Annotated in this window: 81 protein-coding genes, 3 tRNA genes and 1 pseudogene; 51 read left to right on the top strand and 34 right to left on the bottom strand. The window is 64.0% G+C overall.

Going from position 1 to position 87012, the window contains the following annotated elements; all coding sequences use genetic code 11:
- Window positions 1-347: 347 nt before the first annotated feature.
- A pseudogene (locus CFP68_RS18360) lies at window positions 348-542 on the top strand (protein NO VEIN domain-containing protein); the annotation flags it as partial.
- Between the two features lie 68 nt (window positions 543-610).
- Here CFP68_RS18360 and CFP68_RS02545 read toward each other — a convergent pair.
- On the bottom strand, window positions 611-955 hold the full coding sequence (locus tag CFP68_RS02545; RefSeq protein ID WP_099824102.1) for a DUF2924 domain-containing protein: 345 nt from the start codon (window positions 953-955) through the stop codon (window positions 611-613).
- 1112 nt (window positions 956-2067) lie between these two features.
- On the opposite strand from CFP68_RS02545, the gene CFP68_RS02535 reads away from it, so the two are divergent.
- Window positions 2068-3393, top strand: a complete 1326-nt coding sequence (locus CFP68_RS02535; RefSeq protein ID WP_099824100.1) for a DUF6538 domain-containing protein — start codon at window positions 2068-2070, stop codon at window positions 3391-3393.
- Between the two features lie 99 nt (window positions 3394-3492).
- Here the strand turns inward: CFP68_RS02535 and CFP68_RS18355 are convergent, their stop codons facing one another.
- The 5 genes from CFP68_RS18355 to CFP68_RS02510 all read right to left on the bottom strand — a co-directional run bounded on the left by CFP68_RS18355 (window position 3493) and on the right by CFP68_RS02510 (window position 9313).
- Complete coding sequence (locus tag CFP68_RS18355) at window positions 3493-4059, bottom strand: T4SS efffector SepA family protein (protein WP_099824097.1); 567 nt, start codon at window positions 4057-4059, stop codon at window positions 3493-3495.
- 123 nt (window positions 4060-4182) lie between these two features.
- A complete protein-coding gene (locus CFP68_RS02525) occupies window positions 4183-4446 on the bottom strand; it encodes a hypothetical protein (RefSeq protein ID WP_099824095.1) in 264 nt (87 codons plus the stop codon).
- A 196-nt stretch (window positions 4447-4642) separates the two neighbouring features.
- Window positions 4643-5074 (bottom strand): hypothetical protein, encoded by a 432-nt coding sequence (locus tag CFP68_RS02520; RefSeq protein ID WP_145953385.1) that lies wholly within the window; start codon window positions 5072-5074, stop codon window positions 4643-4645.
- A 226-nt stretch (window positions 5075-5300) separates the two neighbouring features.
- Window positions 5301-6527: a plasmid recombination protein gene (locus CFP68_RS02515; RefSeq protein ID WP_099824091.1), complete on the bottom strand. Its 1227-nt coding sequence runs from the start codon at window positions 6525-6527 to the stop codon at window positions 5301-5303.
- Between the two features lie 602 nt (window positions 6528-7129).
- Window positions 7130-9313, bottom strand: coding sequence for an NACHT domain-containing protein (locus CFP68_RS02510; RefSeq protein ID WP_099824089.1), 2184 nt, complete (start codon window positions 9311-9313; stop codon window positions 7130-7132).
- 122 nt (window positions 9314-9435) lie between these two features.
- On the opposite strand from CFP68_RS02510, the gene CFP68_RS02505 reads away from it, so the two are divergent.
- The 3 genes from CFP68_RS02505 to CFP68_RS02495 all read left to right on the top strand — a co-directional run bounded on the left by CFP68_RS02505 (window position 9436) and on the right by CFP68_RS02495 (window position 11354).
- Window positions 9436-9651, top strand: coding sequence for a hypothetical protein (locus CFP68_RS02505; RefSeq protein WP_099824087.1), 216 nt, complete (start codon window positions 9436-9438; stop codon window positions 9649-9651).
- Window positions 9652-10350: 699 nt separating this feature from the next.
- Window positions 10351-10860, top strand: coding sequence for a hypothetical protein (locus tag CFP68_RS02500; protein WP_099824085.1), 510 nt, complete (start codon window positions 10351-10353; stop codon window positions 10858-10860).
- 53 nt (window positions 10861-10913) lie between these two features.
- Window positions 10914-11354: a hypothetical protein gene (locus CFP68_RS02495; RefSeq protein ID WP_099824083.1), complete on the top strand. Its 441-nt coding sequence runs from the start codon at window positions 10914-10916 to the stop codon at window positions 11352-11354.
- Between the two features lie 215 nt (window positions 11355-11569).
- Here the strand turns inward: CFP68_RS02495 and CFP68_RS02490 are convergent.
- A tRNA-Ser gene (locus CFP68_RS02490) sits at window positions 11570-11659 on the bottom strand.
- A gap of 226 nt (window positions 11660-11885) precedes the next feature.
- Here CFP68_RS02490 and CFP68_RS02485 point away from each other — a divergent pair.
- Window positions 11886-12710: a DUF2059 domain-containing protein gene (locus CFP68_RS02485; protein ID WP_099824081.1), complete on the top strand. Its 825-nt coding sequence runs from the start codon at window positions 11886-11888 to the stop codon at window positions 12708-12710.
- Window positions 12711-12734: 24 nt separating this feature from the next.
- On the opposite strand, the gene CFP68_RS02480 is transcribed toward CFP68_RS02485, so the two are convergent.
- Window positions 12735-13388, bottom strand: a complete 654-nt coding sequence (locus CFP68_RS02480; RefSeq protein ID WP_099824079.1) for an alpha/beta hydrolase — start codon at window positions 13386-13388, stop codon at window positions 12735-12737.
- Between the two features lie 169 nt (window positions 13389-13557).
- On the opposite strand from CFP68_RS02480, the gene iscR reads away from it, so the two are divergent.
- From iscR to CFP68_RS02430, 10 genes are all read left to right on the top strand, one after another.
- Complete coding sequence (gene iscR, locus CFP68_RS02475) at window positions 13558-14019, top strand: Fe-S cluster assembly transcriptional regulator IscR (RefSeq protein WP_099824077.1); 462 nt, start codon at window positions 13558-13560, stop codon at window positions 14017-14019.
- Window positions 14020-14161: 142 nt separating this feature from the next.
- Window positions 14162-15211 carry a cysteine desulfurase family protein gene (locus CFP68_RS02470; protein WP_099824075.1) on the top strand — a complete coding sequence of 350 codons (1050 nt, stop codon included), beginning with the start codon at window positions 14162-14164 and terminating at the stop codon, window positions 15209-15211.
- Window positions 15212-15254: 43 nt separating this feature from the next.
- Complete coding sequence (gene sufB / locus CFP68_RS02465; protein ID WP_099824072.1) at window positions 15255-16772, top strand: Fe-S cluster assembly protein SufB; 1518 nt, start codon at window positions 15255-15257, stop codon at window positions 16770-16772.
- Window positions 16769-16972: a hypothetical protein gene (locus CFP68_RS02460; RefSeq protein WP_099824070.1), complete on the top strand. Its 204-nt coding sequence runs from the start codon at window positions 16769-16771 to the stop codon at window positions 16970-16972. The genes sufB and CFP68_RS02460 overlap by 4 nt, the downstream gene beginning before the upstream one ends.
- Window positions 16973-17023: 51 nt before the next feature.
- The gene (sufC, locus tag CFP68_RS02455; RefSeq protein WP_099824068.1) at window positions 17024-17779 is read left to right on the top strand and encodes a Fe-S cluster assembly ATPase SufC; all 756 of its coding nucleotides are present in this window, start codon (window positions 17024-17026) and stop codon (window positions 17777-17779) included.
- Window positions 17780-19063, top strand: coding sequence for a SufB/SufD family protein (locus CFP68_RS02450; RefSeq protein ID WP_099824066.1), 1284 nt, complete (start codon window positions 17780-17782; stop codon window positions 19061-19063). It begins immediately after the preceding gene.
- A 3-nt stretch (window positions 19064-19066) separates the two neighbouring features.
- On the top strand, window positions 19067-19558 hold the full coding sequence (locus CFP68_RS02445; RefSeq protein WP_099824064.1) for a YIP1 family protein: 492 nt from the start codon (window positions 19067-19069) through the stop codon (window positions 19556-19558).
- The gene (locus CFP68_RS02440; RefSeq protein WP_099824062.1) at window positions 19555-20145 is read left to right on the top strand and encodes a Yip1 family protein; all 591 of its coding nucleotides are present in this window, start codon (window positions 19555-19557) and stop codon (window positions 20143-20145) included. The genes CFP68_RS02445 and CFP68_RS02440 overlap by 4 nt, the downstream gene beginning before the upstream one ends.
- A 3-nt stretch (window positions 20146-20148) precedes the next feature.
- Window positions 20149-21369 (top strand): cysteine desulfurase, encoded by a 1221-nt coding sequence (locus CFP68_RS02435; RefSeq protein ID WP_099824060.1) that lies wholly within the window; start codon window positions 20149-20151, stop codon window positions 21367-21369.
- A 191-nt stretch (window positions 21370-21560) separates the two neighbouring features.
- A tRNA-Arg gene (locus CFP68_RS02430) sits at window positions 21561-21637 on the top strand.
- A gap of 276 nt (window positions 21638-21913) precedes the next feature.
- On the opposite strand, the gene CFP68_RS02425 is transcribed toward CFP68_RS02430, so the two are convergent.
- Together CFP68_RS02425 and CFP68_RS02420 are read right to left on the bottom strand one after the other, a co-directional pair.
- Entirely contained in the window at window positions 21914-25579 is a 3666-nt protein-coding gene (locus tag CFP68_RS02425) for a vitamin B12-dependent ribonucleotide reductase (protein ID WP_099824058.1), read from the bottom strand.
- A 681-nt stretch (window positions 25580-26260) separates the two neighbouring features.
- Window positions 26261-26833 (bottom strand): LacI family DNA-binding transcriptional regulator, encoded by a 573-nt coding sequence (locus CFP68_RS02420; RefSeq protein ID WP_277621452.1) that lies wholly within the window; start codon window positions 26831-26833, stop codon window positions 26261-26263.
- Window positions 26834-26894: 61 nt separating this feature from the next.
- Between CFP68_RS02420 and CFP68_RS02415 the strand changes: the two genes are divergently transcribed.
- Window positions 26895-27176 (top strand): hypothetical protein, encoded by a 282-nt coding sequence (locus CFP68_RS02415; RefSeq protein WP_241523921.1) that lies wholly within the window; start codon window positions 26895-26897, stop codon window positions 27174-27176.
- Between the two features lie 13 nt (window positions 27177-27189).
- On the opposite strand, the gene CFP68_RS18350 is transcribed toward CFP68_RS02415, so the two are convergent.
- Window positions 27190-27330, bottom strand: a complete 141-nt coding sequence (locus CFP68_RS18350) for a hypothetical protein (RefSeq protein ID WP_241523920.1) — start codon at window positions 27328-27330, stop codon at window positions 27190-27192.
- 104 nt (window positions 27331-27434) lie between these two features.
- Here CFP68_RS18350 and CFP68_RS02410 point away from each other — a divergent pair, with 104 nt between their 5' ends.
- Window positions 27435-28031, top strand: a complete 597-nt coding sequence (locus CFP68_RS02410; protein WP_241523919.1) for a carbohydrate ABC transporter permease — start codon at window positions 27435-27437, stop codon at window positions 28029-28031.
- 4 nt (window positions 28032-28035) lie between these two features.
- Window positions 28036-28392 (top strand): cytochrome b family protein, encoded by a 357-nt coding sequence (locus CFP68_RS02405; RefSeq protein WP_099824053.1) that lies wholly within the window; start codon window positions 28036-28038, stop codon window positions 28390-28392.
- Window positions 28393-28473: 81 nt separating this feature from the next.
- On the opposite strand, the gene CFP68_RS02400 is transcribed toward CFP68_RS02405, so the two are convergent.
- The 4 genes from CFP68_RS02400 to CFP68_RS02385 form a co-directional block, all read right to left on the bottom strand.
- Window positions 28474-28550 (bottom strand) — tRNA-Pro (locus tag CFP68_RS02400).
- 94 nt (window positions 28551-28644) lie between these two features.
- Complete coding sequence (locus CFP68_RS02395) at window positions 28645-29781, bottom strand: DegT/DnrJ/EryC1/StrS family aminotransferase (RefSeq protein ID WP_193825201.1); 1137 nt, start codon at window positions 29779-29781, stop codon at window positions 28645-28647.
- A gap of 107 nt (window positions 29782-29888) precedes the next feature.
- Window positions 29889-31007, bottom strand: a complete 1119-nt coding sequence (locus tag CFP68_RS02390) for a glycosyltransferase (protein WP_099824048.1) — start codon at window positions 31005-31007, stop codon at window positions 29889-29891.
- A gap of 1 nt (window position 31008) precedes the next feature.
- Window positions 31009-32190, bottom strand: coding sequence for a glycosyltransferase family 4 protein (locus CFP68_RS02385; RefSeq protein WP_241523918.1), 1182 nt, complete (start codon window positions 32188-32190; stop codon window positions 31009-31011).
- Between the two features lie 382 nt (window positions 32191-32572).
- Between CFP68_RS02385 and CFP68_RS02380 the strand changes: the two genes are divergently transcribed.
- On the top strand, window positions 32573-33409 hold the full coding sequence (locus CFP68_RS02380; RefSeq protein ID WP_241523917.1) for a glycosyltransferase family 2 protein: 837 nt from the start codon (window positions 32573-32575) through the stop codon (window positions 33407-33409).
- Between the two features lie 45 nt (window positions 33410-33454).
- Window positions 33455-34300, top strand: coding sequence for a class I SAM-dependent methyltransferase (locus CFP68_RS02375; RefSeq protein WP_158234115.1), 846 nt, complete (start codon window positions 33455-33457; stop codon window positions 34298-34300).
- A gap of 18 nt (window positions 34301-34318) precedes the next feature.
- Here CFP68_RS02375 and CFP68_RS02370 read toward each other — a convergent pair whose 3' ends face one another.
- From CFP68_RS02370 to CFP68_RS02345, 6 genes are all read right to left on the bottom strand, one after another.
- Window positions 34319-35470 carry a hypothetical protein gene (locus CFP68_RS02370; protein ID WP_099824042.1) on the bottom strand — a complete coding sequence of 384 codons (1152 nt, stop codon included), beginning with the start codon at window positions 35468-35470 and terminating at the stop codon, window positions 34319-34321.
- Window positions 35467-36798: a flippase gene (locus CFP68_RS02365; protein ID WP_099824040.1), complete on the bottom strand. Its 1332-nt coding sequence runs from the start codon at window positions 36796-36798 to the stop codon at window positions 35467-35469. Before CFP68_RS02365 ends, CFP68_RS02370 begins: the two co-directional genes overlap by 4 nt.
- 58 nt (window positions 36799-36856) lie before the next feature.
- Window positions 36857-38167: a hypothetical protein gene (locus CFP68_RS02360; protein ID WP_099824038.1), complete on the bottom strand. Its 1311-nt coding sequence runs from the start codon at window positions 38165-38167 to the stop codon at window positions 36857-36859.
- Between the two features lie 19 nt (window positions 38168-38186).
- A complete protein-coding gene (locus CFP68_RS02355) occupies window positions 38187-40307 on the bottom strand; it encodes an exopolysaccharide transport family protein (protein WP_145953382.1) in 2121 nt (706 codons plus the stop codon).
- A gap of 192 nt (window positions 40308-40499) precedes the next feature.
- Window positions 40500-41417 (bottom strand): hypothetical protein, encoded by a 918-nt coding sequence (locus tag CFP68_RS02350; protein WP_145953381.1) that lies wholly within the window; start codon window positions 41415-41417, stop codon window positions 40500-40502.
- Window positions 41414-42544 carry a glycosyltransferase family 4 protein gene (locus tag CFP68_RS02345; protein WP_099824032.1) on the bottom strand — a complete coding sequence of 377 codons (1131 nt, stop codon included), beginning with the start codon at window positions 42542-42544 and terminating at the stop codon, window positions 41414-41416. Before CFP68_RS02345 ends, CFP68_RS02350 begins: the two co-directional genes overlap by 4 nt.
- 189 nt (window positions 42545-42733) lie before the next feature.
- On the opposite strand from CFP68_RS02345, the gene CFP68_RS02340 reads away from it, so the two are divergent.
- From CFP68_RS02340 to CFP68_RS02230, 23 genes are all read left to right on the top strand, one after another.
- Window positions 42734-43150, top strand: coding sequence for a CopG family transcriptional regulator (locus CFP68_RS02340; protein WP_099824221.1), 417 nt, complete (start codon window positions 42734-42736; stop codon window positions 43148-43150).
- Window positions 43151-43177: 27 nt separating this feature from the next.
- Window positions 43178-44308, top strand: a complete 1131-nt coding sequence (locus CFP68_RS02335) for an extracellular catalytic domain type 1 short-chain-length polyhydroxyalkanoate depolymerase (RefSeq protein ID WP_099824029.1) — start codon at window positions 43178-43180, stop codon at window positions 44306-44308.
- 1 nt (window position 44309) lies between these two features.
- Entirely contained in the window at window positions 44310-45497 is a 1188-nt protein-coding gene (locus tag CFP68_RS02330; RefSeq protein ID WP_099824026.1) for a C45 family autoproteolytic acyltransferase/hydrolase, read from the top strand.
- A gap of 92 nt (window positions 45498-45589) precedes the next feature.
- Window positions 45590-45976 (top strand): YidH family protein, encoded by a 387-nt coding sequence (locus CFP68_RS02325; protein WP_099824024.1) that lies wholly within the window; start codon window positions 45590-45592, stop codon window positions 45974-45976.
- Between the two features lie 280 nt (window positions 45977-46256).
- The gene (locus CFP68_RS02320) at window positions 46257-47900 is read left to right on the top strand and encodes an amidohydrolase (RefSeq protein ID WP_099824021.1); all 1644 of its coding nucleotides are present in this window, start codon (window positions 46257-46259) and stop codon (window positions 47898-47900) included.
- Window positions 47897-48835, top strand: coding sequence for an ABC transporter permease (locus tag CFP68_RS02315; RefSeq protein WP_099824018.1), 939 nt, complete (start codon window positions 47897-47899; stop codon window positions 48833-48835). The genes CFP68_RS02320 and CFP68_RS02315 overlap by 4 nt, the downstream gene beginning before the upstream one ends.
- Window positions 48836-48914: 79 nt before the next feature.
- Complete coding sequence (locus CFP68_RS02310) at window positions 48915-49799, top strand: ABC transporter permease (RefSeq protein ID WP_099824219.1); 885 nt, start codon at window positions 48915-48917, stop codon at window positions 49797-49799.
- Window positions 49800-49839: 40 nt separating this feature from the next.
- Window positions 49840-51408 (top strand): ABC transporter substrate-binding protein, encoded by a 1569-nt coding sequence (locus CFP68_RS02305; RefSeq protein WP_099824217.1) that lies wholly within the window; start codon window positions 49840-49842, stop codon window positions 51406-51408.
- A 112-nt stretch (window positions 51409-51520) separates the two neighbouring features.
- Window positions 51521-52954: an amidohydrolase family protein gene (locus tag CFP68_RS02300; RefSeq protein ID WP_099824016.1), complete on the top strand. Its 1434-nt coding sequence runs from the start codon at window positions 51521-51523 to the stop codon at window positions 52952-52954.
- Between the two features lie 3 nt (window positions 52955-52957).
- On the top strand, window positions 52958-53950 hold the full coding sequence (locus tag CFP68_RS02295) for an ABC transporter ATP-binding protein (protein ID WP_099824014.1): 993 nt from the start codon (window positions 52958-52960) through the stop codon (window positions 53948-53950).
- Window positions 53947-55008 carry an ABC transporter ATP-binding protein gene (locus tag CFP68_RS02290; RefSeq protein WP_099824013.1) on the top strand — a complete coding sequence of 354 codons (1062 nt, stop codon included), beginning with the start codon at window positions 53947-53949 and terminating at the stop codon, window positions 55006-55008. The genes CFP68_RS02295 and CFP68_RS02290 overlap by 4 nt, the downstream gene beginning before the upstream one ends.
- Complete coding sequence (locus CFP68_RS02285; RefSeq protein WP_241523916.1) at window positions 55005-56555, top strand: acetolactate synthase large subunit; 1551 nt, start codon at window positions 55005-55007, stop codon at window positions 56553-56555. The genes CFP68_RS02290 and CFP68_RS02285 overlap by 4 nt, the downstream gene beginning before the upstream one ends.
- A 138-nt stretch (window positions 56556-56693) precedes the next feature.
- Window positions 56694-57530 (top strand): transporter substrate-binding domain-containing protein, encoded by an 837-nt coding sequence (locus CFP68_RS02280; protein ID WP_099824011.1) that lies wholly within the window; start codon window positions 56694-56696, stop codon window positions 57528-57530.
- 1 nt (window position 57531) lies between these two features.
- Window positions 57532-58284: an amino acid ABC transporter ATP-binding protein gene (locus CFP68_RS02275; protein ID WP_099824009.1), complete on the top strand. Its 753-nt coding sequence runs from the start codon at window positions 57532-57534 to the stop codon at window positions 58282-58284.
- Between the two features lie 4 nt (window positions 58285-58288).
- On the top strand, window positions 58289-58963 hold the full coding sequence (locus CFP68_RS02270; RefSeq protein WP_099824007.1) for an amino acid ABC transporter permease: 675 nt from the start codon (window positions 58289-58291) through the stop codon (window positions 58961-58963).
- Window positions 58963-59628, top strand: a complete 666-nt coding sequence (locus CFP68_RS02265; protein ID WP_099824004.1) for an amino acid ABC transporter permease — start codon at window positions 58963-58965, stop codon at window positions 59626-59628. The genes CFP68_RS02270 and CFP68_RS02265 overlap by 1 nt, the downstream gene beginning before the upstream one ends.
- 13 nt (window positions 59629-59641) lie before the next feature.
- On the top strand, window positions 59642-60589 hold the full coding sequence (locus CFP68_RS02260; protein ID WP_099824002.1) for an N-carbamoyl-D-amino-acid hydrolase: 948 nt from the start codon (window positions 59642-59644) through the stop codon (window positions 60587-60589).
- Window positions 60586-61206, top strand: coding sequence for a flavin reductase family protein (locus CFP68_RS02255; protein WP_241523915.1), 621 nt, complete (start codon window positions 60586-60588; stop codon window positions 61204-61206). Before CFP68_RS02260 ends, CFP68_RS02255 begins: the two co-directional genes overlap by 4 nt.
- A gap of 12 nt (window positions 61207-61218) precedes the next feature.
- Window positions 61219-62154: a dihydrodipicolinate synthase family protein gene (locus CFP68_RS02250; protein ID WP_099824000.1), complete on the top strand. Its 936-nt coding sequence runs from the start codon at window positions 61219-61221 to the stop codon at window positions 62152-62154.
- Window positions 62154-62942, top strand: a complete 789-nt coding sequence (locus tag CFP68_RS02245; RefSeq protein ID WP_099823998.1) for an SDR family oxidoreductase — start codon at window positions 62154-62156, stop codon at window positions 62940-62942. The genes CFP68_RS02250 and CFP68_RS02245 overlap by 1 nt, the downstream gene beginning before the upstream one ends.
- A gap of 4 nt (window positions 62943-62946) precedes the next feature.
- Entirely contained in the window at window positions 62947-64413 is a 1467-nt protein-coding gene (gene hydA / locus CFP68_RS02240; protein WP_099823996.1) for a dihydropyrimidinase, read from the top strand.
- Window positions 64410-65066, top strand: coding sequence for an aspartate/glutamate racemase family protein (locus CFP68_RS02235; RefSeq protein WP_099823994.1), 657 nt, complete (start codon window positions 64410-64412; stop codon window positions 65064-65066). Before hydA ends, CFP68_RS02235 begins: the two co-directional genes overlap by 4 nt.
- Window positions 65067-65084: 18 nt before the next feature.
- Entirely contained in the window at window positions 65085-65990 is a 906-nt protein-coding gene (locus CFP68_RS02230) for a LysR family transcriptional regulator (RefSeq protein ID WP_145953379.1), read from the top strand.
- A gap of 6 nt (window positions 65991-65996) precedes the next feature.
- Here the strand turns inward: CFP68_RS02230 and mdeB are convergent, their stop codons facing one another.
- The 4 genes from mdeB to CFP68_RS02210 form a co-directional block, all read right to left on the bottom strand.
- Window positions 65997-68657: an alpha-ketoglutarate dehydrogenase gene (mdeB, locus tag CFP68_RS02225; protein WP_193825200.1), complete on the bottom strand. Its 2661-nt coding sequence runs from the start codon at window positions 68655-68657 to the stop codon at window positions 65997-65999.
- Between the two features lie 63 nt (window positions 68658-68720).
- A complete protein-coding gene (locus CFP68_RS02220; RefSeq protein WP_099823988.1) occupies window positions 68721-70019 on the bottom strand; it encodes a TRAP transporter large permease in 1299 nt (432 codons plus the stop codon).
- Complete coding sequence (locus CFP68_RS02215) at window positions 70020-70490, bottom strand: TRAP transporter small permease (RefSeq protein WP_099823986.1); 471 nt, start codon at window positions 70488-70490, stop codon at window positions 70020-70022.
- Window positions 70491-70556: 66 nt separating this feature from the next.
- The gene (locus CFP68_RS02210; protein ID WP_099823984.1) at window positions 70557-71561 is read right to left on the bottom strand and encodes a sialic acid TRAP transporter substrate-binding protein SiaP; all 1005 of its coding nucleotides are present in this window, start codon (window positions 71559-71561) and stop codon (window positions 70557-70559) included.
- Between the two features lie 155 nt (window positions 71562-71716).
- Here CFP68_RS02210 and CFP68_RS02205 point away from each other — a divergent pair, with 155 nt between their 5' ends.
- From CFP68_RS02205 to CFP68_RS02190, 4 genes are all read left to right on the top strand, one after another.
- Window positions 71717-72637 carry a dihydrodipicolinate synthase family protein gene (locus CFP68_RS02205; protein ID WP_099823982.1) on the top strand — a complete coding sequence of 307 codons (921 nt, stop codon included), beginning with the start codon at window positions 71717-71719 and terminating at the stop codon, window positions 72635-72637.
- 10 nt (window positions 72638-72647) lie between these two features.
- The gene (locus CFP68_RS02200; protein WP_099823980.1) at window positions 72648-73313 is read left to right on the top strand and encodes a GntR family transcriptional regulator; all 666 of its coding nucleotides are present in this window, start codon (window positions 72648-72650) and stop codon (window positions 73311-73313) included.
- 97 nt (window positions 73314-73410) lie between these two features.
- Window positions 73411-74088, top strand: a complete 678-nt coding sequence (locus CFP68_RS02195; protein WP_099823978.1) for a GntR family transcriptional regulator — start codon at window positions 73411-73413, stop codon at window positions 74086-74088.
- A gap of 167 nt (window positions 74089-74255) precedes the next feature.
- Window positions 74256-74813 carry a L,D-transpeptidase gene (locus CFP68_RS02190; RefSeq protein WP_099823976.1) on the top strand — a complete coding sequence of 186 codons (558 nt, stop codon included), beginning with the start codon at window positions 74256-74258 and terminating at the stop codon, window positions 74811-74813.
- A 20-nt stretch (window positions 74814-74833) separates the two neighbouring features.
- Here the strand turns inward: CFP68_RS02190 and CFP68_RS02185 are convergent, their stop codons facing one another.
- The 3 genes from CFP68_RS02185 to CFP68_RS02175 all read right to left on the bottom strand — a co-directional run bounded on the left by CFP68_RS02185 (window position 74834) and on the right by CFP68_RS02175 (window position 77954).
- Complete coding sequence (locus CFP68_RS02185) at window positions 74834-76234, bottom strand: TRAP transporter large permease (protein ID WP_099823974.1); 1401 nt, start codon at window positions 76232-76234, stop codon at window positions 74834-74836.
- Between the two features lies 1 nt (window position 76235).
- The gene (locus CFP68_RS02180; protein WP_099823972.1) at window positions 76236-76877 is read right to left on the bottom strand and encodes a TRAP transporter small permease subunit; all 642 of its coding nucleotides are present in this window, start codon (window positions 76875-76877) and stop codon (window positions 76236-76238) included.
- Window positions 76878-76943: 66 nt separating this feature from the next.
- The gene (locus CFP68_RS02175) at window positions 76944-77954 is read right to left on the bottom strand and encodes a C4-dicarboxylate TRAP transporter substrate-binding protein (protein WP_099823969.1); all 1011 of its coding nucleotides are present in this window, start codon (window positions 77952-77954) and stop codon (window positions 76944-76946) included.
- Window positions 77955-78141: 187 nt separating this feature from the next.
- On the opposite strand from CFP68_RS02175, the gene CFP68_RS02170 reads away from it, so the two are divergent.
- Window positions 78142-79947, top strand: coding sequence for an ABC-F family ATP-binding cassette domain-containing protein (locus tag CFP68_RS02170; RefSeq protein ID WP_099823966.1), 1806 nt, complete (start codon window positions 78142-78144; stop codon window positions 79945-79947).
- On the opposite strand, the gene CFP68_RS02165 is transcribed toward CFP68_RS02170, so the two are convergent.
- The 4 genes from CFP68_RS02165 to CFP68_RS02150 all read right to left on the bottom strand — a co-directional run bounded on the left by CFP68_RS02165 (window position 79944) and on the right by CFP68_RS02150 (window position 83595).
- Window positions 79944-80660, bottom strand: coding sequence for an RlmE family RNA methyltransferase (locus tag CFP68_RS02165; protein ID WP_099823963.1), 717 nt, complete (start codon window positions 80658-80660; stop codon window positions 79944-79946). The two genes, CFP68_RS02170 and CFP68_RS02165, sit on opposite strands and share 4 nt — an antisense overlap.
- 75 nt (window positions 80661-80735) lie before the next feature.
- The gene (locus CFP68_RS02160; protein WP_099823960.1) at window positions 80736-81419 is read right to left on the bottom strand and encodes a M48 family metallopeptidase; all 684 of its coding nucleotides are present in this window, start codon (window positions 81417-81419) and stop codon (window positions 80736-80738) included.
- A 37-nt stretch (window positions 81420-81456) separates the two neighbouring features.
- Window positions 81457-81963, bottom strand: a complete 507-nt coding sequence (locus CFP68_RS02155) for a DUF6653 family protein (RefSeq protein WP_145953378.1) — start codon at window positions 81961-81963, stop codon at window positions 81457-81459.
- 135 nt (window positions 81964-82098) lie between these two features.
- Entirely contained in the window at window positions 82099-83595 is a 1497-nt protein-coding gene (locus tag CFP68_RS02150; protein WP_099824209.1) for a CoA-acylating methylmalonate-semialdehyde dehydrogenase, read from the bottom strand.
- Window positions 83596-83730: 135 nt separating this feature from the next.
- Here CFP68_RS02150 and CFP68_RS02145 point away from each other — a divergent pair, with 135 nt between their 5' ends.
- On the top strand, window positions 83731-84165 hold the full coding sequence (locus CFP68_RS02145) for a CBS domain-containing protein (protein ID WP_099823953.1): 435 nt from the start codon (window positions 83731-83733) through the stop codon (window positions 84163-84165).
- Window positions 84166-84258: 93 nt separating this feature from the next.
- Window positions 84259-84753 (top strand): pantetheine-phosphate adenylyltransferase, encoded by a 495-nt coding sequence (gene coaD / locus CFP68_RS02140; RefSeq protein WP_099823951.1) that lies wholly within the window; start codon window positions 84259-84261, stop codon window positions 84751-84753.
- Here the strand turns inward: coaD and CFP68_RS02135 are convergent.
- Together CFP68_RS02135 and CFP68_RS02130 are read right to left on the bottom strand one after the other, a co-directional pair.
- Window positions 84750-85967, bottom strand: coding sequence for a bifunctional alpha/beta hydrolase/OsmC family protein (locus CFP68_RS02135; RefSeq protein ID WP_099823948.1), 1218 nt, complete (start codon window positions 85965-85967; stop codon window positions 84750-84752). The two genes, coaD and CFP68_RS02135, sit on opposite strands and share 4 nt — an antisense overlap.
- Window positions 85968-86278: 311 nt before the next feature.
- Window positions 86279-86896: a hypothetical protein gene (locus CFP68_RS02130; protein ID WP_145953377.1), complete on the bottom strand. Its 618-nt coding sequence runs from the start codon at window positions 86894-86896 to the stop codon at window positions 86279-86281.
- Between the last annotated feature and the right edge of the window lie 116 nt (window positions 86897-87012).

Below are 87012 nucleotides of genomic sequence, written 5' to 3'. Positions count from 1 at the left end.
CGCCCTTTAAGGCCTCCAGCGCGACCTTCGCCTTGAACTCCGGCGCATGCTGCTTGCGTTTAGACATCTGTAATCTCCTTGGTGTTGAAGATTAGCAGACTGCATATCGTAGCTTATGTCAGTGTCCGAATTTCGGGGGGTAGCTTACCTTTCAATGCACTGCTGCCGAACCCCGCCAAAACCCAAACGTGCGTTCCGAACGACATCGATGGCAACATAGCCAGAACATGCGGTAGGCGCGTTGCTCGGGATGCTAGCGTAAATAGACGGATTTCTTGGGTTTGCATCCCATTCCCCCAACCGAAACCGCTGATGACAAATGATTTTCCCGCGTCTAGCCTGGCCGCATGTCGAACTGGCCTTGGACAGATGCAGAGAATGACCTGATCGTCGCGGATTACTTCGCGATGCTGTCAGCGGACTTTGCTGGCCAGTCCTATATCAAAGCCGCGCGCAATCGCGATCTCCAGACCCAGATCGACCGCAACCGCAGTTCGATTGAGTTCAAGCACCAGAACATTAGCGCGGTTCTCAGGGCCCTCCTCGCTCGATTTGCGGGTGTAGATCGCGCAGCGCAGGCGGCGGGGCGGTTGCGGCTGTGATTGGCGCGTCATTTGCTGATCCTCGGGCGCGGGGTGAAGCCGAAGAACTTCCAACCGTTCCAGTTTGCGCCGGTGATCGCCCGCGCTGCGCCGGAGAGCGATTTGTACCGGCGGCCCTGCCACTCAAAGCCTTTCGCCAATACAGTGACCGTGTGTTCCACGCCGTTCCATTCGCGGACCAGCTTGGTGAGGATGTCCAGCGAACTGTCTCCTTCGTCCGAAGAATTCTCATTTATTTTCTGTGGGTTGGTGCGATCCACCGCAGCAGCGAGTAGCTGGGCGAGTTCCGACAGCCGCTCATTGGTGGTGAGCGCTTCGGCGGGCGGTGCGAAATTGACGTCAGTGTCGGGCATAGCGGGCGAACCTCAGGAGCTGTTTTGTCCTGTGGTGGCCGCGATGTGGAAGGGATTTCAAGCTAAAACAATAGGTTGTCGTATGATGACGTAGAAGTGCGTAGTGGATCGCGCGCGGTACGCGGGGTCATGATGGTAGTGGTAGCGAGAATTTCCACGATCAGAAATCAGACCTGCTGGCGTGGCGCAATTCCAAGTCGTTGCGCGACTTGTGCATAAAGACCGACAACTCCAGGCATAGCCAGCGTTACCGCCAGACCAAATGGTACGCTTTCGTCAATTGGCCTGCCGGGATCTGGGTCGCGCTGAACGATCAAGTCCATTGTCATGTCTTGTCCAATGATGGGCGCGCGGTCGCCTTCCCAACATCTTGTGAAAATAGTGCCGCGATTGGTCTGGTTACCATCTGGCTGAAGACTTCGAGGCGAAACACTGAGCGCATTGGTCTCAGCCGGGTCCAGCACTTTGAGACGCACCGACCGATAACTTTTGCGACCCGGGGCAACGGGCGTGAACCATGCGAGCGTTGCCGAAAGGCTATGTGGCCGAGCTTGGCCGCCCATAACCGCTGGCACAGGAATCTTGATGGTCGCGACCCTTTCAGGTGCAAGCTGCCCCACGGGTCGGTGACGACCACCGAGCGCTATTACTTCCGCTACCTCACCCAGGAGCAGCAAGTGATCGCCAATGCCTACGGCAATATCGGTCTCTGACGCCGACTCGCCCCGGCTGACAAAAGCTCCGCCCGAAACGGCGAGGCTTTTGTCGTTCGAAGAAGGGCGCAAAGGGCCTCTGCCAAGCGAAATTTGGCAGCGTCACAGCATAGTCGGTGCATGCGGTGACGCCCCAACACGGCATAGTATGCCGACTTTTACTTTGTCCAAAGAGGTGGGGGCTTGGCCACGCCGGGCTACAAAGTCACACAATATCAGGGACTTAGTGGCGGAGAGACAGGGATTCGAACGCGACAATCTGCGCGCTGAAATTTCCTAATTTTTATAGTTATTCTGCCATTTTTGTGGTTCGGGGGTGAGCTGAATTGTGTAGCAAAATGTGTAGCAGCGACATCGAACGATGCCTGCGACACCGACCGCAGAATAGAGGTGGCACGAATGGCAGGACTGATCAAGCGCGGCAAGACCTGGCACCTGCGGATGCGCGTACCCAGACGGTATCTCGCCATCGCTGGCCGCAAGGAAATCCACCGCAGTCTGGAGACCGACAGCGAGCGACGTGCGCGCGAGCTGCTCCCTGATGTGAGGGCTAAACTGCTTGCCGAACTCGACCAGATGGCGGTCATCAATGCTCGCCCGGAAGAGGCCGACGCATACCGGGCGGCGCAGAAGATCGCACAGGCCAGGGGCTTCGCCTACCGTCCGCTCTCCGACTTGCTGGAAGCGCCTATCGACGAGATTCTGGAGCGTGTGGAGGTTGCGACCACCGACCGGGCGACAGAGACCGTCAAGGTGCTCTTGGGGGCTGTGGATGAGCCCGCTCTGCGGCTTTCTGGTTTGGTTGATGAGGTCGAGCGGATCGCGGCGCACGACAACCGCTACAAGAGCGAAAACCAGATGCGCCTCTGGCGCAATCCGCGCAAGCGAACCGCCGCCAACCTGCAAGCTGCGCTTGGTGGGACGGATGTGCTGGTGTCGGAGATCGACCACGCCGCCGCGCTCAAGCACAAAGCGTGGTGGCAGAAGAAGATCGCCGCCGAGAACCTCTCAATGGAGAGCGCCAACAAGGATTTCGCCAACATGGCCGGGATGCTGCGCCGCTACTACGAGAGCATCGCCCAGCCTGATCCGCCGGAGCCCTATCATCGGGTTTCCCTGAAGGACCGGCACAAGACCGAGAGCCGAAAACTCGAGATCCCGGTGGATTGGATTGTCGAGAAGTGGTTCGCGCCCGGTGCGTTTGACCGCACGAATGACGAGGCGCGGGACATTCTGCTCATTTCGATTGAAACGGGATGCCGGCAGTCCGAGATTCACGACTTGCCGCCCGGCGCGTTCGTGCTCGATCATCCATTCCCGCATTTCGAGATCAAGTTCGAGGAAGGGGACAACCGGCGCGAGATCAAGAACAGCGCATCCACGCGCCTCGTGCCCCTGGTCGGCGTCGCGTTGGCCGCAGCCAAGCGCCATCCCGATGGCTTTCCGCGTTATCGCGGCAAGAGCACCTACTCGGCGGCGATGAACAAGTATATGCGCAGCAATGGCCTGCTGCCGTCGCCAAATCACACCATCGGTGGCGTTCGGCATACTTGGGAGAGCCGTCTCCTGGCGGAGACCAAGCGGATGGACATCAGTGGAGAGATGATGGGCCACAGCATCAAGCAGATCCGAAAGCGCGCGGTCTATGGCGATGCGATGGCTTTGCCGGACCGGCATGCGCTTGCGAGCCGCGTTATGCTCCAAGTGCCGGAGCATCTGGCATAGTGATCGATTGTCCGGGTATCAGGATCGGTAGGCTGAAAGGCTGGCATTGCGAGCCTGAAGGCGCAGAGTTGCGGGAATGAATCCCGCAACCGATAGATGTTATTGCTCACCCGCGCGGAGAACTCCGGACTTCCCTGGATGTTGCGCTTTTGGCGTTTGCCGCCACACGAACTCTACATACACTGGAATCCGCCACTGATCAGCAAGGCGCTCGACTTCTTTCCAAGCGTCGGCTGCCGATTGCCCTTGAACTGAGATGTCGAGTTCGTGGTCGTATTTGTAGCCTTCTTCTTCATAGCAACCAGCCTTTGCTGGCACACCGAGCTGACGCACTAAGCTTTCGCGCTCGTACCCTTTCTGACTGACGGCCTTGATCACAGTGTGCAAGATGGAGGCCCAATTGGGATTGCTAATGGTGTCGCCGTTGACCTTTGCATTCATCGGCTTCGTAAATGTTAGGCTCGGAGTGGCTTCGTGCGCTGAGGTTACTTTGTCCTGACCACCAACTGCGCCTTCAAAACCGTCATCGCGTTCTATCCCAAGCCCATCCATCGCTTCGCGGACGATGCGGTCGATGGTCTCACTTGGCGACTTGGTTCCGAACCAAGTCTTGAGCACGCTTATGTCGGCAAAGGTGGCGTCATTTATACGGATTACGGGCATCATTGCTGTCTCCTCGCTCAGCTATAGCCAATATGTAACAAATGCGTTCGAGCATTGCAAGGATATATGTAACATATTCTATCGCAGAGCATTCGGCAGATCGCATTGGTCGTCATCCAAAACGTATCACGCCGCCCGGTGAGGGGCGGCGTGGTTGGCGATTTCGGCGGCTTGGAAGAGGAGGTCTTGGTCCTCTTCGAGGCTGGCAAGTTCGGCGTTGAACCGTTTCAGCAGGGGGAGCATCCACTCTTCGCCGTCGGTGATCTTTCGTGCGATCTGCGCTCTGGCGTTGCGGATCCTGTCGATCTTGCTTTGCTTTGATCCGGTCGGGGTCCGGTGGATTCGGGCGAGTTGGGGAGCCGCTGCCCGGGCGGCGTGTCTGGTCGACATGGCACTCCATACCCCACCACCGCAGGCGCGCGGCTGGTTTCGGGGGATTGGGGTTGGGTGCCTACATGTCGGATCTCCTGTGTTCGGACTGGTGATATAGCCAACGCGGTTTCGCTTGAGTAGCTGGCAATCTGGAAACAGTGTGTTCTCGGGTTCTGTTTGGCCCCGCGCGCGTTCTGCGCACGGGGCAATAGGTTCACGCATCGCCTTCGGCGGCCCCGGGCGTGGATTTTGCGGTCTCGGCCTCCGCAGCGGCCTTGGCAGCTTTTTCCTCGGCCTTCCAACGGTCGACTTGTTCCTGCGCACGCTCAGCGACTCCCTCGGGGGCCTTGGCGTGCTTGAACAGCCGGCGGCGGTTGGTGGCAGTGGCGAAGCAGCCGAGTTCGAAGAACGTCTCTTCGATCTGTTCCGGCGCGGTTTCCTCCAACCAGTCGAGCCAGGCGTCGAAGGTGTCGGCGATGGCCATGCGAGCCTCGCGCTGGACCTTGTCGTCCTTGCGGGCCGCCTTGTCGGCGAAAGAGCCGATCGAGACCATCGCCTTTTCCATGCGCTGTTGCATGGCCGGGGTCATTTGGAACTGTGCGGCGCGGGGCTTGCGAGCGGGTTTCTGGGGAAGGGACTTGCTCATTTTGGATACTCCAATGTTGCGTTTGCGGTTTCACCGGAGCCTTGGGTTTTCCGCCCGCCGCATCCGGCTTGCGCTTAATGTGGATGCGAAAGAATCGGCGACTTAATCGAGCTAAAACGAGATTTTGCGGATTGACGCCTATGTGCTTGAAACAATTGAACATGTTTTTTGGCGATCCGAGTTTTTTCTTTCAGGTGAAAGATTTCGAGGGGTTCAGCGAACTTTTTCACGGGTTGCCATCGCGCGGTTCGGCGCCTTTCGAGCGGCCTTTCGAGCGTGGGTCCAGGGCCATGATTTTCGCCGTAAGTTGACGCCGGACCTGCGCGATCTTTTGCCGCTGTGCGGTCGGGATGTGGCGGACAATGTCGAGGATCACGGCGTCAGCGGCCTTGATCTCGGCAATCTCGGCTGCAACTCGTTCCCGTGCTTGGCGCTCTGCCTTCGCGTCGGCGGTTGCGCGCAGTCGTTTTGCAGCGGCGCGGAAGGCCGCCCGTGCGGCGGCAAAGCCGCGGGAGGCGCTTGAAAGCGGCTTTTTTGATGGTGGCTTTGAGGCAGTATCATCCGTCTCGACTGCGCGCCCGTCCGCTTCGATCTCGCCCGCCGAAACGGCATCGGCGAATGCCATGAGCGTAGCGGCGTCCTCTTCCCGTTCGACGACATCACGCTCCCGCAGCTCAACCTCGGCAGCTTTCTCGGCGAGACGCTTTTCCTCTTTCGCGCGCCACTCTGCGGGTCGGACATGACGCGGGTTGATCGGTGGGGTCCGGCCATCGTTCAGGGCATCGCGGATCGCCTGCTTGCGGCGCTCACCGCGCACAAGGCCGATCTCGCTGAACCACTCGCCGACGCTGTCCTGCGCGGCTTCGTAGTCTTTGATGAGCGGATGGATCGAGGGCTGCAGAACCCGGCACTCGGTCCCGTATTTCTTGGCTGTCGCGCGCGGCATGATGACCGCGTGAATGTGATAGGCTTGCTCATCGGTATCGGCGCGGGCGTGGATAAGGTCGTCGCCGAAGTTTTCGAGCAGCCATTCCATTGCCCGCTCTTCGAAGCGGTCCTCCTGCGCGTTGCTGAACTCGACGTCGCTGCTTTCGGTCTGCTCGAACCATTCCTTGTTGGCGGTGAGGATCAACTCGCGCATCGGGCCGTGGCGAGAGGCGCGCCAAGGGTCGCGCGGCCCTTCGATGCGCCGTTTAGCCAGATCCTTGCGACGGTTCCGCCGGTCGAGGTCTTCGAGCTCGGCCGCGAAGGTCTCGACCTTCATCAGCTCGATCTCGGCCACCGCTTCCTGCGCCCAGGTGCTGTTGCCGTGCAGACGCCGCGGTGCGGGCTTGTTGCGGTCGATGTGGCCGAGGTCTCCGCCCTTGCGATAGCGATGCGCTTCATAGCCACCGATATCGCTGGGATTCATCCCCTCGAACCGCAGGACCACCGGGTATTTCTTGCTTGCCATTTCGACCTCCGAAGATTGAGGTCAGGAAATGGGATCATCTCTTTCCGGAACGCAGAAACCGGACAGACGCGTGCGCGAACGGATGTGCGGGGTCATTACTCACTAAACAGCCCGCACTCCGGCACCTGCGGTGCCTGCGTTCGGCCTGCCGTTCGTCCGGGCGCTGCCCCGGAACCCCGCCCGCCGGGGGCGCCTGTGCGGCGGGCACTCCTGCGCGGAGGGCGGCAAGGTCATCGTTCCGCACTCCCCTTGCAACCCCTGCTCCCGGGGGAGCGTCGTTCCGCACTCCTCCCCCGAACCCCCGCCTGCTCGCAGGGGCCGTTCGCCACGCCCCTGCACCCACTGGCGTCTCCCGACAGGCAGGGCGCATTGCGCGCCCCCCAGACCCACGGCGATCGGCACAAGGTGGCGCGGCGAAAATCCCTCCTCATCCATTCATTACGCGCTTCTTGCGACGCGTTGCGAATGGATGAGGAGGCGTAGCACCAAATTGGATTTCAAAATCGGCCCATAGCTACGGTTCGACATCTTGCCGCCATGCTGCGGCGGCATTCCGCAGTGCCGACATTCGCTGCAACTGCATCAACACAAGCCAGTGTGGATCAACCATTTAGTATTCGGTATAGGTTCTCGTTTTCGGTCAAAATTACATCTTGCCGGAAATGGATGAACTCTGCATTTGGTCCAGATGCTTGCTTAGTTTTGACAGTGACTAGATCCAGTTGGCGCAAAGCTTGGAATACCTCGGGCCACAAACGGTGAGTTACAATGCGCCGTCCTTGATGGTCCGTGTCATCTAGATTTGTCCGCAGCCAGAACGTTCGGTAACGTTCGATCCGCCCCAGAATCTCAAGGAGATCATCCGACCAATCGAGTTGGGTATCAGACCGTTGAGAGCCAGGATTGAGATAGCTTTGAATTTCAACAGGGTCGCTCGTCGTTTCGGTAGCATGCACCAACATTTGAGGTTGAGGTATTTGGTCTGGAAGTTGGGTTCGACGATCTACTTCAAGCGTGGATATATGAACCCCACTTTCAAAGACGACATTTCGAAGATCGGCACTGGCGGCATGCAGGATACTGATTGCCGTGTCTCGAATGGAAATCCCAATCGGCGCAGAGAAAGGGAAATACAACTCATTGATTCCGACATCTCGAATCTGAAGATCGGCATTTTCAACGGCCGTTCCACAAGCGGCTGCGACTCCAAGCACCGACAAGTTCGTGTTCGTCCTGTCGCGAGATGGTTGGGCAATGCCTGCACGGACCGAATTCAGAAATCGCTTTGACTCGTCGTGGCGGTCCCTTGCTACATGGGCGAACACCTCCAATGCGTCGCGCCCGAACAGGTTGCGCCGCACATATCGAGGTGTCTCGCCTTCACCCACCGACCGAAGCGCTTCGCGAGCAAGGAAGTGCTGCAAGAGTTGTTCATGGGCGAAACGGAAGTGACCTGGACGCAGGTCCTTGGCTAGAAATACTACTGATCCAGCACGCTGAACAACAGCTGCCACTTGATCGTCTGGGAGCAGCCCGTCGGCAGCAACGGTCGCGAGCAGGTCAAGGGCATCGTCAGCCAATGCCTCAGATTGGTTCTCAGCCAGATCGCGCGCGACCTCCTCCAAAAACCGCCCAACGTAGGTTTCATAGTCTTGAGTGATATTCGATCCACCGGGAGGGTCGAGCTGGTCGATGAATTTCTTTGCTTCCCTTCGAAGCATGATCTGCACAAGGTAACTCAGCAAATCTGAAGCAGGGGGCTCGTCGCTCGCGAGCGCAGCAGGTTCGTCCGAAATAACTTTAAGAAAGAATGGGCGAAGGGCATAGGAGCCGTGGTCAAAGATTGGCTCGACGAATTTTCGCTTCAATAGCGAGTGGTCCCAACCCGGCTGTTGAAGTAACCAATTCTTCGCTGCTTCTGGGTCAGGGTCTCCTAATGTCAGAGCCGAAAGCCTGTCATTTTCGGTATTGAAGGACGTTAGTTGCCTTTGCATTAGCTCGGTGGAAACGAATGTTTCCCGCCCTGCGAGTAGGAATGTCGCTGCACCGCGCGAATCTGCGATAAGGCTGTTCAGCCCGCTCCAAGCGGTCTCGAAACCGTTTGGATCGGACAATTCGTCAAAACCATCAATGGCAAGAATGATAAGTCCATGCCGCACGAGCGACATCAGTTGCCCAATCGTCAGATTCGATCGAACATCTTGCAGCGCAAAAGCAATTAGGTCTGCGATGTTTTGAAGAACTCGCCCACGACTCGCAATCTGCAGGATCAGTGGCGCCGATCCATCGTATTGCTCAGCACGCAAAAGAGCCGCTTCACGGACGACGGTGGTCTTCCCAACACCGGCTGGTCCGTCAATCAAGAGAATGTCCGTACCCCCTTGATTACTGGAACTATGCTGATTAGCGAGCCATCGATTGAGCGCCAACCAAGGCGTCTGACCTTGCTCAATGGCGAATGGTGAGCTATCGCCCATGACATTCTTCAGTTCACCGACAATCGGGACCGGATTGTCGCCCGTTTTTCCCGGTGACAGCAAAATCACTTGATTCTTCGCAATTCGCGGAAGGTCTGCAAATGCCGGATCGGCTAGAAGCGCCGCAGCATTCGGGAAGGTTTTTTCAACGCCATCCGAGGTTGTAACGGTATAGCCTAGTCCATTCTCAGCGACCGTGAACCTGTTCCCGTTTCGGGTTACTTTAAACTCGTTTCCCTCGGTAACGACCTGCGTGCCAAGATCGGCAAAGGCATTGATGTCTTTATTGGAAAGGCTTAGCGGCGGCATATCAAATCCGTCATAGTGGGGTTGCTGTTGCTGATACCACCGCGAGCTAGAAAGATTACGCGGCGATCTGTCCCTTGCAATAGTCCTTCGGCCGTTAGAATGCCTGGAACTAGGTCTGCGTCTTGTCCGACAACGATGAGCCAGCTGCCATCATCCTCCAACGCGAGGAATATAAGGTCGGAGACAAGTGCTGTATCGACCATTTTTTCTGCCAGGCTGCCAGCTCGATCTTGCTGCACGGTGCTCGGCAAATGATGGTCCTGCCTTTGACCGCAGAGCCGTACTTCCCGCGCGCCCAACAACCGGTCTCCAAACTCCAAACTTCTCACGACCTGTGAACGTCTGGGCGAGTATTCGCTTAGCCCACGGTCTTCGGGATCTAATGGATTGTACACGACGGCCGCTCCCAACGCACAGCGCCTAGTTGTTGGCTCAAATCCTCTGCGCCATCCATGGTACGCCCGCAAAGATAGAAAGAAAGCTTGGTCTCCGGCTTCATCATACAACAGCTTTCCGACGCGACGGCAGACCTGCTTGAGTGCCCTGCGAGCGACCTCTTCCCCGTCGCTCTCAATGTTGCCTGGCAACGACCGAAGCTCACTGTTCCAATCGATTAGAACGTGGGTGCGAATGGGTCGGATTGCCATTACTTTGTTAAAACCTATCTGAACATTACCGTTAAGGCACTGCCGACCAAAACTGCCCCACTGTCTTTGTTCGGACCACATGAAGTCAACACTCCCTGTATTTTTCACGACCAAGGATTGTGCAGGTCAAACACGTTTGTGTCGCTTCGAACAATGCCAGCTTAAGCCCTCAATGCACAGGACGTTCGCGGGCGCCGCGAACGTCCGCTTTCCGCCGATCGTGCTGAACAATCATCTATCCGATTTTTGACGAGAGGGACACCCTCTCGCCGCTCTCCCGACCGTGGCTTCCGTTTTGCCGCGCGCTTCTTGCGACGCGCAGCAAAACAGAAGCCTTCTTCAAAGGGTTTCCACCGCTGGTGTCGATTGTTCACACCAAGGAGACCCCAGATGTTTCACCAACCAAAACCCCTCGTTCCAGCCCCCGACTGGGCAGCCAACCCGCAGCGCGGCGATGTCGTGCTGTTCCGTTTTCCTGTCGCAGATAGCGCCGACCATAAGGAGCAGCCCAAGCGGCGCCCCAGCCTGGTTCTCGATGTCCGCAAGCGGGGTGCAGATTGCTTCGTCGAGTTGGCCTATGGCACCTCGTCCGATGGCCGCGCCAATCGCGGCTACGAGGTGAGCGTCAAACAGCCGAAATCGCGGGCGCGGGCGGGCCTGAACAAGCCGACGCGCTTCGTTTGCGCCCGGCGCATCATCGTGAATGTGAACAGCAGCGGCTTTCACTGCCCGGACGGCACCACCTCACCGCTGCTCGGGCGCCTCGACGAGGCATTGATGGAGCGGATGAACGCCATCCGCGCCCGGCTCCAGGCTGAGGCCGACATCGCCGCACATTACCGCGAAGAACGGCGCCAGGAGCAGGCGCGATGGGCGCGCGAAGATCGCGGTTTCCGATAGGGAACCGCGCCTTCGAGCATCCCCGCACCTCAAACAAAACAAGGAAAAGACCAATGGAAATGCCATTCACCTCCGCCGACGAAATCACCGCAATGGCAGCCGCCTGCTTCCCGCTCGCGCGCATTGCGGCCACCGGGATCGAGGAAGACGTTCTCGATCTCGTGCCTTGGGAACCCGCGCAGGAGGCCAAGGCGCTTGCAGCCCGTCTGCGTCGCGGTGAGATCTTCGAGAAGGGCGTCCTGGCGATGCTGCACGACCTCATTGGCGTGCTCGATGCCGAGATTGCCGAGGGCACCTATGTGGAGACCTATTACGACCACAGCCCCGAAAACGTCTCGAACGAAACGAACTGGCAGGAGGAGCGTCTCTCGCCCGAGGCCGACAGGCTCTCCAACGCGCTCGTCGTGTTGCTGGAACTCTATGCCACGCTGGCCGCGGTGTATGACATCCTGCAAGCCGAGAAGGCTCTCGAAGGGCTGCGCGCCGTCGCCTGACGGAACACGCGGGCCGGAACACCCGCGTCAGGGCGCGTCGGCGACACTTCTGCTGCTACAGATGTCGGCGCGCCCGCTTTCGGGTATCAAAAATGCCCTACCAATTTCCGAAATTGTGTAGCAAAATGTGTAGCAAGTAGCGGATGCAATAGGGGGTTATGTGGCTCAAAGCGCCTTATTTTATTGGCATTTCTCGCGGTCTCCTACGAGAAATCTGGCGGAGAGACAGGGATTCGAACCCTGGGAAGGCTTGCACCCTCAACGGTTTTCGAGACCGCCCCGTTCGACCACTCCGGCACCTCTCCGCGATCGATGTGCGCTCGTCTAGTCCGTGCGGGCACGGGGTGCAAGGGGTTCGATGGGGGGCGGGGAAACTTTTTGCGACGAAGGGGGGCGTGCGACGCGGCGGCGGCGCCAGGTCAAGCGATATTGACCGCGCTGCGCGGCATGGGCCCTTGGCGTTCGTGCGCGCAGGACATATCGTGCGCAGGCAACACGTGGTGGACGAAACACGCCATCGGAAAGGACGTCATGCGCCAGATCAGCCTTGCCATTGTTTTCTGCCTGTCGGGTGTGACGTCGCTTTGGGCGGCGGGGAATGAGAAGGTGGCGCGCCTCTACGACGCGCTTGGCATGCAGGATGTGATCGCGATCATGCAGCAGGAGGGTCTTGCCTATGGCGAAGACCTGCGGGCCGAGATGTTTCCGGGGCGCGGTGGTGCCGCCTGGAACACGATGGTGGCCCGTCTCTATGACGTCGAGGCGATGGATGAGCTGGTGTCATCGCGCTTTGCCGTGTTGATGGAAGGCACGGACACTGCCCCGTTGATCGAGTTCTTCGAATCCGAGCTGGGCGCGCGAATCATCCGGCTGGAAATCAGTGCACGGCGCGCCTTGGTCGATCCCGACGTCGAGGCGACGGCACAGGCGGCGCTGGACGACATGCGCCAGGCCGGTGATCCGCGGCTGGATATCCTGGACGATTTCGTCGATGCCAATGACCTGATCGAGGCCAATGTCGTCGGCGCGATGAATTCGAACTATGCCTTCTATTCGGGCCTTCTGGATGGTGATGCCTTCAATGGCGACATGACGGAGGCAGATGTGCTGGCGGATGTGTGGGGGCAGGAGCCGACGATCCGCGCCGACACGATCGAATGGGTCTATGGCTATCTGACGCTGGCGTATCAACCGCTGAGCGACGCCGACGTCGAAGCCTATACCGCGCTGGCGCGCACCACCGAAGGCCAGGCGATGAACCAGGCGATCTTCGGGGCGTTCGACGCCATGTATGTCACGATCTCGCGGGCGCTGGGGCAGGGCGCGGCACAATTCATATCGGGCGAGGATCTCTAGGATCGCCGATGCCGGCCCCGAAGCTCAGCGGGTGCTTTCGGTCAGGCGCCGGCGCACGTAGGTTTCGACGCCGCCGATCATCTCTTCCATGTGCGGATCCTCGAAGAAGTGACCTGCACCTTCGATTTCGGTATGGGTCACGGTGATGCCCTTCTGCTCGTGCAGCTTGTCCACCAAGGTCACGGTGTCGCGGGGCGGCGCCACGCGGTCGGCGCTGCCGTTGATGATCAGGCCCGAGGCGGGGCAGGGCGCAAGGAAGCTGAAGTCATACATGTTGGCGGGCGGGCTGACCGAGATGAAGCCTGTGATCTCGGGGCGGCGCATCAGCAACTGCATGCCGATCCAGGCCCCGAACGAGAACCCGGCGACCCAGCAATGCTTGGCGTTCTGGTTCATCGACTGCAGGTAATCCAGCGCCGAGGCGGCATCGGACAATTCGCCGACGCCCTGGTCGTATTCGCCCTGGGACCGTCCGACACCGCGGAAATTGAACCGCAGCACGGTGAAACCCATGGCATGGAAGGCATAGTGCAGGTTATAGACGACGCGGTTGTTCATCGTGCCGCCGAACTGGGGATGCGGATGCAGGATGATCGCGATCGGCGCGTCCGATTTTTTTTGGGGATGATAGCGGCCTTCCAGCCGCCCTTCGGGTCCGGGAAAGATAACCTCGGGCATATGTGTCCCTGACATGTTGGGTGGCGGCGGATCGTCAATCTTGACGGATCCCACGCTTGACCTTAGAACGTTTCTAATCTGTTGGGCGGGCGGTCCCGCGCCGTCCCGAGGTAATTGTCCTGCATCCCATCGTCAACTGTCCATTGTCGCCGCGCCAGGGAGGCCCACGATGAAACTCAGCACCAAGGGTCGTTACGCGATGGTCGCGATGTGCGATCTGGCCTTGCAGCCGGCGGATCAGTTGATTTCGCTGGCCGAACTGAGCAAGCGGCAGAGCATTTCGTTGCCGTATCTCGAGCAGTTGTTCGTCAAGCTGCGCCGGGCCGGGCTGGTGGATTCGGCCCGGGGGCCGGGCGGCGGCTATCGGCTGGCGCGGGCGCCGACCGAAATACGCGTCTCCGACATCATGCTGGCGGTGGGGGAAACCGTCAGTGCCATGCACACCGGTGCCGGGGCCAGCGGCGGCACGTCGGGCACCCGCGCGCAATCGTTGTCGAACCGGTTGTGGGAAGGGTTGAGCGCCCATGTCTATGTGTTCCTGCACCAGGCCAAGCTGTCGGACGTCGTCGCCAACGACCTGGCGCCCTGTCCCGCCGTGCCGAACCTGTTCACCGTGGTGGATGGTGCATGACGCGATCCCGGTTTGAAAGAACGGAGCGCCTGCGGCGCATTCGATCTGGTCCTGCGGACCGGACAGGGGCGTTCCGCCCCTTCGGCACATGCGTGCCTTACCCCGAGAGTATTTGCGGCAAGAAAAAACCGGGGCGGGCGTGATGGGGCGGACCTATCTGGACTGGAACGCCACGACCCCGCTGCGCCCCGAGGCGCGCAGTGCCATGGTTGCGGCCATGGATGTGGTCGGCAATCCGTCATCGGTACATGCCGAAGGGCGTGCGGCGCTGGGGTTGATCGAGCGCGCCCGTGGTCAGGTGGCGGCCGCATGCGGCGCCGAGGCGTCGGATATCGTGTTCGTGTCGTCGGCGACCGAGGGTGCGGCGCTGTGCCTGGCCGAACGGGGCGTTTCCTGTGCGCCGATCGAACACGAGGCCGTCCTGGCCTGGTGCGCCGCCGATCTGGCGGTCGAGCGGAGCGGAGCGGTGTTGGTCACCGACCCGGCGCGTGCCGCGGTGCAGGTGGCAAATTCGGAAACCGGTGTTCTTCAGGATCTGTGCGACGGGTTGTCTTTCGTCGATGCGACGCAGGCGATCGGCAAGGTGCCCTTTGCCTTCGAGTGGTGCGGGGCGCAGGCCGCCGTGATCTCGGCCCACAAGTTCGGCGGGCCGAAGGGTGTGGCGGCGGTGTTGCTGCGACGCGGTGTCGAGGTTGCTGCGCGGATCCGGGGTGGCGGCCAGGAAATGGGGCGCCGTTCGGGCACGCAGAACGTGATCGGCATCGCCGGAATGGGGGCTGCCATCGCGGCGGCGGCGCGCGATTTGACCGACGGAGTGCAGGAACGGGTTGCGGAACTTAGAAATATTCTAGAAACGGCTCTGGAGTATTCCGCAAAAGAGACTATTTTTGTCGGAAAGGATTCTGCGGCGGGTCGACTGCCCAACACCAGTTGCCTGCTGACGCCCGGCTGGAAGGGCGAAACGCAGGTCATGGCGATGGATCTGGCGGGGTTTGCCGTTTCCGCCGGGTCGGCCTGTTCCAGCGGCAAGGTGCGCGCGTCGCAGGTTCTGCGCGCCATGGGGTTCGATGAGGCGTCGGCGGCATGTGCGATCCGCGTTTCTCTTGGCCCCGACACGCGGCGCGACGATGTGATGCGGTTCGCCGAGGCGTGGACGGCTCAGGAAAAGAGGTTTCGGGCGCGCGCCGTCTGAAGCCGATGGATTGCGACGGGACCGATCCCGAAAGGAGAGCGACATGAACGTGATGGACACTGATGTGAAGGACGGCGTGGACCGCGAGACGGTCGAAGCGGTCAAGGGGCTGTCGGGCACCTACAAGCACGGCTGGAGCACCGATATCGAGATGGACTTTGCCCCCAAGGGGCTGAACGAGGACATCGTGCGCCTGATCTCGGAGAAGAACGAAGAGCCCGAGTGGATGCTGGAGTGGCGCCTGGATGCCTATCGCCGCTGGGTCAAGATGACCGAGCCGGACTGGTCGATGGTCAAGTATCCGCCCGTCGAATACAACGAGCAGTTCTATTATGCCCGTCCGAAGTCGATGGAAGTGAAGCCTAAGTCGCTGGATGAGGTCGACCCCAAGCTTCTGGAAACCTACAAGAAACTGGGCATCCCGCTGAAGGAGCAGTTGATCCTGGCCGGCGTCGAGGGCGCCGAGGATGTCGACGAGAACCGCAAGGTCGCCGTCGACGCGGTGTTCGATTCCGTCTCGGTGGGAACGACCTTTCAGGCCGAACTGAAGAAGGCCGGCGTGATCTTCTGTTCGATTTCCGATGCGATCCGTGACCATCCCGAGTTGGTGAAGAAATACCTGGGGTCGGTGGTGCCGGCATCGGACAACTTCTTTGCGACACTCAATTCTGCCGTCTTTTCCGATGGATCCTTCGTCTACATCCCGCCCGGGGTCCGTTGCCCCATGGAATTGTCCACCTATTTCCGGATCAACGCCGAGAATACCGGACAGTTCGAGCGCACGCTGATCATCGCCGACAAGGAATCCTATGTGTCGTATCTCGAGGGGTGCACGGCCCCCATGCGCGACACCGTTCAGCTTCACGCCGCGGTCGTCGAACTGGTTTTGCTGGACGACGCCGAGATCAAGTATTCGACGGTTCAGAACTGGTATCCGGGCGACGAAAACGGCAAGGGCGGCATCTATAACTTCGTGACCAAGCGCGCCGATTGCCGGGGCGACCGGTCCAAGGTGATGTGGACGCAGGTCGAAACCGGATCAGCCGTGACGTGGAAGTATCCGTCGTGCATCCTGCGCGGTGACGACAGCCAAGGCGAGTTCTATTCGATCGCCATCGCCAACAATTACCAGCAAGCCGATACCGGCACCAAGATGGTGCATCTGGGCAAGCGCACCAAGTCGCGCATCGTGTCCAAGGGGATTTCGGCGGGCAAGGCGCAGAACACCTATCGCGGTCTGGTGTCGATGCACCCCAAGGCGAAGAATTCGCGCAACTATACACAATGCGATTCGCTGTTGATCGGCTCGGAATGCGGCGCCCACACCGTGCCCTATATCGAGGTGCGCAACAATTCGTCGCGGGTCGAACACGAGGCGACGACATCGAAGGTGGACGACGACCAGATGTTCTATTGCCGCTCGCGCGGAATGGACGAGGAAGAGGCCGTCGCGCTGGTGGTCAACGGGTTCTGCAAGGAAGTGCTCCAGGCGCTGCCGATGGAATTCGCCATGGAAGCACAGCAGCTGGTGGCGATCAGCCTTGAAGGGTCGGTGGGGTGAGCGAACTCGACCCCATCCGGCCGCCCAAGAACCGGCGGTTCCTGGTTTCGCTGGTGGTTGGCGTCTGCATCCTGATCGGGATGATCGTGTCGATGTCCTGGTGGAATGGGGCCGAGGTGTGGAAGATGATGGTCGCGGCCATCGTCTCCACCCTGATCGGACTTGCCATCGCGCGGCGGATTCCGAAACCACGCAAGTGAAATGAATGACCGGGCCACGCGCCCGAACAGATTGAACGAAAGCGAGAGAAGATGTTGAAGATCAGCAACCTGCACGTCAAACTTGAAGAAGAGGACAAGCAGATCCTAAAGGGTGTCGACCTTGAGATCGGCGCCGGCGAAGTGCATGCGATCATGGGGCCGAACGGGTCGGGCAAATCGACGCTGTCCTATGTGCTGTCGGGCCGTGACGGATACGAGGTGACCGAGGGGTCGGCAGCGCTGGAAGGCGCCGACATCCTGGACATGGAGCCGGAAGAACGCGCCGCCGCAGGCCTGTTCCTGGCGTTCCAGTATCCGGTTGAAATTCCGGGTGTCGGCAACATGACGTTCCTGCGCACCGCGGTGAACGCACAGCGCAAGGCGCGCGGCGAGGCTGAGATGTCGTCGACCGAGTTTCTCAAGGAAATCCGCGCCCAGGCGAAAGAGTTGAAGATCGACGCCGACATGCTGAAGCGGCCGGTCAACGTCGGTTTCTCGGGTGGTGAAAAGAAGCGCAACGAGATCCTTCAGATGGCGATGCTGAAGCCGAAGATGTGCGTGCTGGACGAGACGGATTCGGGGTTGGATGTCGACGCGATGAAACTGGTGTCGGACGGGGTCAACGCCCTGCGCGCGGCCGACCGGTCGTTCCTGGTGATCACCCACTACCAGCGGCTTCTTGACCATATCAAACCCGACTTCGTGCACATCATGTCGGACGGGAAGATCATCAAGACGGGCGGTCCGGAACTGGCGCTGGAAGTTGAAAACCACGGCTACGCGGATCTGTTGACGGAGGGTGCATAAATGGCCTTGCCCCAAGCGAAACTTGACGCGACCGAGGCGCGGCTGGCCGGTCTGACCCTGCCCGAGGGCGGGAAGTGGGCCAGCGATGCGCGCACGCAAGCCCTGGCGCGGGTGCGTGCCATGGGCCTGCCGTCGCGGCGTGATGAATATTGGAAATACACGCGGCCCGATACGCTGACGGCGCCCGAGACGCCCGAGGCGGCCGTGTTCGAGACGGATGAAAGCCCGGTCTTCGATGGTATCGACAGCGTGAAGCTGTATTTCGTCGATGGCGTTTTCGATGCCGATGCGTCGGACGATCCGGCGCTGGCCGGTGTCGAGATCGAGCGGCTGAGTGTCGTGTCGGGCACCGACATCCACTGGGCCAAGGATATCTTCGGCGTGCTCGAGGCGAAGGGCCAGGATCCTGTCGCACGACCCCTGGCCGCGCTGAACACCGCGTTCGCCACCGACGGTCTGGTAATCCGCGCCACGGGCAAGGCCGAGCGGCCGGTCGCGTTGATCTATCGCCACGCCGACACCGCGTCGGACGCGATCCTGCATCACTGCATCCGGGTCGAGTCGGGGGCGTCGCTCACCGTATTGGAAACCGGGCCGGTGGCCGCACGCTTCAACGGTGTGACCGAGGTCGACATCGCGGACAAGGGCACGTTCAACCATGTGCGTGCGCAAGGGCGTGATCACGAATTGCGCACGGCAACGCACATGTTCGCCCGCCTCGGCGAGGAGTCGGCGTTCAAGTCGTTCACCCTGACGATGAACGGCGTGCTGACGCGCAATGAATGCGTGATCGAGCTGACCAGTGACAATGCCATCGCCCATGTCGCGGGTGCGGCCGTGGGGGATGGTGATTTCCACCATGACGACACCGTGTTCATCACCCACGATTCCCTGCATTGCGAAAGCCGGCAGGTGTTCAAGAAGGTGCTGCGCAACGGTGCCACCGGCGTGTTCCAAGGCAAGATCCTGGTCAAGGAAGGCGCCCAGAAGACCGACGGCTATCAGATCAGTCAGGCGCTGCTGCTGGATGATGACAGTCAGTTCCTGGCCAAGCCCGAGCTTGAGATCTATGCCGACGATGTGGCCTGTTCGCACGGTTCGACCACCGGGGCGATCGACGAGACGGCGCTGTTCTATCTGCGCTCGCGCGGGGTGCCGCGTGCCGACGCCGAAGACCTGCTTGTGCTGTCGTTCCTGGCCGAGGCGATCGCCGAGATCGACAGCGAGGCCATCGCCGACGATCTTCTGACCCGGCTTCAGGCCTGGCTGGCGCGGCGGCGCTGATCCTTGGCGCTGACCCGCGACATTGTCGCCAGTTACCGGCGGCCCGGCGCAGTCGTGCGGCGCCGGGCCGCCGGACGCCCGCGCGAGGATCGTGCGCTGGTCACGCTGATGCTGGCCTGCGGGCTGATCTTCGTGGCGCAATGGCCCCGCCTGTCGCGTGAGGCGTTCCTGAGCGGTCAGCCGATCGAGCCCCTTCTGGCGGGTGCGCTGATGGGTTGGCTTTTCATTGCGCCGCTTTTCCTTTACGGGCTGGCGGCAGTGACGCATCTGATGGCGCGCACGATGGGCGGGCAGGGCGATTGGTACGGCGCGCGTATCGCGTTGTTCTGGGCGTTGCTGGCAGCGTCGCCGCTGTGGCTGCTCTGGGGTCTTGTCGCGGGGTTCATCGGGCCCGGACCGGCGATGAGCGTCACCGGGATCGTTGCGTTCGGTGCGTTTCTCGCGATCTGGTTGCTGGGCCTTCTGGCCGTTGAAAAGGGCGAAGCCGACACATGATGAGCCTTTCTGTCCTGCTGCCCATGGCGGCACAGACGTTCAGAACGCCGGCCGACGTGGCGCGACGCCTGATGGATATGAACCTGTCGCGCGCCGTGTTGTGGCAGGCGCTGACGCTGGTGGTCGTGATCTCGATCCTGCTGGCCGAAGCGACGAATTTCATCATGCTCAGTGCCGTCGACGTGCCCGAGGGCGTGTTCGTGATACCGCCGCTGACCATGGGCCTGATCCAGTTGTCCCTGCTGATCGCCATGGTGTTCGCCATCTTCTGGGTCGGGCGGGCCATGGGCGGCACGGGCCGGTTTCAGGACGGGCTGGTTGCCGTGGTGTGGTTGCAGTTCATCATGGTCTGCCTGCAGGTGGTTCAGACGGTGTCGATGCTGATTCTGCCGGCGATCGCCTGGCTGGTGGGCATCTTCGGGCTGGTCGCCTTCCTGTGGCTGCTGACCCATTTCATTGCGACCGTCCATGGTTTCACGTCGCTGGGCAAGGTGTTCGCCATGATCATCGCCACCAGTTTCGGCGCCGCGTTCGGTCTTTCGCTTTTGCTGACGCTGGTGGGCGTGACGATTCCGGGAATGGTGTGATCCATGTATGACGTGATGAAAATCCGCGGCGACTTTCCGATCCTGTCGCGCAAGGTGAACGGCAAACCGCTGGTATATCTCGACAATGGCGCGTCGGCGCAAAAGCCGCAGGTGGTGATCGACGCGATCACCGGTGCCTATGCCGACGAATACGCCAACGTCCATCGCGGGCTGCACTACCTGTCGAACCTCGCCACCGACAAATACGAGGCCGTGCGCGGCAAGCTGGCGCGCTTCCTGAACGCCGCAAGCGAAGATGAAATCGTGATGAACACCGGCACGACCGAGGGCATCAACATGGTCGCCTATGGCTGGGCCATGCCCCGGATGCAGGCGGGCGACGAGATCATCCTGTCGGTGATGGAACATCACGCCAATATCGTGCCCTGGCATTTCCTGCGCGAACGCCAGGGCGTGGTGTTGAAATGGGTCGATGTGGAACCCGACGGTTCGCTGGACCCGCAGAAGGTTCTGGACGCGATCACCGAGCGCACGAAACTGATCGCAATCACCCATATGTCGAACGTTCTGGGCACGGTTGTCGACGTCAAGACGATCTGCGCCGGCGCGCGTGCCAGGGGGCTGGCGACGCTGATCGACGGCTCGCAGGCGGCGGTGCACATGCCGGTGGATGTTCAGGACATCGGCTGCGATTTCTATCCCGTCACCGGGCACAAGCTCTATGGACCGTCGGGATCGGGCGCGATCTATGTGCGGGCCGAACGGATGGCCGAAATGCGCCCCTTCATGGGCGGCGGCGACATGATCCGCGAAGTCCACAAGGAAGAAGTCACCTGGAACGACGCGCCGATGAAGTTCGAGGCGGGCACACCCGGCATCGTGCAACAGATCGGCCTTGGCGTGGCGCTGGATTACATGACCGGGCTGGGGATGGACAATATCGCCGCCCACGAAGCCGGCCTGCGCGATTACGCGCGCACGCGGCTTGCGGGCCTGAACTGGCTTCAGGTGCAGGGCGATGCGCCGGACAAGGGCGCGATCTTTTCGTTCACGCTGGATGGTGCGGCCCATGCCCACGATATTTCCACCGTGCTGGACAAGAAAGGCGTCGCGGTGCGGGCGGGGCAGCATTGCGTCGGACCGCTGATGGACCACCTGGGCCTGACCGCCACCTGTCGCGCCTCGTTCGGCCTTTACAACACCGAAGCCGAAGTCGACGCGCTGGTTGACGCGCTCGAGCTGTGCCACGACTTATTTGCCTGACGGCCCCCGTGGGCCAATTTCATCATTGCGACGCGACCCACCCCGCATTATAGAGACGTCGTTAAGTGATGTTCGGTTGCTTCTTGTGCAAGACACGGTGTGATCCGCACGAAGAGACGACCGCAACCTGTTGGAAGGCAAGATGAAACTCGGTGCGTGGGTGCAATGTCACCCGAAACGCCTGAACAGATGGTCCCATAGCTCAGCTGGATAGAGTGCTCGCCTCCGAAGCGAGAGGTCGCTGGTTCGAATCCAGCTGGGACCGCCATTTCATCGAAACTCCTCAGATCCACCCCCTAACGCCGGCGCATGCGCGACTCCGCGAAGGCCGATGATTTCGCCGTGGCGTTTTCGCGGCCCATCAAACCCATACGGCATTGATGGAACCGATCCGCAACCAGGGGCCGGTTCCGAAAAGATAGGGGCGCCGCAAAGGACGCCCCGTGGGATCTGCTGCAATCTGGTGCGGCCGAATGACCGGTCCCGTTCTGCCCTTGCCGCCTGCGTCGCGCACGACCCGGGGGCAGGGGCGAAACGTCGCCGTTCAGCTACAGCCGCTTGTGCCACCGCAGGTGTTGCACTTCATGCAGGTGCCGTTGCGCACCAGCGTATAGTTGCCGCATTCGCCGCAGGCCTCGCCCTCGTATCCCTGCATCTTGGCCTTGACGCGGGGGTCCATGGAGGTGGCGGACACCGGCGTGGTTCTGACCTCGGTTTCGCGGGTCTCGATCGTGGCCACGGCCTGGCCGCCCTGTTCCAGCGTGGCGATGCCGCCCTGAACCACCCGGAAATCCGACGGCGGACGATTGCGCAGGTATCCGGTCGAGGCGACCTGACGCAGCACCTCGAGCGGGGACGACGCGGCCGACCCTTCGACGGGCACGAAGTTGCGCACGCCTTCCTGTTCGCCGCGTCCGATATCGTCGAAGGTCGCGCCGGTGGGTTGGACATGGGCCAGGTCCGTGCGGTCCAGATACGACACGGCCAGCTCGCGGAACACGTAATCCAGGATCGACGTGGCGTTCTTGATCGTCTCGTTGCCCTGCACCATGCCGGCCGGTTCGAACTTGGTGAAGGTGAAGGCATCGACGAATTCATCCAGCGGCACGCCGTATTGCAGGCCCACCGACACCGCGATGGCGAAGTTGTTCATCATCGCGCGGAAACCGGCACCTTCCTTGTGCATGTCGATGAAGATCTCGCCCAGCTTGCCGTCCTGGTATTCGCCGGTGCGCAGATACACCTTGTGGCCGCCGACGATGGCCTTCTGGGTATAGCCGCGACGCCGCTGGGGCATCTTGTCACGACCCTTGGCGACCTCCTTGATGATCACCTTCTCGACCACCTTCTCGGCCAGAACGATGGCCTTTTCGCGGTCCGATCCGTTGGCCAGGATCTCTTCCGCCTCGTCGTCGTCCTCGACCAGGGCAGCGGCCAGCGGCTGGCTGAGTTTGGAGCCGTCACGATAGAGCGCATTGGCCTTCACGCCCAGCGACCACGACAGTTCATAGGCGCGCTGGCAATCCTCGATGGTGGCGTCGTTGGGCATGTTGATCGTCTTGGAGATCGCGCCCGAGATGAAGCTCTGCGCCGCCGCCATCATGTGGATGTGGCTGTCGACCGACAGGAAACGCTTGCCCTTCTTGCCGCAGGGATTGGCACAGTCGAAGATGTGATAGTGTTCTTCCTTCAGGTGCGGCGCGCCTTCCAGGGTCATCGTGCCGCAGACGTGATCGTTGGCCGCTTCGATGTCGCCCTTGGTGAACCCGAGCGAGCGGAGCAGATCGAACGCGGGATCGGCCAGCTTTTCGGCGGGGATGCCCAGCGTCTCGCGGCAGAATTCCTCGCCCAGGGTCCACTGGTTGAACACGAAGCGGATGTCGAAGGCCGACGGCAGCGCCGCCTCGACCTTGGCGATTTCCGCCTGGCCGAAGCCGTGGCCGATCAGCGCCGTGTGGTTGATTCCCGGCGCGTTCCCGATCGAGCCGTGCCCGACGGCATAGCTGATGATCTCCTCGATATGGGCCGAACCATAGCCGAGGTTTTCCAGCGCCGCGGGCACCGAGCGGTTGATGATCTTGAAATATCCGCCGCCGGCCAGCTTCTTGAACTTCACCAGCGCAAAGTCCGGCTCGATCCCCGTGGTGTCACAATCCATGACCAGGCCGATGGTGCCCGTCGGGGCCACGACGGACACCTGCGCGTTGCGGTATCCGTGCTTTTCGCCAAGACGCAGCGCCTCGTCCCAGGCGCCGGTGGCCAGTTCGACCAGCCGCCCGTCGGGACAATTGCCGTGGTCCAGCGCGACGGGTTTGGTCGCCAGCTTTTCATAGCCGTCGGTCCGGCCGTGGGCCGCGTTGCGGTGGTTGCGGATGACGCGCAGCATGTGCTCGGCGTTCTTGGCATAGCCGGGGAAGGCGCCCAATTCGGCCGCCATTTCGGCGCTGGTGGCATAGGACACACCGGTCAGGATCGCGGTCAGCGCACCGCACAGGGCGCGGCCCTCGTCGCTGTCGTATCCGTGACCCATGTTCATCAGCAGCCCGCCGATGTTGGCATAGCCAAGGCCGAGCGTGCGGAAGTCATACGACCGCTGCGCAATCTCTTTTGACGGGAACTGCGCCATGGTCACGCTGATTTCCAGGGTCACGGTCCACAGGCGCGTGGCGTGCATGTAATCCTCGGCCTGGAACGTGCCGTCCTTGAGGAACGTCAGCAGGTTCATCGACGCCAGGTTGCAGGCGGTGTCGTCCAGGAACATGTATTCGCTGCACGGGTTCGATCCGCGGATCGCACCGTCTTCGGGGCAGGTGTGCCAGTCGTTGACCGTGTCGTGATACTGGATGCCCGGATCGGCGCAGGCCCAAGCCGCATGGCCCACCTGTTCCCACAGATCGCGCGCCTTGATGGTGCGGGCGACCTTGCCGTCCTTGCGGTTGATCAGATCCCAGTCGCCATCGGTTTCCACGGCCTTCAGAAACGCGTCGGTGACGCGGATCGAGTTGTTCGAGTTCTGACCCGACACCGACGAATAGGCTTCGGAATCCCAATCGGTGTCATAGGTCGGAAATTCGATGCTGGTGTGGCCCTGGCGGGCATAATCCAGCACGCGCTTGACGTAGGTTTCGGGGATCGCGACCTTCTTGGCATCCTTGATCGCGGCCTTCAGGCTGTCGTTCTTCGCAGGATCATAGGCGTCGGCCTGAACGCCGTCCCAGGCCTTGATCGCGGCGAACAGGGCGTTCAGCTTCTGCTCGTGCATCTTCGATCCGGCGACGATCGACGCGACCTTCTGTTCCTCGATCACCTTCCAGTTGATGAAATCCTCGATATCCGGGTGATCCGCATCGACGATCACCATCTTCGCCGCGCGCCGCGTGGTGCCGCCCGACTTGATCGCGCCCGCCGCGCGGTCGCCGATCTTCAGGAAGCCCATCAGGCCCGACGATTTTCCGCCGCCCGACAGCTTTTCGCCCTCGCCGCGCAGGGACGAGAAGTTGGTGCCGGTGCCGGATCCGTATTTGAACAGCCGCGCCTCGCGCACCCACAGGTCCATGATGCCGCCGTCGTTCACCAGGTCATCGGCGACCGACTGGATGAAGCAGGCGTGGGGCTGGGGATGCTCATAGGACGACTTGGACTTGGTCAGCTTGCCGGTCTTGAAGTCGACATAGTAATGGCCCTGGGCCGGGCCGTCGATGCCATAGGCCCAGTGCAGGCCGGTGTTGAACCATTGCGGACTGTTCGGCGCGGCCTTCTGGGTGGCCAGCATGAAGCGCATTTCGTCGTAATAGGCCCGTGCGTCGGCCTCGGTCGTGAAGTATCCGCCCTTCCAGCCCCAATAGGCCCAGGCCCCGGCCAGGCGGTCGAACACTTGGCGCGACGAGGTTTCGCCGACAAATCGGGCTTTTTCGGGCAGCTTGGCCAGCGCGTCCTCGTCGGGGACCGACCGCCACAGGAATTCGGGCACGTCCTTTTCACGGACTTTCTTCAGCACCGCCGGCACGCCGGCCTTGCGGAAATACTTCTGTGCGATGACGTCGCTGGCCACCTGGCTCCAGGTTGTCGGCACTTCGACCGAATCGTTGCGGAACACGATCGTTCCGTCGGGATTGCGAATCTCCGACGTCACGGTGGTGAAGTCCAGCGCGCCATATGCGCCCGCGTCCGCGTCGTTGCCTGCCTTGGTGAACCTGCGCTCGATCTTCATCTGTGTCTGTCCCGTATGCCGTGTCGAAATTACCCGCCGGACGATCGTTGCCGTCCGACACTAATACTGGCCGATGCCCCGTGACGAACGGAACCAACCCGCGTCGCATACATCCCGATGCGACGTGATCTGGCGGTTCCGAATTGTCCCAAGGTCAGGCGATCCCACAACATGTTGTATCGCTGCTGTCGGCCTGCACAAACTGACGTATCTGGACCGAAATGGTCAATCCTTTTTTCCCCGTTTGGAGGGAATAATCCGGTTGACGATTTCCAAAGGCCACCCAGCCGTCAGCGCGCAAAATCGATCCCCGATTCATACCCGAACCATCCACAGATCGGGGATCGCAAAAAAGTGTCGCATCTCGGCGGGGTTAGTCCGATTGGCACACAGGTGCATCAGATCGGCGGGCCGGGCGGCGGTGGACGTTTCGGGCATCGGCGAAAAAAGCACTAGATCTGGTGGTGTGGCGGCCAGAGCAACAACAAGGGATGGCGTCGGGCGAATCCACTCCCTGGGCGCGAATCGGTGATATGCGATTCTCGCGACGCGGGTGCGGGCCGGGGTCCGCAGCGTCGCAATCCTTCATTCGGATCGGCCCGCTTGTGGCGCAGACGCCGGTGGCGACGCCAGCGGACGCCCGACGCCAGCGGGCCACAAGATGTGGTGCGGCGTCACCGGTCAGGCCTGGCGCATCGTCGTCTCGCCGCGGTGCAGCCGGGCGGGCAGGCATTGCGCCCGCTTGCCCCGGGCGCCGTTGATCCGGGCCAGCAGGCTGCGCGCGCCCAGCATCCCCAACTGCCGGCGCGGCGTGATCACCGTGGTCAGGGATTGTTCCAGCACCCGCGTCAGACCGAGACCGTTGAAGCCGACGATGCCGATATCGTTGAGAAAGAAGATCACATCCGGTCGCGTGCCGTTCAACAGGGCTTCGGCCCCGTCGAACCCGGCCTCGTTCAGCGATGCAGGGCGGGCGACGGGGATGCGCCCGGTATCGCCGAACACGGCGCGCAACCCGGCCAGCCGGCCCTCGGCCCGCATGTCTCGCCCGCGCGGCGCGCCGACGAACGCGGGACGCCGATAGCCCAGCGCCGCAACATGTTCCGCCGCCAGCGACCGCGCGTTCGAGTTCGGGACGTAATGCAGCCGCCGGGCAAGCTCGACGATCTCGGCACGGCGCGCGGCCGACACGCCTTCGACACCGCGCAGGGCGCGCGACACGGTCATCATCGACACGGCGAGCCGTTCGGCGATATCGCGCAGGACGATCGAGCGCTCACCGCTCTAACGAGTCGTATACATCAAGCTGCCGCTGATGCTGCCGGTGCTGATCGTCACCTGCCTGTTGCGCCTGATCGATGCCTTCAAGGTGCTGGAGGTCGTGCTGGTGCTGACCAACGGCGGGCCGGGTCCGTCGACGGAAATCCTGTCGCTGCGCATCTATCGCACCGCGTCGGAGTTCCGCGAGTTGGGCGAGGCGGCGGCGATGTCGAATTACCTGCTGATCCTGACCTTCGCGACGTTCCTCTACAACAAGGCGCAGGATCTGCGCGCCGCCCGCCTGCGCGCCGGCGCCGACAAAGGGGATGAAGCATGAGCGAACCGGTCGTCTATGAAAAACAGAACCTGACACCCCCTGCGCTGATTGTCGCGCTTGTGATGATGTCGGTGGGGCCCATCGTGCTGACGCTGATCACGTCGCTGCGGCTGAACGTCGACATCACCCCGGCCACGTCGTCGCTGTTCTTCATGCCGACGATCCGCAACTACGAAACCGCGCTCTGCGGCGAAACATATCGGACACTGCGACAAGACGTTCGGGCGCGCTCTGGTCAATTCGCTGATCATCTCGATCGTGTCCACCGCGCTGACGCTGGTGATCGGCTGCATGGCGGCCTATGCGCTGGTGCGGTTCCGCTTCATGGGTCGCGATACCGTGTCGCTGACCACGCTGATGATGCGCATGGTGCCACCCGCCGTCCTGCTGGTGCCGGTGTTCGGCATCTGGACGTTCCAGTCCGGCATCGACGGCACCCGCGCCGGGATCATCCTGGTCTATGTCGCGATGAACCTGCCCTTCGTGATCTGGATCCTGCAAAGCTATATCGTGCAGGTCCCGATCCAGCTGGAAGAGGCCGCGCGCATGGACGGGGCAGGGCCGTTCCAGGTGTTCTTCCTGGTCGTGCTGCCCCTGATCAAGCCGGGTCTGGCCGCCGCCGCCATCTTCACCTTCCGCATCGCGTGGAACGAATTCCTGCTGGCGAACGCGCTGGTCGACCGTGACACCCGCACCGTGCCGGTGACCATCGTCAACTCGATCACCGAATACGATATCGACTGGGGCGTCATCATGGCCACGGGCATGTTGCTGGCGATTCCGCCGATCCTGTTCACGTTTGTCGCCTCGCGCCAGATCATCACCGGGATGACCGCCGGCGCCGTCAAGGGCTGATCCCGTGATCGAGTGGCTGCTCGCTCCGCTCGACCCGACCATGGCGCATGACGTCGGCTTCCTGCTGTCGTGGCATGCCCGCCTGATGGTGCTGGCCTGGGCGGTGCTGGCTCCCGCGGGCGTGATCGTCGCGCGGTTCTTCAAGGTCTGGCCGGGGCAGGACTGGCCGCGCCAGTTGGATGACCAGCGCTGGTGGCGCGCCCATCGCATCTTTCAATACGGCACGGTGGTCCTGACCGTGTTCGCAGCACTGCAAAGCCGCGGCATGGTGATCGACACCTATCACGCGATCTGGGGCGACGATCCGGCGCATTGCGGAAACCCGGCCAAGCGCTGCGCGGCACGTCGTGCACGCCGTTGAGTGGCAGCGTTGACAGGGCCGAACGTCGCGGATTGAAACATCGCGGGCGCGGTCGGGCACGATCCCGACCTCCGGCTTCAATGGTCGGGGCGATAGGATTCGAACCTACGACCCTCTGTTCCCAAAACAGATGCGCTACCAGGCTGCGCTACGCCCCGACATGATCGCTGTAATGGAACGTGGGGCAGATGGAAAGTCTTCGTGTCCCCTCGTTACCGAAAAAACACCGTGCGCGGGCCGGGTCACGGGCGGCTAGGGGATCGCCGGGCGGGACGCGGACAGGTCGGTCAGGACGTCGCCGATGATCTGCACATGGTCGGGCTGCACGCCCGAGTGAAACGGCAAGCACAGCAAGGTGGTCTTGACCCGCTCGACCACGGGAACCGGCTGAAGGCTGGCGACGGGCGCACCGCGATAGCTGTCGTAATCGGTGCAGATCGGCCAGAAATAGCGCCGAGCATGAATGTCGCGCTGTTTCAGCCGATCATAGACATCATCGCGCGACGCGCCGAAAATCTCGGGGTCCACCCGCAACATGTAGTATTGCTCGGATCGCACGACATCCCCCTGCCGCGCCTGAGGGATCAGGCCGGGAAAGGTTGCGACGATGGCGTCATATCGCGCGCGCAGATCGCGGCGCAGGTCGCGTTCGTGTTCGAAGGCGTCGAGGTTCAAAAGCCCGATGGCGGCGTGCAGCTCGCTCATCTTGCCATTGATCCCGACCGATTTGACCTGCTCTTCCGACGCGATGCCGAAGTTGCGGGCCAATTGCAGCCGCTCGGACAGGGCCGGATCGCGGCTGGTGACCAGACCGCCTTCGATGGTGTTGAACAGCTTGGTGGCATGCATCGAGAACACGCTCAGATCGCCCATGGCGGCGGTGGAGACACCGGCCTTTTCGGCCGCGAAGGCGTGGGCCGCATCATAGAGAAGCCGCAGGCCGTGCTGCGAACACAGCGCCTGCAAGGCCGCATCGTTGCAGATCGTGCCATAGACGTGCACGCCGATGACCGCAGCCGTGCGCGGGGTGATCGCGCGCGCGACCGCCCGTGGATCAAGCGTCAGGGTATCGGGGTCAATATCCGCGAACACCGGCTTAAGCCCGCAGGCGCTGATGGCGTGGGCGGTGGCGGGAAAGGTCAGGGGCGTGGTGATGACCTCGGCCCCCGGAGGCAGGTCAAGCGCCAGCATCGCGCATTGCAGGGCCGAGGTGCCGGAACTGAACAACCGCGCGACGGGAACGCCCAGCCGGCGTGACAGGGCGGCTTCCAGCCGGTTGTGAAGCGGCCCTTCGTTCGTCACCCATCGGCTGGCCCAGATCTCGTCCAGCAGGATGTCCAGGTCGGCACGCGAAGGCAGCAGCGGACGCGCGACATACAACGGGGTCATTGGGATCCTCCTTGGGCGTTGCTGGATTTCTGGCTCTTCCTGTCGTGTCGTTCACTCGCTAAATGGAACCGGTTCGGGTCGTGTAACGTCGCGCCTGATCCGGGCGGTCAGGGCGTCAAAACCTCCGTATAGCGCGCGAATACGGCGGCGGGCGCATAGTCTTTGGCCCTTTCGGCGGCGCGCGCGCCATAGGTGGCGCGTGTTCCGGCGTCGTCCAGCAGGTCCATCGCGGCCGCCAGGGCGGCAGGCGCGTTCATCGGCACCAGCAGACCCCAGCGTGCCTGTTCCAGCGCGACGGTCGCCCCTTCGCGCCGATCCGCAAGGATTTCCGCCGGCCCCGAGGCGCAATCGGTCGACACGACCGGACGGCCCAGGGCCATCGCCTCGACCAGGGCATTGGGAAACCCCTCGCTGCGCGAGGCCGAGACATAGGCGGTCGCCCGTGCGACCACGGCATGGGGGTTGCGAACATAGCCCGGCATCAAGACCCGCGCCCCGATGCCCAGATCACGGGCAAGCGCGTCAAGCCGGGCGCGTTCCGGCCCGTCGCCCAGCATGACCAACGCACGGGACCGGTTCGATTGCCTGGCAAAGGCGCGCAGCAGCGTTTCGCCATCCTTGTTGGGCACAAGCCGCCCGACGCTGACAAGAAAATCCGCGGGCAGGGGGATCGGTGGCGCCTCGGCCCCGAGGGCATGCAAGCGGTCGGCATCGATCGGGTTCGCGATGGTGTGAAGCCGCGCGTCGTCGACGCCATAGGTGCGCTTCAATTCATCCGCGACGCCTTGCGAGACGGCGATCACCGCGTCTGCCCGCGGATAGAGATGCCGCACGACCCCGCGCAGCACGCGGGCGCGCAGACCGGTGCCCAGATGGCTGGTCGTGTGCACGCGTTCGCTGATGATGCAGCGGAACCGCCCGGCGCTTCGGCCCAGCACGGCGGCACAATTCGCGCGGGTCAGAAAGCTCAGCACGATATCGGGCTGCCAGTCGGTGATGGTTCGGCGGACCGCGCGGATGCTGCGCCAGAAACCGCCGCGTCCGTCCAGTTGCACCACCCGCACCGGTGATGCCGGCGGATGGGCGATGGCGCGATCGTCCAGCAGAGCAAGCCGAATATCGAGGTCCGACCGGGTCTGTGCCAGGTGATCCGCAAGGGCAGCCATCACTTTTTCGGCGCCGCCGCCTTCCAGCGAATTGATCAGCAGAAGCAGCCGGCGGGTCATGTCATGTGTCCCGGTCGGTGGCGCCGGCCGGTTCGTGGCCGGGGCGCACCAGCGATTTGCCGACCACGACCCTGTCCAGCCGTTCCAGCGTCAGCCGGGCGATGCGATTCCAGTCATAGACATCGAGATCGAAATCGCCGGGCACTGCGAAGGTGCGAAAATCCTGGCCCAGCTTGCGCGACAGCCCGTCGACCGAGCCGGTGGGAAAGTAATTGCGCTCGGGCAGGCCGAGGAACCTGTTTTCCTCGATATCGCTGAACAGGACCGGGGCGCCGACGCTGATCGCCTCGAGCGCCGCGATCGACAGGCCCTCGTGCGTCGACGGCAGCACGAAAAGCCCGGCCGCGTGGTTCAGCGACAGGATCACATCGCGCGGCTGGCGACCGGTCAGGATGATCGTCTCGTCGGTCGCGGCTTCGGCCTCGATCCGGCGCGCATAGGCGCTGTCATGGTCCGAAGCGCCGATGATCAGCAGCTTGCAGGCCGGACGGGCACGTCCGAGACCGGCCTGCCGGAATGCGGCGATCAGCAGATCCTGCGCCTTTTCCGGCACCAGACGGCCCACCGACACCACGTAACATCCGCGCACCAGGGTGAACCGGCGCAACAGACGGTCCGAGGCCGGGTTGGCCGAGGTCCGCGTCAGCCCGTTGGGAATGTGCACGATGCGCTGGGCGCGGTCGGCAAAGCGGCGACGCAGGCGCGTTTCGCTGGCCTTGGACACCGTGATGACCTGGTGGGCGAAACGCATCGCCAGAACCTCGCCCAGTTGCAGCGCCAACCGCGAGCCCCGGCCCCATTTCTGGCGGCGATAGTCTTCGCCGTGATGGGTGAACAGCAACCGGAAGCGCAGCAGCCGGGCCAGCGGTGCCAGAAGGCCCGGACCGATGGCGTGCAGATGCACGATGCTGGCGTGCAGCACGAAGCGGGCATAGAAAAGCGCGATGAAGGTGTGCACGATGGTCTCGAGCGCAGCGCGCCGCGGCGCCCAGAGCGGGATCTGGGAAACGCCGTCAAAGGTGGCACGCTCGGCCACGTATCCCTTGCGCGCCAGCACCGTGATTTCCAGCTCGCCGGTGGGCACCTGGGACAGCAGCCGTGGCAGCAACTGGCTGCAATGGGTTTCGATGCCGCCCATCACGTCGGGGATGCCGCGCAAACCGATGACCGCAACTCGATACACGACAGGGCCCTCCTTTCCGGTATCCTGCGAATGCCCGTAAGCGCCCGGGCAATCGACCGGGCCGAAAGGATCGCGGCGGCCCGGTTTAGCTCCCTGATCCTTCCAGCAACACCAAACACCCCGTATCTGGCAAGCCCGTTAACGATTTCGACCCATATTTCGATGCCAGACCGCGAGAAACGCGACAATGCGCCTTGAATTCGCGATATTGGTGCGGACGGCGACACCCCAAGGCCCGCTTCGTTGACCGTCCGGCCGATTTCATTGTAACCGTGCAAGGATCAGGGGCCGGATCATCGCACGCCTCCGCTTCTGCGGCATGATCGACGGGTGGGCCGGGGGTTTCTGTGTCGCCCAATTCATCCACGGCAGGTTGTTTCCGATGCCATTGAATGTCCCCGAGCCGAAAATCAGCGTCGTGATACCGACCTGCAACCGCACCGGTTTCCTGGCCGAGGCGATCCGCAGCGCGCTGGATCAGACGGTCGATATTCTCGAGGTAATCGTGATCGACGACGCGTCGGACACCGATCCGTGCCCGGCGCTGGCGCACTTCGGCGACCGGGTGCGTTGCGCCCGGCTGGACAGCCGGGTCGGCGCCAGCCGCGCGCGCAACCGGGGGGTCGAACTGGCGCGGGGCAACATCGTGGCGTTTCTGGATGACGATGATCTGTGGCGCCCGGAAAAGACCGAATTGCAGCTTGCGGCCATGGGTGACTGGGCCGAAGCCTGCCTGTGTTCGGCGCAAGAGTTGGGGCGACCACCACACCGGCCGTGGCATGTGCCGATGACCGAAGACCGGCTGCGCGCGCACAGCCCATGTGGCACCAGCGGGTTGATCGCCACGCGGGCGGTCATGCTGGCTGAACCGTTCGACCCTGACATCCTGCGCGGCGAAGACTGGGACGTATACGTGCGCATCGCCCGGCGGGGCACCCTGGCCCATATCGAACGGCCGCTCTATTTCCGGCGCACCGGACATGCGCGCATCACGACCGAGGCGATCCGCCAGTCGCCCGAAGAGTTGCTGCAGGCGGCGGCGGTCGCGCACAAGCACCGCGCGTGGCTGGGCGAACGCGCCTTCCGGCGCCGCATCGCGAACACGTTGCTGATGTTCATCGCCCGCAGGCAAGGCCGCTTGCGCTATGTCATGGCATCGCTGCGCCATGCGGGCCTGCGCGCCACGGTGTCGGAGTTGGCCGGGAAGTTTCGACGTTAACCGGCGGCAGGTTGATGGATAGATGCAGCAGATGGGATGAACCAGGTGGCGACGAATACGGATTGCAGACACCGTCTGCATACGGCGCTGGGCCAGATCGACGCGTTGATGTCGCGCCCGGTTTACGACGCCCTGTTCGATGCCGTGGCGCGGGAAACGCCGGACCATATCCTGGAAATCGGCACCGCCCATGGTGCCGGCACGATCGCGATGGCGCTGGGGGCCGAATCGCGCGGGGCGGCCACCCGGATCCAGACTGTCGACACGCTGGAAGCCCTGGCCGATATCCCGTCGTCGCGGGCCGATTACGGCGACGCAAAGGCCAACGAGGATATCGTGCGCGGCAACTTCGATCGCGCCGGGGTGGCTTCGCGGATCTCGTTGTTCGTCGGGCGCAGTGACGTTTTCGCCGCGTCGCAATCGCCGGGCGATCCGATGATCGGGATGCTGGTGCTGGACGCCGATGGCCGGATCGACCGCGACCTGTTGCTGTTTCACGCCCGGATGACGCGCAACTGCCTGATCGTGGTGGATGACATCGACGGCGATGTCGGGGCGTCGTTCACGCGCGGGGGTCTGTCGCTGGACCTCAAGCATGTGATCTCGGAGAAGCTGACGTCCAGCCTGGTGGCCCATGGCTATCTGAAGCTGGAAAAACGGGTCTGGAATACATCGTTCTTCCGTGCGGTCGATCCGCAAGACTGGGACGAGGATGAGATTCGCGCCCTTGCTATCGCATGCTATCGCGAGCTGGTGTTCCTGAAAGCGGGAACGCGCGGGCTGTTCGTCAGCACCGCCGCATCGCTGCTGGGCTCGAACGCGGTGTTGCGACCGTTCTACGGCAGCGCGCGCGCGATCTATCGGCGGCTGTCGCGGCGTCCGCGCCGGTAAACGGGCCGCCCCGCCCGGTCAGTCGCCGGGGGCGGCGGGTAATGCCAGCGCCGACAGGATGGCCGCGCGTTCGGCCAGATGCGCGCGCCGTCGCTGGACGCTTCCGCCAGCGCGCGCCATCAGCCAGAGAGGATGGACCACGGCCCGTTTGAACCGCTGCACCGCGATCGGATCGTTCAGAAGGCTGTGTCGGCTCAGTCCGGTGAAGGGGCGCCATTTGCCGGGATAGGGATCGCGCCGCATCGCCGGATCCAGCGGCAGGCCGTCGAACGCGGCGTCGCCGATGCCGGCCAGAAAACACGCGCGTTCCACGGCCACGGGGGCCGCGCGGCGAAACGCGAATTCGAAATCGATGGCGCGCACTGCGCCACTTGTGCGTTCGATCAGGATGTTGTCGCGCGGTGTCAGATCCACCGGATCCCACCCCCGTGCCGTCACCAATCGGGCAAAATCGGCCAGTCGCCGGACATTCTCCAGCGACAGGAGGGATGGCAATGGGCGACGCGAAGCCCGGCTTTCGATGTATTCATAATACAGCGCGTTGTCGCTGCGCGCCAGAATGCGCGCCGGAACGCGGCTGAGCGGGGCAATATCGTCGTGAAACGCGATTTCGCGCCGCATCGCGGCCTGCGCGGTTGCGCGAAACGTCTTCTTGACCGCCTGTCCGCCGTTCCAGCGCACCAGTTCGACCTTGGCGCGATGCTTGTGACGGCTGAGGTCGGCAAGGATCGTTTCGCGTGTTTGCATCTCGGCGCGGCGCAGCGCGATCTGGCCATTCAGATCGTCGATCTCGGCGGGGTTCAGCGCGCGGCGGCAAATGGCATCGGCCTGTCGCGCGGTTTGCGCCACCCGCAGATCCGCCGCGCCCGCTCCAAGGACGGCACCAAGGTGATATACCGCGCTGTCGGTCGCACCATGGCCATAGCGCGCGCCGATCCCGGGCGAGGGGTCTGAAATCAGCGGGTTGAAAGCGATTAGAATGCGCGCGCCCGTCGCGTCAGGTTCGGCGGGCCAGCCAGTGACGGTGGCGTCGGGCAGGGCGCGGTCGCCAAAGACCTCGAACCCCCGGTTTTCAAGCGCCTGGGCGGCCGTGCGGCGCGATGCGGGCGACATCCGCCCCGAGATCACGACGACACACAGGCCGGGACGACATTCGCGCGCCCGGCTCATCCGCGAAAGCCCCGCCTGATCAACCCCGGTATCCGGCGCGGCCAGAAGATCGCGCGCAACTGCATCATCGCGATCGGCCGGATCGCCGGCACCAGTGGCGCAAGAAGCAGCGGCGCCAGCGTATAGGACAGAACCGTGGCGATGGCGGCGCCGATGGCCCCGTATGGCGGGATCAGCAGCAGGTTGAGCACCACGTTGGTGCCCGCGCCGGTCAGGTTGATGATCGCCGAACCCCAATAGCGTTCCTCGACCAAAAGGGATTTGTGGATCAGCTCGCGGGTGGCGAACACGATGCCGACCCAGACATAGATCTGCAAAAGCGGCACGGCGCCGATGTATTCGGCGCCGAACAGCAGGTCGATCAGGGGCCGGGCCCAGAAGATCGAGCTGACGGCCACCGCGGTGCCGAAGGCGGCGAACAGATCCATGGCGTCCTGCATCCGCTGTTCATACCGCGCGGGCGACTGGGTGCGCACCTGCAACATGCGCGGAAACGCCGCCATCGCCAGCGATGCGGGCAGCAGATACCACGCCTCGGACAGGCGCGCGGCCACGGCGTAAAGGCCCGTCGTCTCTGTGCCGACCATGGACGCAAGGAACAGGATGTCGATCTTGAGATAGATCACCGCCGAGATCGACCCCAGCATCAGCGGCAGCGCATGGCGCGCATAGGTGCGCATCAGGCGGAAATCGACCTGCAACCGCGGGGGTCGGCCGGAAAAGCGGGAATAGGCAACGCCGGCGAAGACACCCTGGGCCACGGTTTCACCGGCCTGGGCCAGGATGAAGGCGTCCACCGGCATGTCGGTCAGGATCAGCGCGATGCGCACCACGCTGAACACCAGCAGAACGCAGACGTTCACGATCACGAAGGGGCGCGGGTTCTGTTCGGCGATGAACTGTTCCTTGATCGTGTCGATGGTCTGAAACAGCAACGCGCCCGCCAGGATCAGACACAGCACGGCGATCCGGTCGTGATCGATGGGAAAAAGCGTGACCGTGCCATAGATCGCCGCGATGGCCACCAGCGTTCCCGCCAGCCGCATGGCGGTGATCGTGCCCAGGATGCGGGGCGTGTCGTCGGGCCGGCTGGCGTATTCGCGCAGTGACAGGTTGCGCAGTCCCAGCGTGGTCAGGGGCATCGCGATCACGACAAGCGAGACGGCATAGCTGAGCACGCCGAAATCGCCGGGGCCCAGATGGCGGGCGATCAGCACCCCCAGCACCAGCGAATTGACCATCATCACCAGCTGCCGTGCCAGAAGCCAACCGGCGGATTTCAGCAGCCGCGCGCGCACGTCCGACACCGATGGCACCCAACGCCTCATCGCGGCGCACCGGGCAGGGTCAGCGGGGGCAGGGCGGGGCGGACCGGACGGGGCATCTTCACACCACCGGCCGGCGCGACCGCAGGGCCGACGCCGCCTCCGGGGTCACGGCGCGCGGTTCCGCCAGATACCATGTGACGGAACACAGCATTGCCAGAAGGATCATCCCTTCCGGCCGGTTGAAGAACGAGGTGCCGAGACTGCCGATCAGGATCGCCCCATACCCCGACGCGACGACCAGCCCGACGGGGTGGGCGATGCGACCGAGGGCGATCGCGATATAGCGGATCAGCAGGCCCACCCAGAGCGCCAGCCCGACAAGGCCGAACTCGAACATCATGCGCAGGTATTCGTTGTGGGGATGCACGGCGATGTTGCGCGCCTGCGCGCCCGGGCCGAAGCCCACGATCTGTTGCACGGGGCTGCCGGCGATGAAGTCCTGCACATAGGAGGCGGCGATGAAACCGCGGGCCGACAGGATCCGCTGTTCGCTGAAGGTGTATTCCTGGGGCGGTTTGACCAAGCTGCCGAATTCGTTCAGCACGAGGCCGATCTCGTCAAAGCGCCCGCCCGGCAACAGCGGCGCCAGTGCCGCCAGCAGCAGCGCGCCCAGCGTCACCGGCACAACGGCCCGACGCAGTTGCCGTCCCGGCAGGAACTGGATCGCCAGCGCGAACAGCAACGGCAGAGCGGCCAGCATCATCGTGCGGTAATTCGACAGCGCCAGCGAAGCCAGCACCACCGCGAACGCCGACAGATGCACACCCCGGTGCCGCCAGGGATACAGCGTCACCAGCCAGAGCAGCGCAAGCGCGACCGTGGCGAAGACCGCTTCGTGCGCGTAATTGCCGACATAGCTGATCGTGCCATCCATACCGACCAGCGAACGGTTCGTGGCCACCGACATCGCCTGCATCGCCAGGGGCAGCGCGAATGCCGCAAGCAGGCAGCGCAGGACGGGGCGGGCGCCGTGGATCTGGAACGCACGGTGCAAAAGCAGCGCACAGACCAGGAACATCGCCCAAAGCACCACGGCATTGACCAGCGCGCCGATTCGGCCATTCAACACACCGCTGAGGACCGCAAGCGCGATGAAGCCGAAGAACGGCAGCGCGCGCCAGTCGCGGTAACGGTGCAGCGGCACGACAAGGATCGCGACCGCCGTCAGCCCCAGCGTTCCGATCGCCAGCAGGGATTGTCCGGCCGCCACCGGGCGCAGGGCCGGCTCACCCAGCGCGGTCAGGGCAAAGCGTGTCCAGATCAGGCCGATGACCAGGATCGACAACCGATCGCTGTCAAGCGCGCGCAACGTGCGCATCAGAACAAGGAAACTCGCCAGGATGGTTCCCAGTGAAATCAGCGTCCACATGCAGGTTTCCCCAGACCGCTCACGCCGACGCGATGCGACGTGGTGCCGCGCGCGCCACCCGGCGCAGGGGCGGCAGGGCCTTGGCCGGCATACGGTTCAGCGCGACCGCGCTGACCGCCACGCCGACCTCGCGCAGGCCCGACACGCATTGCTGCAAGGCCGTGCGACTGGTCTGGTTCCAGCTGCAGGCGACAATCACGTGATCCGCCATCTGGCCGATCTCGACCATGCGCGACGACATGGGCATCGCCTGGGCATCGACGATGATCACATCGGCGTTCAGGATGTTCTCCTTGCGGTCGTGCAGGCTGGATTCGACGGCGACGTGGCGTTCGACGATCCGCATGGCATCTTCGGAATAATCCAGAAACCCGAACTTCAGGCTTTCGTAATCCCGGGTCTGGCCCAGCCCGGCCAGACCGCCGCCGGTGGGGTCGGCATTGATCAGGACGGTGGAGTAATCATTCGCGGCAAAGGTGTCGGACAACAGCAGGCTGAGCGACGATTTGCCGTCGCCCTCTTCGACCGAGGTCACGACGATCAGCGTCGACCACTTGTGGGTCTTCGGCATCAGCCGAAGCTGGAACCACCGCATCACGCTGTCCAGGTTGGCGCCTTTCGGGCGGTGCATCAGGCGCAACATCTCCAGCGGCGTCGCGGCGCGGGGCATCAGCGGGATGGGTTGCACGTGGCCGACGCCGGTCAGGCGGTGGACCTCGTCGGCGCGGGTCACGGCGGTCGACGGGCGGCGAAAGAACGCCAGCAGCGCCAGAACCAGCGCGCCGCCCCCGACACCGCCCAGCACCGCGCCGCTGGCCTTTTGCGGCGACACCGGATCGGACGGGCGTTCCGCCGCCGAAACGATCCGCGCGCCCGGTGACTGGAACAGGCTGCGTTCGCGCACGTCCTTCAGCCGCAGCGCAAATCGGTCATAGACATCGCGCGACGCCTCGGCCTCGCGTTCCAGGGCCTGCAACGACAAGTCGTCGCCGCGACTGTCAAGCAGGCCGCCGCGCGTCTCGCGCAGTTGCACGTCAAGCGCGTCCAGCCGATCGTCCAGCACGTTGATCCGCACGTCGAGCCCCGACAGCACGCGACCGATTTCGTCCTGCAACTGCTGTTCCAGCTGGGCGCGTGTTGCCAGCACCTCGCGCGTCTTCGGGTGATCGCCGTATTGGGCGCGCAGTTCGATCACCTGCCGATCCAGTTGTGACAGCTGTTCGATCATCGCCGTCAGGCCGGGCAGGGCCGCCGCGGCCGCAAGCGTCACATAGTTTTCGCTGTCCGACAGCTGGGTCAGCTCGGTGCGCTGGGCCGCCAGTTCGTCGCGCTGCAGCGTGAGCTGCCCGATCTGCGCGGTGAGTTCCGAGATCTGCCGCTCGAGATCGGTGGAGACGGATTGGCCGACGTCGATCACCGCGCGCCGCGCCTCCGACACACGGGCCTCGGCGGCTTCCAGTTCGCGCCGCAATTCGTCGGTGCGGTCTTCCAGCCAGGCGGTGGCGCGGTCGGCGGCAATCGTCTTCAGCTCGATCTGCTTCAGGATGTATTGCTCGGCCACCTCGTTGGCGATTGCCGCCGACAGGGCCGCATTCTGGGATTGGGCCGAGATTTCGATGATCAGGGATTCGCCCAGCACCCGGGTCGCGACGGTTTCGCGCAGAACCCGCGCCGTTCGGCTGACCGGATCACGCGGGGCCGCGACATCGTCGTCTTCGGCCGGCAGCAGCGCGCGGATCGCGGCTTTCGCGCGATCCAAGGGGCCGGGCGTGCGCAAGGCGGGGTTGAACTCGGCCCGCGTGGTCAGGTCCAGTTCGGTGACCACCGCGCGCATGACATCGCTTGAGCGCATGACGATCAGCGCGCTCTGGAGTGTGGCGACATTGCCGACCTGGTCTGCCACCACGTTGGGAATGTCGATCACCGGCGCGGGCGCCACCTCGAGCATGACTTGCGTTTCGGCCTCGTAAAGCGGCGCCACCTGGGTCAGCGCACCGTAGGTCAGGATCGCGGCCATGACTGCGCCCGGCAGGATGCGCCACTTGGCGCCCATTGCGATCGACCACAAGGACACGCCGCCCGGATCGGACCCCGCCGGCCCCGGTGCCGGTTCAACTCTGTCCCAAGGGTCCATCGTCACGTGTGAATTCCTGATCAACTGCTTGCGGTCTGAAACGCGGACGTCGTCGGCAAAACGGAACTCTACCATAGAGACGGCGATCGCAAGGGTGTGCCGCGCTCTCCCGGTTGCATCATTGCGCGAGATGACGCTGCCAATAGGGCTATTTTATGACGATTTCGCCAGGATGTCAGCGGCGGCGTGACCGCCCGTTCAGTCGCCCGCGGCGCAAGCCCGGAACATCGGGTGCATGTCGCCCGTCGTCCGCGGATCGCGCGCCGGATACAGGATCGCCGGCGCGTTTCCCGTTGCACAGGATATCTGATCCGGGCGAAGGCGGGGCACGCCGTTGAAAAGACTGTCATATATGTGCAGCGATACCGTGCTGCAGTCGTCAAACCAGATCAGCGTGCCACCGCCCGGCTTGTCGATCCGCGCCCCGACCAGGTAATGCGGCCCCGGCGTCCAATAGCGCAGCGGCCGGTGGCCCGGGCCGGATATGGCAAGATCGACGATCTGCGACACGTCGGCCTTGTTGTCGATGGCAGAATCCGCGTTCCAGTCGGCGATGCGCAGCGATTGCGCATGAAAGGCCGCGGCACCGTCCAGCACGATCGCGTCATAATTGGTCGTCGCGTAGGATTCCCAGGCGGGCCAGCCGGGGCGGATGGTGACATCGGCCAGAAAAAGCCGAATGCCGCCATCCTTGCGGTTGGTCTTGATCCCGGCGCCATAGATGTCGCTCGAACGCAGATCCGAGATCGTCACGTTGCGGAAGGCCGCGCGGCGGTCCTGTGGATCGCCCCCGTGCCAGACCGAAAAGCCGACCCGCGGCCCCGAAAGCGTGGCGTCGTGAACAAGCACCGGAGTTTCAAGCGCGACCCGCTTGGTGAACTGGCCGGTCCGCCGGTCGGCACCCGCAAAGGCGCGTTCGATCCATGCCTTGGCCCAGGACGTGCCACAGTCCGCATCGTCCGTGGGGGTGTCGGCCTTTGGCGCGCCCGCCGCGACGCCGAATGCCAGCGCAAGACACAGCGCGCGGGCGATGTTCGCGGTGCATCTTGTGCCCCGGCGCATTCCGCCCGCGCGACTTCGGATCGGCCGACCAAGGGGCGGGCCGCGCCGGCTCATCCGGCGATCTCGGCTTCGATGCGCTTGCGGATGCGACCGGCGACAAGCGGCCAGTCATACCGCGCCTCGGCACGCGCACGCCCCGCCGCGCCGAAGGCCGCACAGCGCGCCGGATCGTCCAGCAGGGCGCAAAGCCGGTCGGCCAGGGCGGCGTCGTCCTCGGGGGTGACGAGAAATCCGTTCAGGCCGTCCTCGACAATATCGGGCAAGGCGCCCACGCGGGTCGCGACCACCGGCAGGTGTTGCCACATCGCCTCGACGAACACGTTGCCGAAGGGTTCCAGTCGCGTCGGCATGCAGAAGATCGACGCCGCGCCGTAGATAGCCGGCAGATCCTCAAGCGGAACACGCCCCCGCACATCGACACCGGGGATGTCGCCCAGGTCGGGCACGTCACCCACCAGAGTCAGGCGCGCGTCGGGATGGCGGTCGCGCAGGCGGCGGAACGCCTTGATCAGCACCGGACCGCCCTTGCGATCCCAATCGACACCGACGAACAGGATGTTCTTGCGCGCGTATCGGCCGGTGTCGTCCGGGGACGGCGGCGGGATGGCCGAATTGCTGCCGGTATAGACACATTCGACTCGGTTTTCCGGCATGTCGTAATCGACGTGCAGCGATCGGCTGACGTTGGAACTCCACGTAAAAACGGTGGTGGCATTGTGATAGATGCTGCGTTCGCAGTCGATCCATGCCCGACTATACAGATCGGCGGGGGTGAAGCCGTCGAACCGCAGGTTTTCCAGGTGCGTGTGGTCGGTATAGACGAAATTGGGAAGCCCCGGCACGCTGGCGTCGAACAGCGATTGCAGCTGGATCGAGAAGGCATAATCCCTGGCCGAAACGCATTGCGCCATCTCGCGCTTGATCCAGCGAAAGATCCACGGTGTCCGGAACGCCGCGTATTTCAACGCCTTGCGCCCGCGGATCAGGTCGGGGGCATAGGTCGCGGCGGCAACCGCGGCGGCCCTCGCCATGGCGGCGCGGTTTTTCCTGAGACGGTCCAGCACGTATATGATGTCGATCTGCGCGTCCGCGAAGGTCTGCTCGAACGCGGCCAAGGTGCTGCGCGTGGCAACGGGCGCCGGCGGCGAGGGCGTCAGTGAAAAGATCGCGATCTTGCGCATGCGTAGGGTGTCCCGAAAAGCAGGGCCGAGCGTGCCATCACTGCCCCGTCAGATCAATCACCTTGTCCGGCGGGTGGCCCGCGACGCCCGGCTTTGGAAAGAAACCTGCGCGAGATCGGCAAAGAAACCTTGCAACAGCCACATGCACAGCCATATACCATCCACATGGATGGCATAGGGATGTTCGATATGAGCAACGTCAGGCAAATTCGCGACCGGCAACCCGAGAGCGAGAAGATCACGATCAACCTCGGCTTCGTGGATCTGGGCCGGATCGACCTTCTGGTGCAGGAGGGATTCTATTCCAACCGCAGCGATTTCATCCGCACGGCGATCCGTAACCAGCTGTCCACCCACGGCGAGGCGGTCACCGCCTCGATCGAACGACACACCATGGAACTGGGACTTCGGGACTGGTCGCGCGCCGATCTGGAAGCCGTGCGCGACGCGGGCGAAATCCTGCACGTCAAGGTTGTGGGGCTGGCACGGATCGCGGCCGACGTGACGCCCGACCTGGCACGGGCGACCATCGGGTCGATCACCGTGCTGGGCGCATTGCAGGCGCCCGCGGACATCCGCGAAGCCCTGAAAGACAGAATTAAATAGGGCGCACACGCCCCTGAAAGGAACGAAATGATCAAGAAACTGAACGCCGACGCCATGCGTCGGGCGACCGATGGTGCACGGCCGGTCAACGGCGAGGCGGCGCGCGATCTGGTGCAGCGGACGCTGGCGCAACACGGGCTGGTGTCGCCGCTGGCGAACGAGGGCGGCTTTGGCGGCCTGCCCGATATGGGCGGTTTGCCGGGCATGGGCAAGCTGTCGGACATGGGCAGCCTGCCGGACATGAACGCATTGATGGGGGGCCTTGCGGGCCGGAACACAGCACCGGACGCACCGCTTGTGGAGGGCGCCGTGTTCCGGCGCAGCGATGCCACCGAGGGCGGGCGTGCCTTCCGCACCTATGTTCCGGCCACGGCCACCGACGGCGTGGCGGGGATTGTCGTGATGTTGCACGGCTGCACCCAGACGCCCGAGGACTTCGCCCGCGGCACCGGCATGAACGATCTGGCCGAAAAGCACCGTCTTGTGGTGATCTATCCACAGCAATCGCGCGGCGACAACGCGCAATCCTGCTGGAACTGGTTCAGCCGGGGCGATCAGCGACGCGAACGTGGCGAACCGGCCATCCTGGCCGCGATCACCCGCGACGCGATGGCGGAATTCGGCGTGAGCCGCGAACGAACGTTCGTCGCGGGCCTGTCGGCCGGTGCGGCGATGGCGGTGATCCTCGGGGCGACCTACCCGGACGTGTTTTCAGCCGTCGGGGCGCATTCGGGCCTGCCGCTCGGTGCGGCCAACGATGTGGCGTCAGCCTTCGCCGCCATGGCGGGCAACGGTGCCGTCGTCACGCCCAGCGGCGCGGCGCATCCGGGCGCCGGGACGGTGCGTACCATCGTCTTTCACGGCACCGCCGACGCGACGGTGCATCCCACCAACGGCGAGGCCATCGCGCGCCAGGCGCTGGATCGCGGCGCGCGCCAGACCATCGAGACCGAGGTGCGCGGCGATGTCGGTGGGCGCGCCTTTCACCGCCGGATCGCGGCATCGCCGGACGGCGCTGCCGACCTGGAACACTGGGTGATCGATGGGCTGGGCCATGCGTGGTCGGGCGGGAAACCCGCCGGCACCTACACCGACGCCAAGGGCCCCGACGCCAGCGCCGAAATGGTGCGCTTCTTTCTGAACGAAAAGGAACTTTGAGATGACCACGATGACACTGACCTTCGATGCCGTGGACGAGGCTACACCGGGCCCCAAATGGGCGGCGCGCTGGCAACGCTCATGGCCCGCCTACGAGGCATGGTTCATCGCCCGCGGCGGCGACAACGGACCATCGGCGGCGGACTGTCGCGCCGCGCTGCGCCGCCATATGCCGGAACTGGCGCCGGTGCATGAAAAGCTCACCGCGCTGGCGGGCGGGTCGGACCGGGCGGCGCGGTTCCTGTCCACATGGTGTCCGCCGACCTATCTGGGCGGCTGTTCGCTGGCGGCCATGGCCGAGGGCGACGACGTGCGTCTGGTGCGCAATTACGACCTGTCGCCCGAGTTGAACGAGGGGCTGATGCTGCGCACCGAATGGACCGGCCGCGCGGTCATGGGGATGGTCGAATTCCTGTGGGGTCTGTCGGACGGGATCAACGACGCGGGCCTGTCGGTCGCGCTGGCCTATGGCGGGCGGTCCGAAACCGGCAAGGGGTTCGGCGTGACCACGATCCTGCGCTATGTGCTCGAAACCTGCGACACGGTGGATCAGGCGCTGGCCGCGCTGCGCCGGGTGCCGTCGCACATGGCCTATAACCTGGTGCTGGCCGATGCCGGGGGCCGCACCGCCAGTGTCGAGCTGTCGCCGGGCGGCGGGATCACCGTGATGCCCCGGGCCGTCGCCACCAACCACCAGAGCGGACCGCGCCCCGCCGACCGCCCCGCCTTCACCCGCACGCACGAGCGGCACGCTCACCTGTCGCGGATGCGGGCCGGGCCACGCACGCTGAACCGGCGGTTCCTGAAGGCGCCGCTGCTTCAGGAGCGATACGGCGAAGGGTTCGGCACACTGTTCACGGCTGAATACGATCCGGTCGCGCGCACGCTGGGCCTGACGATCGCGGGCGAGCGGTGGGACCAGGCGTTGTCGGCCTTTGCCGAAGGGCAGAAGATCGCGGATTACGGACGGATCACGGCGTCGCAGACCGCGGGACTGGCCCCGGTTGCCGCCCGCGCGCCGCAACGCACGTCGCACGGCGATTGGGCCGCATGGGCCGCGGTGGATTGGGCGGCCGTCGGGCGTGATTATGCAGCGGGGCGGGGGCGGGCGATCACCGATTACCTGCCGCACGCCCCGGGATCGGGCGGTGGTGGGGGGTGTCACCGTCACGCCGCCACGTCGGCCTGACCGCAAATCGATGGCAATCCTCCGACATCGGCGCGCAACCGGATCGGCCGCGTCGGTGTTGGGGTTCGATACCGGTTCAAGATGGACACGCCATGCCCGATACCGACCTGTCACAAAATCCCGATTCCGACGAGTTGGCCGATACCCGCACCGCATGGGCCGAGGATCGCACCGTTCTGGCCAACGAGCGGACCTTTGCCGGGTGGATGCGCACGGGGATGGCCTGTGTCGCGCTGGCGCTGGGCCTGAAGGCGGTGTTCAAGGACACCTCCTATCCGCTGATCGCCAAGGGCGTGGCCGAGATCTTCATCATTGCGGCGCTGCTGATCTTCTGGTCGGCCGTGCGGAACTGTCGCCTGGCGCGCGAGCGCATGGATGATCATGACGTGAGCGGTCATTCGCCGCGCCACATGATCGTTCTGGCCAGTGTGCTGAGCGTCGGCGCCGTGGCCACCGGCATCATCCTCTGGCTGCTGTGATACGACGGCGCGCCGGCCGCGCGGCGGATTGCGGGCCGCGGCGCAGGGCATAACCATATCAGATAATTTATGATGTCGGTGTCGTGCCGATAAACCCCAAGCCGACTAGGGTTTCCAAGCGGTTGCATCGTTTTGCACCCGGTATCGCCCCGCCTGAACATCGTTGACAGGACGCAACGTCGTTCGCTTCACTCGGCACAGGGCACATGCCTGACGATACTGCGAGGGGAACCGGGATGAGATCGAATATCGCCACGAACCGTGCGTCGGGGTGCGCAGCATGAGCGGATCGGGAATTGTCGTTGCCGACACCGTGCTGCGCGGCGGCAAGGTGTGGTGTGGCCTGGGGCTGGAGGTTACCCAGGCGCTGGCCCTGTTCGGCGGCCGGGTTCTGGCCACGGGCACGGATGCGCAGATCGAACCGCTGATCGGCCCAGATACGACGGTGATCGACCTGAACGGACGGCTGGCCACACCGGGCCTGAACGATGCGCACATGCACCTGCTGCCCTATGGCACCACCATGGCCGAGGTTGATCTGCGCACCAAGGTCGCGCCGACGCTCGAGGCGCTGTTGCAGGCGGTGCGCGATGGCGCCGCCGGTCTTGCGCCCGGCGACTGGGTGATTGGCCGGGGTTACGACAACTCGAAACTGGACGTCGGGCGCCACCCCTACCGCGAGGAGCTGGACCAGGCGAGCCCGGACAACCCGGTTTATATCGTGCGCACCGACGGGCACCTTGCGGTCGCCAACTCGAAAGCGCTGGAACTGGCGGGGATCACCGAAGACACGCCGTCGCCGCAGGGTGGCATGATCGAAAAGCAGAACGGCAAGCTGACCGGCCTGCTGGCGGAAACCGCGCGCGAGCCGGTGATGAACGTGCTGCCCGACAATTCGGTCGACAAGCTGGTGGAAAGCATCGAACGCGGCGGGCGCGATCTGCTGTCGCGCGGCGTCACGTCCTGCATGGAGGCCGCGATCGGCATCCGTGACGGATGGACCGAAATGCTGGCCTATCAGAAGGCGCACCGCGACGGGCGGTTGCCGGTGCGGGTCTACGGCGTGCTGATGGGCGACAAGGGCCGCACCATCATGGCCGAGGCGCGCGCCGCCGGCATGGTATCGGGCGGCGGCGACGACATGTTGCGCATCGGCCCGGTCAAGATCTTCACTGACGGATCGGCAGGCGGGCGCACCGCGGCGATGAGCAAGCCCTACATGGGCGGTGACGAGAACGACACCGGCCTGTTGTGCCTGACCGATGACGAGCTGAACACGATGATCGCCGACGCGCACCGCGACGGCTATCGCTTCGCGATCCACGCCATCGGCGATGCGGCCATCGAACAGACGCTGAACGCGATGGAGGCGGCCCTGGCCGAGGTGCCGGACCCGAACCGTCGCCACCGGATCGAACATTGCGGCTGGCTGCGCCCGGATCAGATGGAGCGGATGAAGAAGCATCACATCCTGCCCGCGCCGCAGCCCGCGTTCCTGTATTACTTCGGCGACAACTATCTGAAACTGCTGGAGCGGGAGCGGGTCGAGGCGTCGCATCCCATGCGCACCTGGATCGATGCCGGCCTGCATCCTTCGGCATCGACGGATTGCCCGGTGGTCGAGGTCGACCCCTTCGCCAACCTCTATACGATGGTGACGCGCAAGACGGAAAACGGCACCCAGATCGGCACCGAGCATATCCTGACGATGGAAGAGGCCTTGAACGCCTATACCTTCGAATCGGCCTATGCCGCCCACGAGGAGACGATCAAGGGCCGCCTGGTGCCCGGGCAACTGGGCGACGTGGCGGTGTTCGACACCGACCTTCTGACCTGCACGCCGGAAGAGATCCTGACCACGCAGTGCGATCTGACGATCCTCGGCGGCAAGGTGGTCTATGAACGGAGCGATACCCGGCCATGATGACGCAGATCCTGAACCGGCTGCTGATTTCGATCCCGGTGCTGTTCGGGGTTCTGCTGCTGGGGTTCGGCCTTCTGATCCTTGTGCCGGGCGATCCGGCCATCGTTCTGGCCGGCCCCACCGCCACCCCCGACGTGGTGGCGGCGATCCGCGAGGAGATGGGCCTGGACGAACCCGTCCTGGTGCAGTTCTTCAAGTATCTCGGACGGGTGGTGCAGGGCGATCTGGGGCGGTCGCTGATTTCCAACAAGACGGTAATTTCGGAATTGCTGGCGGCGATCGGGCCGACGGCCGAACTGATGTTCGCCTGCCTGATCTGGTCGATCCCGCTGGGCATCGGCATGGGCACGCTGGCCGCCGTCTATCGCGGGTCGTTGATCGACCGGGCGATCATGGCGATCTCGGTGGCGGGGGTGTCGCTGCCGATCTTCTTCATCTGCCTGATGCTGATCCATTTCGTCGGTGTGCAATGGCGCCTGCTGCCCTTCATCGGGCGGGGCGGCCCGTTGTGGAGCGTGGACGGATTGCGCCACATCGCGCTGCCTGCCCTGTCGCTGGGGGCGATCTTCATCGGTCCGGTGGCGCGGATGACGCGGTCTTCGGTGCTGGAGGTGCTGAAGCTGGACCATGTTCGCACGGCGCGCGCCAAGGGATTGAGCGAATTGCGGGTGATCCTGCGCCATGGCCTGCGCAATGCCCTGATCCCGGTGGTGACGCTGATCGGCCTTCAGGCCGGGTATCTTCTGGGCGGCGCCGTGGTGACCGAGAGCATCTTTTCCTATCCCGGTGTCGGGCGCCTGGCGGTCGGTGCGATCCTGAGTTCCGACTTCCCGCTGGCCCAGGGCGCGATCCTGATCCTGGCGCTGGGGTTCATCCTGATCAACATGATCGTCGACATCCTTTATGCCCTGCTCGACCCGCGGGTGCAGCAATGAGCGGCGTTCTGTGTCCGAACGGTGCGACCGCGCGTTCCGCGACGCCCGCCCGCCCGGAAACCCACGCGGGGGCCAGGCCATGAGCGTTGCGCAGGAAGAAGCCATGGACGCCCCGGAACCGATCCGGCCCTGGTGGCAGCGGCTGATCCGCGATCCGGCGGCGTTGCTGGCGGCGGTTGTGCTGTTCGTGATCGTGGTCTGCGCCATCGCGGCACCCTGGATCGCACCGCACGATCCGTTCGCGTCGTCACGGGCGGTAATGAAGCCGCCGGTCTGGAACGCGCGTGGCGACTGGGCCTATATCCTCGGCACCGACGGGCAGGGGCGCGACATGCTGAGCCGGCTGTTCTATGGCACCCGGCTGACCCTGATCATCGGGCTTGTGTCGGTCGGGATCGGCGGCGTCCTGGGATCGTTCCTGGGGCTTCTGGCGGCGTTCCGGCCCGGCTTTGACCCGTTCGTGATGCGCTTTGTCGATATCATGCTGTCGTTCCCGGCCATCCTGCTGGGTCTGGCGCTGGTCGCCGTCCTTGGACCGGGGGCGGGGCCGGTGATCATCGCGCTGGCCATCGCGTCGGTGCCCGATTGCGCGCGGATCGCGCGTTCGATCGCGGTATCGGTGATGAAGCAGGAATACATCGAGGCGGGACGGGCCTTGGGGCTGTCGAACATGGCGCTGTTCACCCGCTACCTGCTGCGCAACAGCATCTCGTCGATCATGATCTTCATCTCGCTGCGCTTCGGGCAGATCATTCTGATCGGCGCCGCGCTGTCGTTCCTCGGGCTCGGCGCCCGTCCGCCGACCGCGGAATTGGGGATGATGGCGGCGCAGGGCCGCGATTTCCTGCTCTATGCTCCGCATATCGCGGTGATCCCGTCGGTCCTGATCTTCGTGATCGTGCTGGCGGCCAACGTGCTGGGCGATGCGCTGCGCGACGTTCTGGATCCGCGGTTGCGGTCCTGAAACACTGAAAACAACAGACGACAGGGAAAAGGAAAACAAAATGAAACGACTTCTGACAACCACCGCGATCCTGCTGACGGCGGGCATCGCGCAGGCGGCGGAAATCACCATCGTCCGCGAGGTGGACAGCAACAACTATGACCCGCACAAATCGACCGCGCGGGGCGCGTCCGAGGTGTTGTTCATGATGGGCGACACGCTGGTGTCCCTTGCGCCGGACATGCAGACCATCGAAGCGGGCATCGCCGAAAGCTGGGAGGTCAGCGAGGACGGCAAGACCTATACCTTCAAGATCCGCGATGACGTGACCTTCTGCGACGGAAAGAAGCTGACGGCCGAGGATGTCGCCTATTCCGTCAACCGCTGGATCGACCCCGAGACGAAGTCGCCGGTCGGCTGGCGCGCGGGCGAGGTCGAAAGCGTGACCGCGCTGGACGACACCACCGTGGAATACAAGCTGACGGCGCCGTTTTCGGAACTGCTGTATCAGTTGACGCAGAGCTTCGGCACGATCATCGACAAGGAGAACGTCGAGGCACTGGGTGCCGATTTCGGGGTGACCGGGTTCAACGGCACCGGCCCGTTCTGCTGGGGCGAATGGACGCCGCGCGACAAGATGATCCTGACCAAGCATGAGGCCTATACCTGGGGCGCGCCGTTCCATTCGAACACCGGCCCGGCGTCGATGGACAAGATCACGTGGCAGATCGTGCCCGAGGAAAACACCCGCACCGTCGCCGTCATCACCGGCCAGAGCGAGGTGACGCAATACGTCCCCTACATCGCGCTGGAACAGCTGAAGGCCACGCCCGGCGTCGAGGTGGTGCAATCCGACCTGGCGTTCTGGACCTATTTCATGGGCTTCAAGATCGACAAGGAAACGGTCAGCGATCCGGCAGTGCGCACCGCGATCAACCTGGCCGTGAACCAGGAAGCGATGGCCGAAGACCTGTTCTTCGGGGTGGTGCAGCCCGCCTATTCCTATGTCAGCCAGGAAGCGCTGGACTGGAACCGCGACCTGGACGACAAGCTGCTGAAGTATGATCCCGAAAAGGCCAACCAGATCCTGGACGATGCGGGCTGGGTGCGCGGCGATGACGGGGTGCGCTCGAAGGATGGCGTGCGCCTGGCGCCCACGGCCTATGTCTTTGCCGGCTCGACCTGGGGCAAGATCTCGGAAGCGGTGCAGGCCTATCTGCGCGAAATCGGCGTCGACATGCAGATCGAGGCCTATGACGCGACCGTTGCCTGGGGCAAGCTGGCCACGCAGGAATTCGACATGTTCGGCATGTCCTTCCCCTATGTATCGTCGGGGGACGCGCTGAACCTGTATTTCCGCAGCGAGAACATGCCGACGCCGAACCGCATGAACTGGAACGACCCCAAGACCGACGAACTGCTTCTGGCCGGTGCCACCGCGCTGACCGACGAAAAGCGGTCGTCCAGCTATGGCGAGGTTCTGGAAATCGTCCATGACGCCGCGGTCTGGCTGCCGCTGTATCACGAGCCGATGGTGATCGCGCAGAGCGACAAGCTCGAGACGATCGTGCCGCACAACATCTACGGCTCGGGTCTCTACAAGGGCCTGGACCTGAAGTTCAAGGAGTGAGCGGCGGCGCCGGAACGCCCTGCGCGGGCGTTTTGGCCGTCACATGAAGAAGCGTCGCCCCGTCTGACGGGGCGGCCACACTTGCAACCCAAAATCGCAAAGAGTTCACGCCATGTCCGTCACCGTCATCCGCAATGCCGCCTGGATCGTCGCCTTCGACGCCGAAAAAGGCACCCATACCTATCTGAAGGACGGCGATGTCGCCTTTGACGGCGACAAGATCGTCCACGTTGGCGGCACCTACGCGGGCCAGGCCGACACCGAGATCGACGGACGCAACCGGCTGGTGTCGCCGGGCCTGGTGAACATCCATTCGCACCCCAGTTCGGAAGCGATGAACAAGGGCTTTCTGGATGAACTCGGCTCGCCACGCCTGGGGATGTCGTCGCTCTATGAATACATGCCGCTGTTCCGTTGCGACGACGAAGGGCGCGAGGCCTGTGTTCAGGTCACCTATTCCGAACTGCTGAAATCGGGCGTCACAACCCTGGTCGACCTGTCGGTGAACTGGGACGGCTGGATCGAGACCTTCGCGGCCTCGGGCCTTCGCGGGGTTGTCAGCCCGATGTATCGCAGCGCCCGCTGGTACACCGACAACGGCCATGTCGTGAATTACGAATGGGACGAGGCCGCCGGCAAGGCCGCCATGGACGACGCGGTGAAGACGGTGGAAGCCGCCGCCGCCCATCCCTCAGGCCGGCTGTCGGGCATGATTTCGCCCAGCCAGATCGACACCTGCACGCCTGACCTGATCGCCGGCAGTTTCGCCCTGGCGCAGGAGAAGGGGTTGCCGTTCCAGATCCACGCAGCGCAGTCGGTGGTGGAATTCAACGAGATCACGCGCCGCCACGGCATCACGCCGCTGGAATGGCTCGACAGCCTTGGCGTGCTGAAGCCCGGAGCGATCATCGGCCACGGGATTTTCCTGAACGATTATGGCCATGTGTTCTGGCCCGAAGCCGACGACTTCAAGCTGTTGCAGGACAGCGGCGCCGCTGTGGCCCATTGCCCGACCGTGTTCCAGCGGCGCGGCATCACGATGAACACCGTCGGCCGTTACATCCGCGGCGGCATTCCCGTGGGCATCGGCACCGACACCTATCCGCACAACATGCTCGAGGAGCTGCGCAACGCGCTCTACAACTCAAGGATCGTGGCGAAGAACCCCTATGATCTGCGCACGTCCGACATTTTCGATGCGGCGACGTTGGGCGGCGCCAAGATCCTGAACCGCGACGATATCGGGCGTCTGGAAGTGGGGGCCAAGGCAGACCTGTTCCTGGCCGACATCAAGGATCCGCAGATGATGCCGGTGCGCGATCCGCTGCGCTCGCTCATCTATGTCGCTGCCGAACGGGCCGTGCGCGACGTGTTCGTCGACGGGCGGCACGTGGTGATCGACGGCGATGTGCCGGCCTTCGATCTGCCGGCCGCGCTGGAAAAGCTGGAGGCGGCGCAGCGGCGCGCGGAAACCGAGTTTGCCAAGCTCGATTTTGCCGGCCGCACCCACGAACAGGCGTCACCCTTCGTCTATCCGCAGGGTTGAGAGATGGAGCAGCGAGAGGCGCCATTGCTGGATGTCAGGGATCTGGCGGTCGAATTCCACGTCGGCGGCACGGTTCAGCGTGCGGTTCAGGGCGTGTCGCTGTCGCTGAACCGGGGGCGGACCCTGGGCGTCGTCGGTGAATCGGGCTGCGGCAAATCGGTCACGTCGCTGTCGATCATGCGGCTGGTGCCACAACCGCCGGGAAAATACGCGGGAGGGCAGATCCTGTTCGACGGCCAGGATCTGCTGACCCTGTCCGAATCCGAGATGCGCAAGCTGCGCGGCGGTCGGATCGGGATGATCTTTCAGGAACCCATGACCTCGCTCAACCCGGTTTATACCTGCGGTCACCAGATCGAGGAGAGCCTGTCGGTCCATTCCGGCCTGTCGAAAAAGGCGGCGCGGGAGCGGGCGATCGAGATGCTGGATCTTGTCGGTCTTCCCTCGCCGAAATCGCGGGTCGATGATTATCCGCACCAGTTGTCGGGCGGGCAACGCCAGCGGGTGATGATCGCGCTGGCGCTGGCCAACGATCCCGACCTGCTGATCGCGGATGAACCGACCACCGCGCTGGACGTGACGATCCAGGCGCAGATCCTTGATCTGATGGGCGAGTTGCGCTCGCGTACCGGCGCCGCCGTGATGCTGGTGACGCACGATCTGGGTGTCGTGGCGCAGACCTGCGACGATGTGGTGGTGATGTATGCGGGCCGCGTGGTCGAACGCGCGCCGACCGCCGATCTGTTCGCCGATCCGCAGCATCCCTATACCGTCGGGCTGATGGCCGCCGTTCCACGGATCGACACCGCCGTCGGGCGGCTGGCCACCATTCCGGGCACCGTTCCGCCGCCGTGGTCGAAGATCGCCGGCTGCCGGTTTGCTTCCCGCTGTCCACTGGCGTCCGAGCAATGCCGCACCCAGGATCCGCCCCTGCGCGATCTGTCGCCGGGTCACGGCGTCGCCTGCTGGCACGCCCCGATCGAGGTGGCGGCATGAGCGCGATGCTGGAAGTCCGCAACCTGACAAAGCATTTCCCGATCCGCCGCGGCGTTTTGCGCCGCGTGGTGGGGAATGTGCAGGCCGTCAATGATGTCAGCTTCGATGTGGGCGAGGGCGAAACCCTTGCCATCGTCGGTGAATCCGGCTGTGGCAAATCCACCATCGGGCGCACGCTGCTGCGGCTGCTGACACCCACGGGGGGGACCGTCGCGCTGGACGGCACGCCGGTGATGGACCTGTCCGACGATGACATGCGCCAGATGCGCCGCCAGATGCAGATCATATTCCAGGATCCGTTCGGGTCGCTGAACCCGCGCATGACGGTCGCCGAAACCCTGGCCGAACCGCTGCTGCTCCATGGCCTTGCGACCAGGGACGACGTGGCGCAGAAGGTGGCCGACCTGCTGGAGACCTGCGGGCTGCAACCCTGGCACGCCGGGCGGTTCCCGCACGAGTTTTCGGGCGGTCAGCGCCAGCGCGTCGGCATCGCCCGCGCCCTTGCCACGCGTCCCCGCGTGATCGTCTGCGACGAACCGGTGTCGGCCCTGGATGTGTCGGTGCAGGCGCAGATCGTCAACCTGCTGAAGGATCTGCAGGCGAAGTTCGGCATCGGCTATGTCTTCATCAGTCACGATCTGGCGGTGGTGCGGCACATGGCGTCGCGCGTCGCCGTCGTCTATCTGGGCCGCATCGTGGAAGAGGCCCCGGTCGAGGAACTGTATGCCACGCCGCGCCACCCCTATACCCGATCACTCATCGCCGCCGCGCCGCGCCCCGATCCGGCCATGCGCAACGTGCGCGCCCCGGTGCAGGGCGATCTGCCCTCGGCGATGAATCCGCCGTCGGGCTGTGCGTTCCATCCGCGCTGTCCGCTGGCCCAGGATCGCTGCCGCAGCGAACGGCCCGAATTGCGCCAGCTTGGCAAGGCGCGCGTCGCCTGCCACTTTGCTGAGGCCGAACCGGTGATCGAAACGGCAGGCGAACACAGACAATCGGACGCGCTGCGTCAAAGGCTGGCGGTGCTCGAAGCCGCCCGCGAGAAGGAAAAGACATGAAAGATCAAAAGACCATGAACGGTGCCGAAAGCGTCGTGCGCTCGCTGCACGGGGCGGGTGTCGATGTGTGTTTCGCCAATCCCGGCACCTCCGAGATGCAGTTCGTCGATGCGCTGGACCGCACCGGTCTGATGCGCTGTGTGCTGGCCCTGTTCGAAGGGGTCGCCACGGGGGCGGCCGATGGATACGCCCGCATGGCCAACCGGCCGGCGGTGACGTTGCTGCATCTTGCGCCCGGCCTCGCGAACGCCGGGGCGAACATGCACAACGCGCGCAAGGCGAAGGCGCCGATGGTCAACCTGGTGGGCGATCACGCCGTGCGTCATCGCGGCTATGACGCGCCGTTGTCGGCCGACGTCGAGGGGGCGGCGGCGCCGTTTTCCGATTGGGTCAAGACGGCGACATCGCCCGAAACCTTCGCCGCCGACGCGATGGAGGCCCTGGGCGCCGCCATGTCGCGGCCGAACAAGGTGGCAACCCTGATCGCGCCCGCCGACATTGGCTGGGACGCGGGCGGCGTCGTGGCGCCACCCCCCGCCGCGCCGGAGTACGCCGCGCTGGATGACGGCGCGCTGGACAAGGCGGCCGGGATGCTGGGCCCCGAAACCGTGCTGCTGGTCAGCGGCCGGGTGCTGGAGACGCCCGAGGCCGTGGCGCAGTTGCAGGGCATCGCGGCCCAGACCGGCGCCAAGGTTCTTGCGCCGACATCGAACCGCCGGTTCGAACGGGGGGCAGGGCGGGCCGCCATCTCGAAGGTGCCCTATCCGATCAACATGGCGCTGGAGACGTTGAAACCCTATAAACGGGCGATCCTGATCGAAACCGTGCCACCGGTCGCCTTCTTCGCCTATCCCGATCGGCCCAGCCTGCTGTTGCCCGAGGGCTGCGAGATCGTCACCCTGACCGGACGCGATGGCGATGGCCCTGCTGCGGTCGCCGCGCTGGCCGAACGTCTGGCGGCGAAACCCCTGATCGCCAGCGATCCGTTGCCCCCCGCGCCACAGATCGGTGCGATCACCGCGGCCACCATCGCCGCCGCCATCGCCAACGCCCTGCCGGAAAACGCCATCGTCGTCGACGAAAGCATCACCGGCGGCAAGGACGTGTGGCGGATGACCGAAGGGGCCGCACCGCATTCGTGGATCTCGCTGACCGGCGGCGCCATCGGTGACGGCATCCCCATGTCGGTGGGCGCCGCTGTCGCCTGTCCCGACCGCCCGGTGCTGACGCTTCAGGCTGACGGATCGGCGATGTATACCCTGCAAGGGTTGTGGAGCCAGGCGCGCGAGGGGCTGAACGTCACCACGCTGATCTTCGCCAACCGGACCTATGAAATCCTCAAGACCGAATTGTTCGCGGTGGGCGCGAACCCCGGACGTTCGGCGCTGGACATGCTGGATCTGGACCGTCCGAACCTGGATTTCGTGGCCCTGGCCAAGGGCATGGGCGTGCCGGGACGGCGTGTCGAGGATGTGGCCGAGCTGCAGCGCGCCATCGCCGCCGCCATGGAGGAACCCGGCCCCTACCTGATCGAGGCGATGATGTGACGGTCATGGCCACGTCAATGATCATATCGGAAAACTCATAGATCGGCGCGGTTTTTGCACTGCGGGAATCGCGGTTTTTCACGTTAGGCTGGTCGGACAAGACGAACCGACAAGAAAAAAATCAACGGGAGAACACCAATGAACCGCAAGGTCATGCTAGGAACCATTGCCGCCACCCTGTGCCTGTCCGGCGCGGCGATGGCACAGGACAAATACACCGTCGCGCTGGACGGCACCTTCGCGCCCCACGCCATGCCGTCGCTGTCGGGCGGCGTCGAGGGCTTCAACGTCGATCTGACCAACATCATCGCCGAACGTCTGGGCGCCGAGATCGAGATCATCGCGACGCAGTATTCCGGCATCCTGCCCGGTCTTGCCGCGGGCACCTATGATTTCGTCGTGGCCCCCACCACCCTGACCGAAGAACGCGCCGCCAACATCCTGTTTTCCGAAGGTTACCTGAACACCGACTTCCAGTTCGTCGTGAAGACCGGAACCGAAGAGATCGACAGCCTGGAAGGCTTCAGCGGCAAGGTGATCTCGGTCAACAAGGGGTCGGCCTATGACGTCTGGGCGCGCGAGAAGGCCGATGAGATCGGCTGGACCGTCGAATCCTATGGCACCAACTCGGACGCGGTTCAGGCCGTCGTGTCGGGGCGCGCATTCGCCAACGTCGCGGGCAACACGGTGTCGGCCTGGGTGGCCAAGCAGAACCCGCAGATCGAACTGTCGTATCTGTTTTCCACCGGCCTTGTCTGGGCGATGCCGTTCCGCAAGGGCGACGAGGAGTTGCGCGCCAAGGTCGAAAACGTGATCGAATGCCTCAAGATCGACGGCACGATGACCGAGCTTTCGGAAAAGTGGTTCGACGTGACCCCCGCCGAAGGATCGGCCGCGATCACGCCGCGTCCGGGATACGGCGAGCCGGGCTTTGAAGGCTACGTCGAAGATGATCACACCCCCGGTTGTTCCTGACATGACCACGCCCGCACCCGGCACCGCGACGCTTGAGGTTCGGGCGCTGCACAAGTCCTTCGGCGCCCTCAAGGTGCTGGAGGGCATCGATCTGAGCGTGCAGCGCAGCGAAATGGTGTTCGTCCTCGGCCCGTCGGGGTCGGGAAAATCCACGATGCTGCGCTGTTGCAACCGGCTGGAGGAACCCGATTCGGGCGACATCCTGATCGAGGGTGATCCGCTGACCGGGCCGGGCGTCGATCTGAACAAGATGCGCCAGAGGGTCGGGATGGTATTCCAGTCCTTCAACCTTTATCCGCACTTGTCGGCCATGGGCAACGTCACGCTGGCGCTGCGCCGGGTCCAGAAGAAATCCAAGGCCGAGGCCGAGGATCTTGCCATCGCCGCGTTGGCCGAGGTGGGGTTGTCCGACCGCGCCGGCCACCACCCCGCCCAACTGTCGGGCGGTCAGCAACAGCGCGTGGCGATCGCCCGCGCGCTGGCGCTGAAGCCCACCGTGATGCTGTTCGACGAACCCACGTCGGCCCTGGACCCCGAACTGGTCGGTGATGTTCTGGACGTGATGCGCACGGTCAAGGACCACGGCATGACCATGCTGGTGGTCAGTCACGAGATGAAATTCGCCCGTGACGCGGCCGACCGCGTGATCTTCATGGCCGACGGTGCCATCGTCGAACAGGGCCCGCCCGAACAGATCTTCGGTGCGCCCACCCACGATCGCACCCGCGCCTTCCTGTCGCGATTCCACGGATAGCGGGATGGAGCAGTTTCTCGACACCTTCCTGAACCCGGTGGTTCTGGCAAAATATACGCCCGCGATCCTGCAGGGCACGATGGTCACCGTGATCCTGTCGGTGCTGATCGTGCTGTGCGGCATCGGCCTGGGCGCGGGGCTGGCGTGCATCCGCGCCTACCGGGTCAGGTTGATCTCGTTTGTGATCGTGATCTTTGCCGACGTGCTGCGCGCGCTTCCACCACTGGTGGTGATCCTGCTGATGTTCTTCGGGTTGCCGAACGTCGGGATCCTGCTGTCGGCGTCGGTGGTGCTGTTCATCGTGCTGACGCTGGTCCTTGCCGCCTTCGCCGAAGAAATCGTCTGGGCCGGCATCACCGCCACCCCCAAGGGCCAGTGGGAGGCGGCACGTTCCACCGGCCTGACCTTTACCCAGACGCTGTTTCACGTCGTGCTGCCACAGGCCATGCGCATGGTGATCCCGCCGCTGACCAACCGCGCCATCGCGATTACCAAGATGACGGCACTTGGCATGGTGATCGGCGTGCCCGACATCCTGGGGCAGGCAACGACGGCGCAATCGTTTTCGGCCAATGCCTCGCCTCTGACCCTGGCCGCCATTGCCTATGTCGTGCTGTTCCTGCCGTTCGTCATCGCCTCGCGCTGGCTTGAATCGCGCTTTGCGTCGCCGGGGGCCTGATGGAACAGATCATCCAGCAGTTTTTCAACGTCGAGATCATGATCAAGGCCCTGCCGCTGGTGATCAAGGGGCTGGGCATCACGCTTCTGATCTGTGCCGTGGTCATCCCGATGGGCGCCATCGGCGGCCTGTTCGCCGCCATCGGGTCGCTGTCGCCAAATCGCGCGGTGCGCTGGCTGTCGATCGGGTTCGTCGATCTGTTCCGGGCGATCCCGCCGCTGGTGCTGCTGATCTTCATCTATGCCGGCCTGCCGTTCGCCGGTCTGTCGCTGTCGCCGTTCGTGGCCGTGACCATCGGGTTCTTCCTGAACAATTCGGCCTATTTCGCCGAGATTTTCCGCGCCGGCCTGTTGTCGGTCCCCAGGGGCCAGACCGAGGCGGCGCGTTCCACCGGACTGTCGCAGGCGCAGACGCTGACCTATGTCACGCTGCCCCAGGCGACGCGCAACGTGCTGCCTGATCTGCTGAGCAACGTGGTCGAGGTGGTCAAGCTGACCTCGCTCGCCTCGGTGGTCAGCCTGGGCGAAATGCTGCACGCCGCGGGCCTCGTGCGCTCGCTGACCTATAACGCCTCGCCGCTGATCCTTGCGGCCGGCATCTATTTGTTGCTGCTCTGGCCGCTGGTGCGCGTGATTGCCCGGTTCGAGCGGCGGATCGCAAGCTGAGAAGGAAAAAGCCATGCGGGAAATCGTGATCGGAGGCGCCCAGATGGGTGCCATTCAAAAGGCTGACAGCCGGGCCGACGTGGTGGCGCGGATGATTGCGCTGCTGGATCAGGCGGCCGAGGCGGGATGCGATCTGGTGGTCTATCCCGAGCTGACGCTGACCACGTTCTTTCCGCGCTGGTGGATGGACGATCCGGCCGAGATCGACCAGTGGTTCGAGACGGAAATGCCGGGGCCGGACACACAACCGCTGTTCGACGCGGCCCGAAAGCACGGCATCGCCATCACCTTCGGTTACGCGGAAAAGACCCCGGAAGGGCGGTATTTCAACACCTCGATCCTGACCGACAAGGAAGGCAACATCGTCGGCAAGTATCGCAAGACCCATCTGCCCGGACATTCGGAATACGACGAGGACCGGCTGTTCCAGCACCTGGAAAAGAAGTATTTCGAGCCGGGCGACACCGGGTTCCCGGTGTGGCGCAACCTGGATGCGTGGATGGGCATGTGCATTTGCAACGACCGCCGCTGGCCCGAGGTGTATCGTGAGATGGGCTTGCAGGGGGTCGAACTGATCACGCTGGGCTATAACACCCCCACGGTGAACAGCCAGCACGGCGACGAAGGGCTGGAAAAGCGGCTGTATCATTCGGACCTGTCGATGTCGGCGGGCGCCTATCAGAACGCCACCTGGGTTGTCGGCGTGGCCAAGGCCGGGGTCGAGGACGGCCATCCCCTTATGGGCGGGTCGATCATCGTCGATCCCAACGGCATGGTGGTGGCGCGCGCGAAAACCGAAGAGGACGAGCTGATCGTGCATGCCTGCGACATGGACATGTGCAATTTCGGCAAGGCGACGATCTTCGATTTCAAACGCCACCGCCGGATCGAGCACTACACCCGGATCACCGGCCAGACGGGCGTGATCACGCCGGATCAGGAAACCCGGTCTGCCGAATGACCCTGTCGCTCGACTTCGACGCGATGGATCCGGCGATCCGTTACAAGCTGCTGAGCGCGGTGGTGATTCCGCGCCCGGTGGCGTGGGTGACGACGCTGGGCGCGGCGGGGCAGGTGAACGCCGCGCCCTATTCGTTCTTCAACGTCTTCGGGCAGGATCCGGCCATCGTCGTGCTGGGGTTGCAGAACAAGCCGGACGGGTCGGCCAAGGACACCACCGCGAACATCCGGCGCACCGGCGAATTCGTCGTCAACATCGCCACGCCGGATCTGGTGGCAGGCATGGTGGACACCGCCGCGCCCTATCCGGCGGATATCTCAGAAGCGGCCGCGCTGGGTCTGGCAATCGAACCGTCGGCGCATGTCGCGCCACCCCGGCTGGCCGCCGCGCCCGTATCGCTGGAATGCGTGCGTCACACCGCGATCACCTTTTCGGCCGAGCGCGAGTTGATGATCGGCCGGGTGGTCGGCATGGCGGCGCGCGACGGGCTGATCGACACCGAAACATGGCGCGTGGACTGGAACGGGGACTATCCCGTCGCCCGTCTGTTCGCCGACAGATACGCAAGGCTGGAGGAGATCGAACCGCGTTCGATCCCCCCGGTTCCAAAGACCTGAGGGAGTGAGAGCATGAGTAATCTGATCGACAGGCAGTCCGAGGGGGTGTTCATCATCTCGGCCACGCCGTTCACGGACGATGGCGCGCTGGATCTGGACAGCACCGACCGGATGGTCGACTTCTATCTGGAAAAGGGTGTGTCGGGGATGACCATCCTCGGCATCATGGGCGAGGCGCCCAAGCTGGCCAGTGACGAGGCCGAAACCTTCGCGCGTCGCGTTCTGGACCGGGTGGCTGGCCGCGTGCCGGTGATCGTCGGTGTCTCGGCCGCCGGTCTGGACAACATGAAACGCCTGACCGACACCGCGATGGATGCGGGGGCCGGCGGCGTCATGGTCGCCCCGCAACCCGGCATGGTGACCGAGGTCAAGCTGAACAATTACATGGCGCAGGTCTGCAAGACGCTGGGCGATGACGTGCCGATCTGTTTCCAGGATTATCCGCAGACGACGGGCGTTCAGGTGTCGGTGGAAACCATCATCGGGCTGACCGTGAACCACCCCCAGATCGTCATGCTGAAGCACGAGGATTGGCCGGGCCTGACGAAACTGTCGCGGGTGCGGGCCGAAACCGGCACCGGCGACGTGCCGCGCCTGTCGATCCTGACCGGCAATTCGGCGCTGTTCCTGCCGCAGGAGATGCAGCGCGGCGCCGACGGGGCGATGACCGGATTTGCATACCCCGAAATGCTGGTGCAGGTTGTGAAGCGTCACAAGGCGGGCGACGTGGACGGCGCCGAAGACCTGTTCGACGCCTATCTGCCGCTGGTGCGCTATGAACAACAGCTCGGCCTTGGCCTCGCGATCCGCAAGGAGGTTCTGTCGCGCCGCGGTGTCATCGCATCGCCGCGGGTGCGCGCGCCGGGGCCGTCGATGACGGCCAGGGATCACGATGAACTGACACGTCTGGTGGCGCGTCTGGAAAAACGGCTTGAGGAGTTGAACTGATGGATCTGGGATTGAACGGAAAGCGCGCGCTGGTCATGTCGTCGTCGCGCGGCCTGGGGCTGGGCTGCGCACAGGCGCTGGCGGCGGAAGGCGTGCATGTGCTGTTGACGGGTCGTTCGGGCGACAAGCTGGCCGAGATGGCGAAGGCGATCACAGAAAAGGGGCCGGGCAAGGCGGATTACATCGTTGCCGACCTGACCGACACGGCGGCGGTCGACACCCTGGTCAAGGCGGCCGAGGACGTGCTGGGCGGGGTCGACATCCTGGTCAACAACACCGGCGGCCCGCCTCCGGGGCGGATGGTCGATTCCGATCCGGCCGTTCTGAAATCGCAGTTCGACACCATGGTGATGAACGTGGTCGAAATCACGGCCCGCATCCTGCCCGGTATGCGCGAACGCAAGTGGGGCCGCATCGTCACCATCGGATCGTCGGGCGTGATCCAGCCGATTCCGAACCTCGGGTTGTCCAACGCGATCCGCTCGGCGCTGGTCGGGTGGTCGAAATCGCTGTCCAACGATGTGGCGGCCGACGGTGTGACGGTGAACATGCTGTTGCCGGGGCGCATCCACACCGAACGGGTGGACGAACTGGACGGATCGGTTGCCGAAAAGACCGGCAAATCGCTGGAGGAGGCGCGCGAGGCGTCCAAGGCCACGATCCCGACGGGCCGCTATGGCACGGTCGAGGAATTCGGCGCCGTCTGCGCCTTCCTTGCCTCGCAACAGGCCAGCTATGTCACCGGCAGCAAGATCCGCTGTGACGGTGGCGCGATCAAGTCGGTGTAACGCCATGCACGATCTGGTCATCACGGGTGGCACCATCGTCACCGCCGCCGACACCTATCGCGGCGACATCGGCATCACCGACGGCAAGATCGCGGCGTTGGGTCTGGGGCTTGAGGGGCGCGACACCATCGACGCCACCGATCGCCTTGTCCTGCCCGGCGGGATCGAGGCGCATTGCCACATCGCCCAGGAATCGGCCACGGGCGGCATGACGTCCGACGATTACCGCAGCGGCAGCATTAGCGCGGCCTTCGGCGGCAATTCGTGCTTCGTGCCGTTTGCCGCCCAACATCGCGGCATGGGCGTGACCGAAACGCTGGATCTCTACGATTCGCGGGCGACGGGGGCATCCGTGATCGACTGGGGCTATCATCTGATCGTGGCCGACCCGACCGAAAAGGTGCTGACCGAGGAATTGCCACTGGCGTTCCAGCGCGGCGTCACATCGTTCAAGGTGTTCATGACCTATGATCTGATGAAGATCGACGACCGACAGTTCCTGGATATCCTGACGGTGGCGCGCGAACACGGGGCGCTGACGATGGTGCACGCCGAAAACAGCGGCATGATCGCGTGGATGACGAAGCGGCTGGTGGATGCGGGCCATGTGCAACCGCGATACCATGCCGTCAGCCACCCCGCGCTGGCGGAATCCGAGGCCGTGAACCGCGCAATATCGCTGGCGAAACTGGCGGATGCCGCGCTGCTGATCGTGCATGTGTCCACCCCCGAGGGCGCGAAACTGGTGTCCGACGCCCGCATGGAGGGCGCGAAGATCTTCGGCGAAACCTGTGCCCAATACCTGTTCCTGACGCGCGACGATCTGGACCGTCCGGGCATGGAGGGGGCCAAGTTCATGTGCTCGCCGCCGCTGCGCGACACCGCCACGCAGGATGCGCTGTGGCGGCATCTTCAGGCCGGCACCTTCAGCGTGTTCTCGTCCGATCACGCGCCATACCGCTATGACGAGACCGGCAAGCTGGCCAACGGCCCCGAGGCGCGGTTCAACCAGATCGCCAACGGGATGCCGGGGATCGGGCTGCGCCTGCCGCTGCTGTTTTCCGAAGGGGTCAACAAGGGGCGGATCACGTTACAGCAGTTCGCCGCGCTGTCGGCATCGAATGCGGCCAGGCTCTATGGCCTGACGGAAAAGGGCAGCATTGCCATCGGCATGGACGCCGATATCGCGCTGTGGGATCCGAACGAAACCCGCACCGTCACCGCCGAGGATCAGCACGACAACATGGACTACACCCCGTTCGAAGGGTGGAGCGTGACCGGCTGGCCCACCACCGTCCTGACCCGCGGCAAGCGGATCGTCGAAAACGGCGAATTGGTCGCGAAACCGGGGCAGGGGCGCTATGTCGCGCGCGCCAGGATCGACCTGACCGGCTATCCCGGCCACCGTGCGCCGGAACTGGATCCGGCGACGAACTTCGGCGCCAATATCGCACCCGGAGCGGCGAAATGACCGGCCCCATCGTCGTCATCAACCCGAACTCGAACCAAGCCGTGACCGATGGGCTGGACCGCGCGCTGGCGCCGTTCCGCCTGGATGGCGGGCCCGGCATTGATTGCGTGACATTGGCCGAAGGGCCGTTCGGCATCGAAAATCAGGTGAACTCGGATCAGGTCGTCCTGCCCATGGTCGAACTGGTCAAGCGGCGCGGCGATGCGTCGGCCTTCGTGATCGCCTGCTACTCCGATCCGGGCATCGACGCCTGCCGGTCGGTGTCGCCGGTTCCGGTGTTCGGCATCCAGGAAAGCGGTGTCCTGAGTGCCCTGTCACGCGCCGACAGGATCGGCATCGTCGGCATCTCGTCGGCGTCGGAACGCCGGCACCGGTTGTACATGCGACGCATGGGTGTGCTGGACCGGGTCGCGGGCGAACGCGCGCTGAACATGACGGTCGACGAATCGGCCCGCGGGTCCGGCACCTTCGCCAAGCTGACCGAGGTGGGCCATGCGTTGATCGATGACGGGGCCGAGGCGCTGGTTCTGGGCTGTGCGGGCATGGCGGTGCACCGCGTTCCGCTGGAACGCGAGCTGGGCATCCCGGTGATCGATCCGACCCAGGCGGCGGTTGCCATGGCGATGGGGGTCGTGCTGGCACAGCGGTTGTGAGTGCGCTATCACGGCGCCATGAAGGTAGTCCGTCGTAACGATTTGTCCCTGCGCCTGCTCGAGATTTTCGGCACGCTGATGCTGCACCAGACCACGGTGGCCGCTGCCGAAGAGCTCGGCATTTCGCAACCGTCCGTGTCCACCGCCATCAAGCAGTTGGAACAGCAGTTGGGCTTTGCCCTGTTCGCCCGCGAAAAGAAGCGCATGGTCCCCACCGACGAGGCGCGCAGCCTGTTGCAGGAGGTGCAGCCGCTGTTCGATCAGCTGCGCTCGGTCGAGTCGCGGGTGCGCGATCTGCGCGGCGGGGCGGTGGGCACCTTGCGCATCATGGCGACACCGCCGCTGGGCCATTCGGTGGTGCCGGGGGCGTTGTCGGCGTTCATGGACGCGCGCCCCGATGTTGTCGTGCAATATGACGTGCGCCGGATGGAAGCGGTGATCGACGCGGTCGCCATCGGCGCCGTCGATGTCGGGCTGTGCCTGGCGCTGGACAGCCATCCCGGCGTCACTGTCGACAAGATCCGCACCGACCGGATGGTCGCGCTGATGCGGCAGGACCATCCCTTGGCGCGCCTGTCGGTGGTGGGGCCCGCCGATATCGGCCAGCATCGCCTGATCGGACTGGTGCGTGCGTCGGGCATGGGATTGATGGTGCAGAACGCGTTCGAGTTGATGCGCGCACCCTATGAACCCCAGGTCGAGGTGCGGTATTGCCATACCGCCGCCGTCATCGCCAATTCATGTAACGGTGTCGCGGTGGTGGACAATTACACCGCGTCCTTCCTGCCCAACATGGATCTTGCCGTGCGCCCGTTCGATCCGCCCATCGCGGTTCCGGCCTGCATGCTGACGCGCATCGGTCGGCCGCAGTCGCGGCTGGTGGCCGAGTTTCAGAAGGCGTTCCTGGCCGAACTCAAACGCTGACGGGGATCACACCTGCCATGGCGGTGCCGTCGCGGGATCGACGCCGAGGTCGGCGATGGCCTTCTTCAGCACGGCGCGTTCCACCGCCCCGGTGCGCACCAATGCATACAGCGCGGCGATGACGATGTTCTCGCGGTCCACCTCGAAGAAACGGCGCAGCGCCACGCGACTGGCGGAACGTCCGAACCCGTCGGTGCCGAGGATCGTCATCCGCGCGTCGATGTAGGGCGCGATCTGGGCGGGCACGGCGCGCACGTAATCGCTGGCCGCGATGACCGGCGCGGATCCGGGCAACATCGTTTCGACATGGCTCTGGCGCGGGGTGTCGGCAAAGCGGTTGGCACGCTCGACCTCGGCCGCGTCGCGGGCCAGTTCGCTGAACGACGTGGCTGAAAACACCTGTGCCTGAATGCCGTAGTCCCTGAGCGTTTCGGCGGCCCCGATCACCTGTTGCAGGATCGTGCCCGCCCCGATCAGGCGGATATGCGCGTCGCTGGCGGGGCCGGACAATGGATAAAGCCCGCGCAGGATGCCGTCCTCCACGCCATCGGGCAGGGGCGGTTGTGCGTAGGTCTCGTTCATCACGGTGATATAGAAGAACTCGTCGCGCCGTTCGTCCAGCATCCGCACCATGCCGTGTTCCATGATCACGGCCAGTTCATAGGCAAAGCACGGATCGTACGCGCGGCAGTTGGGCACCGTCGCGGCAACGATGTGGGACGATCCGTCCTGATGCTGCAACCCTTCGCCCGACAGGGTGGTGCGCCCGGCAGTGGCGCCGAACAGAAACCCGCGCGCCCGTTGATCGGCGGCGGCCCAGATCAGATCGCCGACCCGCTGAAACCCGAACATCGAATAGTAGATATAAATCGGCAGCAGTTCGACATCATGGGCCGAATAGGCGGTGGCGGCGGCGGTCCAGGACGACATGGCGCCCGCTTCGGTGATGCCTTCCTCAAGCAACTGACCATTCCCCGCCTCGCGGTAGAACATCATCGAACCGGCGTCTTCGGGATCGTAAAGCTGCCCCTCGGGGGCATAGATGCCGATCTGGCGAAACAGCGTGTCCATGCCGAAGGTCCGCGCCTCGTCCGCGACGATGGGCACGATGCGCGCACCGAACGCCTTGTCGCGCAACAGACCGCTCAGCAGACGCACGGCGGCCATGGTGGTGGAATATTCGCGGCCCTCCGACTCGCGGGCGAACTTGCCATACACCTCGGGCGCGGGACGCTTGGGGATCGGCGCCGACGCATTGGCGCTGCGCGAGGGAAGATAGCCGCCCAGCGCGCGGCGCCGGTCCTGAAGATAGCGCATCTCGGGGCTGTCGTCGGCGGGGCGGTGGAACTCCAGCGCCTCGACCTGGGCATCGTTCAGCGGCAGATCGAACCGGTCGCGGAACGCCAGCAGGGCATCGATGTCCAGCTTTTTCGCCTGGTGGGCGATCATCCGGGATTCACCCGCGCCGCCCATGCCGAACCCCTTCTTGGTCTTGGCCAGGATCACGGTCGGCTGGCCCTTGTGCGCCTTGGCGGCGGCAAAGGCGGCGTGCAGTTTGTGAATATCGTGCCCGCCGCGTTTCAGGGCGTGGATCTGCGCGTCGGACATATCAGCCACCAAGGCGGCACTGGCCGGATCGACATCGAAGAATTTCGAGCGGTTGTAATCGCCGTCCTTGGACCCGAGGTTCTGATACTGCCCGTCCACGGTTTCCGCGAACCGGCGCAGCAGGACGTTGTCGTCGTCACGGGCAAATATCTGATCCCATTCCGATCCCCACAGCACCTTGATCACGTTCCAGCCCGCTCCGGTGAACAGCGATTCAAGCTCCTGGATGATCTGGCCGTTGCCGCGCACCGGCCCGTCCAGCCGTTGCAGGTTGCAGTTCACGATGAAGGTCAGGTTGTCCAACCCCTCGCGCGCCGCAAGGGTAAGCGCGCCGATGCTTTCGGGTTCGTCCATCTCGCCGTCGCCGAACACGCCCCAGACCCGGCGTTCGGACGTTTCGGCCAGGCCGCGCGCCGCCAGATAGCGCATGAACCGCGCCTGATAGATCGCCGACATCGGCCCGATCCCCATGGACCCGGTGGGCAGTTGCCAGAAATCCGGCATCAGCCAGGGATGGGGATAGGAACACAGGCCGGGGCCGGGAACCTCTTGGCGGTAGTTGGCGATGTCCGCCTCGCTCAGCCGACCCTCAAGGAAGGCGCGGGCATAGACGCCGGGGGCGGAGTGGGGTTGGAAATAGACCAGATCGCCGGCGAAATCATCGTTCCGTGCACGAAAGAAATGGTTGAACCCGACCTCGAAGATCTCGGCGGCCGAGGCATAGGAAGCGATATGCCCGCCCAACTCGCCGTAAGCACGGTTGGCCCGCACCACCATGGCCAGGGCGTTCCAGCGCACGATCGAGGTCAGGCGATTTTCCATCTCGGCGTCGCCCGGAAATTCGCCCTGCCGCGCCACGGGGATCGTGTTGCGATAGGCGGAATAGGGCAATCCCCCTGAGGTTACGCCAAGGGTCCGTGCCTCGTCCCACAGCCGGTTCAGCACGAACCGCGCCCGTTCGGCCCCCGACGCATCGGTCAGGGATTCTAGCGACTCGAGCCATTCGCCGGTTTCAACCGGATCGGGATCGTTCTGATGGGCGGTGGTGTAACGGGTCATGGCGGCCTCCTGCGTCATGGGAACCCTAGCGCGCCGGGGCGGGCCGGGGCAATGACGCCCGGCTCACAGCAGGCCCGCAACCTTGGGCAGCCACAGCGACAGAGCGGGGAAATAGGTGATCACCAGCAGCGCCGCAATCAGCACCGCGATGAACAGCCAGATTTCGCGGATCATGGCGTTCAGCGGTATGCCGTTGGTGGCCTTCAGGATGAACAGCAATATGCCATAGGGCGGCGTGATCAGCCCGATCATCAGGTTGACCACCACGACGATACCGAAATGGTTCAAATCGATCCCCAGCAACAGCGCGGTCGGGATGAACAGCGGCACCACCACCAGAAGGATCGTCGAGACGTCGATGAAGCAGCCCAGCACCAGGAACAGCAGGTTCACCATCAGAAGGAACATCCACGGTTCCATCTGATAGCTGTTGAACAGCGCCAGCATCGCCTCGGGCAGGCGTTCGACCGAGACGACATAGTTGAAGATATAGGCGCCGCACAGGATGATGGTGATGACGGCGGTGGTGCGGGCCGACTCCAGCACCACGCCATAGAACGCCCGCCACCCCAGGGCGCGATAGGCGATGACCGACAGCAGCAGCGCATAGGCGGCGGCGACGGCGGCGGCCTCGGTCGGGGTGAAGGCTCCGGAATAGATGCCGCCCAGCAGGATCACCGGCATCAGAAGCGGCGGAATGGCGCGCAGCACGATCAAGGGAAATGCGCGCAGGGCAATCGCCGGTTCCACCGGAAACCCCCGGCGACGCGACACGATCATCACCGTGATGCCCAGCGCCGCGACGATCAGCATCGCCGGGATCACCCCCGCCAGGAACAGCACACCGACCGAGGTGGACGACACCAGCGCATAGAACACTAAGGGGATCGATGGCGGAAAGATCGGCCCAACCACCGATGATGCGGCGGTGATCGCACCGGCGAACCCGGGGGGATAACGGCCCTTGTCGGTCATCATGTCGGTCAGCACCTTGCCGACCCCCGCCACATCGGACACCGCGCTGCCGCTCATCCCCGAAAAGATCAGGCTGGTCAGAACGTTGACCTGTGCCAGCCCGCCGGGAAACCGCCCCACCAGCGCCAGCGCGAATTTCAGCAACCGGTCCGAAATCTGGCCCGCGTTCATGATGTTGGCCGCGAAGATGAACAGCGGCACGGCAAGTGCGACGAAATTGCCGAAGATGCCGTTCAGCACGCTTTCGGCCGCCAGCCCCACGTCGCGCCCCGACATGGCCAGATAGAACACGCTGGACGCGATCATCGCCAGACCCATGGGCGTGCCGGTCACCGTAATGGTGAGAAGGATCGCCAGCATGATCGGAAAGGCATATTCAGCCAGCATTCACGATGTCCCCCGCGGCCGCAGGATCTGGCCGATGCGCCATGCCGCCTGCACGGCGACGGCGACGACGAACAGGATGTAGCAGCTGAACACCCAATGCATGGGCAGCCGCATGACCGGCGATTTCTTGCGTGTCAGAAAATCGAGGTAATCCCACGTATAGGGGATCAGCAGCACGAAGGCGCCCAGCAGCGCGGCCATCGACACCAAGTCGAAAACCCGCCGCGTGCGGGGCGACACCGCGTCATGGACCACGTCGAACGTCACATGGGCGCGCAGCGGCACCATGAAGGCGGTGGCCCAGAACACCGACCAAACGAACGCGATCAACACCGCCTCTTCGGTCCAGGGCAGGGGCGCGTTCAGCGCATAGCGCCAGAACACCTGAACCACGAATCCGGCAAAGGTGAACAGGAACAGCAGCGCGCCGATGGCGTCGGCTATTGCCTTGGTGATGGCGACGATTTTCATGAAGAATCCCCGAACATGACAGGGGCGGGTGCCGCGCGCGCCCGCCCCTGTCCGATCCGTGCCGGTTTACGGTGCCAGCGCATTGATCAGGTCGACCCAGCCTTCGGGCCAGTCCTTGGCGCGGTCGGAGGTCATGTAATAGTCCTGAACGTGGCTGCGGAACGCGTCGACGTCGGGCGTCGTCACCGTCAGCCCTTCGGATTCGAAGAATTCGACCAGCCGCGCCTCTTCCGAGATGCGCTTGTCGTTGTTCCAGTCGCAGGCGGCGACAGCGGCGTCCTGCATCGCCGTCTTCTCGTCGTCGCTCAACTGCTCCCAGGTCTGGTCGTTCACCATGATGTTCACGCCGTCCACCAGGTGCGATGTCAGGGTGATCTGCTTGGTCACCTCATAGAACTTGGCGGCCTCGACCGTGGGCAGGGGGTTGTCCTGGCCGTCGATGGTGCCGGTCTGCAGCGCCAGGTAAACCTCGGAGAAGGGCACCGGTGTCGGCTGTGCGCCCAGGGCCTTGCCAAGGAACAGCCAGGCGTCCGACCCCGGCATCCGCAGCTTGACCCCGTCCATGTCGGCGGGCGTGTTCACCTCGCGCACATCGCGCAGGTTCAACTGGCGCGTGCCGAGATAGCAGATGTCGAGGATGTGCAGACCCATGTCCTCGGCCACGCGCTTTTTCACCTCGGTGCCGATCTCGCTTTCCATGACGGCGCGCAGGTGCTGGGGGTTCTGGAACAGGTAACCGGCGGTGAACAGGCCGTATTCCGGGATCGCATCGGCGATCTGCTGGAACGAGACATAGGCCAGCTCGGCGTTGCCTCGTTGCAGCGCATCCAGATCGGCCCCCTGAGCGAACAACTTGCCCGAATCGTAAAGTTGCACATCGAAGCGGTCGGGCGCGGCGTCGTTCAGGGTGTCCTTGAACACCTGCATGGCCTGGGTGTGGATGTCACTGGGCACCGATGCGGTGGTGAACTTCAGCTCGATCGTGTCCTGCGCCAGCGCCAGCGTCGCGCCCAATGCGGTAATCGCGACCGACCCTGCCAGCCGTGCGGTGATCTTTCCCAATTTCGTCATGCCGTTCCTCCCTGAATGCACATCTGTCCGGTTCCGCCGCCCGATGGGCAAGTGTGGAACGCGGTGTCAAAGAACGTTGCAACAATCGCGCGGTTCTGTAAACATCAAAGGTGACAGACTGATCGTATCAGTCATGAACGCCATGGAGAGCCCCCTTGACCAAACCCCGCCTTGCCGGTGTCATCGCCGCGTCCGTCACCCCGGTCACCGCAGGGGGCGAGATCGACGTCGCCCGCCTGGCCCGCCACATCGGGCGGTTGCACGCCGACGGCTGCGACTATGTCTCGACCTTCGGCACGACGGGCGAGGGTGCGTCGCTGGGCAGCGCACAGAAAGCCGCCGCGCTGCATGAGCTGGCCGAGGCCGGCATCGACATGGCGCGCCAACTGCCGTCGGTCATGACGCCCACGGTGGCGGACGCCGCGCTGTCGCTGCGCACCGCCGGGCTGTTGGGGTGCCGCGCCGCGCTGGTGCTGCCGCCGTTCTATTATCCGTTCTGGACCGATGCCGGCATCGTCGATTTCTTCGCCGCCGCCACCGAGATCGCCGAACGCGATGCCCCGCCCGTGGATCTGGTCCTGTACAACATCCCGCAGTTTTCCGGCGTGCCGTATTCGCCTGACCTGGTGGCGATGATGATCGACCGGTTCGGCGACCGGGTGATCGGCATGAAGGATTCCACCGGCGATCTGGACAACGGGATCATGCTGGCCAAGACCTTTCCGGCGCTGTCGATCTTTACGGGTGACGACCGGGTGTTGCCGCATCTTCTGCGCGCTGGTGGGGCGGGGATCATCGGCGGCATGCCGAACCTGTTTGCCGCCGATCTGCGCCGGATCGTGGCCGATCCCGACAGTGCCGAGGCGGCGGAAGCGTCGGAAAAGTCAGCCCGCAGGATCGAGGTGCTGGACGGCAACGGCGGTCTGGCGGCGATCAAGGCGGCGCTGGCGATCTATGGCGACGATCCGGGCCTGAGCCAGGTGATGCCGCCGCTGCGCGCGCTTGACGACGCCACCGCGCGGCGGGTCGTGGCGATGGTGGATGAAACCGGGTTCGCCTATGCCCACGGCGAGTGACGGCGCATAGATGGCAACCACGCGATCCTCCGACGCGCCGCCGGTTCCCGGCAAGCTGGCCGCCTATGAACGGTTTCAGGCGGCGCTGTTGTCGGGGGCGTTGCAGCCGGGTCAGTTCGTGTCGCAACGCACGCTGATGCAGATGCTGGATCTGTCCATCGGGGCGCTGCGTGAATTGCTGCCCCGGCTGGAGACCGAGGGTCTGTTGCGCGTCATGCCGCAACGGGGAATCCAGATCACGGTGGTCGATCTGGCGATGATCCGCGATGCCTTCGGCTTGCGCATGGCGCTGGAACGCGAGGCGGTAATCGTCTGTGTCGATCGGCTGGCGGACGATATCCTGCACCACCAGCGCCGTCTGCATCTGGACCGGCTGGCGGTGCAGACCGCGACGGACGGGTTCCTGGACGAATGCCAGCAGATCGACACCGCGTTTCACCAGCTGCTGATCGATACCACGGGCAACGCCCTGTTGATCCGGGCCAATGCGGTCAACGCCATCCGGATACGGCTGATAAACCGCGACCGGATCCGGCTGTCGGCCGAGACGCTGGAGCAGGCCTTTCGCGATCATCTGGCGGTGATCGACGCGCTGTTGGCGCGTGACCGGGGGACGGCCGTGGCCGCGATGGAAACGCACATCCGCAGATCCCATTCCAACGCCATGCAGGGCTGAGTGCGCCGTCGGATTACGATTTGCGGCCGGATCGCTATTGATCGTGCCAGCCCGAGGCCGGAATGCCGCGCATCCGGTCCCAAACCGTGAGATCCCGATGGACCGCTCCCGCACCGATCCCGCCCACCCCCCGGACACGCCACCGCGCGATCAGGCCTATGACAGCTTCACCCAGAAGCTCCTGTCGCGTCAGTTGCGCCCCGGCCAGTTCCTGACCCAGCGCGAGATGGTGGATATCACCGGCCTGCCGCTGGGCGCGATCCGCGAGGTCGTGCCACGGCTCGAGGCCGAGGGCCTGCTGCGCACCATGCCAAGGCGCGGGATGCAGATCGCACCGATCGATCTGAACCTGATCCGCGAGGCGTTCCAGTTTCGCGCCATCATCGAACGCGAGGCGGTGGCGATCCTGTGTGCGCAGATCACCGACGCCGCGCTTGCCGACCTGCGCCGCAGCCACGAGGCCATGCGCGATGCGGCACTGGCCGGAACGCTTGGGGCCGAGGATAACGCCCGCGCCCAACGGATCGACTGGGGCCTGCACGACACCATCGTCGGGGCGACGGACAATTCGATCATCACCGCCGCCTATGCCGTCAACGCGGTCAAGATCCGCCTGATCCACAACGAACGGGTGCGCATCGAAGGCCGGGTGGCCGATGCCATGGGCGAACACCTGTGCATCATCGCCGCGCTCGAGGCCCGCGATGCGGCCGCCGCCGCCGATGCGGTGACCCGGCACATCGAAAGCGCGCGGCGGATCGCCCTGAACCCCTGATGTCCGGCCCAATCTGCTGACATCGCATCACATCCTCGTTCTTGTTGTTTCAGACAGGGGTGGACGCGGTTGCAGCATCGGTGTGGCGGTCTTAAATCTCAGAGTGGCTGTTCTATGGGCCGCACCCACTGGGGTTTGGCCGACGCGGCTGGAAGAAAGGAAAGAGTATGAGCAGTTCCATGACAAGACGTGGCGCGCTGATGTCCGGGTTCGCCGTGGCCGGTGGCCTTGCGATGCCCGCCGTCCTGCGCGCGCAGACCGTTGACCGGCGCAATGCTTCGGGGTTCGTCACCCAGCGTTGGCAGGATCACTTCGATGATCTGGGCGTGGCCACCATCGTCGCCGACACCGGATCGCGCGCGCTGCATTACTGGAGCGGCGACGGCTCTGATTACCGCGTCTATCCGACGTCCGTGCCGATCAGCGAGGAACTGACCAAGCGCGGCTATACCAGCATCGTGCGCAAGAAGGAGGGCCCGGACTGGACCCCGACCGCGTCGATGATGGAACGCTTTCCGCATTATCGCTATATGCCGCCGGGCCCGGACAACCCCCTCGGCACCCATGCGATGTATCTCAGCTGGCCCGCGTATATCATCCATGGCACCCATGATACCCGCAAGATCGGGCGGCGGTCATCCGATGGCTGCATCGGGCTCTACAATGCGAAGATTGCCGAGCTGTTCCAGATCTGCCCGGTGGGCACGCAGGTGCGTCTGATCTGATTTCGGCGCCGCGGGGCGGTTCACGCCAGTGACGGCAACCACAGCACGATCGCGGGGAAGGCGACCAGACCCGCGATCGTCAGCGCGTCGGCGACGAAGAACGGCGCGACCCCTTTGAACACGTCCTGCACCGTCAGATCGTCACGCACACCGGCGACGACGAAACAGTTCAGGCCGATGGGCGGCGTGATCAGGCAGAATTCTGCCATCTTGACCACCAGGATGCCGAACCAGATCGCGCACATCGGTCCCGACATGCCGAATGCCGACTCGGCCGCGGACACCCCCGCGCCGCCGTTCAGCGCCATCACCGCCGGATAGACCACCGGCAGCGTCAGCAGCAGCATCCCGATGGCGTCCATGAACATCCCCAGCACCGCATAGGCCAGCAGGATCAGCACCAGCGTCAGCATCGGCGATTGCTCAAGCCCCGTGATCCAGTCGGAAAACGCGCCGGGCAGATCGGCAAAGCCCAGGAACCGCACATAGATCAGCACGCCCCAGATGATCGAGAATATCATCACGGCCAGCTTGGCGGTTTCCAGCAGGGCCGATTTCAGCTCGGCCCAGCGCATCCCGTGCCACAGCGCCATCAGCAGCACGACAAAGGCGCCCAGCGCGCCACCCTCGGTCGGGGTGCCCCAGGCGTCGCCGCCGAAGGGGTTGTAGATGAAGAAGATGATGATCACGACGACAAAGACGATGGGCAGGGCCGGGGGCAGGGACGCGAACCGCTGGCGCCAGGTAAAGCCGCGCACCGGCGGGCCGAAGTTCGGCAGGATCAGCGCCATGCCGACGATCAGCCCGGTATAGACCAGCGCCGAGAAGACGCCGGGAATGAACCCGGCCAGCAACAGTTTGCCCACGTCCTGTTCGACAATGATCGCATAAATGACAAGGATCGCCGAGGGCGGGATCAGCGAGGCCAGCGTGCCCGCCGCCGCAACGACTCCGGCCGCGAATTTCTTGTCATATCCGATCTTCAGCATTTCGGGGATGGCGATGCGCGCGAAGACGGCGGATGTGGCGACCGATGCCCCAGACACGGCGGCAAACCCCGCAGTTGCGAACACCGTGGCGACACCCAGACCGCCGGGCAGCCAGCCGACCCAGCGGCGCGCGGCCTCGAACAAGGCCTGCGTAAGCCCCGCGTAATACGCCAGGTATCCGATCAGGATGAACGTCGGGATCAGCGACAGCGCCTGGGACGAGATCTTGGAATGGGGCACCTGGCCGGCGGTTTTCACGGCCACCGTCAGCGCCCAGAAGAACTCGTCGCCCGCGTATCCCTTCTTGGCCCAGAAGATCCAGACCAGCCCCACCACACCGGCCAATGCGGCGGCAAAGGCGACCCGCATCCCCACGATGACAAGCACAAGCATCCCGGCCGATACCGCGATGCCGATTTCGATGGAGGTCATGTCAGCGGTTTCCCTTGGGGCCGGCGGTCATCAACTCGGCCTCGGCGGCGGCGATTTCGGCCACGCTCTGGACCAATGGCACGGCGACGGGATTGTCCAGCCCGAGGATCAGCGCCCGGCCATAGCCCCAGACCTGCAACACCAGCCGCAGGCACAGCACCGAAAATGCAACCGGCACCAACAGCTTTGCGGGCCACAGCGGCAGGCCGATGTCGATCGAACTGTCGCGCGACCACAGGGGCGAGGCGAAATCGAAGCTGCGCTGGAAATGCGCCCAGGTGCCCCAGACCATCAGCACCATCAGGATCAGGATCGCCAGCGTCGTCACCAGTTCGGCCAGCCACAGCGCGCGGCCCTTCAGCGCGCCCACCACCATGTCCATGCGGATGTGGCCGCCGACCCGTTGGGTGAACGCGATGCCCATGAAGGCGATCAGCGGCATCGCCTGTTCGATCCAGTCGACATAGCCGCGCAAGGGGGCGCCGAAAACATTGCGCCCGCCGACGTTCCATACCGCCATCAGCATCAGCGAAAACACGGCCAGACCCGAGATCAGGCACAGCACGGTTTCAAGGCGGAACAAGCCGCGGTCAAGACGTGACAGAAGCGAGCCGTCTTCAAGGACGGATGCGGAACTGGCCATGGGATGTCCTTTGGCAACGGGGTGCGGCGACCCGAAGAACGCCGCACCCGAACCGGCGTGCGCGGATTACGATCCGTTCGCGACCATGCCGGTCACGAGGTCATAAAGCTCCTGCGCGGGCAGGCCGCGGCCGGCGTTTTCCTCGATCCATGCCTGGGCGGCGGGTTCCGCCGCCTTCGACTTGAACTCGGCCAGTTGCTCGGGCGTGAACTCGATCCGCTGAATCCCCTTTTCGTCCAGCAGGGGCCCCCACTTGGCCATCGTCTCGTTGTTGTAATAGTCGATGTAATGATCCATCGCGGCGTCGATCGACGACATCAGCGCCTCGCGTTCGTCATCGCTCAGCGCGTTCAGCGCATCGGTGTTGGCGACGACGGGACAGTTGACGGTGCCGGGGTTCAGGTTCGTCGTCCACCAATCGGCGTTTTCCGTGGTGCCGAACGACATGTGGGCGTGGGGCGCGAAGGACACCGCCTTGACGACACCGCTGTCCATCGCCTGGCGCACCTCGGTGGCGGACATCGAGGTGGGCACCGCGCCGACCGCTTCCATCGCCGCACCGATGCCGCCCGTGGCGCGCACCGACATGCCTTCGAAATCCGCCAGCTTTTCGGGGGCATCGCCCATGCCGATCAGGTTGTATTGGGGCAGGGGCGACGGCATCAGCAAGGTCGCGTTCCAGCGGGCCAGATCCTCGGCCACGGCCGGATGCTCATAGACGGCCATCGAGATCTCGGTTTCCTGCTCCAGCGTTTCGATGCCGAGAAACGGCAGTTCCATCACCGTGATCGACGGGTTCTTGTCGGCGTGATAGCCGGCACAGAACTGCGCCATCTCGAAGGCGCCGATGGAAATGCCGTCAAGGTTCTCGCGCTCGTTGCTGAGACCACCGTAGGAAATGTTCAGCGTGAACGCGCCGTCGGTCTTTTCGCTGACCAGCTCGGCCAGCTTTTCGACGTGTTCGGTGAATGCCCGCCGCTTGCCCCAGAGCGAGACATTCCATTCGGTCGCCATCGCCTCGGTGGCGAAGGCAGTGGCAAGGGCGGCAACGGCCACACGGCCCAACAGCTTGTTCATCGGGTGTCCTCCCAGACATTTTTTTTGCATTGGTCAGAACCATAGGCGCAAGGCGGCGATCCCGCCAACAGGGAATCTTGCGCCGATGCCGGGGCCGTTACGGAATTTGCGTCAAATCGTGCCGGGGCCGGCGGGCCGTGGCGTGCGGCCCGTTGACCTTCGCACGGGCCATGTATAGCTGCCAGCCATGGCACGCGCACCCCTTCTTCAGCTCTCTGGCATCTCCCTGACTTTCGGCGGCGATCCGGTGTTTTCCGATCTCGATCTGGTGATCCAGCCGGGCGACCGTGTCGCCCTGGTCGGGCGCAACGGGTCGGGCAAATCCACCCTCATGAAGGTGATGGCCGGTCTGGTCGAACCCGACAGGGGCGATGTCGTCATCTCGCCGGGCACCGGCGTCGGATACATGGAACAGGATCCCGACATGTCCGGTTTCGCGACGCTGGGCGATTACGCCGCCTCCGCGCTGGACGTGGGCGAGGAATACCGCGTCGCCATGGTGGCCGAGGGCCTGAAGTTCGACCCGGATCGCGACACGGCGGTCGCCAGCGGCGGTGAAAAGCGCCGCGCCGCGCTGGCGAAACTGCTGGCCGAGGCGCCGGGCCTGATGCTGTTGGACGAGCCGACGAACCATCTGGACATCGAGGCGATCGCCTGGCTGGAAGATGAGCTGTCGTCGACCCGCACCGCCTTCGTGCTGATCTCGCACGACCGTGCGTTCCTGCGCCGTCTGGCCAAGGCGACGCTGTGGATCGACCGCGGGCAGGTGCGCCGCCAGGACAAGGGGTTTGATTCCTTCGAGGAATGGCGCGATACCGTCTGGGAAGAAGAGGACATGCAGCGCCACAAGCTGGATCGCAAGATCAAGGCCGAAGCGCGTTGGGCGGTCGAAGGCATCTCGGCCCGGCGCAAGCGCAACCAGGGCCGCGTGCGCGCGTTGGGCGAATTGCGCGCCGAGCGTTCGGAACAGATCAGGCGGCAGGGCACCGCCGACATGGCGCTTGAGGCGGGGCCGAAAAGCGGCAAGCGCGTTGTCGAAGTTCAAGGCATTTCAAAGGCTTTCGGCGACAAGGTGATCCTTGCCCCGTTCGATCTGCGGATTCAGCGCGGCCAGCGCGTCGCCTTTGTCGGGCCCAACGGCGTGGGCAAGACGACGCTGCTGAAGATGCTGACCGGCGAAATCGAACCCGACACCGGCACGGTCCAGCTTGGCACCAACCTGGATATCGCGGTGTTCGACCAGAACCGCGCGCAACTGGACACCGACGCGACGCTTTGGGAAAACCTGACCGGCGATCCGGGTCTGGGCGTTTCGGGCGCGGCGGATCAGGTGATGGTGCGCGGCGCGCCGCGCCACGTCGTCGGATACCTCAAGGATTTCCTGTTTTCCGAGGCACAGGCCCGCGCGCCCGTCCGATCCCTGTCGGGCGGCGAAAAGGCGCGTCTGTTGCTGGCCAAACTGATGGCACGTCAAAGCAACGTGTTGATCCTGGACGAACCGACCAACGATCTGGATGTCGAAACGCTGGACCTGATGCAGGATCTGCTGGGCGATTACGACGGCACCGTTCTGCTGGTCTCGCACGACCGCGATTTCCTTGACCGGGTGGCGGACACCACCGTGGCGATGGAAGGCGACGGACGCGCCACCGTCTATGCCGGCGGGTGGAGCGATTACCGCGCCCAACGCGGTGCGCGAACCGAACCCGAAGCGGCCCCGACCGCCCCGACAAAGCCCAAAGAAGACAAGCCGGCAAAAGCGAAGCCCGCCAAGATGAGCTTTTCGGAAACCCACCGCCTTGAAACCTTGCCGGACGAAATCGCACGGCTGGAGGCCGAAATCGCCAAGCTGGAAACGCTTCTGGCCGATCCCGAGTTGTTCACCCGCGAACCCGTCAAGTTCAAGAAGGCGACCCAAGCCCTTGTTTCGCGTCAGGAAAAGCTGGCCGAGGCAGAAACCGAGTGGCTTGAGCTGGAAGAGAAGGCGTCCTAGCCGCGGAAGCCCGTGGCGACCACGAACTTCTCGGACGAATCCGACCGCGACGCCGGCGGCTTGACGTTTGCCACCTTGGTGAACTTCTGCTTCAGCAGCTGCTGCAACTCATGCTCGGCGCCGCCGGCCAGAACCTTGGCCACGAAGGTGCCGCCCGGCTCCAGCACGTCGAATGCGAAATGCGCCGCCGCCTCGCAGAGCGAGATGATGCGCAGGTGATCGGTCTGCTTGTGGCCGGAACTTGAGGCCGCCATATCCGACATCACCACATCGGCCGTGCCGCCCAGCCACGCCTTGACCTGCTCATCCGCGCCTTCGGCCAGGAAATCCAGCTGGTGAATCTCGCAGCCCGCGATCGGCTCGACCTCCTGAATGTCCAGCGCCAGAACACGGCCCTGCGCCTTGCCGGGACGGTCAGCCAGCGCATTCACCCGCCGCGCCGCAACCTGGCACCAACCGCCGGGTGCACAGCCCAGATCGACCACCCGCGCGCCCGGCACGAGGAACCGGTACTTGTCGTCCAGCTCGAGGATCTTGAACGCGGCACGGCCGCGATATCCCATGCTCTGGGCCTTCTTGACGTAGGGGTCGTTCAACTGGCGCTGCAACCACAGGGTTGACGACAGCCGACGACCGCGCGCCGACTTGACCTTGACGGTCAGGTCGCGTTGTCCGCGTCCGCTGCTTTTCCTGTCGCGGGGGGGTGTTGCCATGTCATTTTCCTTGCACTTGCCTGCAGCATACAGCACGCGCCGGTGCTGCGCCATGGGGCGCTTGCTGGGCGCCGCTCAGCCGTTCCAGCGCGCGGTATTGCTCTCGATGGCGGCGATGCGTTCGGCGGTTTTCGGATGACTCATCAGCCACGCGGGAGCCGCGCCGCTGTTCGCGCCGGTCAGGGCCTCAAGCTTGACGAACAGTGATTTCTGCGCCTCCACACCGATCCCGGCCTTGGTCAACAGGGCCGAGGCATAGGCGTCGGCCTCGTATTCGTCCTTGCGCGACAGGCGCGCCGCCAGAAGCGAGGTCAGGAACCCCGCGATCATCACGCCGATACCGGGCAGGAACCGCGACAGCACCATGGCCATGGCGGTGCGCAGCGCGTTCTGACCGGAAAAGTCGATCATTCGCCGCCGCGAATGACCCAGCGCGACATGCCCCAGCTCGTGCGCGATGACGCTGGCCATCTCCTCGGCGGTCACTTCGCCGGCGCGGTATTTCTCGTAAAAGCCCCGCGTGATGAAAATGCGCCCGTCGGGCGCGGCCAATCCGTTCACCGGCGCGATTTCATAGACGTAAACCTTGATCGCCTCCAGATCCAGGGCGGTTGCCAGCCGCTGTGTCAGCTTGCGCAGGGTGCCATCGGCCAGCTCGCTCGACTTCTGGTCCAGCTCGCGCGCCGTGCGCCACGCCGAAAAGTGATACATGGCAAAGCCATAGATGATGGCCAGAAGGATCGGTGTGAATTTCAACATGTCATCAAGATGGGCGCGCGTGGCCCCACTGGCAAGCCTATCGCACCCAGCCGGCATAGGGCGAATGGACGCGCGCCATATCCGCGTGCAACCAGACCATGCGATCCATCATCCACAGCCTGAACAGCACCGACAGGGCAACGCCAAGGCCCGTCACCCACGGATCCAGCACCCACAACCCCCACGCCACCGGAACCAACGCCAGCGCCCCCGCCCACGACAGCAACGCCGCCGCCCGGGCATGGTGGGCCGGCACCGGCACTTCGCCGCTGCTCAGCCAGACCCGTTCGCCAAAGGTCGCGCGCGAGAACCAGTTGTCGGTGCGCGCGGGTGGCGGAAACGCCCGGGGATTGAGCCAGGCCCAGACCAGCAAAAGGGCGACCGGCACCAGGCACCACCAGCCGATCCACACCCGGCCATGAACCGAAAGCGCCAGAAGCGGCAGCACCGGCAGCCGGGTGATCGCCGACCACGGGTTCGCATGGCGCTCCCACACCGGATCGCGCATCGAAAATCGGGCTGCAAGGCGGCTCATCGTGGCCATGGTGCGAACCTCCGGTTTGCGGGACGCGCCGGGTATGGAGGTTTTGCGGCGTCACGTCAAAGCCCATTGCCCAAGGCGTTCGCCCCGCTTCTTACTGATCCAAATACTCCCGCGCGGAGCGCTCCGGCGCCAACGTCACTCCATGGCCCGGAAGTTGAATTCGCCCCCCTGGCGGATCCCCGAGGGCCAGCGCGCGGTCACGGTCTTGGTGCGGGTATAGAACCGGAAGGCATCGGGCCCGTGCTGGTTCAGATCGCCGAAGCCGGATTTCTTCCAGCCGCCGAAGGTGTGATAGGCCAGCGGCACCGGGATCGGGACGTTGATGCCGACCATGCCGATGTTCACCCGGGCGGCGAAATCCCGCGCGGTGTCGCCGTCGCGGGTAAAGATCGCGGTGCCGTTGCCGTATTCGTGGTCCATGGCGTATCCCATCGCCTCTTCATACGTCTTGGCCCGTACCTGGCATAGAACCGGGCCGAAGATCTCCTTGCGATAGATATCCATGTCGGTCGTGACATGATCGAACAGGTGCGGGCCGACGAAGAAGCCGTCCTCGTATCCCTGCATGGTGAAACCGCGTCCGTCGACCACCAGCTTGGCGCCCTGGTCGATACCGGTTTCCACCAGTTCCAGGATGTTGCGTTTCGCCGCCGCCGTCACGACGGGCCCGTAATCGACATCGCTTCCAGCGGTATAGGGGGCGATCTTCAACCTCTCGATCCGCGGCACCAGCCTTTCGATCAGCGCATCGGCTGTCGCCTCGCCGACGGGCACCGCCACCGAAATCGCCATGCACCGTTCGCCCGCGGCACCGTATCCCGCGCCGATCAATGCATCCGCCGCCTGGTCCATGTCGGCGTCGGGCATGACGATCATGTGGTTCTTGGCGCCGCCGAAGCATTGCACCCGCTTGCCGTTCGCACAGCCGCGGGCATAGATATATTGCGCGATAGGGGTCGAGCCGACAAAACCCACGGCCTGCACGGTGTCGTTGTCCAGGATGGCGTCCACCGCCTCCTTGTCGCCGTTGACGACTTGCAGCACGCCGTCGGGCAGACCGGCCTCCTTCAGCAGTTCGGCCAGCATCAGCGGCACCGACGGGTCACGCTCCGACGGCTTCAGGATGAAGGCGTTGCCGCAGGACAGGGCCGGTCCCATCTTCCACATCGGGATCATCGCGGGAAAGTTGAACGGCGTGATTCCGGCAACAACGCCAAGGGGTTGGCGCAGGGAATACATGTCGATTCCCGGGCCGGCGCCATCTGTGAACTCGCCCTTCAGCAGATGTGGTGCGCCGATGCAGAATTCGATCACCTCCAATCCGCGCTGCACGTCGCCTCTCGCATCCGGCAGGGTCTTGCCGTGTTCGCGCGACAGGGCCTCGGCCAGCTTGTCCATGTCGCGGTTCAGCAGGCGCACGAATTCCATCATCACCCGCGCGCGGCGCTGGGGATTGGTGGCACCCCAGGCCGGCTGGGCGGCGGCGGCGCGGGCGATCGCGTCGTCGACCTCGGATTTCGTGGCCAGCGGCACCTGGGCCTGGACCTCGCCCGTGGCGGGGTTGAACACGTCGGCGGTGCGTCCCGATCCCGTGACATGGGCGCCGTCGATCCAGTGGGTCAGCGTTTGCATCGTATCCTCCAGCAAGTTTGACGCCACCCTAGGCGCATCGCCCATGGGCGGAAAGCCGCGTTCGCGCCGCTTGACACATGCACCATGCGTGGGCGACGCTAAAGACATGTCAACCGTCACGAAAGGCGTCCTGTCATGTTGGTACAGCAGATCCTCAACGGTAAACCGGATTCAAGCGTGTTCACCCTTGCGCCGGGCACATCGGTGGCCGAGGCCGCGAAACTTTTGTCGGACAAGAGGATCGGCGCGATCATCATCTCGCAGGACGGCACCGTCCCGGCCGGGATCCTGTCGGAACGCGATATCGTGCGCGAACTGGGCAAACGCGGCCCCGATTGCATGTCCGACAAGGTCGATGACCTGATGACCACCAAGCTGATCGCCTGTGCCCCCGACGAGGCAGCAGTGGTCGTTCTGACCAAGATGACCGAAGGGCGGTTCCGCCACATGCCAGTGATGAAGGACGGCGTGATGATCGGGCTGATTTCGATCGGCGACGTGGTCAAGGCGCGGCTGTCCGAACTGGCGATGGAGCGTGACGCCCTGGAAAGCATGGTGATGGGGCACTGACACTGTCGCCGGGACGCGCGGCCTCTGGTTCCGCTTGCAATCGTGAACGCAATAATGTTGCGTGCAGGCCAATGCGATCAGGAGAGGACGCCCATGCGTATCGGACTTTATCCCGGCACTTTCGATCCCGTAACGCTGGGACATGCCGACATCATCCGCAGGGCGTGCCGCCTGGTCGACCGCTTGGTGATCGGGGTCGCGATCAACCGCGACAAGGGGCCGTTGTTCACGCTGGAAGAACGCGTGGCAATGATCGAGGAAGCGTTCGGCACCGAACACGCTGAAACCGGCACCGAGATCGTCGTTCATCCCTTCGACAACCTCCTGATCGATTGTGCCAACGACGTGAAGGCATCGCTGATCATCCGCGGGCTGCGGGCGGTTTCCGATTTCGAATACGAATATCAGATGGTCGGAATGAACCGCGTCATGGATGACAGCGTCGAGACGGTGTTCCTGATGGCCGAGGCCCGCCACCAGGCGATCGCCAGCAAGCTGGTCAAGGAAATCGCCCGTCTGGGGGGCGATGCGTCGCATTTCGTCAGCCCGGTGGTCGGTGCGGCGTTGAACGCCAAGCTGCAACGCTAGGCGTCGTCCGCCAGCCGCGTCACGACCGTGGCGCCTTTTTCCAGCGTGCGATGCACCGGACAGCGTCCGGCGATTTCCAACAGGCGTTCACGTTGGGCGGGATCCAGATCGCCCTCGATACGCACCGTGCGGGTGAAGGTGTCGGCGTGCTTGTTCTTTTTCGCGGCGTCCTCGGCGTGGACACGGTCATGGGTGACATCCACACTGACGTGGCGAAGCGGCCATTCCTTGCGCCGCGCATACATGCGCAGCGTCATCGACGTGCAAGCCCCGAGCCCGGCCGCCAACAGGCCATAGGGCGTCAGGCCGCGGCCCGTGCCGCCGAAATCCACCGGCTCATCGGCCAGGACATGGGCGCCGGTGCTGGCGGTGATGTCCTGAAGAAACCCCTCGGGGTCGGCTTCCGAGACGCGCACCACGCCTTCGGGCGGGTCGTCGGGGGCCGCCTGGGGCGCCAGGTCGAGATAACGCTCGGACCATGCGGCAATGACACCGGCCGCGTATTCGGCATCTTCGGGTCGGGTGATCAGGTGATCAGCGGCGTCCAGCGTCACAAAGCTCTTGGGATGGCGCGCGGCGACGAAGATGCGCGTGGCATTGTCGATTCCCACGACCGCGTCACGGGGGGCGTGCATCACCAGCAATGCGCGTTTCAAATCGCGGATTGCCGGCGTCAGGTTTTCGCCGCGCACGTTGTCGACGAAATCGCGCCCGATCCGAAACGGCCGCCCACCCAAATCAACGGTCGCTTCGCCCTCGGCGTCGATGGTTTCAAGCGCGCCGTCGAAGTTATGGGTGACATGCTCGGGATCGAAGGGCGCGCCCAGGGTCACGACCGCCCGCGCCGACGGGATCTGTCCGGCGGCCTTCAGCACCGCCGCCCCGCCCAGCGAATGACCGATCAGCAGACCCGGCGCCATGCCGAGTTCGGCCAGGTGGGCGGCCGCCAATTCAAGGTCGGTCACGTTCGAGGTGAAGGTGGTGTTGTGAAATTCGCCCTCGGAATGGCCCAATCCGGTGAAGTCGAATCGCAGCACCGCCAATCCCATGGAAGCCAGCCGCCCCGCGATGCGGCGGGCGGCGTGGATATCCTTGGAACAGGTGAAGCAATGGGCGAACAGGGCCGCGCCGCGTTGTGGGCCGTCGGGCAGATCCAGCCGTGCCGCCAGTGTGTGACCGTCGTGCCCCTTGAACGTGACCTTCTTCGTCGCCATCGCGTGTTCCTTCCGTGGTTATGACCAAGGTGGAGACGATTCGAACAGGGTGCAAGGCCATGACCGGTTATTGAGAAGACGACACCGGGCGCCGATCGGATCGATACCGATCGCCGGGCGCTGCGAAACGGCGGCGGGATCGGAGCAGGGGCGGCGCAGTCATCCGCGCCTTTGGCCGGGCGTGACACCCCACCCATGGCCAAACCGCCGATGGCTGATCATCCGGCCCGCGCCAACCATTGCCGCGGCGCGATCTGGCGCAGGTGTCGTGGCATCGCCTCGCGCGGATGATGCGATGCGGACGTGGTGTGTCAGGAATTCAGGGTGGCGCCCGAACCGGGGGCACCCGCGCTCAGCCGTTCCAGGCGTTCACGCAGCTTCTGGCGGGCCGAGGCGAACAGGTCTTCGATGCCGATGATCGGTTCGGAAAAGACGGTCATCGACGGGTGCGCCGCCAGGGCCGGCTCTTGGAAGACGACATCGCAGGCGTCGTCGAGATGCCGGATCTTGGCCGCGCGGGCCGGCACCTGCTTGGAGATGTGACGCAGGGCGCGTTTCATCAGCGCCAGCCGTCTGGCGGCCAGGAATTCCTGTTCTTCCGCCTTGATCGGGGTTTCGACGCTGATCTGAAGCCGGCAGGGGCGCTTGGGGTCGCGGTGCATCGTCAGCAGCGTGCCGTCGCCGATGAAATGGATGTCCTCATGGTCGGCGACACCCAGGGTCTTGAACTCGAACCCTTCAGCGGCCAGCGCGGCCTGCAAATGGATCGCAAGATCGATGAGTCCGACGGCTTCGCCGCGGCGATGAACAATCACACCCAAGGTTTCTTCAAAACGTATGGTCACGACTTTACTCCACTCGATGTTATTACAATCATGAGTTGCATTCGAATGTGGAAAAATTGCGGCGCGACGTTCGCAATCCGACATGAAACCGGATTTTTAACCTTGATTGTTCAAAGATACGCGGTAGTTTATTGCGGGCGCAACAAAAAACGACGCTTTTTCGTAAAAAAGTTGGATTGTTGTTGCTGCAACGAGATGCG

Origin of the sequence: Oceaniglobus indicus (genome assembly GCF_002751875.1) — a bacterium.
In the GTDB taxonomy this organism is placed as follows: domain Bacteria; phylum Pseudomonadota; class Alphaproteobacteria; order Rhodobacterales; family Rhodobacteraceae; genus Oceaniglobus; species Oceaniglobus indicus.
Note: the sequence above shows the minus strand (reverse complement) of the source record. Positions and strands in the feature narration are given on the sequence as shown.

What these genes read in the sequence shown, in the direction of transcription:
- CFP68_RS02450 (WP_099824066.1), top strand. Translation starts at nt 17,780, where the DNA reads ATGGCCTTGCCCCAAGCGAAACTTGACGCGACCGAGGCGCGGCTGGCC.
- hydA (WP_099823996.1), top strand. Translation starts at nt 62,947, where the DNA reads ATGCACGATCTGGTCATCACGGGTGGCACCATCGTCACCGCCGCCGAC.
- CFP68_RS02255 (WP_241523915.1), top strand. Translation starts at nt 60,586, where the DNA reads ATGACCCTGTCGCTCGACTTCGACGCGATGGATCCGGCGATCCGTTAC.
- CFP68_RS02275 (WP_099824009.1), top strand. Translation starts at nt 57,532, where the DNA reads ATGACCACGCCCGCACCCGGCACCGCGACGCTTGAGGTTCGGGCGCTG.
- CFP68_RS02480 (WP_099824079.1), bottom strand. Translation starts at nt 13,388, where the DNA reads ATGCCCGAGGTTATCTTTCCCGGACCCGAAGGGCGGCTGGAAGGCCGC.
- CFP68_RS02470 (WP_099824075.1), top strand. Translation starts at nt 14,162, where the DNA reads ATGGGGCGGACCTATCTGGACTGGAACGCCACGACCCCGCTGCGCCCC.
- CFP68_RS02360 (WP_099824038.1), bottom strand. Translation starts at nt 38,167, where the DNA reads ATGTGGACGCTGATTTCACTGGGAACCATCCTGGCGAGTTTCCTTGTT.
- CFP68_RS02325 (WP_099824024.1), top strand. Translation starts at nt 45,590, where the DNA reads ATGCCCGATACCGACCTGTCACAAAATCCCGATTCCGACGAGTTGGCC.
- CFP68_RS02330 (WP_099824026.1), top strand. Translation starts at nt 44,310, where the DNA reads ATGACCACGATGACACTGACCTTCGATGCCGTGGACGAGGCTACACCG.
- CFP68_RS02215 (WP_099823986.1), bottom strand. Translation starts at nt 70,490, where the DNA reads ATGAAAATCGTCGCCATCACCAAGGCAATAGCCGACGCCATCGGCGCG.
- CFP68_RS02395 (WP_193825201.1), bottom strand. Translation starts at nt 29,781, where the DNA reads ATGACCCCGTTGTATGTCGCGCGTCCGCTGCTGCCTTCGCGTGCCGAC.
- CFP68_RS02175 (WP_099823969.1), bottom strand. Translation starts at nt 77,954, where the DNA reads ATGAACAAGCTGTTGGGCCGTGTGGCCGTTGCCGCCCTTGCCACTGCC.
- CFP68_RS02345 (WP_099824032.1), bottom strand. Translation starts at nt 42,544, where the DNA reads ATGCGCAAGATCGCGATCTTTTCACTGACGCCCTCGCCGCCGGCGCCC.
- CFP68_RS02535 (WP_099824100.1), top strand. Translation starts at nt 2,068, where the DNA reads ATGGCAGGACTGATCAAGCGCGGCAAGACCTGGCACCTGCGGATGCGC.
- sufB (WP_099824072.1), top strand. Translation starts at nt 15,255, where the DNA reads ATGAACGTGATGGACACTGATGTGAAGGACGGCGTGGACCGCGAGACG.
- CFP68_RS18355 (WP_099824097.1), bottom strand. Translation starts at nt 4,059, where the DNA reads ATGATGCCCGTAATCCGTATAAATGACGCCACCTTTGCCGACATAAGC.
- CFP68_RS02320 (WP_099824021.1), top strand. Translation starts at nt 46,257, where the DNA reads ATGAGCGGATCGGGAATTGTCGTTGCCGACACCGTGCTGCGCGGCGGC.
- CFP68_RS02310 (WP_099824219.1), top strand. Translation starts at nt 48,915, where the DNA reads ATGAGCGTTGCGCAGGAAGAAGCCATGGACGCCCCGGAACCGATCCGG.
- CFP68_RS02245 (WP_099823998.1), top strand. Translation starts at nt 62,154, where the DNA reads ATGGATCTGGGATTGAACGGAAAGCGCGCGCTGGTCATGTCGTCGTCG.
- CFP68_RS02390 (WP_099824048.1), bottom strand. Translation starts at nt 31,007, where the DNA reads ATGACCCGCCGGCTGCTTCTGCTGATCAATTCGCTGGAAGGCGGCGGC.
- CFP68_RS02195 (WP_099823978.1), top strand. Translation starts at nt 73,411, where the DNA reads ATGGACCGCTCCCGCACCGATCCCGCCCACCCCCCGGACACGCCACCG.
- CFP68_RS02235 (WP_099823994.1), top strand. Translation starts at nt 64,410, where the DNA reads ATGACCGGCCCCATCGTCGTCATCAACCCGAACTCGAACCAAGCCGTG.
- CFP68_RS02545 (WP_099824102.1), bottom strand. Translation starts at nt 955, where the DNA reads ATGCCCGACACTGACGTCAATTTCGCACCGCCCGCCGAAGCGCTCACC.
- CFP68_RS02295 (WP_099824014.1), top strand. Translation starts at nt 52,958, where the DNA reads ATGGAGCAGCGAGAGGCGCCATTGCTGGATGTCAGGGATCTGGCGGTC.
- CFP68_RS02495 (WP_099824083.1), top strand. Translation starts at nt 10,914, where the DNA reads ATGGAAATGCCATTCACCTCCGCCGACGAAATCACCGCAATGGCAGCC.
- CFP68_RS02415 (WP_241523921.1), top strand. Translation starts at nt 26,895, where the DNA reads ATGCTGCCGGTGCTGATCGTCACCTGCCTGTTGCGCCTGATCGATGCC.
- CFP68_RS02370 (WP_099824042.1), bottom strand. Translation starts at nt 35,470, where the DNA reads ATGAGCCGGGCGCGCGAATGTCGTCCCGGCCTGTGTGTCGTCGTGATC.
- CFP68_RS02315 (WP_099824018.1), top strand. Translation starts at nt 47,897, where the DNA reads ATGATGACGCAGATCCTGAACCGGCTGCTGATTTCGATCCCGGTGCTG.
- CFP68_RS02210 (WP_099823984.1), bottom strand. Translation starts at nt 71,561, where the DNA reads ATGACGAAATTGGGAAAGATCACCGCACGGCTGGCAGGGTCGGTCGCG.
- CFP68_RS02365 (WP_099824040.1), bottom strand. Translation starts at nt 36,798, where the DNA reads ATGAGGCGTTGGGTGCCATCGGTGTCGGACGTGCGCGCGCGGCTGCTG.
- CFP68_RS02155 (WP_145953378.1), bottom strand. Translation starts at nt 81,963, where the DNA reads ATGGCCACGATGAGCCGCCTTGCAGCCCGATTTTCGATGCGCGATCCG.
- CFP68_RS02525 (WP_099824095.1), bottom strand. Translation starts at nt 4,446, where the DNA reads ATGTCGACCAGACACGCCGCCCGGGCAGCGGCTCCCCAACTCGCCCGA.
- iscR (WP_099824077.1), top strand. Translation starts at nt 13,558, where the DNA reads ATGAAACTCAGCACCAAGGGTCGTTACGCGATGGTCGCGATGTGCGAT.
- CFP68_RS02145 (WP_099823953.1), top strand. Translation starts at nt 83,731, where the DNA reads ATGTTGGTACAGCAGATCCTCAACGGTAAACCGGATTCAAGCGTGTTC.
- CFP68_RS02130 (WP_145953377.1), bottom strand. Translation starts at nt 86,896, where the DNA reads ATGTCGGATTGCGAACGTCGCGCCGCAATTTTTCCACATTCGAATGCA.
- CFP68_RS02180 (WP_099823972.1), bottom strand. Translation starts at nt 76,877, where the DNA reads ATGGCCAGTTCCGCATCCGTCCTTGAAGACGGCTCGCTTCTGTCACGT.
- CFP68_RS02270 (WP_099824007.1), top strand. Translation starts at nt 58,289, where the DNA reads ATGGAGCAGTTTCTCGACACCTTCCTGAACCCGGTGGTTCTGGCAAAA.
- CFP68_RS02435 (WP_099824060.1), top strand. Translation starts at nt 20,149, where the DNA reads ATGTATGACGTGATGAAAATCCGCGGCGACTTTCCGATCCTGTCGCGC.
- CFP68_RS02290 (WP_099824013.1), top strand. Translation starts at nt 53,947, where the DNA reads ATGAGCGCGATGCTGGAAGTCCGCAACCTGACAAAGCATTTCCCGATC.
- CFP68_RS02510 (WP_099824089.1), bottom strand. Translation starts at nt 9,313, where the DNA reads ATGCCGCCGCTAAGCCTTTCCAATAAAGACATCAATGCCTTTGCCGAT.
- CFP68_RS02440 (WP_099824062.1), top strand. Translation starts at nt 19,555, where the DNA reads ATGATGAGCCTTTCTGTCCTGCTGCCCATGGCGGCACAGACGTTCAGA.
- CFP68_RS02185 (WP_099823974.1), bottom strand. Translation starts at nt 76,234, where the DNA reads ATGACCTCCATCGAAATCGGCATCGCGGTATCGGCCGGGATGCTTGTG.
- CFP68_RS02150 (WP_099824209.1), bottom strand. Translation starts at nt 83,595, where the DNA reads ATGCAAACGCTGACCCACTGGATCGACGGCGCCCATGTCACGGGATCG.
- CFP68_RS02280 (WP_099824011.1), top strand. Translation starts at nt 56,694, where the DNA reads ATGAACCGCAAGGTCATGCTAGGAACCATTGCCGCCACCCTGTGCCTG.
- CFP68_RS02200 (WP_099823980.1), top strand. Translation starts at nt 72,648, where the DNA reads ATGGCAACCACGCGATCCTCCGACGCGCCGCCGGTTCCCGGCAAGCTG.
- CFP68_RS02340 (WP_099824221.1), top strand. Translation starts at nt 42,734, where the DNA reads ATGAGCAACGTCAGGCAAATTCGCGACCGGCAACCCGAGAGCGAGAAG.
- CFP68_RS02380 (WP_241523917.1), top strand. Translation starts at nt 32,573, where the DNA reads ATGCCATTGAATGTCCCCGAGCCGAAAATCAGCGTCGTGATACCGACC.
- CFP68_RS02425 (WP_099824058.1), bottom strand. Translation starts at nt 25,579, where the DNA reads ATGAAGATCGAGCGCAGGTTCACCAAGGCAGGCAACGACGCGGACGCG.
- CFP68_RS02135 (WP_099823948.1), bottom strand. Translation starts at nt 85,967, where the DNA reads ATGGCGACGAAGAAGGTCACGTTCAAGGGGCACGACGGTCACACACTG.
- CFP68_RS02285 (WP_241523916.1), top strand. Translation starts at nt 55,005, where the DNA reads ATGAAAGATCAAAAGACCATGAACGGTGCCGAAAGCGTCGTGCGCTCG.
- CFP68_RS02165 (WP_099823963.1), bottom strand. Translation starts at nt 80,660, where the DNA reads ATGGCAACACCCCCCCGCGACAGGAAAAGCAGCGGACGCGGACAACGC.
- CFP68_RS02500 (WP_099824085.1), top strand. Translation starts at nt 10,351, where the DNA reads ATGTTTCACCAACCAAAACCCCTCGTTCCAGCCCCCGACTGGGCAGCC.
- CFP68_RS02265 (WP_099824004.1), top strand. Translation starts at nt 58,963, where the DNA reads ATGGAACAGATCATCCAGCAGTTTTTCAACGTCGAGATCATGATCAAG.
- CFP68_RS02520 (WP_145953385.1), bottom strand. Translation starts at nt 5,074, where the DNA reads ATGAGCAAGTCCCTTCCCCAGAAACCCGCTCGCAAGCCCCGCGCCGCA.
- CFP68_RS02300 (WP_099824016.1), top strand. Translation starts at nt 51,521, where the DNA reads ATGTCCGTCACCGTCATCCGCAATGCCGCCTGGATCGTCGCCTTCGAC.
- CFP68_RS02220 (WP_099823988.1), bottom strand. Translation starts at nt 70,019, where the DNA reads ATGCTGGCTGAATATGCCTTTCCGATCATGCTGGCGATCCTTCTCACC.
- CFP68_RS02170 (WP_099823966.1), top strand. Translation starts at nt 78,142, where the DNA reads ATGGCACGCGCACCCCTTCTTCAGCTCTCTGGCATCTCCCTGACTTTC.
- CFP68_RS02305 (WP_099824217.1), top strand. Translation starts at nt 49,840, where the DNA reads ATGAAACGACTTCTGACAACCACCGCGATCCTGCTGACGGCGGGCATC.
- coaD (WP_099823951.1), top strand. Translation starts at nt 84,259, where the DNA reads ATGCGTATCGGACTTTATCCCGGCACTTTCGATCCCGTAACGCTGGGA.
- mdeB (WP_193825200.1), bottom strand. Translation starts at nt 68,657, where the DNA reads ATGACCCGTTACACCACCGCCCATCAGAACGATCCCGATCCGGTTGAA.
- CFP68_RS02230 (WP_145953379.1), top strand. Translation starts at nt 65,085, where the DNA reads ATGAAGGTAGTCCGTCGTAACGATTTGTCCCTGCGCCTGCTCGAGATT.
- CFP68_RS02160 (WP_099823960.1), bottom strand. Translation starts at nt 81,419, where the DNA reads ATGTTGAAATTCACACCGATCCTTCTGGCCATCATCTATGGCTTTGCC.
- CFP68_RS02250 (WP_099824000.1), top strand. Translation starts at nt 61,219, where the DNA reads ATGAGTAATCTGATCGACAGGCAGTCCGAGGGGGTGTTCATCATCTCG.
- CFP68_RS02335 (WP_099824029.1), top strand. Translation starts at nt 43,178, where the DNA reads ATGATCAAGAAACTGAACGCCGACGCCATGCGTCGGGCGACCGATGGT.
- CFP68_RS02350 (WP_145953381.1), bottom strand. Translation starts at nt 41,417, where the DNA reads ATGAGCCGGCGCGGCCCGCCCCTTGGTCGGCCGATCCGAAGTCGCGCG.
- CFP68_RS02260 (WP_099824002.1), top strand. Translation starts at nt 59,642, where the DNA reads ATGCGGGAAATCGTGATCGGAGGCGCCCAGATGGGTGCCATTCAAAAG.
- CFP68_RS02485 (WP_099824081.1), top strand. Translation starts at nt 11,886, where the DNA reads ATGCGCCAGATCAGCCTTGCCATTGTTTTCTGCCTGTCGGGTGTGACG.
- sufC (WP_099824068.1), top strand. Translation starts at nt 17,024, where the DNA reads ATGTTGAAGATCAGCAACCTGCACGTCAAACTTGAAGAAGAGGACAAG.
- CFP68_RS18350 (WP_241523920.1), bottom strand. Translation starts at nt 27,330, where the DNA reads ATGAAGAACAGCGACGACGTGGCCGGGGTGATGTCGACGTTCAGCCGC.
- CFP68_RS02190 (WP_099823976.1), top strand. Translation starts at nt 74,256, where the DNA reads ATGAGCAGTTCCATGACAAGACGTGGCGCGCTGATGTCCGGGTTCGCC.
- CFP68_RS02515 (WP_099824091.1), bottom strand. Translation starts at nt 6,527, where the DNA reads ATGGCAAGCAAGAAATACCCGGTGGTCCTGCGGTTCGAGGGGATGAAT.